This is a genomic window from Pseudomonas oryzihabitans (assembly GCF_014522265.1).
Lineage (GTDB): Bacteria > Pseudomonadota > Gammaproteobacteria > Pseudomonadales > Pseudomonadaceae > Chryseomonas > Chryseomonas aestiva.
Window position 1 is genome coordinate 2,752,542 of the sequence record NZ_CP017024.1, and the last position, 113,603, is coordinate 2,866,144.

Annotated in this window: 97 protein-coding genes, 1 tRNA gene and 7 pseudogenes (2 of these 105 cut by a window edge); 46 read left to right on the top strand and 59 right to left on the bottom strand. The window is 67.2% G+C overall.

All coding sequences use genetic code 11. The features are described from left to right. On the bottom strand, positions 1-411 hold the start of the coding sequence (gene plsB / locus BGI51_RS12745) for a glycerol-3-phosphate 1-O-acyltransferase PlsB (protein ID WP_187978561.1). It extends 2,100 nt beyond the left edge of the window; only the first 411 of its 2,511 coding nucleotides appear in the window; the start codon lies at positions 409-411; its stop codon lies off the left edge, out of view. Between the two features lie 371 nt (positions 412-782). On the opposite strand from plsB, the gene BGI51_RS12750 reads away from it, so the two are divergent. Beyond that, positions 783-995 carry a cold-shock protein gene (locus BGI51_RS12750; RefSeq protein WP_133862934.1) on the top strand — a complete coding sequence of 71 codons (213 nt, stop codon included), beginning with the start codon at positions 783-785 and terminating at the stop codon, positions 993-995. Between the two features lie 41 nt (positions 996-1,036). Here the strand turns inward: BGI51_RS12750 and BGI51_RS12755 are convergent, their stop codons facing one another. Genes BGI51_RS12755 through dapE form a run of 3 tightly spaced genes read right to left on the bottom strand, consistent with a single transcriptional unit; the run spans position 1,037 to position 3,377 of the window. Continuing rightward, positions 1,037-1,420: a hypothetical protein gene (locus BGI51_RS12755; RefSeq protein ID WP_133862935.1), complete on the bottom strand. Its 384-nt coding sequence runs from the start codon at positions 1,418-1,420 to the stop codon at positions 1,037-1,039. A gap of 5 nt (positions 1,421-1,425) precedes the next feature. Further along, on the bottom strand, positions 1,426-2,238 hold the full coding sequence (locus BGI51_RS12760; RefSeq protein WP_187978562.1) for a putative RNA methyltransferase: 813 nt from the start codon (positions 2,236-2,238) through the stop codon (positions 1,426-1,428). Beyond that, positions 2,235-3,377 (bottom strand): succinyl-diaminopimelate desuccinylase, encoded by a 1,143-nt coding sequence (gene dapE / locus BGI51_RS12765; RefSeq protein ID WP_187978563.1) that lies wholly within the window; start codon positions 3,375-3,377, stop codon positions 2,235-2,237. Before dapE ends, BGI51_RS12760 begins: the two co-directional genes overlap by 4 nt. 85 nt (positions 3,378-3,462) lie before the next feature. Here dapE and tcdA point away from each other — a divergent pair, with 85 nt between their 5' ends. Then, positions 3,463-4,248 (top strand): tRNA cyclic N6-threonylcarbamoyladenosine(37) synthase TcdA, encoded by a 786-nt coding sequence (tcdA, locus tag BGI51_RS12770; RefSeq protein WP_158893440.1) that lies wholly within the window; start codon positions 3,463-3,465, stop codon positions 4,246-4,248. A 73-nt stretch (positions 4,249-4,321) separates the two neighbouring features. On the opposite strand, the gene BGI51_RS23500 is transcribed toward tcdA, so the two are convergent. From BGI51_RS23500 to mltF, 4 genes and pseudogenes are all read right to left on the bottom strand, one after another. Then, positions 4,322-4,492 carry a hypothetical protein gene (locus BGI51_RS23500; RefSeq protein ID WP_252977326.1) on the bottom strand — a complete coding sequence of 57 codons (171 nt, stop codon included), beginning with the start codon at positions 4,490-4,492 and terminating at the stop codon, positions 4,322-4,324. 24 nt (positions 4,493-4,516) lie between these two features. Then, positions 4,517-4,855, bottom strand: a pseudogene (locus BGI51_RS23505) (transposase); the annotation flags it as partial. A 35-nt stretch (positions 4,856-4,890) separates the two neighbouring features. Then, a complete protein-coding gene (locus BGI51_RS23510; RefSeq protein WP_252977074.1) occupies positions 4,891-5,289 on the bottom strand; it encodes an IS110 family transposase in 399 nt (132 codons plus the stop codon). Between the two features lie 330 nt (positions 5,290-5,619). After that, positions 5,620-7,104 (bottom strand): membrane-bound lytic murein transglycosylase MltF, encoded by a 1,485-nt coding sequence (gene mltF / locus BGI51_RS12780; protein WP_187978564.1) that lies wholly within the window; start codon positions 7,102-7,104, stop codon positions 5,620-5,622. A 316-nt stretch (positions 7,105-7,420) separates the two neighbouring features. Between mltF and purL the strand changes: the two genes are divergently transcribed. Continuing rightward, positions 7,421-11,320 carry a phosphoribosylformylglycinamidine synthase gene (purL, locus tag BGI51_RS12785; RefSeq protein WP_187978565.1) on the top strand — a complete coding sequence of 1,300 codons (3,900 nt, stop codon included), beginning with the start codon at positions 7,421-7,423 and terminating at the stop codon, positions 11,318-11,320. 167 nt (positions 11,321-11,487) lie between these two features. Further along, positions 11,488-11,801: pseudogene (locus BGI51_RS12790) on the top strand (NGG1p interacting factor NIF3). Positions 11,802-11,804: 3 nt separating this feature from the next. Here the strand turns inward: BGI51_RS12790 and BGI51_RS12795 are convergent. The 5 genes and pseudogenes from BGI51_RS12795 to BGI51_RS12815 all read right to left on the bottom strand — a co-directional run bounded on the left by BGI51_RS12795 (position 11,805) and on the right by BGI51_RS12815 (position 17,437). After that, positions 11,805-12,101: a winged helix-turn-helix domain-containing protein gene (locus BGI51_RS12795; protein ID WP_187978566.1), complete on the bottom strand. Its 297-nt coding sequence runs from the start codon at positions 12,099-12,101 to the stop codon at positions 11,805-11,807. A gap of 52 nt (positions 12,102-12,153) precedes the next feature. Continuing rightward, positions 12,154-14,985, bottom strand: a complete 2,832-nt coding sequence (locus BGI51_RS12800) for a valine--tRNA ligase (protein ID WP_187978567.1) — start codon at positions 14,983-14,985, stop codon at positions 12,154-12,156. Between the two features lie 87 nt (positions 14,986-15,072). Beyond that, positions 15,073-15,435, bottom strand: a complete 363-nt coding sequence (locus BGI51_RS12805; protein WP_187978568.1) for a hypothetical protein — start codon at positions 15,433-15,435, stop codon at positions 15,073-15,075. Positions 15,436-15,439: 4 nt separating this feature from the next. Beyond that, a pseudogene (locus BGI51_RS12810) lies at positions 15,440-15,867 on the bottom strand (DNA polymerase III subunit chi). A 70-nt stretch (positions 15,868-15,937) separates the two neighbouring features. After that, complete coding sequence (locus tag BGI51_RS12815) at positions 15,938-17,437, bottom strand: leucyl aminopeptidase (RefSeq protein ID WP_187978569.1); 1,500 nt, start codon at positions 17,435-17,437, stop codon at positions 15,938-15,940. A gap of 171 nt (positions 17,438-17,608) precedes the next feature. Here BGI51_RS12815 and lptF point away from each other — a divergent pair, with 171 nt between their 5' ends. Together lptF and lptG are read left to right on the top strand one after the other, a co-directional pair. Further along, positions 17,609-18,721: an LPS export ABC transporter permease LptF gene (lptF, locus tag BGI51_RS12820; RefSeq protein ID WP_187978570.1), complete on the top strand. Its 1,113-nt coding sequence runs from the start codon at positions 17,609-17,611 to the stop codon at positions 18,719-18,721. Further along, positions 18,718-19,779 carry an LPS export ABC transporter permease LptG gene (gene lptG, locus BGI51_RS12825; protein WP_187978571.1) on the top strand — a complete coding sequence of 354 codons (1,062 nt, stop codon included), beginning with the start codon at positions 18,718-18,720 and terminating at the stop codon, positions 19,777-19,779. Before lptF ends, lptG begins: the two co-directional genes overlap by 4 nt. A 22-nt stretch (positions 19,780-19,801) precedes the next feature. Here the strand turns inward: lptG and BGI51_RS12830 are convergent, their stop codons facing one another. The 3 genes from BGI51_RS12830 to BGI51_RS12840 form a co-directional block, all read right to left on the bottom strand. After that, on the bottom strand, positions 19,802-19,978 hold the full coding sequence (locus BGI51_RS12830) for a hypothetical protein (protein ID WP_187978572.1): 177 nt from the start codon (positions 19,976-19,978) through the stop codon (positions 19,802-19,804). 243 nt (positions 19,979-20,221) lie between these two features. Beyond that, entirely contained in the window at positions 20,222-20,689 is a 468-nt protein-coding gene (locus tag BGI51_RS12835; protein WP_187978573.1) for a hypothetical protein, read from the bottom strand. A gap of 35 nt (positions 20,690-20,724) precedes the next feature. Beyond that, entirely contained in the window at positions 20,725-20,895 is a 171-nt protein-coding gene (locus tag BGI51_RS12840) for a hypothetical protein (RefSeq protein ID WP_187978574.1), read from the bottom strand. A gap of 196 nt (positions 20,896-21,091) precedes the next feature. Between BGI51_RS12840 and BGI51_RS12845 the strand changes: the two genes are divergently transcribed. Next, positions 21,092-21,421, top strand: a complete 330-nt coding sequence (locus BGI51_RS12845; RefSeq protein WP_187978575.1) for a DHCW motif cupin fold protein — start codon at positions 21,092-21,094, stop codon at positions 21,419-21,421. A 108-nt stretch (positions 21,422-21,529) separates the two neighbouring features. On the opposite strand, the gene BGI51_RS12850 is transcribed toward BGI51_RS12845, so the two are convergent. Then, positions 21,530-21,614 (bottom strand) — tRNA-Leu (locus BGI51_RS12850). Positions 21,615-21,720: 106 nt separating this feature from the next. On the opposite strand from BGI51_RS12850, the gene queA reads away from it, so the two are divergent. The 6 genes from queA (at position 21,721) to BGI51_RS12880 (ending at position 27,821) form a co-directional block, all read left to right on the top strand. Next, on the top strand, positions 21,721-22,764 hold the full coding sequence (gene queA, locus BGI51_RS12855; protein ID WP_187978576.1) for a tRNA preQ1(34) S-adenosylmethionine ribosyltransferase-isomerase QueA: 1,044 nt from the start codon (positions 21,721-21,723) through the stop codon (positions 22,762-22,764). Positions 22,765-22,774: 10 nt separating this feature from the next. Then, on the top strand, positions 22,775-23,893 hold the full coding sequence (gene tgt, locus BGI51_RS12860) for a tRNA guanosine(34) transglycosylase Tgt (protein WP_051226203.1): 1,119 nt from the start codon (positions 22,775-22,777) through the stop codon (positions 23,891-23,893). A 147-nt stretch (positions 23,894-24,040) separates the two neighbouring features. Continuing rightward, entirely contained in the window at positions 24,041-24,385 is a 345-nt protein-coding gene (gene yajC, locus BGI51_RS12865; RefSeq protein ID WP_007162951.1) for a preprotein translocase subunit YajC, read from the top strand. Between the two features lie 64 nt (positions 24,386-24,449). Then, a complete protein-coding gene (secD, locus tag BGI51_RS12870) occupies positions 24,450-26,318 on the top strand; it encodes a protein translocase subunit SecD (protein ID WP_187978577.1) in 1,869 nt (622 codons plus the stop codon). A 10-nt stretch (positions 26,319-26,328) separates the two neighbouring features. Continuing rightward, entirely contained in the window at positions 26,329-27,234 is a 906-nt protein-coding gene (gene secF, locus BGI51_RS12875; RefSeq protein WP_187978578.1) for a protein translocase subunit SecF, read from the top strand. Positions 27,235-27,293: 59 nt separating this feature from the next. Beyond that, a complete protein-coding gene (locus BGI51_RS12880) occupies positions 27,294-27,821 on the top strand; it encodes a glycine zipper 2TM domain-containing protein (RefSeq protein WP_133863139.1) in 528 nt (175 codons plus the stop codon). 152 nt (positions 27,822-27,973) lie between these two features. Here the strand turns inward: BGI51_RS12880 and BGI51_RS12885 are convergent, their stop codons facing one another. From BGI51_RS12885 to BGI51_RS12915, 7 genes are all read right to left on the bottom strand, one after another. Then, positions 27,974-29,014, bottom strand: coding sequence for an acyltransferase family protein (locus tag BGI51_RS12885; RefSeq protein WP_133863140.1), 1,041 nt, complete (start codon positions 29,012-29,014; stop codon positions 27,974-27,976). A gap of 286 nt (positions 29,015-29,300) precedes the next feature. After that, entirely contained in the window at positions 29,301-29,846 is a 546-nt protein-coding gene (locus BGI51_RS12890) for a hypothetical protein (RefSeq protein WP_187978579.1), read from the bottom strand. Positions 29,847-29,966: 120 nt separating this feature from the next. Beyond that, entirely contained in the window at positions 29,967-30,104 is a 138-nt protein-coding gene (locus tag BGI51_RS12895; protein ID WP_007159685.1) for a hypothetical protein, read from the bottom strand. A gap of 64 nt (positions 30,105-30,168) precedes the next feature. Next, positions 30,169-31,521, bottom strand: a complete 1,353-nt coding sequence (locus BGI51_RS12900; protein WP_187978580.1) for an MATE family efflux transporter — start codon at positions 31,519-31,521, stop codon at positions 30,169-30,171. A 79-nt stretch (positions 31,522-31,600) separates the two neighbouring features. Continuing rightward, a complete protein-coding gene (gene pcp / locus BGI51_RS12905; protein ID WP_187978581.1) occupies positions 31,601-32,239 on the bottom strand; it encodes a pyroglutamyl-peptidase I in 639 nt (212 codons plus the stop codon). A 6-nt stretch (positions 32,240-32,245) separates the two neighbouring features. Then, positions 32,246-33,196 (bottom strand): DUF979 domain-containing protein, encoded by a 951-nt coding sequence (locus BGI51_RS12910; RefSeq protein ID WP_007159682.1) that lies wholly within the window; start codon positions 33,194-33,196, stop codon positions 32,246-32,248. Then, complete coding sequence (locus tag BGI51_RS12915) at positions 33,193-33,900, bottom strand: DUF969 domain-containing protein (protein ID WP_187978582.1); 708 nt, start codon at positions 33,898-33,900, stop codon at positions 33,193-33,195. The genes BGI51_RS12910 and BGI51_RS12915 overlap by 4 nt, the downstream gene beginning before the upstream one ends. A gap of 272 nt (positions 33,901-34,172) precedes the next feature. Between BGI51_RS12915 and BGI51_RS12920 the strand changes: the two genes are divergently transcribed. The 6 genes from BGI51_RS12920 to bfr all read left to right on the top strand — a co-directional run bounded on the left by BGI51_RS12920 (position 34,173) and on the right by bfr (position 39,207). Beyond that, a complete protein-coding gene (locus BGI51_RS12920; RefSeq protein ID WP_017642534.1) occupies positions 34,173-35,093 on the top strand; it encodes a LysR family transcriptional regulator in 921 nt (306 codons plus the stop codon). Between the two features lie 105 nt (positions 35,094-35,198). Then, positions 35,199-35,945: a 5-oxoprolinase subunit PxpA gene (locus tag BGI51_RS12925; RefSeq protein WP_187978583.1), complete on the top strand. Its 747-nt coding sequence runs from the start codon at positions 35,199-35,201 to the stop codon at positions 35,943-35,945. Then, entirely contained in the window at positions 35,942-36,619 is a 678-nt protein-coding gene (pxpB, locus tag BGI51_RS12930; RefSeq protein ID WP_187978584.1) for a 5-oxoprolinase subunit PxpB, read from the top strand. Before BGI51_RS12925 ends, pxpB begins: the two co-directional genes overlap by 4 nt. Next, positions 36,616-37,548, top strand: a complete 933-nt coding sequence (locus BGI51_RS12935; RefSeq protein WP_187978585.1) for a biotin-dependent carboxyltransferase family protein — start codon at positions 36,616-36,618, stop codon at positions 37,546-37,548. Before pxpB ends, BGI51_RS12935 begins: the two co-directional genes overlap by 4 nt. A 150-nt stretch (positions 37,549-37,698) precedes the next feature. Further along, on the top strand, positions 37,699-38,589 hold the full coding sequence (locus BGI51_RS12940) for a PA4780 family RIO1-like protein kinase (protein ID WP_017642530.1): 891 nt from the start codon (positions 37,699-37,701) through the stop codon (positions 38,587-38,589). A gap of 120 nt (positions 38,590-38,709) precedes the next feature. Beyond that, positions 38,710-39,207, top strand: coding sequence for a bacterioferritin (gene bfr, locus BGI51_RS12945; protein WP_007159675.1), 498 nt, complete (start codon positions 38,710-38,712; stop codon positions 39,205-39,207). A 30-nt stretch (positions 39,208-39,237) separates the two neighbouring features. Here bfr and BGI51_RS12950 read toward each other — a convergent pair whose 3' ends face one another. The 6 genes and pseudogenes from BGI51_RS12950 to BGI51_RS12975 form a co-directional block, all read right to left on the bottom strand. Further along, complete coding sequence (locus BGI51_RS12950; RefSeq protein WP_187978586.1) at positions 39,238-41,805, bottom strand: ATP-binding protein; 2,568 nt, start codon at positions 41,803-41,805, stop codon at positions 39,238-39,240. A 101-nt stretch (positions 41,806-41,906) separates the two neighbouring features. Further along, positions 41,907-43,235 (bottom strand): bifunctional DedA family/phosphatase PAP2 family protein, encoded by a 1,329-nt coding sequence (locus tag BGI51_RS12955; protein WP_187978587.1) that lies wholly within the window; start codon positions 43,233-43,235, stop codon positions 41,907-41,909. Between the two features lie 61 nt (positions 43,236-43,296). Continuing rightward, positions 43,297-43,575: pseudogene (locus BGI51_RS12960) on the bottom strand (alginate O-acetyltransferase AlgX-related protein); the annotation flags it as partial. Continuing rightward, positions 43,557-44,723: pseudogene (locus BGI51_RS12965) on the bottom strand (glycosyltransferase); the annotation flags it as partial. The pseudogenes BGI51_RS12965 and BGI51_RS12960, both read right to left, overlap by 19 nt. Positions 44,724-44,725: 2 nt before the next feature. Continuing rightward, positions 44,726-45,811 (bottom strand): cellulose synthase operon protein YhjQ/BcsQ, encoded by a 1,086-nt coding sequence (locus BGI51_RS12970; RefSeq protein ID WP_187978588.1) that lies wholly within the window; start codon positions 45,809-45,811, stop codon positions 44,726-44,728. Positions 45,812-46,174: 363 nt separating this feature from the next. Then, positions 46,175-49,192: a cellulose biosynthesis protein BcsC gene (locus BGI51_RS12975; protein WP_187978589.1), complete on the bottom strand. Its 3,018-nt coding sequence runs from the start codon at positions 49,190-49,192 to the stop codon at positions 46,175-46,177. A gap of 251 nt (positions 49,193-49,443) precedes the next feature. Between BGI51_RS12975 and BGI51_RS12980 the strand changes: the two genes are divergently transcribed. The 12 genes from BGI51_RS12980 (at position 49,444) to lipA (ending at position 60,595) form a co-directional block, all read left to right on the top strand. Continuing rightward, positions 49,444-50,703 (top strand): glutamate-5-semialdehyde dehydrogenase, encoded by a 1,260-nt coding sequence (locus BGI51_RS12980; RefSeq protein ID WP_187978590.1) that lies wholly within the window; start codon positions 49,444-49,446, stop codon positions 50,701-50,703. After that, positions 50,703-51,365: a nicotinate-nucleotide adenylyltransferase gene (gene nadD, locus BGI51_RS12985; RefSeq protein WP_187978591.1), complete on the top strand. Its 663-nt coding sequence runs from the start codon at positions 50,703-50,705 to the stop codon at positions 51,363-51,365. Before BGI51_RS12980 ends, nadD begins: the two co-directional genes overlap by 1 nt. A gap of 10 nt (positions 51,366-51,375) precedes the next feature. After that, positions 51,376-51,726 (top strand): ribosome silencing factor, encoded by a 351-nt coding sequence (gene rsfS, locus BGI51_RS12990; RefSeq protein WP_007159669.1) that lies wholly within the window; start codon positions 51,376-51,378, stop codon positions 51,724-51,726. Between the two features lie 5 nt (positions 51,727-51,731). Next, a complete protein-coding gene (rlmH, locus tag BGI51_RS12995; RefSeq protein WP_007159668.1) occupies positions 51,732-52,199 on the top strand; it encodes a 23S rRNA (pseudouridine(1915)-N(3))-methyltransferase RlmH in 468 nt (155 codons plus the stop codon). A 12-nt stretch (positions 52,200-52,211) separates the two neighbouring features. Continuing rightward, positions 52,212-54,119 (top strand): penicillin-binding protein 2, encoded by a 1,908-nt coding sequence (gene mrdA / locus BGI51_RS13000; protein ID WP_187978592.1) that lies wholly within the window; start codon positions 52,212-52,214, stop codon positions 54,117-54,119. 44 nt (positions 54,120-54,163) lie between these two features. Beyond that, on the top strand, positions 54,164-55,267 hold the full coding sequence (gene rodA, locus BGI51_RS13005) for a rod shape-determining protein RodA (protein ID WP_133863160.1): 1,104 nt from the start codon (positions 54,164-54,166) through the stop codon (positions 55,265-55,267). Between the two features lie 39 nt (positions 55,268-55,306). Beyond that, positions 55,307-56,311 (top strand): lytic murein transglycosylase B, encoded by a 1,005-nt coding sequence (gene mltB, locus BGI51_RS13010; RefSeq protein WP_371099744.1) that lies wholly within the window; start codon positions 55,307-55,309, stop codon positions 56,309-56,311. Next, positions 56,311-57,300 (top strand): septal ring lytic transglycosylase RlpA family protein, encoded by a 990-nt coding sequence (locus BGI51_RS13015; RefSeq protein ID WP_133863161.1) that lies wholly within the window; start codon positions 56,311-56,313, stop codon positions 57,298-57,300. Before mltB ends, BGI51_RS13015 begins: the two co-directional genes overlap by 1 nt. A 126-nt stretch (positions 57,301-57,426) precedes the next feature. Then, positions 57,427-58,587: a D-alanyl-D-alanine carboxypeptidase family protein gene (locus BGI51_RS13020; RefSeq protein ID WP_133863156.1), complete on the top strand. Its 1,161-nt coding sequence runs from the start codon at positions 57,427-57,429 to the stop codon at positions 58,585-58,587. Positions 58,588-58,660: 73 nt separating this feature from the next. After that, positions 58,661-58,936, top strand: a complete 276-nt coding sequence (locus BGI51_RS13025) for a DUF493 domain-containing protein (protein WP_133863157.1) — start codon at positions 58,661-58,663, stop codon at positions 58,934-58,936. After that, entirely contained in the window at positions 58,936-59,592 is a 657-nt protein-coding gene (gene lipB, locus BGI51_RS13030) for a lipoyl(octanoyl) transferase LipB (protein WP_183631280.1), read from the top strand. Before BGI51_RS13025 ends, lipB begins: the two co-directional genes overlap by 1 nt. Position 59,593: 1 nt before the next feature. Next, positions 59,594-60,595, top strand: a complete 1,002-nt coding sequence (gene lipA / locus BGI51_RS13035) for a lipoyl synthase (RefSeq protein WP_187978593.1) — start codon at positions 59,594-59,596, stop codon at positions 60,593-60,595. 128 nt (positions 60,596-60,723) lie between these two features. Here the strand turns inward: lipA and pgm are convergent, their stop codons facing one another. Beyond that, positions 60,724-62,388, bottom strand: a complete 1,665-nt coding sequence (pgm, locus tag BGI51_RS13040) for a phosphoglucomutase (alpha-D-glucose-1,6-bisphosphate-dependent) (RefSeq protein ID WP_187978594.1) — start codon at positions 62,386-62,388, stop codon at positions 60,724-60,726. Between the two features lie 158 nt (positions 62,389-62,546). Next, a complete protein-coding gene (locus tag BGI51_RS13045) occupies positions 62,547-63,296 on the bottom strand; it encodes a sulfite exporter TauE/SafE family protein (RefSeq protein ID WP_187978595.1) in 750 nt (249 codons plus the stop codon). A 103-nt stretch (positions 63,297-63,399) separates the two neighbouring features. On the opposite strand from BGI51_RS13045, the gene BGI51_RS13050 reads away from it, so the two are divergent. Beyond that, on the top strand, positions 63,400-64,311 hold the full coding sequence (locus tag BGI51_RS13050) for a LysR family transcriptional regulator (protein WP_187978596.1): 912 nt from the start codon (positions 63,400-63,402) through the stop codon (positions 64,309-64,311). A 43-nt stretch (positions 64,312-64,354) separates the two neighbouring features. On the opposite strand, the gene BGI51_RS13055 is transcribed toward BGI51_RS13050, so the two are convergent. The 5 genes from BGI51_RS13055 to leuS form a co-directional block, all read right to left on the bottom strand. Then, positions 64,355-65,677 (bottom strand): lytic murein transglycosylase, encoded by a 1,323-nt coding sequence (locus tag BGI51_RS13055; protein ID WP_187978597.1) that lies wholly within the window; start codon positions 65,675-65,677, stop codon positions 64,355-64,357. Positions 65,678-65,761: 84 nt separating this feature from the next. Continuing rightward, entirely contained in the window at positions 65,762-65,911 is a 150-nt protein-coding gene (gene arfA, locus BGI51_RS13060; protein WP_187981323.1) for an alternative ribosome rescue factor ArfA, read from the bottom strand. Between the two features lie 98 nt (positions 65,912-66,009). Then, positions 66,010-67,047 (bottom strand): DNA polymerase III subunit delta, encoded by a 1,038-nt coding sequence (gene holA / locus BGI51_RS13065; RefSeq protein ID WP_187978598.1) that lies wholly within the window; start codon positions 67,045-67,047, stop codon positions 66,010-66,012. 48 nt (positions 67,048-67,095) lie between these two features. Beyond that, the gene (gene lptE, locus BGI51_RS13070) at positions 67,096-67,710 is read right to left on the bottom strand and encodes an LPS-assembly lipoprotein LptE (RefSeq protein WP_187978599.1); all 615 of its coding nucleotides are present in this window, start codon (positions 67,708-67,710) and stop codon (positions 67,096-67,098) included. A 25-nt stretch (positions 67,711-67,735) separates the two neighbouring features. Continuing rightward, a complete protein-coding gene (leuS, locus tag BGI51_RS13075; RefSeq protein ID WP_187978600.1) occupies positions 67,736-70,399 on the bottom strand; it encodes a leucine--tRNA ligase in 2,664 nt (887 codons plus the stop codon). A gap of 540 nt (positions 70,400-70,939) precedes the next feature. Between leuS and BGI51_RS13080 the strand changes: the two genes are divergently transcribed. After that, entirely contained in the window at positions 70,940-71,701 is a 762-nt protein-coding gene (locus tag BGI51_RS13080) for a YdcF family protein (protein WP_187978601.1), read from the top strand. Here the strand turns inward: BGI51_RS13080 and lnt are convergent. From lnt to BGI51_RS13110, 6 genes are all read right to left on the bottom strand, one after another. Further along, complete coding sequence (gene lnt / locus BGI51_RS13085; RefSeq protein WP_187978602.1) at positions 71,692-73,239, bottom strand: apolipoprotein N-acyltransferase; 1,548 nt, start codon at positions 73,237-73,239, stop codon at positions 71,692-71,694. The two genes, BGI51_RS13080 and lnt, sit on opposite strands and share 10 nt — an antisense overlap. A 294-nt stretch (positions 73,240-73,533) precedes the next feature. Further along, a complete protein-coding gene (locus BGI51_RS13090) occupies positions 73,534-74,370 on the bottom strand; it encodes an HlyC/CorC family transporter (RefSeq protein WP_133859960.1) in 837 nt (278 codons plus the stop codon). A gap of 7 nt (positions 74,371-74,377) precedes the next feature. Beyond that, positions 74,378-74,833 (bottom strand): rRNA maturation RNase YbeY, encoded by a 456-nt coding sequence (ybeY, locus tag BGI51_RS13095; RefSeq protein WP_158896205.1) that lies wholly within the window; start codon positions 74,831-74,833, stop codon positions 74,378-74,380. Next, entirely contained in the window at positions 74,823-75,839 is a 1,017-nt protein-coding gene (locus BGI51_RS13100) for a PhoH family protein (RefSeq protein ID WP_133859958.1), read from the bottom strand. Before BGI51_RS13100 ends, ybeY begins: the two co-directional genes overlap by 11 nt. Before the next feature lie 100 nt (positions 75,840-75,939). Further along, a complete protein-coding gene (gene miaB, locus BGI51_RS13105) occupies positions 75,940-77,313 on the bottom strand; it encodes a tRNA (N6-isopentenyl adenosine(37)-C2)-methylthiotransferase MiaB (RefSeq protein ID WP_093251001.1) in 1,374 nt (457 codons plus the stop codon). An 86-nt stretch (positions 77,314-77,399) separates the two neighbouring features. After that, positions 77,400-77,807 carry a Rid family hydrolase gene (locus BGI51_RS13110; RefSeq protein ID WP_187981324.1) on the bottom strand — a complete coding sequence of 136 codons (408 nt, stop codon included), beginning with the start codon at positions 77,805-77,807 and terminating at the stop codon, positions 77,400-77,402. 116 nt (positions 77,808-77,923) lie between these two features. On the opposite strand from BGI51_RS13110, the gene BGI51_RS13115 reads away from it, so the two are divergent. Together BGI51_RS13115 and BGI51_RS13120 are read left to right on the top strand one after the other, a co-directional pair. Next, on the top strand, positions 77,924-78,847 hold the full coding sequence (locus BGI51_RS13115; RefSeq protein ID WP_187978603.1) for a LysR family transcriptional regulator: 924 nt from the start codon (positions 77,924-77,926) through the stop codon (positions 78,845-78,847). A gap of 64 nt (positions 78,848-78,911) precedes the next feature. Continuing rightward, on the top strand, positions 78,912-79,247 hold the full coding sequence (locus BGI51_RS13120) for a DUF1820 family protein (RefSeq protein WP_007159644.1): 336 nt from the start codon (positions 78,912-78,914) through the stop codon (positions 79,245-79,247). 154 nt (positions 79,248-79,401) lie between these two features. Here the strand turns inward: BGI51_RS13120 and BGI51_RS13125 are convergent, their stop codons facing one another. The 4 genes from BGI51_RS13125 to BGI51_RS13140 form a co-directional block, all read right to left on the bottom strand. Continuing rightward, on the bottom strand, positions 79,402-79,947 hold the full coding sequence (locus tag BGI51_RS13125) for a tetratricopeptide repeat protein (protein ID WP_187978604.1): 546 nt from the start codon (positions 79,945-79,947) through the stop codon (positions 79,402-79,404). Positions 79,948-80,158: 211 nt separating this feature from the next. Then, the gene (gene hemL, locus BGI51_RS13130; protein ID WP_187978605.1) at positions 80,159-81,445 is read right to left on the bottom strand and encodes a glutamate-1-semialdehyde 2,1-aminomutase; all 1,287 of its coding nucleotides are present in this window, start codon (positions 81,443-81,445) and stop codon (positions 80,159-80,161) included. Positions 81,446-81,465: 20 nt separating this feature from the next. Continuing rightward, the gene (thiE, locus tag BGI51_RS13135; RefSeq protein WP_187978606.1) at positions 81,466-82,095 is read right to left on the bottom strand and encodes a thiamine phosphate synthase; all 630 of its coding nucleotides are present in this window, start codon (positions 82,093-82,095) and stop codon (positions 81,466-81,468) included. Then, positions 82,092-82,889 (bottom strand): hydroxymethylpyrimidine/phosphomethylpyrimidine kinase, encoded by a 798-nt coding sequence (locus BGI51_RS13140; RefSeq protein ID WP_187978607.1) that lies wholly within the window; start codon positions 82,887-82,889, stop codon positions 82,092-82,094. Before BGI51_RS13140 ends, thiE begins: the two co-directional genes overlap by 4 nt. A 179-nt stretch (positions 82,890-83,068) precedes the next feature. Here BGI51_RS13140 and BGI51_RS13145 point away from each other — a divergent pair, with 179 nt between their 5' ends. The 7 genes and pseudogenes from BGI51_RS13145 to BGI51_RS13175 all read left to right on the top strand — a co-directional run bounded on the left by BGI51_RS13145 (position 83,069) and on the right by BGI51_RS13175 (position 95,480). Then, a complete protein-coding gene (locus BGI51_RS13145) occupies positions 83,069-84,802 on the top strand; it encodes an ABC transporter ATP-binding protein (RefSeq protein WP_187978608.1) in 1,734 nt (577 codons plus the stop codon). After that, complete coding sequence (locus BGI51_RS13150; RefSeq protein ID WP_187978609.1) at positions 84,799-86,544, top strand: ABC transporter ATP-binding protein; 1,746 nt, start codon at positions 84,799-84,801, stop codon at positions 86,542-86,544. The genes BGI51_RS13145 and BGI51_RS13150 overlap by 4 nt, the downstream gene beginning before the upstream one ends. A gap of 72 nt (positions 86,545-86,616) precedes the next feature. Continuing rightward, positions 86,617-88,088, top strand: a pseudogene (gene amn, locus BGI51_RS13155) (AMP nucleosidase). 596 nt (positions 88,089-88,684) lie between these two features. Beyond that, positions 88,685-89,848, top strand: coding sequence for a type III PLP-dependent enzyme (locus BGI51_RS13160; RefSeq protein WP_158896225.1), 1,164 nt, complete (start codon positions 88,685-88,687; stop codon positions 89,846-89,848). Positions 89,849-90,029: 181 nt separating this feature from the next. Beyond that, the gene (locus tag BGI51_RS13165) at positions 90,030-92,246 is read left to right on the top strand and encodes a TonB-dependent receptor (RefSeq protein WP_187978610.1); all 2,217 of its coding nucleotides are present in this window, start codon (positions 90,030-90,032) and stop codon (positions 92,244-92,246) included. A 61-nt stretch (positions 92,247-92,307) separates the two neighbouring features. Continuing rightward, the gene (locus BGI51_RS13170) at positions 92,308-92,991 is read left to right on the top strand and encodes a Fe2+-dependent dioxygenase (RefSeq protein ID WP_187978611.1); all 684 of its coding nucleotides are present in this window, start codon (positions 92,308-92,310) and stop codon (positions 92,989-92,991) included. After that, positions 92,976-95,480: a sulfite reductase flavoprotein subunit alpha gene (locus tag BGI51_RS13175; RefSeq protein WP_187978612.1), complete on the top strand. Its 2,505-nt coding sequence runs from the start codon at positions 92,976-92,978 to the stop codon at positions 95,478-95,480. The genes BGI51_RS13170 and BGI51_RS13175 overlap by 16 nt, the downstream gene beginning before the upstream one ends. An 8-nt stretch (positions 95,481-95,488) precedes the next feature. On the opposite strand, the gene BGI51_RS13180 is transcribed toward BGI51_RS13175, so the two are convergent. The 3 genes from BGI51_RS13180 to zapE all read right to left on the bottom strand — a co-directional run bounded on the left by BGI51_RS13180 (position 95,489) and on the right by zapE (position 98,190). Continuing rightward, positions 95,489-95,938 carry a DMT family transporter gene (locus tag BGI51_RS13180; RefSeq protein WP_241495391.1) on the bottom strand — a complete coding sequence of 150 codons (450 nt, stop codon included), beginning with the start codon at positions 95,936-95,938 and terminating at the stop codon, positions 95,489-95,491. 196 nt (positions 95,939-96,134) lie between these two features. After that, on the bottom strand, positions 96,135-96,998 hold the full coding sequence (locus BGI51_RS13185; RefSeq protein ID WP_133859944.1) for an MBL fold metallo-hydrolase: 864 nt from the start codon (positions 96,996-96,998) through the stop codon (positions 96,135-96,137). A 91-nt stretch (positions 96,999-97,089) separates the two neighbouring features. Further along, a complete protein-coding gene (gene zapE, locus BGI51_RS13190; protein WP_187978613.1) occupies positions 97,090-98,190 on the bottom strand; it encodes a cell division protein ZapE in 1,101 nt (366 codons plus the stop codon). Positions 98,191-98,350: 160 nt separating this feature from the next. Between zapE and BGI51_RS13195 the strand changes: the two genes are divergently transcribed. Continuing rightward, positions 98,351-99,571 carry a pyridoxal phosphate-dependent aminotransferase gene (locus BGI51_RS13195; RefSeq protein WP_187978614.1) on the top strand — a complete coding sequence of 407 codons (1,221 nt, stop codon included), beginning with the start codon at positions 98,351-98,353 and terminating at the stop codon, positions 99,569-99,571. Here the strand turns inward: BGI51_RS13195 and BGI51_RS13200 are convergent, their stop codons facing one another. The 6 genes from BGI51_RS13200 to BGI51_RS13225 form a co-directional block, all read right to left on the bottom strand. Beyond that, complete coding sequence (locus tag BGI51_RS13200; protein WP_187978615.1) at positions 99,572-100,354, bottom strand: hypothetical protein; 783 nt, start codon at positions 100,352-100,354, stop codon at positions 99,572-99,574. Positions 100,355-100,507: 153 nt separating this feature from the next. Continuing rightward, the gene (locus BGI51_RS13205) at positions 100,508-101,845 is read right to left on the bottom strand and encodes a sigma-54-dependent transcriptional regulator (protein ID WP_187978616.1); all 1,338 of its coding nucleotides are present in this window, start codon (positions 101,843-101,845) and stop codon (positions 100,508-100,510) included. Then, positions 101,830-103,275, bottom strand: a complete 1,446-nt coding sequence (locus BGI51_RS13210) for a sensor histidine kinase (RefSeq protein ID WP_187978617.1) — start codon at positions 103,273-103,275, stop codon at positions 101,830-101,832. Before BGI51_RS13210 ends, BGI51_RS13205 begins: the two co-directional genes overlap by 16 nt. 72 nt (positions 103,276-103,347) lie before the next feature. Then, positions 103,348-104,499 carry an L-talarate/galactarate dehydratase gene (locus tag BGI51_RS13215; RefSeq protein WP_187978618.1) on the bottom strand — a complete coding sequence of 384 codons (1,152 nt, stop codon included), beginning with the start codon at positions 104,497-104,499 and terminating at the stop codon, positions 103,348-103,350. 22 nt (positions 104,500-104,521) lie between these two features. Beyond that, a complete protein-coding gene (locus tag BGI51_RS13220; protein ID WP_187978619.1) occupies positions 104,522-105,880 on the bottom strand; it encodes an MFS transporter in 1,359 nt (452 codons plus the stop codon). An 87-nt stretch (positions 105,881-105,967) separates the two neighbouring features. After that, positions 105,968-107,002 carry a LacI family DNA-binding transcriptional regulator gene (locus BGI51_RS13225; protein ID WP_187978620.1) on the bottom strand — a complete coding sequence of 345 codons (1,035 nt, stop codon included), beginning with the start codon at positions 107,000-107,002 and terminating at the stop codon, positions 105,968-105,970. A 144-nt stretch (positions 107,003-107,146) separates the two neighbouring features. Here BGI51_RS13225 and BGI51_RS13230 point away from each other — a divergent pair, with 144 nt between their 5' ends. The 3 genes from BGI51_RS13230 to BGI51_RS13240 all read left to right on the top strand — a co-directional run bounded on the left by BGI51_RS13230 (position 107,147) and on the right by BGI51_RS13240 (position 110,722). Then, complete coding sequence (locus BGI51_RS13230) at positions 107,147-107,752, top strand: LysE family translocator (RefSeq protein WP_187978621.1); 606 nt, start codon at positions 107,147-107,149, stop codon at positions 107,750-107,752. A gap of 17 nt (positions 107,753-107,769) precedes the next feature. Then, entirely contained in the window at positions 107,770-108,627 is an 858-nt protein-coding gene (locus tag BGI51_RS13235) for an AraC family transcriptional regulator (RefSeq protein WP_187978622.1), read from the top strand. Positions 108,628-108,748: 121 nt separating this feature from the next. Beyond that, the gene (locus BGI51_RS13240) at positions 108,749-110,722 is read left to right on the top strand and encodes a BCCT family transporter (RefSeq protein WP_187978623.1); all 1,974 of its coding nucleotides are present in this window, start codon (positions 108,749-108,751) and stop codon (positions 110,720-110,722) included. Between the two features lie 194 nt (positions 110,723-110,916). On the opposite strand, the gene BGI51_RS24065 is transcribed toward BGI51_RS13240, so the two are convergent. The 3 genes and pseudogenes from BGI51_RS24065 to BGI51_RS13250 form a co-directional block, all read right to left on the bottom strand. Beyond that, a complete protein-coding gene (locus tag BGI51_RS24065) occupies positions 110,917-111,624 on the bottom strand; it encodes a methyl-accepting chemotaxis protein (RefSeq protein WP_405046464.1) in 708 nt (235 codons plus the stop codon). 153 nt (positions 111,625-111,777) lie between these two features. Next, positions 111,778-112,917 (bottom strand): annotated as a pseudogene (locus BGI51_RS24070) (cache domain-containing protein); the annotation flags it as partial. A gap of 198 nt (positions 112,918-113,115) precedes the next feature. Next, a protein-coding gene (locus BGI51_RS13250) for a carbon-nitrogen hydrolase family protein (protein WP_187978625.1) crosses the window boundary here: on the bottom strand, positions 113,116-113,603 show its 3' portion. It continues 262 nt past the right edge of the window; the window shows 488 of its 750 coding nt (coding positions 263-750); the start codon falls outside the window, past its right edge — the gene reads right to left on this strand; its stop codon occupies positions 113,116-113,118.

Consider the following 113,603-nt stretch of genomic DNA (forward strand, 5'->3'; position numbering starts at 1 on the left):
CTCGCGATCCGGCGACTGGCCCCAGAAGACGCTGACCGGTACCAGCTGGACGTCTTCCAGCTGCTGCTCGGTCACCGCGGCCACCACCCGGCGCAGGGTAGGGGGTACCGAGCGCCGGGCGGGGCGCCCGCGCCAGTTCGCCTTGCCGGTGGCGTTGAAGTAGGCCAGTGGCTCTGTCTTGCTACCCAGCACCAGCGGGCGTAGCGGTCGCGGCAGGCCGGCCTTGCGGCATTCCCGGTCGAGCACCGCCAGATCGCTCAACGAGGCCTCGGGGAGGACATAGAGCACCGGCCTGGCGGGATCGATGCGGCTGAGCAGGCTGGCCGCCTGGGTGGTCTCGGAGCGGACCCAGAGATAGAGCAGGCGCTTGAGCAGCGAGAAGGCCAGCAGGCGCAGCGGCGAACGGGTCATGGAGGGCTACCGGAGTGACGGGGCGGCAGTGTGCCGGATGGCCTGGCGGGCGTAAAACCGCCCGTGTTGTTCTCTCTTCGACCCGGCAGTCGGCGGCTTGTCCCCGTTGTCGAAAAAATGCCGCTCAGATCGTCGAAAACCCGGCGTTGGCGCGGCTTTCAGCCATGCTGGCACTTTGCGTAAAGAACGTTGCTTTTGCCGGGAAAGCTATGCTTTATAAGGCATCGGCAGGTTCTTGCCGATGGTCGGAATCGGGCTGCCAGCCTGGCGACCGGTCCGGCGAGCGATCTGTACCGATACAACAAAGCAACCCGAGCGCCCAGCTTGTGGCGAGCGGGGATAGGAAATCCAGAAAGCTTCGGAGAGATGTGATGGGTGAGCAACGCGAAACCGGGACCGTCAAGTGGTTCAATGACGCCAAGGGATATGGATTCATTCAACGCGAAGGCGGTGCCGACGTGTTCGTTCACTACCGCGCCATCCGCGGTGAAGGTCATCGTTCCCTGAACGAAGGCCAGCAGGTGGAGTTTTCGGTGATCGAGGGCCAGAAGGGTCTCCAGGCCGAAGACGTCGCCCAGGTCTAGATCCGTTGCGCGAGGAGCGCAAGGCTCCTCGCGCCTTCAGTTCACTCGGTGCGCCAGACGATCTCTTCGACGCCCGCGTCCGTCACCTTCAGCCAGCGATCGGCGGCTTCTTCCTCTTCTTCCTCGCTCCAGCCGCTCGGGGCGCAGCGCACCTGTACCTGGAGGGCTGCATAGGCATCGCGGGCGCAGGCCAGGTCATCCACCCAGGGCGACACATCGCTTTCCAGCAGCAGGCTGTGCCACTTGCCGACTGCCTTCGGCAGCCAGGTCACCGGAATCGACTCGCCGCCATAGCGCAGGGTGCATTTGAAGGTCTGTCCGTGCGCCTGCCAGACGCAGGGCATGGCGAACACCTGTTCGAGCCAGGCCGAGATGGCGTCCTGATCGACGTCCTTGAGGTAGATTTCGATATCGGGCTGGCGCATGGGGCTTAGGCTCCGGATTTGATGATCCAATCGTAACGTACTGCCACCCGCACCTCGAAGGGCTCGGCCAGGACCCGCTCGCGGCGCTCGGCGTTGACGCGCCAGCCGTGGGGCGTCATGGCCAGCAGGTCTTCGCGGGTCTGGCGCTCGGCCAGTGGCAGCACGAATTCGAGCCCCTCGCTGTGAGCCAGTTCCAGGTCCGGCGGCAGATCCTGGAGGTGCTTGTCTTCGGCATAGTCGCGCACCTCGTCATAGAGCCGCTGGCGCAGCTCCAGCAGGTGGGCGCTGGCCGGCCCCAGGCGCAGGATGCCGCCGCCGGGTGTCAGCACGCGCCGGGCTTCGCTCCAGTCGATGGGGCTGAAGACGCTGGCCAGCAGCTGGCAACTGGCGTCCGGCAGCGGCAGGCGCGCCATGCTCGCCACCAGCCAGGTCAGCGCCGGGGTACGCCGGCAGGCGCGGCGCACCGCCTCGCGGGAGATGTCCAGGGCATAGCCGTCGGCGGCGGGCAGGGCCTGGGCCAGGCGCGCGGTATAGAAGCCTTCACCGCAGCCCACGTCGATCCAGCGCCGGGGCGCGCGTTCGGCGGCCAGGTGCGCCAGGCGCTCGGCCAGGGGCGCATAGTGGCCGGCATCGAGAAAGCGTCGGCGTGCCTCGACCATGGCGGCGTTGTCGCCCGGGTCCAGGCTCTTCTTGTGTTGCACCGGCAAGAGATTCAGATAGCCCTGGCGGGCGCGGTCGAAGCGATGGCCTGCGGCGCAACCGACGCCACCCTCGAGTTCGCCCAGCGGGGCCTGGCAGAGCGGACAGGTCAGCTTCATGCCAGCAACCGTACCAGGGTGCCGTAGTACACCTCGGTCAGCAGATCCAGGTCGCTGGCCAGGACGTGCTCGTCCACCTGGTGAATGGTGGCGTTGACCGGACCCAGTTCCACCACCTGGGCGCCCAGGGTGGCGATGAAGCGACCATCCGAGGTGCCGCCGCTGGTGGAGGCTTCGGGGCGATAGCCGGTGACCGCTTCCACGCTGGCCGAGACGGCGTCGAGCAGGTCGCCCGGCTCGGTGAGGAAGGGCAGGCCGGACAGTGACCAGTCGATGTGCCAGTCCAGGCCGTGGCGATCAAGGATGGCCTCTACGCGGGCCTGCAGGCCTTCCACCGTGGATTCGGTGGAGAAACGGAAGTTGAACAGCGCCTGCAGTTCGCCCGGCACCACGTTGCCGGCGCCAGTGCCGGAATTGAGGTTGGAAATCTGGAAGCTGGTGGGCGGGAAGAAGGTGTTGCCCGCATCCCACTGCTCGGCGGCCAGATCCGCCAGGGCCTGGGCCACCAGGTGGATGGGGTTGCGTGCGAGGTGCGGATAGGCCACATGACCCTGCTTGCCGCGCACGGTCAGGCGGCCGTTGAGCGAGCCACGGCGTCCGTTCTTGACCACGTCCCCCAGCAGGCGGGTGCTGGAGGGTTCGCCGACGATGCACCAGTCCAGGCGCTCGCCACGCGCGCGCAGGCGCTCCACCACGGCGCGGGTGCCGTGCAGGGCCGGGCCTTCCTCGTCGCTGGTGATGAGGAAGGCGATGGCGCCATGGTGATCGGGATGGTCGGCAACGAAGCGCTCCACGGCGATGATCATGCTCGCCAGGCTGCCCTTCATGTCGGCGGCGCCCCGACCGCGCAGCATGCCGTCGGCATCCACATGGGCATTGAAGGGGGCCTGCTGCCACGCCTCCAGCGGGCCGGTGGGCACCACGTCGGTGTGACCGGCGAAGCACAGCACCGGACCCTCGCCGCCACGGCGCGCCCAGAAGTTGTCCACCTCTTCGATGCGCAGGGGTTCGAGGGCGAAGCCCAGGCGCTCCAGGCGCTGCATCATCAGGGCCTGGCAGCCTTCGTCCAGCGGCGTGACCGAAGCCCGGCCGATCAGGTCGCAGGCGAGTTCCAGGGTGGGGGTGAGGGCGGTGGTCATGGCGGGTCCCGGGAGGCGGCTAGGGTTCAAGGGGGAGCGGTATGGTAAAGGAAAACCTATACTGTGGCTTTTGTGGAAAGCCTTCATGACGTTCGATGAACAACGCTTCGGCGGGATCGCCCGGCTCTATGGGCAGGAGGCCGTCGAGCGCCTGGCCGCCAGCCACGTCGCCGTGGTCGGCATCGGTGGGGTGGGTTCCTGGGCCGCCGAGGCCCTGGCGCGCAGCGGCGTCGGTCGTATCAGCCTGTTCGATCTGGACGACGTCTGCGTCAGCAACACCAATCGCCAGGTGCATGCGCTGGAAGGGCAGGTGGGGCGGCCCAAGGTCACGGTGATGGCCGAGCGCATCCAGGCCATCAACCCGGCCTGCGCGGTCAAGGCGGTGGCGGACTTCGTCACCCGCGAGACCATGGCCGACTACATCACCGAAGAACTCGACTTGGTGCTGGACTGCATCGACAGCGTGGCCTCCAAGGCGGCGCTGATCGCCTGGTGCAAGAGACGCAAGATCGCCATCGTCACCACCGGCGGCGCCGGCGGTCAGATCGATCCCACCCAGATCCAGGTGGTCGACCTCAATCGCACCTACAACGACCCCCTGGCCTCGCGGGTGCGCTCGCTGCTGCGCCGCGACTACGGCTTCTCGCGCAATCCCAGCCGCCACTACAGCGTGCCCTGCGTCTTTTCCACCGAGCAGCTGCGCTATCCCAAGCCGGACGGCAGCGTCTGCCAGCAGAAGAGTTTCGTCGGCGAAGGCGTCCGCCTGGACTGCGCCGGCGGCTTCGGCGCGGTGATGATGGTCACTGCCACCTTCGGCATGGTCGCCGCGGCTCGCGCCGTGGACAAGTTGATCCAGAAGCCCAGGGGGTAGGGCTTTTCGTCGGTTGGGTGGAACTCGGCGAAGCCCAACCTACGTTCAGCTGTGTAGATACCGTCTTCGCCCCTCAGTGTGCAATCGCTAAAGCAGGGTCGAAAGGCTTGCCCGATTTGAGCACGCCATAGGCGATGGTCAGCAGCTTGCGCATGGCGGCGCAGACGGTTTGTTTACCTTTCTTCCCTCTGGTTTTCAGACGCTCGGCTTGCGCCTTGATAGCCGGGTTGTAGGTCAGCGCCACGACGGCGGGTAGGTATAGCGCACTTCGTAAGCGGACCGATCCCATGCGCGAGATGCCGGTATGGCCGCGGTAAAGACCTGATTCCTATAGGCGTGGGTTCAAACCGGCAAAGGCGGTCACGGCGCGGGCATCAGCGAAGCGACCGATATCGCCGAGCTCCGCCAGGATCAGGGCGGCGGTCTTGTCGGCGATGCCGTCTATGCTCACCAGCAGATCACGTTTGCCGCTCAGGTCCGGGTCATCGTCGATATGCCGTTTGATCTGTTCGAGCGTCCAGGCGATCTGCTCATCGAGCCGCTGCACGACCGCTCGAATCGAGTCCTGGACCTTTTCCGGGCTGACCTCGAGCCGATTGAGCTCCATCTGCCGTAGCGATTGGAGATCCTCCAGGCGCCGGGTCAGCGCGCGAAGCGTGCGGATGGACACAGGCTCGGGTGCCAGGCCCGCAGGCTGTCTTCATGCCGCTGGCCATAGGTGGCGATCAGCTTGGCGTCGAGTTTGTCCGTCTTGCTGCGCTGCAACTGGCTTTGCGCATAGCGAGCGATCTGTGCCGGATTGAGCACGGCGATTCGGTAGCCCAGCGCATGGAAATGCTCGGCGAGCGCTTCGTGATAGGTGCCCGTGGCCTCCATCACGATCCAAGCGCCTGGCTCGGCATGCTGTTGCAGCCAGTCGGCAAAGACCGCGAAGCCTGACGGATCGTTGCTCAGCCTGCCCTTGGTCCGGTGCTTGCCATTGGATTGCAGGACCGCCAGATCGAAGCTGCGCTTGGCGATATCAACACCGATTACGGCCATGATGTCTCCTCCTTCAGATGCGACACGATCACGTCATCCCGTCCAACCTTGTGCAATACGAGCTCTGGAGGCTCTAGATACCGTTCGGACTCGGGGATGGGTGTGGAGGAGGCAGCCTATCTACGTTGCAAGCTCAAAGGCTTAAGGGTGGACACGGCCTGCCATCCTCCCCCGATGATCAGTCGGGGACTATGCCCCCTGAGGAGGCTGTCGTCGAGATACAAGGGTGGACAACGGCGCAGCCTTGTCCACGCGGGAGGGTGCCGGAGGTTGCCGGTGGAAAACGCTGGCGCGGTTTTCCACGCTACGAGGGTTCGAGCGCGGCGGCCCTCACATATCCTGGGGCGTTTCCCGGGCGGGGCGGTCGTCGGCGATGGCGGGGACGTGCAGGCCGGTCTTGGCCAGTTGCTGACCTTCCATCTGCGGCTGGGTGGTCCAGGTGAGGATGTCGTAATAACGGCGCACGTTCTGCACGAATTCCACCGTCTCGCCGCCGCGGGCATAGCCGTAGCGGGTCTTGCTGTACCACTGCTTCTGCGCCAGGCGCGGCAGCATCTTCTTCACGTCCAGCCAGCGATCCGGATCCAGGCCCTGGGATTCGGCCAGCCGGCGGGCGTCGAGGATATGGGCGATGCCGATGTTGTAGGTGGCCAGGGCGAACCAGGTGCGATCCGGTTCGTGGATGCTGTCGGGCAACTCGTCGCGGATCTGGTCGAAGTACTTGGCGCCGCCGGTGATGCTCTGCTCCGGATCCAGGCGGTTGGCGACGCCCATGGCCTGGGCCGTGTTGTTGGTCAGCATCATCAGGCCGCGCACCCCGGTCTTGGAGGTGGCGTCCGGGGTCCATAGCGACTCCTGGTAGCCCATGGCGGCGAGCAGGCGCCAGTCCAGCTGATGCTTCTGCGCCACCTTGCGGAAGTGCTTCTCGTACTTGGGCAGGCGTTCCTGCAGGTGCTGGGCGAAGGTGTAGGCGCCCACATAGCCAAGGACGTCAACGTGACCGTAGTAGCGCTCCTTGAGCTGCTGCAGGGTGCCGTCGCGGCGGACCTTGTCCAGGTAGGCGTTGACCGCATCGAGCAGGCTGTTGTCCTCCCCGGGTTGCAGGGCCCAGGCCTGGCCCTGGTTGTCGCCCAGGTCGAAGGCCACCCGCACGTTGGGAAAGTACACCTGGTTCATGGCCAGTTCGTTGGAATCCACCAGGGTCAGGTCGATCTGGCCTTCGTCGACCATGCGCAACAGGTCGCTGACCTCCACCTGATCGGATTCGTCGAAGGTGAGTCCCGCTACCTGAGCCTGCAACGCCCTGAGCTGCTGCGCCTGGCTGCTGCCCTTGAGCACCAGGATGCGCTTGCCGACCAGATCCTTGGGCGTGCTGGGGCGGACGGTGCCGTTGCGGTATATGACCTGGGGCACCACGTCCAGATAGCTGCGGGAAAATTTCAGATTCTGGCGATTGACCGAGGGCGTGAGGCCGGCCGCGGCGATCACCGGGCCGTCCGGCGCGGTCAGGCGATTGAAGAGGTCGTCGAGGTTGTCGGCGGTGCTGATTTCCAGGCGCACCTTGAGGGATTCGGCGAAGCCCTTGACCAGTTCGTATTCGAAACCGGTCTCGCCGTTGCGGTCCTGGAAGTAGGTCGCCGGACTGTTGCGCGTCACCACGCGCAGCACACCCGCCTGCTGCACCTGCTCCAGCGCGGTCGGCTTGGGCGGCGCAGGCACGTCGGCCTTCCCGCAGCTTATGAGCAAGGCGAGGAAGGGCAGGGTAAGCCAGGCGAATCGCTTGAAGGCTCTATTCAAATGGGCTAGCTCGGCCATACGGCATCAAAACGGCACTGGCGCCTTGCTGACGCGCCTCATCGGTCGGCCCCTCCGGGCACTCGTTATGGTCGGGACGCTCCGCGCCACCGGTCCGGCCAAAGGCTCTATCCTGAGCCCAATGGGGAGCCGCGTCCATGGGGCGCGGCAGGCCGTAACGGCGGGCAGTATACGCGAGAAGTGGCACAGCGCCCATTTTATACATACAAGAGTGGTGGTAAGGCTGCATGAACCCTCGTCGCCGGAAGGTGTCCCCGGCGCGCCTTTAGGCTAGAATGCACGGCCCCAAAGTGACTTGGCCCCGAGGCTGTCCCCGATGCTGATCCTGCGCGGCGCTCCCGCTCTTTCTTCGTTCCGTCACGGCAAACTTCTCGACCAGCTGACTCGCCTGGTTCCCGGTGTCTCCGGGCTCTATGCCGAGTTCGTTCATTTCGCCGAAGTCGCCGGCACCCTGAGCGCGGAGGAAGAGGGCATCCTCGGCCGACTGCTGCAATACGGCCCCAGCGTCCCCCAGCAGGAACCCAGCGGCGCGCTGTTCCTCATCGTGCCCCGCCTGGGCACCATCTCGCCCTGGTCGAGCAAGGCCACCGACATCGCCCACAACTGTGGCCTGGCGCAGATCGAGCGCCTGGAGCGCGGCGTGGCCTACTATGTCGCCGGCGAACTGGACGCCGCTGCCCACGCGCAGCTGGCCGCCGCCCTGCATGACCGCATGACCCAGCGCGTGCTGCCGACCCTGGACGCCGCCGCCGACATCTTCAGCCATGCCACGCCCAGGCCGCTCACCGCGGTGGACGTGCTCGGCGGTGGTCACGCTGCCCTGGAGCAGGCCAATCTCGAGCTGGGCCTGGCCCTGGCCGATGACGAGATCGACTACCTGGTCAAGAGCTTCACCGCCCTGGGGCGCAATCCCCATGACATCGAACTCATGATGTTCGCCCAGGCCAACTCCGAGCACTGCCGGCACAAGATCTTCAATGCCAGCTGGGACCTCGACGGCGAGAGCCAGGAGAAGTCGCTGTTCGGCATGATCAAGAACACCTTTGAGCTGAACCGCGCCGGCGTGCTGTCCGCCTACAAGGACAACGCCGCGGTCATGGAAGGCTTCACCGCCGGGCGCTTCTACCCCGACGCCGAGTCCCGCGAGTACGGCGCGCACAGCCAGCCCGTGCACATCCTGATGAAGGTGGAGACCCACAACCACCCGACCGCCATCGCCCCCTTCCCCGGCGCCTCCACCGGTTCCGGCGGCGAGATCCGCGACGAAGGTGCCACCGGTCGCGGCTCCAAGCCCAAGGCGGGCCTGACCGGCTTCACCGTCTCCAACCTGAACATCCCCGGTTTCGCGCAGCCCTGGGAACAGCCCTACGGCAAGCCCGAGCGCATCGTCACCCCGCTGGACATCATGATCGAAGGCCCGCTGGGTGGCGCCGCCTTCAACAACGAATTCGGTCGCCCGGCCCTGGCCGGCTACTTCCGCACCTTCGAGCAGCAGGTCGAGACCCCCCGCGGTCCCGAGGTGCGCGGCTATCACAAGCCGATCATGCTCGCCGGCGGCCTGGGCAACATCCGCGCCGACCACGTGCAGAAGGGCGACATCTCGGTGGGCGGCAAGCTCATCGTGCTGGGCGGTCCGGCCATGCTGATCGGCCTGGGCGGCGGCGCGGCCTCGTCCATGTCCACCGGCGCCAGCTCCGCCGACCTGGATTTCGCCTCGGTGCAGCGCGAGAACCCGGAAATGGAGCGCCGCTGCCAGGAGGTCATCGACCGCTGCTGGCAGCTGGGTGAAAACAACCCCATCACCTTCATCCATGACGTGGGTGCGGGCGGCCTGTCCAATGCCTTCCCCGAGCTGGTCAACGATGCCGGTCGCGGTGGTCGTTTCGAATTGCGCAACGTGCCCAATGACGAGCCGGGCATGAGTCCGCTGGAGATCTGGTGCAACGAGTCCCAGGAGCGCTACGTGCTCTCCGTGGACGCCGAGAACTTCGAGACCTTCAAGGCCATCTGCGAACGCGAGCGTTGCCCCTTCGCCGTGGTCGGCGAAGCCACCGAGGAGCGCCAACTGACCGTGGCCGACAGCCACTTCGGCAACAACGCCGTGGACATGCCGCTGGACGTCCTGCTCGGCAAGCCGCCGCGCATGCACCGCAGCGCCACCCGGGAAGCCGAACTGGGCGACGCCTTCGACGGCGCCGGCCTGGACCTGACCGAGTCGGTGGAGCGCGTCCTGCGCCACCCGGCCGTGGCCAGCAAGAGCTTCCTGATCACCATCGGCGACCGCACCATCACCGGCCTGGTCGCCCGCGACCAGATGGTCGGCCCCTGGCAGGTGCCGGTGGCCGACTGCGCCGTGACCGCCACCAGCTTCGACGTCCACACCGGCGAAGCCATGGCCATGGGCGAGCGCACCCCGCTGGCGCTGCTCGACGCGCCTGCTTCCGGCCGCATGGCCATCGGCGAGACCATCACCAACCTGGCCGCCGCGCGCATCGAGAAGCTCGGCGACATCAAGCTGTCCGCCAACTGGATGGCCGCTGCTGGCCACCCCGGCGAAGACGCGCGTCTCTATGAAACCGTCAGGGCGGTGGGCATGGAGCTGTGCCCGCAGCTGGGCATCACCATCCCGGTCGGCAAGGACTCCATGTCCATGAAGACCCGCTGGCAGGACGGTGGCGAAGACAAGAGCGTCACCGCGCCGCTGTCGCTGGTGATCACCGGCTTCGCCCCGGTGCAGGACATCCGTCGCACCCTGACCCCCCAGCTGCGCCTGGACAAGGGCCAGACCGACCTGATCCTCATCGATCTGGGTCGCGGCCAGAATCGCCTGGGCGGCTCCATCCTCGCCCAGACCCACGGCAAGCTCGGCCAGCAGGCCCCCGACGTCGACCAGGCCGAAGACCTCAAGGCCTTCTTCGCGGTGATCCAGGGTCTCAATCAGGACGGCCTGCTGCTGGCCTACCACGACCGTTCCGACGGTGGCCTCATCACCACGGTGGTGGAAATGGCCTTCGCCGGTCACTGCGGCCTGGCCCTGCGCCTGGACGCCTTGGCCGCTGACCGTGACGAGCTGACCCGCGCGCTGTTCGCCGAAGAACTGGGTGCCGTCATCCAGGTGCCCCAGGACTTCACCCACGAGGTGCTGGCCCAGTTCAGCGCGGCCGGTCTGGAAGACTGCGTGGCGGTGATCGGCAACCCGGTCAACGGCTACGAGATCAACATCCACTACCACGACGAGCACCTCTACCGGGCCGAGCGGCGCATGCTGCAGCGCGTCTGGAGCGAGACCAGCTTCCAGATCCAGCGCCTGCGCGACAACGCCGAGTGCGCCCAGCAGGAATTCGATGCCCTGCTGGAAGAGGATCATCCGGGTCTGTCGGCCAAGCTGGCCTACGACCCCAACGAAGACATCTGCGCCCCCTACATCAAGAAGGGCGTGCGGCCGCAGGTCGCCATCCTGCGCGAGCAGGGCGTCAACGGTCAGGTGGAGATGGGCGCGGCCTTCGATCGCGCCGGTTTCGCCGCCATCGACGTGCACATGAGCGACATCCTTTCCGGTCGCATCGACCTGGCGGACTTCAAGGGCGTGGTCGCCTGTGGCGGCTTCTCCTATGGCGACGTCCTCGGCGCCGGCGGTGGCTGGGCCAAGTCCATCCTGTTCAATGCCCGTGCCCGTGACGGCTTCCAGCAGTTCTTCGAGCGCACCGACACCTTCACCCTGGGCGTGTGCAATGGCTGCCAGATGGTCGCCAACTTGCGCGAGCTGGTGCCTGGCAGCGAATTCTGGCCGCGCTTCGTGCGCAACCGCTCCGAGCAGTTCGAGGCGCGGGTGGCCATGGTCCAGGTGCAGGATTCGCCCTCGCTGTTCCTCGCCGGCATGGCCGGGTCGCGGCTGCCCATCGCCATCGCCCACGGCGAAGGCTTCGCCGAGTATCCGGACCAGCAGGCGCTGGTCGCCGCTGACGTCTCCGGCACCGTGGCGCTGCGCTATGTCGATGGCCACAGCAAGGTCACCGAGACCTATCCGGCCAACCCCAACGGCTCGCCGCTGGGCATCACTGGGCTGTCCAGCCAGGACGGTCGCGTCCTGCTGATGATGCCGCACCCCGAGCGCTGCTTCCGGGCCGTGCAGAACTCCTGGATTCCCGCCGACTGGCAGGGCGAGGACGGCGGCTGGATGCGCCTGTTCCGCAATGCGCGGATCTGGGTGGACTGAGGGTTCGGCGTCTGGCCAGGCTTGCTCGACCTGCGGTCGGGTGAGCCTGGCTCATAGGCTCTCTTCCAAACCGACGGCGAGCCACCCGGCATCCGCCGCTGCGCTCTTACCCCCTCTCCCTCAGGGAGAGGGCTGGGGTGAGGGCCACCCAGCCGGAGAGCGCCACCATGCTCAAACTCTGCTTCTATGTCCCGACTCCCACCTGGAAGCCGTCAAGCAGGCGATCTTCGCCGTGGGCGCTGGCCGCATCGGCCTGTACGACAGCTGCTGCTGGCAGGTCCAGGGCCTCGGCCAGTTCCGTCCACTGCCAGGCAGCCAGCCGCACCTGGGCGAGCAGGGCAGTCTCGAACGGGTGGAGGAATGGCGTGTGGAGCTGGTGCTGGCCGACGAACAGATCGCCCGCCAGGCCGTGGCGGCGCTCAAGGCGGCGCATCCCTATGAGACGCCGGCCTATGACGTGGTGCAGGTGCTGGATTTCTAGCCGTCAGGGATAACCCAGAACCGTCCTGATCCGCGGCAATTCACGCTCGACCCAGCGCGGATCCACCGCGCCCCAGTCGCGGATCTCGTAGCCACCGGCGTTATTGCGCGCGCCTTCGCCCTGCACGAACTGACAGTCGATATCCAGATCGGCCAGCGCCAGCAGGGTGTCCTGGGCCGTGCGCCTTGGCATCCCGGTAGCGGCCATCAACGCCGGCACGCTGGTGGCGGTGCCGCTGGACACCAGCCAGGCCACATAGAGCCGGCGATAGAAGCTGGTCTTGGTCTTGCTCACGTCCATGAAAATCTTCCGGTCAAGAAAAAGCCCACCGCGAGGGTGGGCTTCAGGGGCATCAGAGGGTGGCGATGCGCTGCCGCTGTTCCACCAGCTTGGCCAGGGCCTGTTCGGCTTCGGCCAGTTTGGCGCGCTCCTTCTCCAGCACCTCGGCCGGGGCCTTGGCGACGAAGCCTTCATTGGCCAGCTTGCCGCCGACGCGCTTGACCTCGCCCTCCAGGCGGCCGATCTCCTTGTCCAGGCGCGTAAGTTCCGCGTCCTTGTCGATCAGGCCGGCCATGGGCACCAGCACTTCCATCTCGCCCACCAGGGTGGTGGCGGACATCGGCGCTTCCTCGCCGGCGGCCAGGACGCGGACCGATTCCAGCTTGGCCAGCTTGTTCAGCAGCGGCTCGAAGTCGGCCAGGCGGCGCTGGTCCTCGGCACTGGCATTGGCGACGATGATGTCGATGCGCTTGGCCATGGAGATCTTCATCTCGCCACGGATCTGCCGTACGCCCAGCATCAGCGCCTTGACCCACTCGATGTCGCCTTCGGCGGCGGCATCGATGCGCGCCTCGTTGGCCACCGGCCAGGGTTGCAGCATCAGGGTCTCGCCCTGGACACCGGCCGGCGCCTTGAGGCGCTGCCAGATTTCCTCAGTGATGAAGGGCATGAAGGGATGCGCCAGGCGCAGCACCACTTCCAGTACCCGCGCCAGGGTGCGACGGGTGCCGCGCTGACGCTCGATGGAGGCGTTCTCGTCCCACAGCACCGGCTTGACCAGTTCCAGGTACCAGGCGCAGTACTCGTCCCAGACGAATTCGTAGAGCGCCTGGGTGGCCAGGTCGAAACGGAAGGCGTCGAGCTGACGGGTCACCTCGGCCTCGGTGCGTTGCAGCTGGGAGATGATCCAGCGATCCACCGAGGACAGCTCGACCGGTTCGTCGTTGACGCCGGTATCCTGGCCCTCGACGTTCTCCATGACGAAGTTCGCCGCGTTCCACAGCTTGTTGCAGAAGTTGCGGTAGCCCTCGACGCGACCCATGTCGAACTTGACGTCGCGGCCGGTGGTGGCCAGGGAGCAGAAGGTGAATCTCAGGGCATCGGTGCCGTAGCTGGCGATGCCGTCCGGGAATTCGGCGCGGGTCTGCTTGGCGATCTTCTCGGCCAGCTTGGGCTGCATCAGGCCGCTGGTGCGCTTCTCCAGCAGGGTGTCCAGGTCGATGCCGTCGACGATGTCCAGCGGGTCGAGCACGTTGCCTTTGGACTTGGACATCTTCTGGCCCTGGCCATCGCGCACCAGGCCATGGACGTAGACGGTCTTGAACGGGATCTGCCCGGTCAGGTGGGTGGACAGCATGATCATCCGGGCGACCCAGAAGAAGATGATGTCGAAGCCGGTCACCAGCACGTCGGTGGGGTGGAAGGTCTTCAGCGCCTCGGTCTGCTCGGGCCAGCCCAGGGTGGAGAAGGTCCACAGGCCTGAGCTGAACCAGGTGTCCAGCACGTCGTCGTCCTGACGCAGGGCGATGTCACCCAGGTTGTGCTTGGCGCGTACCTCGGCCTCGTCGCGACCGACGTAGACGTTGCCGGCCTGGTCGTACCAGGCGGGAATGCGGTGGCCCCACCAGAGCTGGCGGCTGATGCACCAGTCCTGGATGTCGCGCATCCAGCTGAAGTACATGTTCTCGTACTGCTTGGGCACGAATTGCACCTCGCCGCTCTCGACGACGGCGATGGCCTTCTCGGCCAGGGGCTTGGTGGAAACGTACCACTGGTCGGTCAGCCAGGGCTCGATCACGGTGCCGGAACGGTCGCCCTTGGGCACCTTGAGGGCGTGGTCGTCGATCTTTTCCAGGCGGCCGGCGGCCTCCAGGTCGGCGACGATGCGCTTGCGCGCCTCGAAGCGGTCCAGCCCGGCGTAGGCGGCGGGGAGGGTGGCGTCGAACATGCCGTTGACGCTGCCGTCCAGGTTGAACACCTGGGCGCCGGGGAGGACGGCCGCGTCGGCATCGAAGATGTTGATCAGCGGCAGGTTGTGTCGCTTGCCGACTTCATAGTCGTTGAAGTCGTGGGCCGGGGTGATCTTGACGCAGCCGGTGCCGAATTCGGGGTCGCAGTAGTCGTCGCCGACAATGGGGATGCGCCGGCCCACCAGGGGCAGCTCGACGTACTGGCCGATCAGATCCTTGTAGCGCGGGTCTTCCGGGTGCACGGCCACGGCGGCGTCGCCCAGCAGGGTCTCGGGGCGGGTGGTGGCGACCACCAGATGGTCCATGCCCTCGGCGGTGCGGGCGCCATCGGCCAGCGGATAGCGCAGGTGCCAGAGGTGACCCTTCTCGTCATGGCTTTCCACTTCCAGGTCGGAAATGGCGGTGTGCAGCTTGGTGTCCCAGTTGACAAGGCGCTTGCCGCGATAGATCAGGCCGTCCTCGTGCAGGCGCACGAAGGCTTCCTTGACCGCCTCGGAGAGGCCCTCGTCCATGGTGAAGCGCTCGCGCGACCAGTCCACCGAGGAGCCCAGGCGGCGGATCTGCCGGCTGATATTGCCCCCGGATTCGTTCTTCCATTCCCAGACCTTCTCCAGGAATTTCTCCCGGCCCAGGTCATGGCGCGACAGGCCCTCGGCGCCGATGCGGCGTTCCACCAGCATCTGGGTGGCGATGCCGGCGTGGTCCGTGCCCGGCTGCCAGAGGGTGTTGCGACCCTGCATGCGGCGGAAGCGGATCAGGGCGTCCATGATGGCGTTGTTGAAGCCATGGCCCATGTGCAGGCTGCCGGTCACGTTCGGCGGCGGGATCATGATGGTGTAGGGCTCGCCCGACCCCTGGGGCGCGAAATGGCCCTGGCGTTCCCAGGTCTGGTACCAGGAGGTTTCGATGGCGTGCGGCTGGTAGGTCTTGTCCATGGAGGGGGCTTTTGTCGCTGGAAGAGGAAAGCCTCCGAGTATAGCGACTCCGGCCCGCCGACGGCAGGGCGCCTTGGCGCCCCGCGCTCAGGGACGCTGCAGCAGTTCTTCCAGCCGCTGCTGGAGACGGCGCTGCAATTCGGCCTCCAGGCGTGGCAACTGCTCGTCGAGCAGTTCCTGAAGAATGGCCGGTGCTTCCTGGCGCAGGCGCACCTGGGCCAGGTCTTCATGGGGCGCGCTGGGCGTCACCTCTTCGATCACGTCCGGCACGATCTGGTCGAGCAGCGGCGGAATGGCCTTGAGCCGCTCAGCGCTGGGCGCGATGACATCGGAGAGGATGGGAATGCCATCGGCGCTGCTCGGATGGACCGTGTTACGGCTCTTGTCGAGCACCTGGCGGATGGCTTCGAGGTCTTGCAGGACGTGCGCGGGAGGCTTGGTGCTGGTCATGAAATCAGACACGTGACAGCTGATGGTCCTGTAGAGCATAGCCAAGCTTGCGGTAGAAGCGAAAACCTTCGCGCATCGCCTGGCGGACTTCGGGGCTTCGACGACCACTTCGGCGATCCGAGCGAAACCCGCATGGCAGGGCGGCGGCGCCAGACTGAGGTTGATCAGCAGCTCACCCCTCTGCTCGGCGGGCGTGGTCAGGCCGAGCACCACCGGGCTGTCGCTGGATGTTTCCGCAAGATCATGGGGAATGAAGCTGTCCGGGCGGAAGGCCCACAGCTGGTCATCCAGGCGCTGGCGCTGCTCGGCGTCGGCGAAGTGCACATAGACCGGCATGCCCTGCTTCCAGGCCTTGTCCACCAGCCGACAGGCGAAGGCCAGCCGCGCCGCGGGATCGGTGGAAGGCAGAACATAGAAGTCGACACGGGTCATGGCGGATCACGAAGAAGGGGAGGGAAACGGCAAGGCCGCGACGTAGGGCGTCGCGGCCTTGGGCAGAGGCTTAGGCCTCGGCGGTGCGGTCGAGCAGGTACTGCACCAGCAGCGGGACCGGACGACCGGTGGCGGCCTTGTCCTTGCCGCCGCTGATCCAGGCGGTACCGGCCACGTCCAGGTGCACCCAGGGATAGGCCTTGGCGTAGCGCGCCAGGAAGCAGCCCGCGGTGATGGTGCCGGCCTTGGGGCCGCCGATGTTGGCCATGTCGGCGAAGGGACTGTCCAGCTGCTCCTGGTATTCGTCGTGCAGCGGCAGTTGCCAGACGCGGTCGTCGGCGCGATCGCCGGCCTGCTTGACCTGGTCGATCAGGGCGTCGTCGTTGCCCATCAGGCCCGAGACCAGCGAACCCAGCGCGGTGATGCAGGCGCCGGTGAGGGTGGCGATGTCGATCACCGCCTTGGGCTGGAAGCGCTCGGCGTAGGTGAGGGTATCGCACAGCACCAGGCGGCCTTCGGCGTCGGTGTTTAGGATCTCGATGGTCTGGCCGCTCATGCTGGTGACGATGTCACCCGGACGGGTAGCGGTGCCGCTGGGCATGTTCTCGGCCAGGGCCAGGAGGCCCACCACGTTGATCGCCGGCTTGAGCTCCATGAGGGCGCGGAAGGTGCCCAGGACGCTGGCGGCGCCGCACATGTCGTACTTCATCTCGTCCATGCCGGCGCTGGGCTTGATGCTGATGCCGCCGGTGTCGAAGGTGATGCCCTTGCCGACCAGGGTGTAGGGCTGGGCATTCTTGGACCCGCCCTTGTATTGCAGCACCACCAGGCGCGGCGGCTGGGCGCTGCCCTGGGCCACGGCGAGGAAGGAACCCATGCCCAATTCGCGCATCTTCTTCTCGTCGAGCACCTCGACGGAGAGGCCGGCGTCCTTGAACTGCTTGCCCAGGACCTTGGCCTGATCGGCGACATAGACCGGATTGCAGACGTTTGGCGGCAGGTTGCCGAAGTCCTTGGCGTAGGCGGTGCCGTGGGTGATCGCCAGGGCATGGGCCAGGGCACGCTCGGCCTCCGGCTGGGAGGCCTTGGTGGTGACCAGGGTCAGCTTCTTCAGCGGCCGCGGCTCGGCCTTCTTGCTCTTGAAGCGGTCGAAGACGTAATCGCCATCGGCCAGGGTCTCGGCCAGCAGGCGCAGGCGGGCGTAGCCGTCGCGATTCTTGACCGGCACATCGCCCAGGGCGATGGCGGCGTCGCTGCCGCCCAGGCTCTTGAGCACGCCCAGGGCGCCACTGGCCAGCTTGCGGTACTGACGGTCGGAAAGGCCTTCGGTAGCGCCGCTACCCACCAGCAGCACGCGCTCGGCCTTGATACCGGAAAGATTGGTAAGCAGCAGGGTCTGGCCGGCCTTGCCGGCGATGTCGCCGCGCTTGACGGCCGCGCTCAGGGCGCCGGAAGTGGCAGCGTCCACGGCGCTGGCCGCTGCGTCGAGCGCACCGCCTTCACCGACGGCCACGACCAGCGTGGCGGTTTTCAGGGTTTCCGGACGAGCGTTTTTGACGACGAATTCCATTAGGAGAAGCTCCCCAAGACAAACACATGAGTTCGCAGGATATAATGCGGGGCTTTCGCCAGGGCCTTTCCCGGCGATCGGCCTTCAACGGGTGGGCCTTGCAACGCAAGCCATGCAGCCGAGCTAGTGTGAGCGTTCGCGCCAGAGCCTGACAACCCTGGAGAATCCTGTTTGATCGTCTTCCGCTATCTGTCTCGAGAAGTTCTCACCACCCTCGGTGCGGTCAGTGCCGTGCTGCTGGTGATCATCATGAGCGGCCGCTTCATCAAGTACCTGGCCCAGGCGGCCCAGGGCCTGCTGGATCCGGGTGTGCTGCTGCTCATCATGGCCTACCGCATTCCGGGCTTCCTGCAGCTGATCCTGCCGCTGGGGCTCTTTCTCGGCTTCCTGCTGGCCTATGGCCGACTGTACCTGGATAGCGAGATGACCGTGCTCACCGCCACCGGCCTGAGTCCGCGCCGCCTGCTGGCCTACAGCATGGCGCCCGCCGCGCTGGTGGCCCTGGTGGTCGCCTGGCTGAGTCTGTCGCTGGCGCCCCTGGGCGTGCAGAAGGTCACCACCATCCTCAACCAGCAGGACGCCATGACCGAGTTCGACACCCTCGAACCCGGCCGCTTCCAGTCGCTGCGGGACAACTCGCGGGTCACCTACACCGAGCGCCTCTCGGCGGATCGCAGTCAGCTGGGCGGCGTCTTCATTTCCGAGCGCAATACCTCCACCGTGGGTGGCAAGGACCGTGGCGTAGGCGTGCTGGTGGCCGACACCGGCCGGCAGGAAATTCACCCGGACGGCAGTCGCTACCTGATCCTGCAGAACGGCTTCCGCTACGACGGCGTCCCCGGCCAGGCCGACTACCGCGCGGTGCAGTACGACACCTATGGCGTGCTCCTGCCCAAGCCCGCGGTCAGCGAGGACATTAGCGAGCGTGACGCCGTCACCACCGGCGAACTCATGCGCAGCAACGAGCTGCAGTATCGCGGCGAACTGCAATGGCGGCTGTCGCTGCCGATCCTGGTGTTCATCGTGACCCTCATCGCCGTGCCCCTGGCCAAGGTCAATCCGCGCCAGGGCCGCTTCCTCAAGCTGCTGCCGGCGATCCTGCTGTACATGGCCTACCTGTCGCTGCTGATCGCCGCCCGCGGTGCCCTGGACAAGGGCCGCCTGCCGCCGGCCATCGGTCTGTGGGGCGTGCACCTGCTGTTCCTGGTGCTGGGCCTGCTGCTGGCCTTCTGGGAACCGCTCACGGCGCGTCTGCGCGGTCGCAAGCCGGAGGTAGCGGCATGAACAAGCTCGACTGGTACATAGGGCGCACCGTCTTCGTCAGCATCCTCTCGGTGCTGGGCGTGATCGTCGGTCTGGCCCTGCTGTTCGCCTTCATCGACCAGCTGGGCGACTTCGACGACAACTACGGCGTCGCCGAGGCCCTCAAGTTCGTCCTGCTCACCACGCCGCGGCGGGCCTACGAGATGCTGCCCATGGCTGCGCTCATCGGCTGCCTGATCGGCCTGGGCACCCTGGCCAGCAGCAGCGAGCTGATCGTGATGCGCGCCGCCGGCGTTTCCCTGGGACGCATCGTCTGGGCGGTGATGAAGCCGATGTTCGTGCTGCTCATCGCCGGCATCCTGGTCGGCGAGTACGTGGCGCCCTGGTCGGAGAACCTGGCGCAGAGCGGTCGCGCCCTGGCGCAAAGCGCTGGCAAGGCGCAGAGCTCGCGGCACGGCCTCTGGCATCGCCAGGGCCACGAGTACACCCACGTCAACGCCGTGCAACCCAACGGCCTGCTGCTGGGCGTGACGCGCTACGAATTCGACGACAATCGCCACCTGCTGCAATCCAGCTTCGCCCAGCGCGGTATCTATCGTGGCGATCACTGGGAGCTGGAAAACGTCAGCATCACCGACTTCGGCAATCGCCAGACCAGCGTCCGCCAGGAGCCCAAGGTGATCTGGAACGTCGAGCTGACCCCGCAGGTGCTCGACACCGTGATCATGGAGCCGGATGCGCTGTCGATCTCCGGGCTGTGGTGGTACATCCACTACCTGGCCGACCAGGGTCTGAGCAACAAGAGCTACTGGCTGGCGTTCTGGTCGAAGATCTTCCAGCCGCTGGTGACCGCCGCCCTGGTGCTGATGGCGATCTCCTTCATCTTCGGCCCGCTGCGCTCGGTGACCCTGGGTCAGCGGATCTTCACCGGCGTGATCATCGGCTTCGCCCTGCGGATCTTCCAGGACCTGCTGGGACCGTCCAGCCTGGTATTCGGCTTTTCGCCGCTGCTGGCCGTGCTGGCGCCGGCGCTGCTCTGCGCCGTGGCTGGGGTGCTGTTGCTGCGACGGGCCGGCTAGCGCCGCCCGGCGGCGCCGCTCGCTAGGCGGCGCCCTTGCTCGCTGCCGGCTGCGGCTGCAACCAGCCGGCGTGCGCTTCGCAGAAGTTCAGGATCCGCTGCACCCGGCGGATCTGATCCCGGTGGCGGCATTCGCCCACCACGGTACGCACCAGCAGATCGACGTTCTGCATGTGGATCAGGCGCAGATCCGCGCTCATGTCGGGGCAGGCTTCCATCTCGTCAATGCGCGTCTCGCAACGCGAGAGCAGCCGCTCGATGAAGGCCGGAGAGAAGCGGGCGGGGGCTGGGCCGTTTCCAGGTCCTTGACCGCCACCTGGGAGAGGGGGGAGAGCGTTTCCATGCACAAGATCTCGCGTCCGTATCGATGTCTTACTATTGCATGCTTTGCCCCTGCGTTTCAGCTGCCGGTGGTCAGCTGGCTATCCGGTCATTTGCGGGGCTCAGCGCGGATGTCCGGGCACTTCTGTCGCCACGTCGAGCAGCGCTGAACGCGCCTTAAGATAAGACTGCTTCTGCTGCAAGTCGGCCGGATGATCGATGGTGAGCCCGGCCAGATAGCTCTGCCAGGCGGCCAGATAGGCCTTCTGCGCATTGCGCAGCAGTCGATCCTGGCCGGCGGGTAACTGGTCCGTAGCAGACTTCTCTTCGGCAGCGGCCCGGGTCTGGCAACTGCTCAGCCGCTGACGAAAGTCCGCCAGCCGCCCTTGCTCGCCCGCCAGGCGAGCGTTGTTGCCATGCAGCACCAGCAATTCGCAACCATAGAGCGCACTGTGCAACCGGGCCTGCAGCGTCCAGCTGGGCGAGCGATCCAGGTCGATAGCTGCACCGGCTGGCTGGGCCGGTTGCTGCACGGCGCAGCCACCCAGGATCAGCAGTAGGACGAGCAGCAGGGGAGGGCTCAGACGCATCTTCCGGTCTCGGTAAGCCTTTGGCAGGCGCCAGCCTAGTGGTAACGCTGCCATTCCCGATACTTGTCCATCAGATAGTTGCCGACAGGCTGCCGCTTCTGGCAGTCCTCGCCGCTCAGCGGACTCGGCTCGCAAAGCGGGCCGGCATCGCTGTAGTGACTGCAGCCGGACAGCAGTAGCGCAAGGCCAAGCAATATCCATTTCAAAAGGCATCCTTCCCTACGATGAAAGCGGGAGTGGGGTGATCAAGAGCGTGCCCGATCAGTGGGAGTCGGCGCATTGGAAGGTACAGGAACCGCACTTAATGCAATGCTGCGTACCTTCGGAATTCGTCCAATCTGTATCGCTTGGCCGTCTTGCCGCCCGGGTAACATACCCTTCCTGCCCCGGGTAATGGCCGTCATGCAACTGAGCGACATTCCATTCGGGACCACTGACTGGTCGAAAATCGAACCTGTAGTCCATGTGGGAACGACCGGCTTGGCGCTTTGGCGTACCTGCCAGTTTGGGGCAATACGAGTCCGCATGGTCGAGTACAGTGAGGGTTACCTTGCCGATCACTGGTGCAGCAAGGGACACATCCTGCTTTGCCTGGAGGGTCGGCTGGATACCGAGCTGGCCGATGGTCGCGTCTTCACCTTGACCGCCGGCATGAGTTACCAGGTGGCCGACAATGCAGAGGCTCACAGATCCTCGACCGCGATTGGGGCTAGGTTATTCGTCTTGGATTGAGGCTCGTATCGACGCCGCGACCAGGGCGCACCAGGCACAAAAAAACCGCCTCAAGGGGCGGTTTCTTCAGTTTCCATGCCTTTCAGAGGCGGCCTGGAAGGTACAACTTGGTGCCCCGGGGGAGACTCGAACTCCCACTCCTTTCGGAAACGGATTTTGAATCCGCCGCGTCTACCGGTTCCGCCACCGGGGCAATGGCGGCGGAGTATAGGGACGCGGGCAGGCCCGGTCAATCCAAAGTGCTTTGGTGAAAAAGGTCGCTTCCGGTAAGCTGTGCGGCCTTTCGAGATCTACCTGCCATGCACGTCGCCGACTTCCATTTCGACCTCCCCGAATCCCTCATCGCCCGTCATCCGCTGGCCGAGCGCCGCGGCAGTCGATTGCTGGTGCTCGACGGCCCCAGCGGTGAGCTGAGTCATCGCCACTTCGCCGATCTGCTGGGTTATCTGCGACCCGGCGACCTGATGGTGTTCAACGACACCCGGGTGATACCCGCGCGGCTGTTCGGCCAGAAGGCCAGTGGCGGCAAGCTGGAGATCCTGGTGGAGCGGGTGCTGGACGAAGAGCGGGTGTTGGCCCATGTGCGTTCCAGCAAGTCGCCCAAGCCGGGCAGCCGCCTCCTCATCGACGGCGGCGCCGAGGCCGAGATGGTGGCGCGCCACGAGGCGCTGTTCGAATTGAAGTTCGCCGAGCCGGTGCTGCCGCTGCTGGAGCGGGTCGGTCACATGCCGCTGCCGCCCTATATCGACCGGCCCGACGAAGCCGAGGATCGCGAGCGCTACCAGACCGTCTATGCGCGCAATGCCGGCGCCGTGGCCGCGCCCACCGCCGGGTTGCACTTCGACGAGCCGCTGTTGGAGGCCATCCGCGCCAAGGGCGTGGCGACCGCCTTCGTCACCCTGCACGTCGGTGCCGGTACCTTCCAGCCGGTGCGGGTGGAAAAGATCGAAGACCACCACATGCACCGCGAGTGGCTGCAGGTCGACCAGGCCGTGGTGGATGCCGTGGCCGCCTGTCGCGCCCGTGGCGGCCGGGTGGTCGCGGTCGGCACCACCAGCGTGCGTTCGCTGGAAAGCTCTGCCCGTGACGGCGAGCTCAAGGCCTTCGCTGGCGAGACGGACATCTTTCTCTATCCCGGCCGGCCCTTCCACGTGGTCGATGCGCTGGTGACCAACTTCCACCTGCCCGAGTCGACCCTGCTGATGCTGGTGTCGGCCTTCGCCGGTTACCGCGAGACCATGGCCGCCTATGCCACGGCCGTGGCCGAGGGCTATCGCTTCTTCAGTTATGGCGACGCCATGTTCATCACCCGCAATCCCGGGGCCCAGGGCCCGGAGAGCTGATATGAGTTTCATGAATTTCGAATTGCTGGCCACCGAGGGCAAGGCCCGTCGCGGTCGCCTGACCTTTCCCCGCGGCGTGGTCGAGACCCCGGCCTTCATGCCGGTCGGTACCTACGGCACGGTCAAGGGCATGCTGCCCGACAGCGTCGCCGATATCGGTGCCCAGATCATCCTCGGCAACACCTTCCATCTCTGGCTACGGCCTGGGACCGAGGTGATCCAGCGCCATGGCGACCTGCACGACTTCATGCAGTGGCAGGGGCCGATCCTCACCGATTCCGGCGGCTTCCAGGTGTTCAGCCTGGGCGCGCTGCGCAAGATCAAGGAGGAGGGCGTCTACTTCGCCTCGCCGGTGGACGGCGCCAAGGTCTTCATGGGCCCCGAGGAATCCATGGCGGTGCAACGCGCCCTGGGCTCGGACATCGTGATGATCTTCGACGAGTGCACGCCCTATCCGGCGGACTTCGACACCGCGCGTCGTTCCATGGAACTGTCGCTGCGCTGGGCCAAGCGCTCCCGCGAAGCCCATGGCGACAATCCCTCGGCGCTGTTCGGCATCGTCCAGGGCGGCATGCACGAAGAACTGCGCCTGAGATCCCTGGAGGGGCTGGAAGGCATCGGCTTCGACGGCTATGCCATCGGCGGCCTGTCGGTGGGCGAGCCCAAGGAAGAGATGATCCGGGTGCTGGACTTCCTGCCACCGCACCTGCCGGCGGACAAGCCGCGCTACCTGATGGGCGTGGGCAAGCCGGAAGACCTGGTGGAAGGCGTACGCCGCGGCGTCGACATGTTCGACTGCGTGATGCCCACCCGCAACGCCCGCAACGGCCATCTGTTCATCGATACCGGCGTGCTCAAGCTGCGCAACGCCGTGCACCGTCACGACGAGACGCCGCTGGATCCCACCTGCGACTGTTACACCTGCAAACATTTCTCCCGGGCCTATCTGCACCATCTGGATAAATGCGGGGAAATGCTGGGGAGTATGCTGAATACGATCCACAACCTGCGGTATTACCAGCGCGTGATGGCCGGTTTGCGCCAGGCTATCCAAGAGGGTAAATTGGCCGACTTTGTGGACGCCTTCTATGCACGGCGCGGCCTGCCTACGCCGCCGCTCGACCGCTGAAAGCCTCTGTCCGATCGTCCAGGCGAAACGGCGCTCGCGCGTCCTTCGCCGGGTGCGTGACCGGGGTCCCGAGGCGGTCGGAACGGCTGCGAGCGACCCCCGGCATCTCTTCTTTTTCCGTCATCCAACTCTGCAAGGAGTAGTGCAATGAGTTTTCTGATTTCCACGGCCCAGGCCCAGGAAGCTGCCGCGCCGGCCGCCAACGCTGCACCGGGAGGTGAATACATTCAGTTCATCTTCCTGATCGGCTTCGTGGTGATCTTCTATTTCCTGATCTGGCGTCCCCAGGCCAAGCGCACCAAGGATCACAAGAACCTGATCGGCGGCCTGCAGAAGGGTGACGAAGTGGTGACCACCGGTGGTATCGCCGGCCGCATCAACAAGGTCACCGACGAGTTCGTGGTGCTGGAAGTGTCCGACAACGTCGAACTGAAATTCCAGAAGGGCGCCATCGCCGCGACCCTGCCGAAAGGCACCCTGAAGGCGCTCTGAGCCTTCCTCAATCTAGCTAACACCGGGGCGCGCAAGGCGCCCCGCCTTTATCTCGGGCGGTGTCATGCTCAACAAATATCCCCTCTGGAAGTACCTGCTGATCCTGGCCGTACTGGTCGTGGGCGCCATCTATTCGGTTCCTAATCTGTACCCCGACGATCCGGCCCTGCAGATCAGCGCTTCCAGCACCGAACGCGCGGTGACCCCCGCCGAGGTCCAGCGTGTAGACGCGGCCCTGGCGCAGGCGAAGCTCGCCGTGAAGTCCAGTGATCTCAACGCCAATGGCAGCCGGGTGCTGATCCGCCTGACGCGCGCCGATGATCAGCTGCCGGCCCAGGAAGTGGTCCGTCGTACCCTCGGCGACGACTTCGTGGTCGCCCTGAACCTGGCTCCTACCACGCCGCAGTGGCTGCGCAAGCTGGGCGCCAGCCCCATGAAGCTCGGCCTGGACCTGTCCGGCGGTGTGCACTTCCTGCTGGCGGTTGACATGGACAAGGCCGTGGATGCGCGCCTGAAGGTCTATGACAACGAGGTCAAGACCCTGCTGCGTCGCGAGAAGGTGCGCTATCGCAGCATGCCCGACCAGAACGGTGCCCTGCAGCTGGGCTTTACCGACGCCGCCGACCTGCAGCAGGCGCAGAGCCTGATCCGCAAGAACTACGCTGATTTCGAGCTGACCACCGATACCCGGGGCGACCTGCAGGTGCTGCGTCTGCAGCTGACCGAGGCCAAGTTGCGCGAGATCCGCAACTATGCCGTCACCCAGAACCTGACCACGGTGCGCAACCGGGTCAACGAACTGGGCGTGGCCGAGCCGCTGGTGCAGCGTCAGGGCGCCGACCGCATCGTGGTCGAGCTGCCGGGCGTGCAGGACACCGCCGAAGCCAAGCGCATCCTCGGCAAGACCGCCAACCTGGAATTCCGCCTGGCCGCCACCGCGGACACCCCGCGGGCCTCCACCGAGAGCTTCGAATTCCGCGAGCCCGGTCGCCCGGCGGTGCCGCTGGAGCGTAACGTCATCATCACCGGTGACCAGGTCACCGACGCCTCGGCCAGCTTCGACGAAAACGGCCGGCCCCAGGTCAACATCCGTCTGGATGGCCATGGCGGCGATCTGATCAACCGCGCTACCCGCAGCAACGTCGGCCGCAGCATGGCGGTGGTGTTCATCGAGCAGCGTCCGGTCACCCGCTACACCACCCAGACCGTGGATGGCGTGCAGAAGGAAGTGGCGGTGCCCGGCTTCGAGGAAGAGCGGCGCATCATCAGCCTGGCGACCATCCAGTCGGCCCTGGGCAACAGCTTCCGCATCACTGGCCTGAACGGTTCGGGCGAAGCCTCGGAACTGGCGCTGCTGCTGCGTGCCGGTGGCCTGGCCGCACCCATGTACTTCGCCGAAGAACGCACCCTCGGCCCGAGCCTGGGCGCCGACAACATCGAGAAGGGCATCGACGCCTCGCTGTGGGGCATGGTCTTCGTCTCGCTGTTCCTGATTGCCATCTACCGCTTCTTCGGGCTGCTGGCGACCATCGCCCTGGGCTTCAACATGGTCTTGCTGATGGCCTTGATGTCCATCCTGCATGCCACCCTGACCCTGCCGGGTATCGCCGGTATCGTCCTGACCATGGGCCAGGCGGTGGACGCCAACGTGCTGATCTTCTCGCGGATCCGCGAAGAGATCGCCAACGGCATGCCGATCCAGCGCGCCATCCATGAGGGCTTCAGTCGCGCCTTCACGGCGATTCTGGACTCCAACCTGACGACCCTGCTGGTGGGCGCCATCCTGTTCGCCATGGGCACCGGGCCGGTCAAGGGCTTCGCCGTGACCATGTCGCTGGGTATCTTCACCTCCCTGTTCACCGCCATCTTCGTGACCCGTGCCATGGTCAACCTGATTTATGGCGGCCGGAACGTCAAGAAGCTGTGGATTTGAGGACGCGGCGATGAAAAAGACCATCAATTTCATGGGCGTACGCAATATCGCGTTCGCCATCACCGCCCTCCTGACCGTTCTGGCGTTGTTCAGCTGGTTCTATAAGGGACTGAACTTCGGCCTGGATTTCACCGGCGGTACCCTGATCGAGCTGCGCTACGAGCAGCCCGCCGACCTTGGCAAGATCCGTCAGGAATTGCAGGGCGCCGGCTTCGGAGAAGCCGTGGTGCAGAGTTTCGGCGCCACCACCGATGTGCTGGTACGGATGCCGGGTGACAACCCGCAGCTGGGTCAGCAGGTGACCGGCGCGCTGCAGAAGGCGAGCACCGAGCGCTTTTCCCTGACCCGCACCGAGTTCGTCGGTCCGCAGGTGGGCGCGGAGCTACGTGACCAGGGCGGCCTGGGCATGCTGCTGGCCCTGGGCGGGGTGCTGCTCTACGTGGCCTTCCGCTTCCAGTGGAAGTTCGCCGTGGGCGCCATCATTTCGCTGGTGCACGACGTGGTGGTGACCCTGGGTCTGTTGTCGTTCTTCCAGATCACCTTCGACCTGACGGTGCTGGCAGCGGTCCTGGCCATCATCGGCTACTCGCTCAATGACACCATCGTGGTGTTCGACCGGGTGCGGGAAAACTTCCGGGTGCTGCGCAAGGCCAGTCTGATCGAGAACATCAACGTCTCGACCACCCAGACCCTGCTGCGTACCCTGGCGACCTCGATCTCGACCCTGCTGGCCGTGGCGGCGCTGCTGTTCTTTGGCGGCGACAACCTGTTCGGCTTCTCGCTGGCGCTGTTCATCGGCGTGCTGGCCGGTACCTACTCGTCGATCTATATCGCCAACGTGGTGCTGATCTGGCTGGACCTGAAGAGCGAAGACCTGATCCCGCCGCAAGCCAAGGAACTCGACGAGCGTCCCTGATGTCCCAGGCATGGCAAAGGGCCAGGTGCCCGCTATGACAGAGTAGTCAGGAGGTTGTAGTGAACAAGTCGATGCTCGTAGGTACGGTTCTGGGAGCCATCGTCGCCACCGCAGGTGGCGCCGTGGCGTACAGTTTCGTCGACCGCGGGCCTCAGTACGCCGAGGTCGTCGCCGTCCAGCCGGTCAAGGAAACGGTCAAGACCCCGCGCGAGGTCTGCAAGGAGGTCGCGGTAACTCACCGTCGGCCGGTTCAGGACCAGCACCAGATCGCCGGGACCGCCGTAGGCGCGGTCGTCGGCGGTCTGCTGGGCAACCAGGTCGGCAACGGCAGCGGCAAGACCCTGGCGACCATCGCCGGTGCCGTTGGCGGTGGTTACGCCGGCAACAAGGGTCAGGAATACATGCAGAACCGCGACACCTACACCACCAGCCAGACCCGCTGCAGCACGGTCAATGATAGCAAGGACCAGGTGGTCGGCTATGACGTTAAGTACCTGCTGGATGGCAAGATCGGCCAGGTCCGCATGGACCACGAGCCGGGCAAGCAGCTGGAAGTGAAGAACGGCCAGGTGCTGGCCAGCCAGTGATCCGCGCCAGCGGCTGAAGTCCCCAGGGCTTCAGGTACAAAAAACCCGCTACCAGGCAACTGGTAGCGGGTTTTTTGTTGGCGCTCGCGCGGTGATTCGAGAGGGCTGTCGCTCCGGCCGAGCGCGCCGGGCGCCCTGGCCGGTGCCATCACTCAGACGGCGGGGCGGGGGGTTTCTGCTTTGGGCCGAAGCCACCGCCGGGCGGAGATCCACGCCGGCGCCTCGAACAGACCGTTGATGCCGCGCGCTTCCAGCAGCTTGGCGATGGCCACCGGCACCAGGATGCCGAAGGCGCAGCCGGCGACGATATGCAGCAGGCCGTCGTTGATATGCAGGCCCTTGCTCAGGATGATGCGGGCGCCGCTGCCGCTCAGTACGTGCATCACGTAGATCGGCATGGACAGCGCGCCCAGGGTGAGTACCCATTGCAGCGGCCGCTGCGCCAGCACCATGCAGGTGGCGCTGACGAAGACGATGCCGTTCAGCGCCAGCACCAGGGTGGCCAGGCCGCGATCGGTGTAGACCAGGCCCAGCAGGCCGTGGAACCAGTATTCGAGCACCACGAACAGCAGACCCGAACCCAGCATCACGCGGCCGGCCTGCTCCTCGATGGCCTGCTTGAAGTTGTTGAACCAGACACCGAAGGCGAAGAACACGAAGTTCTGCGCGGTGAAGGTGAAGAAGAAGTCTTCCGGGCCGGCGTTCTGGAACAGATAGACCAAGGCGCCAAAGGCGAACACGGCGAAGAAGGCCAGCGGCTTGGCCCAGCGATAGGCGAGCATGGCCAGGCAGAACACCAGGAACAGCGCATAGAGGAACCAGAACTGCTGGCGTGGCTCCCAGACCGTCAGGACTTCGCTGAAGCTCACGCCGCCGTTGGTGTAGCGCGACATCAGCGCCTCCACCGAACCCTGCAGCAGCGACCACACCAGGAAGGGATAGACGATGGTGTCGATCTTGTTCACCAGCAGGCCGCCGGTACCGCGCTTGACGAAGGAGTTGTAGAAGAACAGGCCGGACAGGAAGAAGAACAGCGGCATGTGGAAGCTGTAGATGACGCTGTCCACCAGGCCGTGGAATTCGGCGTCCTGCAGGATGCCGGCGTTGAGCAGGCCGCGGACGACATGGCCATAGACGACCAGCACGATGCCTATGGCTTTCGCATAGTCGACCCAGAGATTGCGAGTGTTCATTGAATGATCCTTTTCAAAAGAGAACCTGTGCAGCTGAGGCCAAAGCACTGGGGCGAACGAAAGCAGGGACGCTGCGGCGCCAGGGCGCGCGTGGCGACAGGTTCGGTCATGGTAGGACTCCCGAAGGAACGACGTCCGTAAGTAGCCGGTTACAGGAAGGGGCTCCTTGCCCGCGTTCTGACCGTGGCTATCTGCCATTGTTCATGGCCTGTTTCCGGCGATGCGTGACCGGGACGACACTTTGGCCGCCCGAGGGGCAATTGTCCGACGAGCTGTAACCGGATGTTTAAAGGGAATCTTTGACGTACTGCAGCTGCTTCTCCTTGAGCAGGGGCTCGTAGCGCGGCGAGGTATAGATCAGCAGGACCTGCTTCTTGCGCGCCGCCTGGGCGCTGAACTTGTAGACGACGGTGTCGTGATCGAAGGCCAGATAGGCCTGGGCGTCGTCGTCCTGGTTCAGACGCTCGAAGGCGGCGGCCGACGACTGGGAGGAGGGTTTGCCGTACTTCTGGGTGAGGCCTTCGGCAATTAGAAAGGACTGCGCCAGGGGCGTGACGATGGACAGGCGCAGGAAGCGGCCATCGATGAAGAAGGCGCCGGCCTCGACCTTTTCACCGGCGAAGCCGAGGTCAGTGCATTCGAAATACTCGACGCCGACCACATCGATCTTGCGCGGCTGGAAGGTGCAGAGCTTTTTCGCCAGAAAGGCCTTCTGGTCGGTGCCGAAGGCAATGCTGGCGTAGCCGTCCACGGCCCTGGCCGGCGCGGGGACGAGCACCAGCAGCGCCAACAGGGGCGCAAGGAGAGGCGACAGGTAGGACCTGACGGTCATGGTGATCTGGATTCCCTTCACGAAGGCCCGCAGGCCCACTCAACCCGACGGATGCTAAGAGCTCCGCCGGGGCTTTGCCACCGCTGTCGACGGCTTTTGTCGAGGGGTTCAGGGTTGGCGTCAGGCGATGCCGGGCGGAATCTGATCCTTGCCGTAATCCTTGAGCTTTTCCAGATTTTCCGGCTTCTGGTGCTCGGGGACGTCGTCGCCGTCGGCGGGGGTGTCCAGGGGTTCCTGATCGCGGGTGTCTTCGCTCATGGCAGCGCTCTCGGCAGGGGATGTCCGACTTTGAGGGGAGCGCCGCCCCGGCGGTTCCGCAGGATCAGCCGCCGCCGTCGTCGCTGAGCCAGCCTTCGCGGCGGGCCAGGCGCCAGGCGAGCAGCGCGGAGATCAGGCCACGCAGCGCCATGAAAGCGAGAAAGGCCAGCCACAGGCCGTGATTGCCGAGGCCGCGCAGCAGGCCGCCGAGCGGCAGCGCCAGTAGCAGGGCCAGCAGCATCGAGTTGCGCATCTCCCGGGCGCGGGTGGCGCCGATGAAGAGGCCGTCCAGCAGGTAGCTGACCATGGCGATCAGCGGCAGCACGGCCAGATAGGGCAGGTAGGCGTGGGCCGCCTGGCGCACCTCGGCGATGTCGCTCTGCAGGGCGACGAACAGATCGCCGCCGAGGGCGAAAGCCAGGGCGAAGCCGAGGCTGGCCAGCAGCGACCAGCCGCCGGCGATCACCAGCACCCGGCGCAGAGTGGCGCCTTCGCGGGCGCCGAGGGCATGACCGGCCAGGGCCTCCACCGCATGGGCGAGGCCGTCGAGGGCGAAGGCGGTGACCAGCAGGCCATTGAGCAGCAGGGCGTTGACCGCCACCGTGGTCTCGCCCAGCTGGGCGCCCTGGGCGGCGAACAGCAGGAATACCGCCTGCAGCGCCAGGGAGCGAATGAAGATGTCGCGATTGACCGCCAGCAGCGGCCGCCAGCTGGCGAGGCGACGCAGCGCCAGGCGGTCGATCCGGCCGGGCCACAGCCGCAGACGGCGCAGCACCAGCCAGAGGCCGAGCAGCATGCCGCTCCATTCCGCCAGGACCGAAGCCAGCGCGATGCCCTGTACCCCGGCGCCGAGGCCGAGCACGAAGCCGGTCACCAGCAGCAGATTCAGGGCATTGGTGGTGAGCAGCAGCACCAGCGGCGTGCGCGCATCCTGGGTGCCGAGCAGCCAGCCGATCACCGCGTAGCTGAGCAGCGCGGCAGGCAGGCCGAGCAGGCGCAGGTGCAGGAAGCGCGCGGCCAGGTCGGCGAAGGCGGGATCCAGGCCGAGCCAGCCGAACAGCGGTTCCAGCGCCAGGCTGGCGGCCAGCAGCAGGAGCAGCGACAGGCCCAGCCCGAGAAGGCCGGCCTGCAGGAGAATCTGGCGCAGGGCGGCGCCATCGCGCCGCCCGCTGGCCTGGGCGGCGAAACCGGTGGTGCCCATGCGCAGGAAGCCGAGGATGCCGAGCAGGGCGGTGTAGAAGGCGCCGCCCATGGCCACCGCGGCGAGCTGGCGGGCTTCGGGCAGATGGCCGGCGATGGCGCTGTCGACCAGGGTCACCAGCGGCACGCTGAGATTGGACAGGATCATCGGCGCGGCCAGGGCCCAGACGCGACGGTGCAGCAGGGGATGACGCCAGTCGGCAAGCAGGGTGGACATGGGCTAATCGCAGCGGCGGCGGAGGGCGCATTGTAGGCCAGCCGGACCGGGTGGTCCTCCGCCGCCGCGCCTGCGGGTGTCAGTCCAGTTGCCCGCCACCTTCGCGCAGGTCCGCCTGGGTGGTCGCCGCGCAGGTGAGCGCCAGGCGCAGGCCGGCGACCAGGGTCTCCAGGGCCATGGACGGCGCCCCGGGCTGGTGTGCGGCCTGGGCCGGCAGGTAGGGGATGTGGATGAAGCCACCGCGTACCCCGCTGCCCTGCAGGCGATGCTGCAGGCCGTAGAAGACGTGGTTGCAGACGAAGGTGCCGGCGGTCTGGGACACCGCTGCGGGGATGCCGGCGTCGCGCAGGACCCGGGTCATGGCCTTGATCGGCAGGGTGCTGAAGTAGGCCGCGGGGCCGCCGGCCACCACCGGCTCGTCGATCGGCTGGCGCCCGGCATTGTCGGGAATGCGGGCATCGTCGACATTGATGGCGATGCGTTCCAGCGACAGCTCGGCTCGCCCGCCGGCCTGGCCGACCGCCACCACCAGGGTCGGGCGATGGCGGTCGAGCAGCTCATCCAGGACCCGGAGCGCCGCGCCGAATGCGGTCGGCAGCTGCGCCGCGACCACCGGTAGATCGCCGAGACATTCGCCATCCAGGCGGCGCACGGCTTCCCAGGAGGGGTTGAGGGCCTCGCCGCCAAAGGGGGCGAAACCGGTGAGCAACAGGGTCATGGGACCTCACATCAGCAGATAGAGCAGCACCACGTTGCAGGCCAGCACCGCCAGGGCGGTGGGGACCTGGGCCTTGATCACGGCGTTTTTGTCGTCCAGTTCCAGCAGGGCCGCCGGGACGATGTTGAAGTTGGCCGCCATGGGCGTCATCAGGGTGCCGCAGTAGCCGGAGAACATGCCGATGGCGGCCATCACCGCCGGATCGGCATGGTAGACACCCACCAGCACCGGCACGCCGATGCCGCCGGTCATCACCGGGAAGGCGGCGAAGCCGTTGCCCATGATGACGGTGAAGGCGGCCATGCCCACCACATAGACCACCACCGCCACCAGGCGCAGATCGAGGGCCACGTAGGCGGTGGCCAGATGCGCCACCGCCTTGCCGACGCCGGCGTCGGTGAAGACCAGGCCGAGCATGGCCAGGGCCTGGGGCAGCACCAGCGACCAGCCCAGGGCATCGGTCAGGCGGCGCGACTCGCGCATCGCCTGGATCGGGGTGTCACGGGTCAGCCAGCAGGCCAGCGCCAGGGCCACCAGCGCGCCCAGGCCGAGGGAGACGAAGGTGACGTTCTTGGGATCGAGCAGTGGCAGGCCGGCGATCTGCACGTCCTTGAGCAGCACGCTGCCGATCACCGTCACCACGGGAATCGCCAGGGCCGGAATGAACAGGCGATTGCCCAGGCGGCCGGCGCTGGCACGGGTCTCGCGTTCCGGGCGCGTCACGTGGTGACCACTGCCCACCGCGCCGCAGCCGGCCAGCACCGCCATCAGCAGCACCCCGGCGCCCACCCAGGCCGGCGGCAGGCGATCGCCGATCAGGAAGACCAGGCTGAACAGGCCCCAGAACAGGCCGCTGGTCCAGCGCTTGGGATGCTGACGATCGGCCAGGGTCATGACCGCGGTCAGCGCCAGGATGGCGCCGGCCAGCCAGAACAGATACTGGATCGACAGGATCATGGCTGCACCTCCTTGCGCGCGGTCAGCTCGCGATAGAGCTGGCGATCGAAGCGGTGCAGGCGCAGGGCATGGATGAAGAAGGCGCAGAGCGCCGTGGGAATGCCCCAGAGGGCAATGTGCAGGGGTTCGACATCGAGTCCGGCGCCGAGCAGAAAGGTGTGCATCAGGGCGATGGCGCCAAAGGCGACAAAGATGTCCTCGCCAAAGAACAGCCCGACGTTGTCGGTGGCGGCGCAAAAGGCCAGCAGCCGCTGGCGCAGGGCCTCGGGCAGGCGGCCGTGGATCTTTTCGGCGGTGCCTTCGGCCATGGGCGCCAGCAGCGGCCGCACCATCTGCGGATGGCCGCCGAGGCTGGTCAGCCCCAGGGCGGCGGTGGTCTCGCGGACGAAGAGATAGAAGATCAGCAGACGACCGACGGTGGCGTTGCGAAAGCGCGCGATCCAGTTCTGCGCATGCAGGCGCAGGCCGTGGCGTTCGAGCAGGCCGATCACCGCCAGCGGCAGCAGGATGATCAGCGGCAGGGCGCGCGCCTTGATGAAGCCGGTGCCGATGGCGGCGAGCAGCGCCTCGGGGCTGAACTGGGCGGCGATCCCGGTGGCCACGGCGGCCAGGGCGACCACCAGCAGCGGATTGAATCTCAGCACGAAGCCGACCACGATGACCAGCACGCCCAGCAGCGGCCAGAGGTTGACGGTGGTTTGCATGGGTGGATGTCTCCAGCGGGTCCACCGCGCTCCGGGCAGACGGTGCGGCGGACGGTAGGAAGCCGCGGACGGCTTCGGCTGATCCAGGCAGTGCCCCAGGCACGGCTCGTTATTGTTGTCAGGCGTCATGTGGCATAACGCCGGCTGGCATCTTTCGCCGCCGGTGGAGGTGGCGTCCAGCAAATAAAACTGTTCGCCGCCGATAGGGAAAAGCGGGGCAGACAAGGCTGCTGGTGGGGGTAAAGTGGCGGGACAGCCTTGTCGAGGTCCCCATGAATCTGCGCTTTCTCGATACCTTCGTCTGGGTCGCCCGGCTGGGCAGTTTCCGTCTGACGGCGGAAAAGCTGTCCACCACCCAGGCTGCCATCTCCAGTCGCATCGCCGTGCTGGAGAGCGAACTGGGCGTGCAGCTGTTCCTGCGCGATTCCCGCGGTGTGAGTCTGACCGCCGAGGGTCATCGGGTACTGGGCTACGCCGAGCGGATGCTGGCCACCCAGCGCGAGCTGCACGAGGCCCTGGGCCATGGCCAGACCCTGGAGGGCCGCCTGCGCATCGGCGTGATGGATACGGTGATCCACAGCTGGCTGGATCAGCTGATCGCCGCCGTCACCCAGAGCTATCCGGCCATCGAGCTGGAGCTGACCGCGGACACGGCGCTGAATCTGGCCGAGCAACTGGCGCGGGGGCAGCTCGACCTGATCTTTCAGACCGATCTGCTGCGCGCCGAGGGCATCCGCAATCTGCACCTCGCCAGCTATCCGGTGCGCTGGCTGGTGGCCAGTGACAGTCATCTGGCGCGACCCTACGCCAATCTGGCCGAACTGGCTGGCGAGCGCCTGATCACCTTTTCCCGCCATTCGCGACCGCACCAGGACATCCTCGGCCTCTTGCAGCGCGAGGGCATCGCCGAACCACGGGTCTGCTGCATCAACTCGGTGGCGGCCATCATCAAGCTGATGGGCGAGGGCTTCGGCATCGGCGCCCTGCCGCCGGCCCTGGTGATCGAGGAATTGGCCCGTGGCAGCCTGATGCCCTTGCCACTGGCCGGGCCGCCGCCCTTCGATGTCCAGGCCAGCTGGCATGGCGGCGCTGGCCTGGCGCTGAGCGAGGCGGTGGTGGCCCTGAGCCAGACGGTGGTGGCCGACTGGTGTACGCGGCTGGGCCCGGAGCGCGCCTTGCCGGTGCTGGTCTAGCCCGGGTGTTTCAACGGCTTCTTATCGCCAGCGCCCGGAATCTTTTGTTGGACAGCGGCGCCCTGGCTTTCCGACACTCCAGCTACTTCCTCAGAGGATCCTGTCATGTCCGCTCGCCTGCTCCTCAATTGCGATTCCGGTGAAAGCTACGGTGCCTGGTCCATGGGCGACGACGCCCATGCCATTCCCCTGGTCGACCAGGCCAACCTGGCCTGCGGCTTCCACGCCGCCGATCCCCTGACCATGCAGCGCGCCGTGACCCTGGCGGTGGCCAATGACGTGCAGATCGGCGCCCATCCGGCCTATCCCGATCTGGTGGGTTTCGGTCGGCGGCCCATGGCCTGCACCCCGGCCGAGGTGGAAGCCATGATCCTCTACCAGATCGGCGCCCTGGACGCCTTCTGTCGCGCCGCAGGCGTGCGCGTCGAGTACGTGAAGCCCCATGGCGCCCTCTACAACGCCCTGGTCAAGGATGATGCCCTGCTCACCGCCGCGCTCGCTGCCTGCGCCCGCTATCGCCAGGGGCTACCGCTGATGGTGCTGGCCAAGGCCGACAATGACCGCGAGCGCCGACTGGCCGAAGCCGCCGGGGTGCCGTTGCTGCTGGAAGCCTTCGCCGATCGCGCCTATCTGGCCGACGGTTCCCTGGCGCCGCGTGGCCAGGCCGGCGCCGTTCACCATGACCCCGAGCGCATCCTGGCCCAGGCCGTCGCCATCGCCCGCGGTGAAGACTTTCCCGGCTTCGATGGCCAGCCCATGCGGCTGCAGGCCGACAGCCTCTGCGTGCATGGCGACAATGCCGAATCCCTGGCAGTGCTGCGTCGGCTGCGCGCCGCACTGGATGCCCTATGATCGTCGGCAAACCCTTTGGCGTCGCGGCGCTGCTGCTCGAGCTGGCCGAGCATCCCGACGCCGAGCTGCCCCCGCGTATCGCCCGCCTGGGCGAACGGATTCGCCAGCGCTTCGGCCTGGCGGTGACCGATCTGGTGGCGGGCTGGACCAGCCTGCTGGTGCACTACGATCCCCTGCAACTGACCCTGGTCGAGCTGCAGGCCGGCCTCGCCCCCCTGCTGGCCGACTGGCCGGGCGCCGCGCAGGCGGGCGAGGGCGGGCGCCTGCACGAGGTGCCGACGCTCTATGCCGGACCCGATCTGGCCGAGGTGGCCGAGCGCTGTGGCCTGAGCGCGGCCGAGGTCATTGGCCTCCACAGTGGGCGTGACTATCAGGTGGGCGCCATCGGCTTCATGCCGGGCTTCGCCTTTCTCGGCGAGCTGGACGAGCGCCTGGCGCTGCCCCGGCGCAGCACGCCGCGTACCAGCGTGCCCGCCGGCAGTCTGGCCATCGCCGAGCGCCAGACCGCGGTCTATCCGCAGGCCTCGCCGGGCGGCTGGAATCTCATCGGCCGCTGCCTGTGGACGGTCTTCGATGCCCAGGCAGAACCGCCGTGCCTGCTGGCGCCCGGGGATCGGGTGCGCTTCGTCCCGGTGGACGAAGCCGCCTTTCGCGCCCAGGGAGGTCAGTCATGAGCGGTCTCAAGGTCATCAAGTCCGGTCCCCTGACCCTGTTGCAGGACCTGGGGCGCCAGGGCTGGCAACACCTGGGCGTGGCGCCCTCGGGGCCCATGGACGGCCATGCCGCGCGCTGGGCCAATCGGCTGGTGGGCAATCCGGTAACGGCGCCGCTGCTGGAGATCGCCCTGGGCGGTGCCGAATTCGAAAGCGAGACCGACACCTGGCTGGCGCTGACCGGTGCGCCGCTGGACGCCCGGCTGGATGGCGAGCCGCTGCCGGCCTGGTCGTGCTTTCCGGTACAGGCCGGCGCGCGCTTGCGCCTGGGCTTCGCCCAGGCCGGACAGCGCGCCTACCTGGCCGCCGCCGGTGGCGGTTTCCAGGCGCCGGCGACCCTGGGCAGCGTGGCCAGCAATCGCCGCGAAGGCCTGGGCGGGCTGGAGGGCAGGGGCGCGCCGCTCGCGGCCGGTCAGCGGCTGACCTGTGCGGCGGTGAGCGAGCTGCATAGCCACGGCTGCGGTCCGGCTGCGCGCTTCGTGCCGGACTATCGCCAGGTGCCGACGTTGAGGGTGATCCTTGGCGGCGACGCCGAGGCCTTCGGACCGGCGCAGCAGCAGGCGCTGTTCACGCAACCCTGGCGGATCAGTCCGCAATCCGATCGCATGGGTATCCGCCTGGCTGGCGACGTACCCCTGGCGCCGCCCCGCCGCCAGTGGTCGTTGGGGGTGGTGACCGGTGCCATCCAGGTACCGCCCGACGGCCAGCCCATCGTGCTCATGGCCGATCGCCAGACCATGGGCGGCTATCCGCTGCTGGGCTTCATCCATCCACTGGACCTGGCGCGCCTGGCCCAGTGCCCGGCCCATCACGAGGTTCGCTTCGCCCCGGTGGAACTGGCCGTGGCCCAGGCCGAGTGGCGGCGTTTCCTGGCCTTCTTCGGGGGTTGAACACGCAGTCGGTCACGGCTGAGGAATCTTGTCCGCTTCGATGAGTCGCACGCTCAGGGGCGACGCCGACTTCCCTTTCTCGGCGTCTGGCTTGAAACTTGCCTCACACGTCCCCCTGTGACGACCGACAAGAAGGAGCTGGAACCGGCGATGAAAACTCCCAAACGCATCGAGCCGTTGATCGAGGACGGCTTGGTCGATGAGGTGATACGGCCCCTGATGAGTGGCAAGGAGGCGGCGGTCTACGTGGTGCGCTGCGGCAGCCAGGTGCGCTGCGCCAAGGTCTACAAGGAGGCCGACAAGCGCAGCTTCCGCCAGGCCGCCGAGTACCAGGAGGGGCGCAAGGTGCGTGGCAGTCGGGAAAACCGCGCCATGGCCAAGGGCTCCAAGTTCGGTCGGCGCGAGCGCGAGGACAACTGGCAGAACGCCGAGGTGACGGCGCTCTATCGCCTGGCCGACGCCGGGGTACGGGTACCCAAGCCCCACGACTTCCTCGACGGTGTGCTGCTGATGGACCTGGTCACCGACGGCAATGGCGAGGCCGCGCCGCGACTCAACGACGTGACCCTCACCGCCGAGGAAGCACTGCGCTATCACGAGCTGATGATCGGCCAGATCGTGCGCATGCTCTGCGCCGGACTGGTCCACGGTGACCTTTCCGAATTCAACGTGCTGCTGGCCGAGGACGGCCCGGTCATCATCGACCTGCCCCAGGCGGTGGACGCGGCCGGCAACAACCACGCCTTCCGCCTGCTGGCGCGGGATGTGGAGAACATGGCGCTCTACTTTGGCCGCTTCGCGCCTGAGTTGCGCACGACCCGCTATGCGCCGGAGATGTGGGCGCTGTTCGAGAAGGGCGAGTTGTTCGCCAATACCCGCCTGACCGGCGAGTTCGCCGAGCGCGAAGACCAGGCCGATGTCCATGCGGTGATGCGCGAGATCGAGGCGGCGCGGCGTGACGAGGAACGACGGCAGGCGGCGCGTCGCGAACAGGATGAGCCCAGCGTGCGCGAAGAGCCGCCGCCGCCCTGGCTAAGCTGATCGTGAAGCAGAACGATTAGCGCTGCGATGAGACGAACGGCCCCAGTGGTCGGGCGATGAACGGCGTCCTCTGGGCGCCGGCGCGCTAAACTGGGCACTGAACAGCACAGGACTCTTTTCATGCAAGGCCATCCGGACGTCATCAACTACCTCAACCAGCTGCTGCGCGGCGAGCTGGCGGCGCGCGACCAGTACTTCATCCATTCGCGGATGTACGAGGACTGGGGCCTGATGCGCCTGTACGAGCGGATCGGCCACGAGATGGAGGAGGAAACCCAGCACGCCGATGCGCTGCTGCGCCGCATCCTGTTCCTCGAAGGCACGCCGGACATGCGTCCCAATGCCATTACTGTCGGCCAGACCGTACCGGAAATGCTGCGCGCCGACCTGGCGCTGGAATACGAGGTACGGGAAGCCCTGGCCCAGGGCGTGGCCCTGTGCAACCAGCACAAGGACTTCGTCACCCGCGAGATCCTGGTGGTGCAGCTGGAAGACACCGAGGAAGATCATGCCTACTGGCTGGAGCAGCAGCTGGGCCTGATCGACAAGATCGGCCTGCAGAACTACCTGCAATCGCAGATGAAGGGCGGCACCACGCCCCATGGTGCCGGCCTCTAGCATCGGCTGAGCGGCGCCACCAGGCGTCGCTCAGGACGTGCGGGCGTCGCCCTCCGGCGCTCGCGGCAGATAGAGCGAGATGCAGGTCCCCACGCCAGGCGTGGTATCGACCTGGATCTGGCCACCCGACTGGTGCACGAAGCCATGCACCATGGACAGGCCCAATCCGGTGCCTTGACCCGGTGGCTTGGTGGTAAAGAAGGGATCGAAGATCCGTTCCAGGATCTCCGGCACGATGCCGCTACCGGTGTCGCTTACCTTGACCCGCACATAGTCTCCTGCAGGCAGATCGTCCGGTCGCTCGGGCGCGTCCTCGGGCAGATTGGCCGTGGACAACCGCAGCTGTCCTCCCTGGGGCATGGCATCCCGGGCATTGATCGCCAGGTTGAGCAGGGCGCTTTCCAGTTGCACCGCATCGATCACCGTGGACCACAGCGGTTCCGCTGGCTCGGCCTGGACGTCGATCGCCGGGCCGACGCTGCGGCGGATCAATTCCTCCATGGCCAGCATCAGCTCGTTGACGTCGGTGGGCTTGGGTTCCAGGGTCTGCCGCCGGGAAAAGGCCAGCAGCCGCTGGGTCAGGGAGGCGGCGCGTGCGGCATAGGCCTGGGCGCCACCGAGCAGCCGGTCGAGCTGGTCGGTACGCTGCTGCTGCAGACGGCGCTCGATCAGTTCCAGGCTGCCGATGATGCCGGCCAGCAGGTTGTTGAAGTCATGGGCGATGCCACCGGTCAACTGGCCGATGGCTTCCATCTTTTGCGCCTGATGCAGCGCCTGCTGCGCCTGGGTCAGCTCGGCGGTGCGCTCGATGACGCGCTGTTCGAGGGTCTCGTTGGCGGTACGCACCGCCTGGAACAACTGGGCCTGCTCGATGGCGATGGCCGCGCGAGCGGCCAGGGCCGCCATCAGTCGTTCGTGGCGAAGGCTGAAACGCCCTGGTTCGGCATGGCCGAAGAAGAGTCCACCCAGCACCGTCCCGTCACGGGCCACCACGGCGACGGCCAGATAGCTGCGCACCGGCGGACGTCCAGGCGGCAGGCCCTGGTGCAGTGCGGACTGGCCATAGCGCGGATCGGTAGCCACATCGTCGGCTCGCACCACGCCCGCGTTCTCCAGGGTGGGGGCGAACATGGCCGTGGCGCCGGGCTCGCCAAGGCACTCGAAATCGACGCGCTCGGCACCGGATAGGGTGAAGAGACGCAGGGAGCCGCCGTCCTCGGCGGCCTGATGACTGAAATAGGCGCCGAAGCGGGCGCCCGTCAATTCCACCCCGGCATCGGTCACGGTCTGCACCAGATGCGCCAGATCCAGCTCGCTGGCCAGTTCCGTGTCGATGCGCTTGAGGGCTTCCAGGGTGCGGGTTTCCTCGCGCAACTCGGCTTCGGCCTGCTTGCGGTCGCTGATGTCGACCAGGAATTCGAAGGCGCTGCCATCAGGCAGGCGCTTGGCGGCCACGAGAGCCCAGCCGGTCGAGTCGTCGCGGCGTCGATAGCAACGCTCCTCGGGCGGCGCCTGAGCATCGGCGCGTGGCAGTCTCGGTGCCGGCCAGGCGATGCGCCCGGCAGCCAGGTCCGCGCGGTCATGGCCGCTCATGCGCAGGAAGGCGTCATTGGCATCGATCAGCCGCCCTTCGGCATCGAAGCAGAGGGCGCCCACCGTCTCGATTTCCAGGGCGGTGCGAAAGCGTCGTTCGCTGGCTTCCAGGGCAGCCCGGGCCAGATGGGCCTCGGTGACGTCCTGCCCCTGGCAGAAGATGCCGATCACCTGACCGGTTTCGTCGGTCAGGGGTTCGTAGATGAAATCCAGATACAGGGTGCGGACCGGTTCGCCCACGGTCTCCAGGCGCAGGGGCTGGTGCTCGGCGACAAAGCGGCGACCGCTGCGATAGACCTGTTCGAGCCACTCGAGGTAGCCCTGACTCTGCAATTCGGGAAAGACTTCGCGCACCGTGAGGCCTTCACGGGGCCGGCCATCGAACAGGCGGCTGTAGGCGACATTGACGAAGTCGAAGACGTGGTCCGGCCCGCGCACGATGGCGACGAAGCCGGGCGCCTGCTCGAACATCCGCCGCTGGCGCGCGGCCTCGGCGGCGCGCCGCCGCTCGTCGAGGATGCGCTGGGTGGTCTCGTGGCCCTGGTTGAAGATCCCGGCGATCTCGCCGCCCTCACCGCGAATCGGCGTGAAGCTGTAGTTCCAGTAGGTCTCGCTGGCCACGCCCTGGCGCACCATCGGCAGCAACTGGTCGAAGACCGAAAAGCCCTGGCCGCTGCTCAGGACCTGCTCGAACTGCGGTCCGACCACCGGCCAGATGTCCTGCCAGACCTCCTGGGCGGGACGTCCGAAGGCCCAGGGGTGGCGTTCCGCGGGAATCGGTGCCCAGGCATCGTTGTAGAGCAGCAGCAGGTCGGGGCCCCAGTAGATGGCGGTGGGAAAGCTGGAGTTCAGGCAGATACTCAGTGCCGAGCGCAGCGATTGCGGCCACTGCGACGGCGGGCCCAGGGGCGAATCCGACCAGTCGTGGGTGCGCAAGCGGGCACCCATCTCGCCGCCGCCGGCGAGAAAGTCCAGTTCGTTCCAGTCGGCAATCTGCGCTGCCATCTATCGAGCCTCCCCCGGCCACTTCTGCAATTCCAGGCGTTCAGACCACAAGAGAGACGGAACTGCAGGAACCTGAGCGGATTTTTTGGCTAGCGGCGGCCTTACAGCCGGGGCGCATAGCGCTCGATGGCCGCTGGCAGGGCCCAGCCGGCGGCGAAGGCCAGTACCAGCACAACCAGTGGCAGCAGCACCCACCAGGTCCGCGTCGGAATCGGCTCCAGGCGATTGCCGCCGGTCTTCTGCAGCAGCGCCAGGCTCAGGCCGCAGAAGCCCCCGGCGAGCAGGGCACCGGCGAGGACGTCGGTGGGCCAGTGCACGCCTAGGTAGACGCGGCTGAGGGCGATGAGTACCGCTGGCATGGCAGCGATCACCAGCCAGGCGAGGCGCCCGCGCGGACCATAGCGGCGCCCGACGAGGATGCCCAGGGTCAGGAAGAAGGCGAAGGAGGCCGAGCTGTGGCCGCTGGGCAGGCTGTAGGTGGTCAGCGGCTCGGCGAGCACGTCGGGGCGGGCACGGGCCAGCAGGTTCTTCAACTGGCCGTTGGCCAGGGCGGTCCCCAGGGTGGTGCCCAGGGCGAACAGCAGCGGGCGCCACTGGCGGTAGGCGGCCAGCACCAGGATCAGCACGGCGGCCAGGATCAGCTGGGTGCGGAAATCGCCCATGCGGGTGATGACCACGGCGACCAGGTTGAGCCAGCCTTCGCGATGCTCCTGGACCAGCGCCATCAGGCCTTCGTCGAAGGCGCGCAGGTGGTGCCAGCCGAACAGCAGCGCCAGCAGCCCGGCCAGGCAGAGGGCGCCGCTGATCAGCGTGGTGCCGGCGCGCTCGCGCCAGGCGCCATGGGCCACCACCGTCAGCAGCACCGCGGCGCCACCGAAGACGATGCCGGCCTGTTGCCAGAAGCCCTCCGGCAGCGGCAGGCGGAAGGCCGCGCCGGTCACCCAGCCCGGGCCGAGATAGGCGATGGACCAGCCGGCGGCGGCCACCAGGCTGACGCTGACGAATTTGACCAGGGGCATGTCGAGCATGCCGGCGATCAGCGGCAGCAGCGGGCGCAGCGGACCGATGAAACGACCCACCAGCAGACTGGCTACGCCGTATCTGTGGATGAAGCCCTCGGCCGAGCCGATCCATTCCGGATGGGTGCGCAGTCCGGGCAGGCGGCGGATGCCTTCATGGAAGCGCCGACCGATGAAATAGGACACCGCGTCGCCGAGGATGCCGCCGAGAAAGCCCAGCAGCAGGGTATCGAAGAGGTTGAGCGCGCCATTGCCGGCGGCGATGGCCACGGCGAACAGGATCACCGTGCCGGGTACCACCAGCCCGGCCAGGGCCAGGCACTCGAGAAAGGAGATGATGAAGATGGCCACGCCCAGCCACTGGTGGTGCTGGTTGATCCACTGGGTCAGGCCGTCTAGCAGTTCCGTCATCGAAAGGCTTCCTGGGGCTGGGGGTTGCGTCCTCAGACCCATGGGGAAAGCCTTGGTTGCCTCAAGGACGCGGATCGAGACGCAACGCCTCGGGGCCGGGGGATTGTAAATCGCGCTCGGGAATTTCCCAGACCAATAACTGTGGCGGGGTTTGTCGGAAGGCGGGACTGGCGAAGTAGTCGCGCGCCGCGCCGGCGAAATGCCCGCCATCCTTGGCGAAGCGCCCGACGCTGGCGCCCAGGGCCTGCTCCAGGAACGGCAGGAAATTGGAATTGCGCGAGAAGGAAGTGCCGATCACCGCGACGTTGGGCAGGTCGCCATGTCCATGCGAAAGATCTGCGCCATGCCGCGGGCCCAGCGGATGCGCTGGGCGATGTGGCGCGACAGGCTTTCGGTGGCCAGACCGGCGGCCTGGGGAATGCCTAGGTAGGCGGTGTTGTAGCCGAGCCGGTTGAGCTTGAGCGCGGTGTGGGCGTCCTCGGTCACCGTCTCGGTGGCCACGCCGCCGACCTCTTCCAGCATGGTGCGGCGGATCACCGCGCAGGAGCCGCAGAAGAAGGTGGCGTTCCACAGGTCGTTGCCATCCTGCACCAGGCCGTAGAACAGCTCGCCCTCGTTGGGCACGGTGCGAAAGGTCTTGAGATTCTTCTCGAAGGGATCGGGGGAAAAGAAGAAGTGCGGGGTCTGCAGCATGGCCAGCTGCGGGTCCTTGAGGAACCAGCCCAGGCAGACCTGCAGGAAGGAACGCGTCGGCACGTGGTCGGCATCGAAGATGGCGATGTATTCGCCGTCGGTGACCTTCAGCGCCGCATTGAGATTGCCGGCCTTGGCATGCTCGTTGTTCTCGCGCACCAGGTAGGAGACGCCGGCGGTCGCGCAGAAGTGGCGGAAGTCCTCGCGACGGCCGTCGTCGAGCACGTGCACCCGCAGCTTGTCGCGTGGCCAGTCGATGGCCTGGGCCGCCAGGATCGACAGCTTCACGATGCTCAGGGCTTCGTTGTAGGTGGGGATGAAAACGTCCACGGTGGGCCAGGTGGCCGGATCAGCCGGCAGCGGGACCGGGGTGCGGCGCAGCGGCCAGATGGTCTGCAGATAGCCGAACACCAGCACCGCCAGGGCATAGAGTTCGGCGGCCACCAGCCCGTAGCCGAGCACCATCTCCAGCGGCGTCTCGAAGCCCAGGGTGCTGGTCAGGCGCCAGTAGAGGTAGCGCAGTGACGCCAGCAGCGACAAGAGGACCAGCGCGATCACCGGCAGCCGCCCGGGCAGCCGGCGCAGCAGCAGGGCCGCGCCGAAGCAGCCGATGGCGAACAGCGCCTGCTCTTCCAGTGCCAGGGGCACGCTCACCAGTAGAACGCCCAGCAACGCGGCGGCTGTCCAGGCCAGCAGTTGCAGCCACAAAGGCGCCGCTGGCGGGGTGGACGTTGCCTCGGCAGCACGCGCCGCGCGGCGCTGGCGAACCTGTTCCAGGCGGTCGAGAAAGCTCATGGCTAGGCGCGCGCGGCGTGCAGCGCGGGCGAGCGGCGATCGCCCAGCAATTCCTCGCCCAGCTCGGCCAGGCCGCGTGCCCAGGCATCCTGGACGCTGGCCAGGCCCTGGCCCAGCGCCAGGGCCTGTTCCAGGTCGGGGCTTTCCGGCAGAACACCCAGCAGGCGTTCGCCCCAGGAGTGCGCCACGATGGCGGCGATATCCTGGCTCAGGGGCCGGGCGGGATCGACCCGGTTGAGCAGGTGCAGCGGAGTGACCTGACCGCTGCAGCGCTGCCACTGGCGTTCGAGGCGCGGCAGACTGGCGTAGCCGGTCGCATCCGCGGTCGTTACCCCCAGGATCCGGGTGGCCAGGGCCATGGCCTGACGACTCAGAGGCGTCGAGCCGGTGGGGCAATCGAGGATCACCAGGGTATCGGCCGGGACGTCCAGCGCCTGCAGGCGTCGGGTCAGCCACTGGGTGTCGGTGGCCAGGGCCTGTTCCAGGGCCTGGAGATCCAGCTCGTCGGGAGCACCGAAGGGCACCAGGCGCAGGCAGTCGTCCACCGCCAGACAGACGGAGAGCGGCGCCCTGATCGAGCCGGTGGTGGACGAAGCTTCCTGCAGCAACAGCGAAGACAGCACGTTCTGGCTATCCAGCTCCACCAGCAGCACCGGTTGACCGCTGCGGCTCAGCGTCTGGGCCAGCCCCGCGGCGATGACCGTCTTGCCCGTGCCGCCGCGCGCCGACATCAACGCCAGGACCGGATTGGCCAGTGGCGGCAACGCGCGACTCAGCGCCTGATCCAGGGCGACGACCGCCTGGCTGGCCTGGCGGCTGCTATGCAGCTGCGCCAGCTCTCGCGACAGCGGAGGCAGGGCGCCCGGTTCCGCCTGGCTGGCCGCCTCGGCCATCGTGATGACCGGTTCGCCCTGGGCGCTCGGCACGATCTGTGGCTGCGGCTGCGGCTGTGGCTGTGGCTGTGGCTGCGACGCGGCCGGCGGGGTCGCTTCGTGCAGCGCCGGCTCGGCTGTTTCGAACTCATGGTAACGCTGGGGATCACCGCCGAAGGAGCGGAACAGATTGGCAATATCCAGCGAACGGACCATGGCGGATTCCGAAAAGGTGAAGGGTCTGGGCAGGTGCTTGACGTCAAAATTATGGCTAAAAGCCATCAGGTGTCATTTTTTGCGGATACTGTCACGCGGAGTTCGTGACGCACCAATTGAAAATGCGTATGCGGGCATTGAGGCGGAGCGAACGGATAGTCTCGCTTTTTAGCGCCGGTTCACTTCAATGTTTAGATCACCTCAAGCAGCCGTCAACGTCACGCCTGGCGCCGTGCGGACGAAAGGCGTGGCCCGGGGACGGGGCGGTCGCGGGGGCGACGAGCGTGGGGACGAGCGGTTGTTTCGGCGGCAACGGACCGCGTGCCGAGGCAAAAAAAGGCCCGCGGGTGCGGGCCTTTTTCCTTATTCCTCGTTGCGCGAGCGGTAGGGCTGCGGCCGCGAGAGTTGCGGTCGGCCTTCCTGCTCTTCGAAGAAGTAGCGCAGATAGAGGTTGCCGTTGACGTCGCGCTCGTCCTGGGAATTGTCCATGCCCAGGCGACCGCCCAGGGCGAACTGCCCGCTGAGGCGGTATTCGCCATTGGCGGAGAGGCTGTAGGCCACGCCGGTCTTGCTCTTGCTGCCGTATTGGCCTTCGCCGGCGGCTTCCGCGGCCGCCTGCAGGGCAGCGTCGTCCGGATAGCGATCCGCGGCGTCCTGGCGAATGGTCTGCACGCCCAGCATGCCCTGCACCTGATAGGCCCAGAGATCGCCCCGCTGTGCCCACACCAGGGGTACGCCGATGGCGAAGTAGCGCTGCGGGCTGAAGTAGCCGCCATGACCGTAGGTCAGGTGGTTCTGGTTGTTGTCATAGCCGATCGCGGTGGCCGAGAGGCCCACGGTGAACAGGCTGTCCGGGCCATTGCGCAGGTAGTAGTAGACGCCGGTGCCGATCTCGAAGCGGTCGTTGTCCTTGACGTCATGACCGGTCAGACGATGGGCCGCGCCGTAGATGTAGGAGCCGTAACGACCATCGTCGTATCTCAGCCGCGCCAGGCCGCCATTGGCGGTGACGCCGCCCCACTCCTGGCCGGTACGCGGATCGCGGATGCCGCCGTAGGACGCCAGGGAATCGGTCACCGAACGCCGCGACACGCTCAGGGCATAGAGCAGGTTCTCGCTGAGGCTGCTCAGCGGACGTTCCAGGGTCGCGCCGCCGACCACGGTGCTGTATCTCAGGCCCACCGGCGAGACGCCGATGTCGCCCTTGAGCCCGCGCCCGGCATCTTCCACGGCGATGGATGCCGCCACGCCGTTTTCCTTCTGGCTGCCGTCGCTGCTGCTGTCGTTGATGCGGGTCGGGGTGACGCGCACGGCCAGGCGCTGGTCGCCGGCGGGGAAGGAGATCTCCAGCGGTGCGCTGACGGTGGTCTGGCGCGAACTGCCGCTGGGATCGTAGCTGCGTACGCTCAGACCCTGGGTGATGCGGATGCTGCGCTCGCGCTGCAGCTGGCCGAGGATCTGCTCGGTGGCCAGGCTGCTCGACAGGCTGCTGGTAGGTACCACGGACAGGTCGTTGAAGGGGTTGTTGGCAGCCTTCTGCGCCTGCAGCGGATCGCTCCAGGCGTAGTCGCCGCCGGCGGCGTTGCCACCCGCGGCGGCCGGAACGGCGGCCAGGGCGTCATCGCTGCGGGTCTGCCCGGGCAGGGTGGCGAAGGGATTGTCACTGGCGCCGGCGGCGCGGGCCGCGGACTCGCGATCCTTGCGCTCCACCTGCACCACTTGCTCCAGCAGGCCGGTCGCGGTGCCGGCCATGCCGATGTCGCGGTAGAGCAGGGCGGCGCGGCGCAGCACCAGGGGATCGCTCTGGCCGAGTTTGACCGCCTGGTCCAGGTACTGGCGGGCGGTGACGCTGTCCTGGGACTTGGCGGCGATTTCGGCGGCGCCCAGATAGAGCTCGGCGTCCTTCGGCTGGTCGCTGAGCACGTCGCGATAGAGCTGGCGGGCCTTCTGGGTGTCGCCGCTGGCCAGGTACATGCGTGCCAGGGCGGCCTGGGCGGCCTTGTCGTCGGGACGGGCCTTGAGCGCCGGCGCCAGGGTGTCGTAGGCGGCAGCCAGCTTGCCCTGGTCGGTGAGGCGATCGGCCTGACGAATGCGGTAGCGGGCGAGGAGGTCGTCGTACTGCTGCTTCTCGCCGCTGTCGAGCACCACCCCCTGCAGGTCGCGCAGGACATTGCCCACGGTCTGGTCCTGGTTCAGCTGCAGCTGGATGCTGGCGTAGTGCAGCTGCATGGCGGGTGCCGGGCGGGTATCGCCGGTGATCATCGGCTTGAGCAGGGCCAGGCCGTGCTCGGGATCGCCGGCGGTGGCGAAGGCTTCGGCCAGGTCGCCGATCAGATCCGGATTGCGGCCGGCGCGGGCTTCCAGGCGCTGCATCAGGCTGCGCGCTTCCTCGCGGCGACCCTGCTTGGCCAGGGCCACGGTTTCGGCCAGTTGTTCGTTGAAGGTGATGCGCGCGGCCAGGGCGTTCATGTCCGGCGAACGCTGCGCCTGGGGAATGCGCATCAGGGTCTGCATGGCGCGCGGGTATTCACCCAGCTCGTTGGACAGCAGGGCGCTGGCATAGAGCACCTCGGGGCGCTGGGCGCCATCCTTGACCAGGCTGTCCACCAGATCGCGGGCGGCGCGCGGCCGGCCCTGACGAACCTCCAGGCGGGCCTGGGCCAGGCGCAGCCAGGGATCTTCCGGGGCTTCCTTGCGCGCCTGTTCGAGCAGCCGCGAGGCGCCCTGCAGATCGCCCCGCGCTTCGGCGGCTTCGGCTTCCTGCATGGCCTGGCCGGCGCGCAGGCGATCCAGGCCCTTGATCGGGCTCTTGGCGCTCGGCTGCAGATTCTTGGTGAGTTGCAGGGCTTCTTCGGTGCGGCCCAGCTCGTTGAGCGCGGCGATGCGCCCATAGTAGGCGTCGACGTTGGCCGGCTCGCGCATCAGCACCTGGCGGTAGGTGGCCTCGGCCAGTTCCCATTGGCGTTTCTGGCTCTGGATGCCGGCGAGGAACAGCTGCGCCTCGACCGCTTCGGGCTTTAGCCGGATGGCTTCCACGCTGAGATCCCGCGCCTGGTCCAGCTCGCGTTTGTTCTCGGCCGCGTGGGCGCGTTCCAGCAGGTGATGGTAGCGCGCCTCGTCCAGCGCCGGCTGCCAGGTCTTGCCCCCTTTCTGCACGGCCTGGGTCAGCAACTGCTCGGCATCGGTCCAGCGCTGCTGCGCCAGGCGGGCACTGCCCAGCTTGCCCAGGGCATCCGGATCCTGGGGCGTCTTCTTCAGCTGGGCTTCCAGCGCCTGGACGGCGGCCGCGGTCGGCGCGGCGTCGGCAGCGGCGGCCCAGGTCGCGTCGGCATGGATCAGCAGGGCGAGCAGACCAAGGGACAAGGTGAGGTGCTTGGGCATGGTTCTTTCCGTGAAGGCTGGTAGGCGTCGCTGCAGCACCTGGCGCAGAGCTGGAACGATTTCGGCTATTAGGGAATAGCTGAACGCAAGCTGAACGGCAAATACAGCCGGGGATGATTCCCGACAGGCCGTGGCGAGTCAACCAAATAGCGCAGACGAATGCCACCGCCAGGCCCCCCGGCGCTGGCCGCGCAGGGCCCGGCGACGCTATACTCTGCGGCTTTCCCACCGTCTTCCGCAGGCCGCCGACCATGACCGAGTCCGTCTCCGCCTACATGACCCGTCTTGGCCAGGCTGCCCGTACTGCGTCGCGGGTCCTCGCTCGTACGTCCACCGGCCAGAAGAACCTGGCGCTGAACGCCATTGCAGATGCCTTGGGTGCCGATCGCGAAGCGCTGGTCGCCGCCAATGCCGAGGATGTCGCGGCCGCTACGGCTGCTGGACTCGAGTCGGCACTGCTTGATCGCCTGACGCTGACGCCGGCGCGGATCGACGCGATGATCAACGGCCTCAAGCAGGTTGCCGCCCTGCCGGATCCGGTAGGCGCCGTTCGTGACCTGAGCGCTCGGCCGTCCGGGATCCAGATTGGCAAGATGCGCGTGCCGCTGGGGGTCATCGGCATCATCTATGAATCCCGGCCCAACGTGACGATCGACGCGGCCAGTCTCTGCCTGAAATCGGGCAACGCAACCATCCTACGCGGTGGTTCCGAAGCCATTCGCTCGAATCGCGCCATCGCCGCCTGCATTCAGAAAGGGCTGGCCGAGGTCGGCTTGCCCGCCGCTGCAGTCCAGGTAGTTGAGACCACCGACCGGGCTGCCGTCGGCGCCCTGATCACCATGCCCGAGTTCGTCGACGTCATCGTGCCGCGGGGTGGCAAGAATCTGATCGAGCGCATCAGCAACGATGCCCGCGTCCCGGTGATCAAGCACCTCGACGGAATCTGCCACGTCTATGTCGACGAGGCTGCTGACCTTGCCAAGGCCGAGTCCATTGCCTTCAACGCCAAGTGCTACCGCTATGGCATCTGCGGTGCCATGGAAACGCTGCTGGTCGATGCCAAGGTGGCCGAGGCCTTCCTGCCGGCCATGGCGCGCCGCTTCGAAGAGAGGGGCGTGGAGTTGCGGGGCTGCGAGCCTACGCGGGACCTGATCCAGGCCCTGCCCGCCACCGAGGCCGACTGGTCCACCGAATATCTGGCGCCCATCCTGTCCATCCGCATCGTCGATGGTCTGGACCGGGCGATCGAGCACATCAACCACTACGGCTCCCATCACACCGATGCGATCGTGACGGAAAGTCTCGGCCGTTCGCGGCGCTTCCTGGCCGAAGTCGATTCCAGTTCGGTCATGATCAATGCGCCGACCTGTTTCGCCGACGGCTTCGAATACGGCCTGGGCGCCGAGATCGGCATCTCCACCGACAAGCTGCACGCCCGCGGCCCGGTGGGCCTGGAAGGCCTGACCAGCGAGAAATACGTGGTCTTCGGCGACGGTCACGTCCGTAGCTGATGAGCAGCCTGCCCACCCGCATCGGCCTGTTCGGCGGTACCTTCGATCCGGTGCACATCGGTCATCTGCGCGCGGCGCTGGAGGTGGCCGAGGCGCTGACGCTGGACGAACTGCGGCTGATCCCCAGCGCCCGGCCGCCCCATCGCGAGGCGCCCAGCGTCTCCGCCGAGGATCGCCTGGCGATGGTGCGACTGGCGGTGGCCGACGTCGCGACCCTGGTGGTCGATGACCGGGAACTGCGCCGGACGCGCCACTCCTATACCATAGAGACCCTGGAAAGCCTGCGCGCCGAACTCGGCGATGAGGTGCAGCTGTTGCTCATGCTGGGTTGGGACGCCTTCTGCGGCCTGCCGGGCTGGCACCGCTGGCGCGAATTGCTGGAGCTGTGCCACATCCTGGTCCTGCAACGACCCGACGCCGACAGCGAGCCCTGCCAGGAATTGCGCGATTTCCTGGCGGCGCGCAGTCAGCCCGATCCCCAGGCCCTGAAGGGACCGGGCGGGCAGATCACCTTTATCTGGCAGAACCCGCTCGCGGTGTCCGCCACCCAGATCCGCGGCCTCCTGGCCACCGGGAAGTCCATCCGCTTCCTGGTGCCCGATGCCGTGCTTGATTACATCCGGACGCACGGCCTCTATCCGGCGTCCTCCGAACCGAGGTAAGAGTTACACCATGCAAAGCGAACAACTCGTCCAGGTGGCCATCGCCGCCCTGGAAGACATGAAGGCCCAGGACATCATCTCCCTGGACGTCCGTGAGAAGACCAGCGTGACCGATATCATGGTCATCGCCAGCGGCACCTCCAGCCGCCACGTCAAGTCGCTGGCCGACAACGTGCTGGAAAAGGTCAAGCAGCAGGGCGTACGCCCGCTGGGCAGCGAAGGCCTGGAAGGCGGTGAATGGGCGTTGCTCGACCTGGGTGACGTGGTCGTCCACGTGATGCTGCCGACCACCCGCGAGTTCTATGACCTCGAGCGCCTCTGGCGCGGTGCCGAGCAGAGCCGCGCCGCCCACGGCGAATAACGCCGGTGCGCCTGCGTCTCATCGCCGTCGGCTCGCGCATGCCGCGCTGGGTCGAAGAGGGTTGGCACGAGTACGTCAAGCGTCTGCCACCGGAACTGCCGCTGGAACTCGTCGAGATCCCGCTGCAGACCCGTGGCAAGAACGCCGACGTCGCCCGGCTGATCCGCCAGGAGGGTGAGGCCATGCTGGCCAAGGTGCAACCGGGCGAACGCGTGGTGACCCTGGAGGTCACCGGCAAGCCCTGGAGCACCGAGCAACTGGCTGAAACACTCCAGCAGTGGCGCCTGGAAGCCCGCACCGTCAACCTCATGGTCGGCGGTCCCGAGGGTCTCGCGCCCGAGGTGCAGGCGCGCAGTGAACAGCGCTGGTCGCTCTCGCCGCTGACCCTGCCGCATCCGCTGGTGCGCATCCTCGTCGGTGAGCAGCTCTATCGCGCCTGGACCGTACTGGCCGGCCATCCGTATCACAAGTAGTCCGTACCTGCGATGTCGCAACCCATACGCCTCAAGGACCACGAGAAAGACGCTCAGCTCGTCCGCGCCCGCGTGACGGTCGGGGCGGTGCTCTTTCTCGTGCTCGCCTGCGTACTGGTGGCGCGCATGTACTACCTGCAGGTCATCCAGCACGACTACCACTCGACCCTGTCGGAAAACAACCGGGTCCATGTCCAGCCGATCCCGCCCACCCGTGGCCTGATCTACGACCGCAACGGCATCATCGTCGCCGACAACCGCCCCAGCTTCAGCCTGACCATCACCCGCGAGCGGGCCGACAACTGGCGGCAGACCCTCGATACCCTGGTGCAGGTGCTCGGCCTGACCGAGGAAGATCGCGAGCTGTTCGAGAAGCGCATGAAGCAGGGCCGGCGTCCCTTTGAGCCGGTGCCGGTGCTGTTCGAGCTGACCGAGGAGCAGATCGCCAAGATCGCCGTCAACCAGTTCCGCCTGCCCGGGGTCGAGGTGACGGCGCAACTGGTGCGTCATTATCCCATGGGCGAGCACTTCGCCCATTCGGTGGGTTATGTCGGGCGGATCAACGAACAGGAGCTCAAGCGCCTGGATCCGGTCAACTACAGCGGCACCCACCACATCGGCAAGACCGGCGTGGAGCGCTTCTACGAGCCCGAGCTGCACGGCGAGGTGGGCTACGAAGAGGTGGAGACCAATGCCCGCGGCCGGGTGCTGCGGGTACTCAATCGCACCGACCCCAAGCCGGGCAAGGACATCGTCCTGACCATCGATTCGCGCCTGCAGGCCGCCGCCGAAGCCGCCCTGGGTGGGCGCCGTGGCGCCATCGTCGCCATCCAGCCCAAGACCGGCGAGGTGCTGGCCATGGTCAGCCAGCCGAGCTACGACCCCAATCCCTTCGTCACCGGGATCAGCTTCAAGGAATATTCCGAGCTGCGCGACTCCATCGATCGCCCGCTCTACAACCGGGTGCTGCGCGGCCTCTATCCACCCGGTTCGACCATCAAGCCGGCGGTGGCCATCGCCGGTCTCGACAGCGGCGCCACCACGCCCCAGGCGCGGGTCTTCGATCCGGGCTACTACGAGTTGCCCAACTACGATCACAAGTACCGCAACTGGAACCACGGCGGCGACGGCTACGTGGATCTGGACATGGCGCTGATGAGATCCAACGACACCTACTTCTACGATCTCGCCCACAAGATCGGCATCGATCGCCTCTCCGAGTACATGGGCAAGTTCGGTCTCGGCCAGAAGGTCTCCCTGGACATGTTCGAGGAGGCACCGGGCCTGATGCCCTCGCGCCAGTGGAAGCGTGCCACCCGCCGCCAGGCCTGGTTCCCCGGCGAGACGCTGATCCTCGGGATCGGCCAGGGCTACATGCAGACCACGCCACTGCAGCTGGCCCAGGTCACCACCCTGATCGCCAACCATGGCAAGTGGATCCGTCCGCACCTCGCCAGGACCCTCGATGGCCAGCCGCCGGTGGACAGCAATCCCATGCCCGACATCGAGCTCAGGGACCCGACCTACTGGGACAGGGCCGTCCACGGCATGGAAATGGTGGTGCAGAATCCGCGCGGCACCGCCCACAAGATCAATGTCGGCGCCCAGTACCGCATCGCCGGCAAGAGCGGTACCGCCCAGGTGGTCGCCATTCGCCAGAACGAGAAGTACAACTCGGCGGCGCTCAAGGAGCGGCACCGCGACCACGCCCTGTTCGTCGCCTTCGCCCCGGCCGACAATCCGCAGATCGCCGTGGCGGTGATGGTCGAGAACGGCGAGTCGGGCAGCGGCGTGGCCGCCCCGGTGGTGCGCCAGGTACTGGATGCCTGGCTGCTTGATGACCAGGGCCATCTCAAGGCCGAGTACGCCAAGCCCACTACCGCCGCGGCCACCGCCGCCGCGACCAAGGTGCAGCCATGAGTCTTGCTCCCAACTTCGATCGCACCATCCCCGAAGGGGACGTGATGAAGCGGCGCGCCACCCTGCTGCAGCGCCTGCACATCGACGGGCCGCTGCTGATCCTGCTGCTGATGCTGGGGGCGACTGGTCTGTTCGTCCTCTATTCCGCGGGCGGGCGCAATCTCGACCTGCTGTTCAAGCAGGCCAGCTCCTTCGGCCTCGGGCTGGTGGCCATGGCCGTCGTCGCCCAGCTCGAACCGCGTTTCATGGCACGCTGGGTGCCCCTCGGCTACGTGATCGGCGTGGCCCTGCTGGTGGTGGTGGACGTCATGGGCCACAACGCCATGGGTGCCACCCGCTGGATCAACATTCCCGGGGTCATCCGCTTCCAGCCGTCGGAATTCATGAAGCTGCTGATGCCCATGATGATGGCCTGGTACCTGTCCAAGCGCAGCCTGCCGCCCAACTTCAAGCACAGCCTGATCAGCCTGTCGCTGGTGGTGGTGCCCTTCGTGCTGATCCTCGACCAGCCCGATCTCGGCACCGCCATGCTGGTACTGGCCTCGGGCGGCTTCGTGCTGTTCGTCGGCGGCCTGCAGTGGCGCTGGCTGATCGGCGCGGTGAGCGCCGCGGTGCCCATGGCAGTGGCCATGTGGTTCTTTGTCCTGCACGATTACCAGAAGCGCCGGATCCTGACCTTCCTCGATCCGGAGATGGATCCGCTGGGCGCCGGCTGGAACATCATCCAGTCCAAGGCCGCCATCGGCTCGGGCGGGGTGTTCGGCAAGGGCTGGCTGCTGGGTACCCAGTCTCATCTGGATTTTTTGCCGGAAAGTCACACGGACTTTATCATTGCCGTCCTCGGCGAAGAGTTCGGCATGGTCGGCGTCTGCCTGCTGCTGGTGCTGTATCTGCTGCTGATCGGTCGCGGCCTGACCATCACGGTGCAGGCCCAGACGTTGTTCGGCAAGTTGCTCGCCGGCGGCGTGACCATGACCTTCTTCGTCTATGTCTTCGTCAACATCGGCATGGTCAGCGGGCTCTTGCCCGTGGTGGGCGTACCGCTGCCATTCATCAGCTATGGCGGCACCTCGGTGGTCACCTTGTTCACCGGGTTCGGAGTTTTGATGTCGATCCACACGCACCGCAAGTGGATCGCCCAGGTTTAACACGCAACAAAGAAGGGTTAGATGCCGACAATGGGATGGATGCGTCGCTGCCTGCTGAGCCTCGGGCTCGCGGGGGCGATGGGCGTGACGACCGGCGTCGTCGCGGGTGACTACGACGCGGCACCGCTGACGCGCGACTTCATCGCCGAGATGAGTCAGAGCTATGGCTTCGCCCCGGAACAGCTGCAGGCGCTGTTCGGCGAGGTCGAGCGCAAGCAGGCCATCCTCGACGCCATCTCGCGACCGGCCGAGCGGGTCAAGCCCTGGAGCGAATACCGGCCCATCTTCATCACCGATCGGCGCATCGCCCAGGGTGTCGACTTCTGGAAGGCCCACGAAGAAGCCCTGGCCCGCGCCGAGCGCGAATACGACGTGCCGGCCCAGTTCATCGTCGCCATCATCGGCGTGGAAACCTTCTACGGTCGCAACACCGGCAACTACCGGGTGCTGGACGCGCTCTCGACCCTGGCCTTCGACTATCCGCCCCGCGCGCCCTTCTTCCGCAGCCAACTGCGCGAATTCCTGCTATTGGCCCGCGAACAGCAGGTCGATCCGCTCAGCCTCACCGGTTCCTATGCCGGCGCCATGGGCCTGCCGCAATTCATGCCGGGCAGCTTCCGTGCCTATGCGGTGGACTTCGACGGCGACGGCCACATCAACATCTGGTCCGATCCCACCGACGCCATCGGCAGCGTGGCCAACTACTTCAAGCGCCACGGCTGGTCCGGTCGCGGACCGACCGCCATCCGCGCCCAGGTCAGTGGCGAGCGGGTGGAGGAGGGCGTGGTGGCCGGGATCGAGCCGGTCAAGAGCGTCGCCGAGCTGCGCGCCCTGGGCTGGAACGCCCAAGACCCTGCCCTGCGTGACGATTTGCGTGTAACCTCGTTCCGCCTCGACGGAGACAAGGGACCGGAGTACTGGATGGGCCTGCCCAATTTCTACGCCATTACCCGATACAACCGCAGCGTCATGTACGCCATGGCGGTGACCGATCTGGCGAACGCCATCGCCGAGCGCCATGCCGCGGAGGGTGCCAAGCCGTGATGCGCCTGACTGCCCTGGCGCGCCTGGCCGGTTGCCTGGGCGTCGGCCTGCTGCTGGTGAGCTGCTCCAGCCAGGCGCCCAAGCCGACCAGCAAGGGCGTGGCCGGGCCGGGCGGCTACCTGCGTCCGCACCGTGACGGCGCGCCCTGGTGGGACGTGGACGTCAGCCGGATCCCCGACGCCGTGCCCATGCCCTACAACGGGCCGCTGAAGAACAATCCCTACACCGTGCTGGGCAAGACCTATTTCCCGCTGACCGATTCGCGCAACTACCGGGTGACCGGCACCGCCTCCTGGTACGGCACCAAGTTCCACGGTCAGGCCACCGCCAACGGCGAGACCTACGACCTCTACGGCATGACCGCGGCGCACAAGACCCTGCCGCTGCCCAGCTATGTGCGGGTCACCAACCTGGACAACGGCCGCAGCGTCATCCTGCGCGTCAACGACCGCGGTCCCTTCTATTCCGACCGGGTCATCGACCTGTCCTTCGCCGCCGCCAAGAAGCTCGGCTACGCCGAGATCGGCACCGCCCGGGTCAGCGTCGAAGGCATAGATCCGCAGCAGTACTGGGCCCAGCGTGGCCAGGCGGTGCCCATGGTGCTGGCCCAGCCGCGCCAGGCACCGGTGGCCCAGAAGACCACCGAGACCCAGACCTTCGGCGCCATCGAGACTTACACGCCACCGGTCAACCAGCATGCCGAGCCGGTGACGCCCGCGGCCGTCGACGCAAAAAAAAACGTTTCTGCCCCAGCCGCTGGGCTCTATCTGCAGGTGGCGGCCTTCGCCAATCCGGACGCTGCGGAATTGCTCAAGGACAAGCTCAGCGACCTGACCGGTGCCCCGGTGTTCATCAGTTCGACGGTGCGCAACCAGCAGACCTTGCATCGGGTCCGCCTCGGACCGGTCCAGCCGGCTGAGGTCTCCCAGCTCCAGAACAGCGTACGCGTGGCCCGCCTGGGTCAGGCGTCTCTCGTGCAACCGGATTGAAGCAGGGATGCTTCATGACGCCCAGTCGCCGGCCCCAGCCGTCGTGATCCGCCTCGCGCGGATCGACGTGGACCGAGCGGTCTGGGTCCGCTGCTCCTGCCATACCCCAACCTTTCAGAGATTCGGATGACAATCGCAAAACTCGCTCGACGCCTGCTCCTCCTAGTAACGATCGCCTGTGTCCCGGCCGTCTGGGCGGCCGAGACAATGGTTCCGGCAGCGCCCCAGCTGGCCGCCAAGGCCTGGATTCTCATGGATGCCAACAGCGGCGCCGTGCTCACCGAATCCAACTCCGACCAGCGCCTGCCGCCGGCCAGCCTGACCAAGCTGATGACCGCCTACATCGCCACCCTGGAAATCAACCGGGGGCGCATCAAGGAATCGGACATGGTCACCGTCAGCGAGCACGCCTGGCGTACCGGCGGTTCGCGGATGTTCATCAAGGTCGGCACCCAGGTGTCGGTCGGTGACCTGCTGCACGGCATCATCATCCAGTCCGGCAACGACGCCAGCGTCGCCCTGGCCGAGCACATCGCCGGCAGCGAAGACGCCTTCGCCGACATGATGAACACCACCGCGCAGAAGCTGGGCATGCAGAACACCCACTTCATGGACGCCACCGGCCTGCCGGATCCGAATCACTATTCCTCGGCCCATGACATGGCCATCCTGGCGCGCGCCATCATCAATGCCGATGCCCAGCACTACGCCATCTATTCCCAGAAGGAATTCTTCTGGAACAACATCAAGCAGCCCAACCGCAACCTGCTGCTGTGGCGCGACAAGACCGTCGACGGCCTGAAGACCGGCCACACCGACGAAGCCGGCTACTGCCTGGTGGCCTCGGCCGTGCGCGATGGCATGCGCCTGGTCGCCGTGGTGTTCGGCACCAACAGCGAACAGGCCCGCGCCGCCGAGACCCAGAAGCTGCTGACCTACGGTTTCCGCTTCTTCGAAACCCAGTCCTTCTACAAGAAGGGCACCGAGCTGGCCAAGGCGCCGGTATGGAAGGGGGACACCCGCGAAGTCCAGGCCGGTCTGGCCAACGACCTGACCATGACCCTGCCGCGCGGCCAGGCCAAGAAGCTGCACGCCGAGATGGTGCTCAATCCGCAGCTGATCGCACCCATCGCCCAGGGCCAGGTGATCGGCAAGGTCGAGGTGAAGCTGGATGACAAGGTGGTGCACACCGCCGACCTGGTTGCCCTGCAGCCGGTCGAGGAGGGTGGCCTCTTCCGTCGCCTGTGGGATAGCATTCGCCTGTTCTTCTACGGCTTGTTCAACTGATCCGTCACCCTGCAAAGGCCCGCATCCGCGGGCCTTTCACCCCCTGCCGACAGCGATCGGCCTGGAAGTCCGCATGACCGAAGACGTTCAACCCCCAAAGATCGAATTTCCCTGCCCGCGCTATCCCATCAAGGTGATCGGCGATGCCGGTGCCGACTTCGCCGAGCTGGTGCTCGACATCGTCCAGCGCCATGCACCGGATCTGGAGCGCGACACCCTGGTGACCCGCGACAGTCGTAACGGCCGTTTCCTCTCCGTACAGGTGCTCATCACCGCCACCGGCGTGGATCAGCTGCAGGCCATCCACCAGGATCTGCGCGCCACCGGCCGCGTGCACATGGTGATCTGATGAGCACTCCCGCCCCGGCCAGCCTGGGCGTGCGCCGCTGGGGCCTGCGGCCCTACGAGGCGACCCTGGAGGCCATGCGCCGCTTCACCGACGAGCGCGGCCCCGCGACCCCCGACGAACTCTGGCTGCTGCAGCACCCCGCGGTGTTCACCCAGGGGCAGGCCGGCAAGCCCGAGCACCTGCTCGCCGTGGGTGACATTCCGGTGGTGCAGGTCGATCGCGGCGGCCAGGTCACGTACCATGGTCCCGGTCAGCTCATCGCCTATGTGCTGCTGGATGTTCGCCGCAAGGGCCTGGGCGTGCGAGAATTGGTCAGTGCCATGGAAGACAGCCTGATCGCGCTGCTCGCCGACTGGGGCGTGCAGGCCGCGGCCCGGGCCGATGCGCCGGGTGTCTATGTGGATGGCGCCAAGATCGCCTCCCTGGGCCTGCGCATCCGCAATGGCCGGTCCTTCCACGGCCTGGCGCTCAACGTTGACATGGATCTGGCACCCTTCCGCCGGATCAACCCCTGCGGTTATGCCGGCCTGGCCATGACCCAGCTCCGCGATCTGGTGACCGGGCCACTAGCTTTCGACGAGGTCCGCGAGTCTCTGGTCCGTCACCTGAGTCTGCGCCTGGGCTACCCCGAACCGATCACCCTGGAATCGGATTGACATGACCACTACAGTACAAGACAGCGTCCAGACCCTTACCCCGCCCGCCCGCCCCAGCAAGGTGGAAGCCGGCGTCAAGCTGCGCGGCGCCGAAAAGGTCGCACGCATCCCGGTAAAGATCATTCCCACCGAGGAGCTGCCGCGCAAGCCGGACTGGATCCGCGTGCGCATCCCGGTCACCCCCGAGGTCGAGCGCATCAAGCAGCTGCTGCGCAAGCACAAGCTGCACAGTGTCTGCGAAGAGGCCTCCTGCCCGAACCTGGGCGAGTGCTTCTCCGGTGGCACCGCCACCTTCATGATCATGGGTGACATCTGCACCCGTCGCTGCCCCTTCTGCGACGTCGGCCACGGCCGACCGAAGCCGCTGGACGTGGACGAGCCGAAGAACCTGGCGGTGGCCATCGCCGACCTGGGTCTGAAGTACGTGGTCATCACCTCGGTGGACCGCGACGACCTGCGCGACGGCGGTGCCCAGCACTTCGTCGACTGCCTGCGCGAGATCCGCAAACTGACCCCCGGCATCCAGCTGGAGACCCTGGTGCCGGACTATCGCGGTCGCATGGACGTCGCCCTGGCCATCACCGAGCAGGAGCCGCCGGATGTCTTCAACCACAACCTGGAGACCGTGCCGCGCCTGTACAAGGCGGCGCGCCCGGGTTCGGACTTCGAGTGGTCGCTGGACCTGCTGCAGAACTTCAAGAAGCGCGTGCCCCACGTGCCGACCAAGTCCGGCCTGATGCTGGGCCTGGGCGAGACCGACGAGGAAGTCATCGAGGTCATGCAGCGCATGCGCGAGCACGAGATCGACATGCTGACCCTCGGCCAGTACCTGCAGCCTTCGCGCAACCACCTGCCGGTGCAGCGTTTCGTCCATCCGGATACTTTCGCCTGGTTTGCCGAGGAAGGCGCCAGGATGGGCTTCAAGAACGTGGCCTCGGGTCCGCTGGTGCGTTCCTCGTACCATGCCGACCAGCAGGCGCACGGCGCCAAGAAGATCAGCTGATCCTTGCGTCGCAATGGAAAAAGGGCAGCCACTGGCTGCCCTTTTTTGTGGATAGACACCTTCACCCCCGCCAATCCGTTCTCAGCGCCCTCTCCCTGGGGAGAGGGTTGGGGTGAGGGCGCGCGCCGTCAGCCGCGCAGCACGCCATCCACCAGCGCCTTGGCTTCTTCCTGGATGCGGCCCAGGTGGGCTTCGCCCTCGAAGCTTTCCGCGTAGATCTTGTAGACGTCCTCGGTGCCCGAGGGACGGGCAGCGAACCAGCCGTTCTCGGTGACCACCTTGAGGCCACCGATGGCGGCGCCATTGCCGGGGGCTTCGGTAAGGATGGCGGTGATCGGCTGGCCGGCCAGCTCCTTGGCGGTGACCTGGGCGGCGGACAGCTTGCCGAGACGGGCCTTCTGCTCGCGGTCGGCGGCGGCGTCGATGCGTTGGTAGACCGGTGCGCCGAAGCGCTCGGTAAGGGCCTGGTAGCGCTCGCCCGGGTCCTTGCCGGTCACGGCGGTGATCTCCGCGGCCAACAGGCCGAGGATGAGGCCGTCCTTGTCGGTGGACCAGGCGCCGCCGGCCTTGCGCAGGAAGGACGCGCCGGCGGACTCCTCGCCACCGAAGCCCAGGCTGCCGTCCAGCAGGCCGTCGACGAACCACTTGAAGCCTACCGGCACTTCCACCACCTGGCGGCCGATGCCCTGGGCGACGCGGTCGATCATCGAGGAGGACACCAGGGTCTTGCCGATGCCGGCCTGCGGGCTCCACTGCGGACGGTGGGTGAAGAGGTATTCGATGGCCACCGCCAGGTAGTGGTTGGGATTGAGCAGGCCCACCGAGCGGGCGACGATGCCGTGGCGGTCATGGTCGGTGTCGCAGGCGAAGGAGACGTCGAATCTGTCCTTGTTCTCGATCAGGCCGGCCATGGCGTGGGGCGAGCTGCAGTCCATGCGGATCTTGCCGTCCCAATCCAGGCGCATGAAGCGGAAGGTCTGGTCGATGCGGGTGGACAGCACCTCCAGCGGCAGGCCATAGCGCTCGGCGATGCGCGGCCAGTAGTGCACCCCGGCGCCGCCGAGGGGATCGACGCCAAAGGTCAGGCCGGAGCCGCGGATGGCATCCAGGTCGATGACCTGGCCCAGGCCGCCGACATAGCTGTCGAGGAAGTCGAACTTATGGGTGGTGGACGCCTTGAGCGCCTGGCGGTAATCCATCCGCCTGACGCCGTCGAGACCGGCCACCAGCAGGGCATTGGCGCGGTCCTGAATACTCTTGGTGACGTTGGTGTCGGCCGGGCCGCCATTGGTGGGGTTGTACTTGAAGCCGCCATCGGCCGGCGGATTGTGCGACGGGGTGATGACGATGCCATCGGCCAGGCCCGAGCTGCGGCCGGCGTTGTATTCGAGGATGGCGTTGGACAGCGCCGGGGTGGGCGTATAGCCCGGCTCGCCGTTGGTCTCGGCGCAGCCGGCGTCGATGCGCACTTCCACGCCGTTGGCGGCGAGCACTTCCAGGGCGGAGATGAAGGCCGGCTCGGACAGCGCATGGGTGTCCATGCCCATGAACAGCGGGCCGTCGACGCCCTGGGCCTTACGGTATTCGCAGATGGCCTGGGTGATGGCGAGGATGTGCCATTCGTTGAAGCTGCCCTTGAGCGAGGAACCGCGGTGCCCGGAGGTGCCAAAGGCGACCTGCTGACCCGGATCGCTGGGATCGGGGCGATCGCTGTAGTAGCGTGCCACCAGGCGCGGCAGGTGGGTCAGGGTATTCTCGTCGGGGAGGCGTCCTGCGTTGGGAGCGAGCGTCATGAAAGCGTCCTGTATACGTCGGAAAGAGGCAGCGGTCAGGCACAAGGCCGGGTCGAAGGGGCGCCGTGGCACGGCGACCCTTCAATTACGCCCATAGACCCTGCTGCCCGTCGAAGGTGCAGCCTACACCGGCTGTACCTGACAGCACTGTGACGGATTCAGCCAAGATAGCCCAGGCGCAGCAGATAATGCAGGACGGCGTAGGCTCCCAATAGCAGCAATCCAGCAAAGAACAGCCGGCGGAACAGGCGCTCATCGAGACGCTGACGCACGCGCTGGCCCAGTCCCATGCCCAGGAGGGCCGGGAGCAGCAACAGGCTGGAAGTACCCAGGCGCTCGACCGCCAGTCCGTTCTGCCACCAGAGGCCCACCAGCAGGGCCAGGGTGGCGACGGTAAAGCTCAGCCCCAGGGCCTCGATCAGCTGTTCCTTGTCCAGCGCCAGACTCTGCAGATAGGGCACCGCCGGCAGCACGAAGACGCCGGTCATGCCGGTGATCAGACCCGTGACGAAACCCGCCAGCGGAGCGACCTTCCCTTCATGACGACCGGGCGCGGGCAGGCGCCAGCCCGTCCAGCCGATCAGGCCGTAGGCGACCAGCACCGCACCGAGCGCGGCGGCGAGTCCGGCGCCATCGCTCCCGGTCAGCAGCGGGATGCTGAGCAGGGTGCCCGGCACCAGGGCCAGTTGCAGCGGCAACAGGCGTTTGACGCTCTGCCAGGGCGCGGGGCCGGCGCAGAATTGCCATATATTGGTGAGCAGGGACGGGATCAACAGCAGGGCAGCGGCTTCGGCCGGGGTCATCAGCAGCGCCAGCAGACTCATGGCGACGGTGGGCAGGCCCAGGCCGAGCACACCCTTGGTCAGTCCCGCCAGCACGAAGATCAGGGTACAGAACAGCATGGTCATGGTCGTCTCCTCGGGTGGAGGCGTTACCATGGGCTCCAGGACCCTGGGTGAGAAGCCGGGATTGGCGAAGGCTGCCTAAGGTCCATACAGAGGCTTTGAGGCGATGCGCTACGACCTGCTCGACCTGCGGCTGTTCCTCCATGTCGTGGAAGCGCGCAGCATCACCCTGGGCGCCGAACGGAGCCACCTGGCGCTGCCTTCCGCCAGTGGCCGCATCAAGGCCCTGGAAGACAGCCTGGGAACGCTGCTGCTGATCCGCCACGCGCGTGGCGTACGCCCCACGCCGGCCGGCCTGACCCTGGAGCGCCATGCCCGGGCGATCCTGCTGCGGTTGGACGAGATGGCCCAGGATCTTGCCGGCGCGGTGGCGGACAGCCGCACGCGGGTGCGGCTGTTGGGCAACGGCGCCGCGGTGATGGAGCATCTGGATGACCCCCTGGCCGCTTTCCTCCAGGCGCAGCCCAGGGTGGACGTGGAAGTCGAGGAGCTGCCCAGCTCACGCATAGTGCTGGCGCTCCGCGAAGGTCGCGCCGACCTGGGAATCTTCGTGGCGGCGCCGGGTTTGGAGGATCTGCAGATCCAACCCTTTCGCGATGATCCCCTGGTGCTGGTCGCTGCGCCGGGTAGCCTGCCTTTGCCGGATGGCGAGGCGGTCGATTTCGCACGACTGCTCGAGCAGCCCTTCGTCGGCCTGTCTCGCGGCAATGCCCTGCAGCTCCATGTGGAAGCCCAGGCGGCGCAGTGGGGCCGGGAGCTGGCGATCCGCATTCGGGTACCGAGTCCGATCCAGGCCTGCGCTCTGGTCGCCCGCGGCTTGGGCCTGGCGATCCTGCCGGCCGCCAGTCTGCTCCGGGCAGGACCGGGCGTGGCGCTGGTCAGCCACCCGCTGCGCGATGCCTGGGCGCGTCGCGAACTGGTGGTGGGCTGCCGGGACGGCAACGAGCTGTCGCCGGCGGCGGCAGCCTTGCTGGAGGTGCTGGTGGAGACCGGAAGGGAGGGTGTCGACGCAGGCTGATCGGCGACCCGGTCTCGGTTGAGACACGGATCGCCGGCAGGCGTCAGCCGCGCAGTTTGTCCAGCAGCTGATGGTTGGGATAGCCGTCGGCCGGCCAGCCCTGGGACTGCTGGTAGGCGCGGATGGCCTTGCGGGTATTGGCGCCGATGATGCCGTCGGCGCTGCCCGGATCCAGGCCCAGCGCGGCCAGGCGCTGCTGCAGTTCGACGCGCTCGCTGCGGCTCAGCGGCAGATCGTCGGTGGGCCAGTTGCCGGCGATCTGGCCGGCGTCGCGATAGCGCTCCGAGAGCAGCGCCACGCCCAGGGCATAGGAGCTAGTGTTGTTGTACTTGAGGATGGTGCGGAAATTGTTGAACACCAGGAAGGCCGGGCCGCGATGGCCGGCGGGCAGCAGCAGCGAAGCGCTGTCGCTCGGCTGGGCGGCCGGTTGCGGCAGGCCGAGGCCCTGGATGCCCAGGGCGTTCCACTCGGCCAGGCTCTTGCGCACGCCCATGTCGGCCAGGCTGTAGTCGAAGTTGGCCGGCACCCGGACCTCGTAGCCCCAGGGCTTGCCGTCCTGCCAGCCGGAGGCCTTGAGGTAGTTGGCGGTGGAGGCCAGGGCATCGGCGGTGGAGCCCCAGATGTCGCGGCGACCGTCGCCGTCGAAGTCCACCGCGTACTGGTCGTAGGTGGTGGGGATGAACTGGGTCTGGCCCATGGCGCCGGCCCAGGAGCCGATCATGCGGTCGGCGGTGACGTCACCGTGCTGCAGGATGCCGAGGGCGGCGATGAGCTGGTCCTGGGCGAAGTCCGGGCGGCGACCTTCGTAGGCGAGGGTGGCCAGGGAGCGGATGACGCCCTTGTTGCCCATGTTGTTGCCGTAGTTGCTCTCCATGCCCCAGAAGGCGACCAGGCGCGCCGGCTCGATGCCGTAGCGGGCTTCCAGGGAGGCCAGCAGCCCGGCCTGCTGGATCAGCAGACTCTTGCCATTGCGCACCCGCAGGGGCGAGACGGCGGATTCCAGGTATTCCCAGACCGGCTTGGTGAATTCCGGCTGGCTGCGATCGGCGGCGATCACCGCCGGGTCGGGTTGCACGCCAATGAAGGCCTGGTCGAAGGTGGCGGCGGATATGCCCCGGCCCAGGGCCAGGGCGCGGAAACGGCTACGCCACTGCTCGAAGCTTTCCTCCGGTTGCGGCATGGCCTCGGCCGCCGAAGCGGGGGCGTTCGCCGCGGGTGCGGGTTTGGACGAGGAGGGCGAAGAGGGCGCCGCGGTGGGCGTCGTCGGAGTCTGGGCGCAGGCGGCCAGGGCGGCGGTCAGCAGGGTGACCAGGGTTCCGGCGAGGAGGCCGCCGGTCTTGAATCCGCGGGTTTTCCCGAATTGCATCTGTCTCCACCGGACGTCTAGGCAGGAAGGCTCACCTTAGCACGGCCCGGGTCCCGACGTCTGTCAGGCGTCTGCACGCGGCTTTCAGGCGGCCAGAAAGACCGAAGCCTTCTCGTCTTGCAACGAGAAGGCTTCGCGGCGGTAGCTGCCTTTGCCCTTGGCGGGCTTTTCCCGGCGGGCGCGATAACGGGGATCGCTGACGAGGACCTTGGCCTTGTTGGGCCGCGGCTGTATTTCTTGGCCATGGTGCGGGCTCCGAGTGATGGGGGTTCCCCCTTGATGGGGACGCGCCAGTCTATTGCAAGGGCCGTGGATTGCAAGGCCCGCCAGCGCTAGGACCTGGGCAGGGTCAGTCGCTTGCCGGCGAGCGTCAGCGCCAGGCTGGCCAGGGTCAGCCAGACCTCGCCGGGCGCCTGGCCCTTGATCTGTTCGTCGGCGACCTGGGCCTCGCGCAGCAGGGCTTCCAGTCGGCGGGCACCCTGGCGCTGCAGGGCGCGGCTGACCAGCGGACGACGCTTGTCCCATACCGGTGGCTTGACCTGGGTGAAGGCGCGTTCCAGCGGCGTGCCGCTTTCCTGCAGATGGGCCAGGTTGGCCAGCAGGCGCAGTTCCCGGGCCAGGGCCCAGAGCACCACGGCTGCTTCCACGCCTTCGCCGCGCAGGCCTTCGAGAATGCGCAGGGCGTGCTCCGCATCGCCGGCCAGGGCGGCGTCCAGCAGGCCGAAGACGTCGTAGCGGGCACTGTCGGCCACCGAGGCGCGTACGGTCTCGGCATCCACCTGGGAGCCTTCGATGAGCAGGCGGAGCTTTTCGATCTCCTGCGCCGCGGCCAGCAGGTTGCCTTCCACCCGCTCGGCGATCAGCTCGACGGCTTCGGGGGTGGCGGCCAGCCCCAGGCGCGACAGGCGCTGGTTGATCCACTGCGGTAACTGCGCCAGTTCCACCGGCCAGATCTGCACGAATTGCGCCTGCGGGTGCTCCAGCAGGGCCTTGGCCCACTTGGTCTTCTGCGCGGCGGCGTCCAGGCGCGGCAGGCTGATCAGCAGCAGAGTGTCCTCGGCCGGGCGGGCGAGGTAGTCGAGCAGGGCGGCGGAGCCCTTGTCGCCGGGCTTGCCGGTGGGCAGGCGCAATTCGAGGATGCGTTTCTGGGCAAACAGGGAAAGGCTGGCGCCGGCCTCGTAGAGGCGGCCCCAGTCGAAGCCGGCATCGACGTCGAAGACCTCGCGCTCGTCGAAAGCCTGGGCGCGAGCCGCGCCGCGAATGGCGTCGCTGGCTTCCTGGCAGAGCAGGGGCTCATCGCCACTGACCGCATAGACGGCGGCCAGCGAGCCCTGGAGCTGCTTACCGAGCTGGTTGGCGTTGAGTTTCATGCTGAACCGGAATGGCAAACCGGAGCCTTGCGGCTCCGGGTGCGGCGCTTAGCGCGCGGGGGTGGGGATGTCGATCGGCGACTGCTGCGGCGGGGCGGACTCGCGGGCACGGCGGTCGGCGTCGGCCTTGGCGGCGGCACGGGCATCGGCGTCGCGCTGCAGCTTCTCCAGGCGCTCCGGTGTCAGGGCCTGCAGGCGGGCGGCCAGCTGCTGCACCAGTTCGCGGCGCATCTCGCGACGCAGCTGGTCCTTCTGCTGCTCGGAACCGACGATGTTGTTCTGGTCGGTCACGTAGTAGCGCTGGGTTTCCAGGTAGTCGCTGACCAGCACCGCCTGGTTCTTGCCGACGATGGTATAGGGCTGACGGGTGGTCAGCTCGACCTCGGCACTGCGGGCGCCGCTGGTGTAGCTGGCGGTGCGCTCGCTCTGGGCTTCGCCGCCCAGATCCAGGGTGTAGGGCGCGCCCGAGCCGATCCGCACATGGGCGTCCTCGAGCATGTCGCGCACGTCCTTGACGGTCTGGCCATAGGCGTCGCGCGCCGTCAGGTTCAGCTCGTTCACGGTCAGGCGGGTTTCGCCGGTGCCACGCAGCTGGAAGCCGCAGGCGGTCAGCAGGGTCGCCAGGCCGACTACCGCAAGGCCGGGGAGAATCCGTTTCTTCATCTGTTGTCTGCTCCGTTCGCGTGTCTTAGTTGGCGACGATGTTGACCAGTTTACCCGGGACCACGACCACCTTGCGGATGGTCAGGCCCTCGGTGAAGCGTGCCACGTTCTCGTTGGCGCGGGCGGCGGCCTCGATGGCCTCGCGGCTGGCATCGGCCGGTACTTCGATCTGGCCGCGCAGCTTGCCGTTCACCTGGATGACGATCTGCAGACTGTCCTGCACCAGGGCGCTTTCGTCCACCTGCGGCCAGCGGGCGTCGATGACCGCATCGCTGTGGCCCAGCTGCTGCCAGAGACCGTGGGCGATGTGCGGGGTGATGGGGGCCAGCAGCAGGGTGACGGCCTCCAGGCCCTCCTGCAGCAGACGGCGATCGGTGTCGCTGTCCTGGGCGGCCTTTTCCAGCACGTTCATCAGGGTCATGACCGCGGCGATGGCGGTGTTGAACTTGTGGTGCTGACCGATATCCTGGCTGGCCTGGCGGATGGCCAGGTGGATGGCGCGACGCACCTCCTTCTGGGCCGGCGATAGCTCGCCGAGGGCGCCGGCGCTCGGCAGGCCCTGGGTGACGTGGGCCTGGGCCAGACGCCAGACGCGGCGTAGGAAGCGGCTCGCGCCCTCGACGCCGGAATCGGACCATTCCAGACTCATGTCCGGCGGCGAGGCGAACATCATGAACAGCCGGCAGGTGTCGGCGCCGTACTGGTCGATCATCGCCTGGGGATCGACGCCGTTGTTCTTCGACTTGGACATCTTCTCGACGCCGCCGATTTCCACCGGCTGGCCGTCGCTCTTCAGGCGCGCGCCGATCACCTTGGCCTTGGCATCGCGCTCCACCTCGACATCGGCCGGGTTGAACCAGTCCTTGCTGCCGTTGGGCAGGGTGCGGTAGTAGGTCTCGGCCACCACCATGCCCTGGGTCAGCAGATTCTCGAAGGGTTCGTCGGAATCGATCAGGCCCTGGTCGCGCATCAGCTTGTGGAAGAAGCGCGAATAGAGCAGGTGCAGGATGGCGTGCTCGATGCCGCCGATGTACTGGTCGACGGGCAGCCAGTAGTTGGCCTCTTCCTTGTCCAGCATGCCGCCGGTGAAGTTCGGCGAGGCATAGCGGGCGAAGTACCAGGAGCTTTCGACGAAGGTGTCCATGGTGTCGGTCTCGCGACGGGCCGGCTGGCCGTTGCGCGGATCGACGGTCTCGTAGAATTCCGGCATGCGCGCCAGGGGCGAGCCGGCGCCGTCCGGCACCACGTCCTCGGGCAGCACCACCGGCAGCAGGTCGGCCGGGACCGGGATGTCGATGCCGTCGTCACCATGGATGATCGGGATCGGGCAGCCCCAGTAGCGCTGGCGGCTGATGCCCCAGTCGCGCAGGCGGAACTGGGTGCGCGGCTGACCCAGGCCCTTGGCCTGCAGATCGGCGCCGATGGCGTCGAAGGCGGCGTCGTAGGCGAGGTTGTCATAGGCGCCGGAATTGATCAGGAAGCCTTCCTTGCTGCCGTACCAGTCCTTCCACTGCACCGGGTCGAACTGGTAGCGCTCGTATTCCGCGGGGCTGAAGTCGTCCGGATTGGCCAGCACGCGAGTGGCCTCTGCGGTATCCACCACCTGGACGATGGGCAACTGGTACTTGTTGGCGAATTCGAAGTCACGCTCGTCGTGACCGGGCACGGCCATGACCGCGCCATCGCCGTAGTGCATCAGCACATAGTTGGCGACCCACACCGGCAGGCGCGCGTCGGTCAGCGGATGGCGGACGAACAGGCCGGTGTCCAGGCCCTTCTTCTCCTGGGTGGCGATGTCGGCTTCGGCGACGCCGCCGCGCTTGCACTCGTCGATGAAGGCCTGCAGCTCGGCGTTGCCCTGGGCGGCCTGGGTGGCCAGCGGGTGTTCGGCGGCCACGGCGACATAGGTGGCGCCGAGCAGGGTGTCGGGGCGGGTGGTGAAGACCTTCAGGGTGCCTTCGGCGCCGATGCTGTCCTGGTCATAGGGGAATTGCACCTCCATGCCGCGGGACTTGCCGATCCAGTTGCGCTGCATGGTCTTGACCTGCTCGGGCCAGCCGGGCAGGCCGTCGAGGGAGGTCAGCAACTCTTCCGCATAGTCGGTGATGCGGAAGTAGTACATGGGGATCTCGCGCTTCTCGATCAGCGCACCGCTGCGCCAGCCGCGGCCGTCGATGACCTGCTCGTTGGCCAGTACGGTCTGGTCCACCGGGTCCCAGTTCACCGTACCGTTCTTGCGGTAGATGATGCCCTTCTCGAACAGCTGGGTGAACAGCCACTGCTCCCAGCGATAGTAGTCGGGCTTGCAGGTGGTGACCTCGCGGGACCAGTCGATCGCCAGGCCCAGGCTCTGCAGCTGGGACTTCATGTAGGCGATGTTCTCGTAGGTCCACTTGGCCGGGGCCACGCCGTTCTTCATGGCGGCGTTTTCCGCGGGCATGCCGAAGGCGTCCCAGCCCATGGGCTGCAGGACGTTCTTGCCCAGCATCCGCTGGTAGCGGGCAATGACGTCACCGATGGTGTAGTTGCGCACGTGCCCCATGTGCAGCTTGCCGCTGGGGTAGGGGAACATCGACAGGCAGTAGAACTTCTCCTGGCCCGGGCGCATGGTGGCCTTGAAGGACAGATTCTGGTCCCAGAAGGACTGGGCGGCGGCTTCTATTTCGCGGGGCTGATAGTGTTCGTGCATGGGCGTGTCGAGGGCTGCAGAGGCGTTTGATCGAGCCGCCAAGCATACATGACCCCCGAGCGCGGGGAAATGTCCCGGTCCGCCGCTTGTTTCGCACTCTGGGGGAGGCAGGGTTGGAAGGGCCGTACTAGGCTGTTCAAACGTCCGTTCAATTACCCGGGAGGATGATCGCCATCATGGGAAAGTTTCGACGCGAGTCCGAAAAGCTGCCCGTCGACGTGCGCCTGCAACGGCGCCTGGCGCTGGCGCTGGATGAGGCGGTGACCCAGGAACGCCTCTATGACAGTGCCAACGGGGAAGTCGAGGTGCAGGGCCTGAGTCCGGCCGAATATGCCCTGGTCAAGCGCTGGCTGGCGCGCCATCAGGCAGCCGATGCCGCCCTGGCCTGTTGCCTGGGCTGTGGCCGGGTCCAGCCGGCGGGGCCTTCTGTACTCAGTGTCAGGGTCGACAACTGCTGGTCGAGGGTTCTTCTGCCCCGGTTGGCGCTCCCCTACACTAGGCGCCGCCGCGACCCGGAGGTCGCCCCCGACCGGAGGGACCATGGGTCTGCGCTATTTCTTCAAGCAACTGCTGCTGCCACCGGGCGGCCTGCTGCTGCTCCTGCTACTGGGCTGGTGGTTGCGCCGGCGTTATCCGCGCCTGGGCCTGGCCTGTTTCCTGGGTGGTCTGCTGGGCCTCTGGGCCAGCACCCTGCCGGTCGTGGTGGAGACGGGTGGGCGCTTGCTGGAGCGCGATGCCGCGCTGCCTGAGGCGCGCTGGGCGACGCTTGCCCAGCAGGCCGACGCCATCGTGGTGCTGGGTGCCGGTCGCGAAGTGGACGATCCGGGCTGGGCGGGCGATGCCGCCAGCCATCTGGCCGTGGAGCGGCTGCGCTATGCGGCGCGGCTGGCCAAGGCCAGCGGCCTGCCGGTGCTGATCACCGGGGGCTCGCCCCATGACCGCCCACTAAGCGAGGCGGCGCTGATGACCGAGGTGATGGAGCGCGACCTGGGGGTGCCGGTGCGCTGGCAGGAAGGCGCCAGTCGCACCACCTGGGAAAACGCCACCCTGAGTGCGCCGCTGCTGCGCGAGGCCGGGGTGAAACGGGTGGTGCTGGTGACCCAGGCCTATCACATGGCCCGTTCGCGCTGGTGTTTCGAACGGCAGGGCCTGCAGGTGGTGGCCGCGCCCATGGGCTTCATCGGTATCGCCAATGCCCGGCCCTTCGGTGGCTGGCTGCCGGAGGCCAAGGCGGTCGAGCAGACCGCCCAGTTGCTCAACGAGGCCGCCGGGCTGCTGCTCTATCCGCTCGCCTATCGCTGAGTCACCACCAGCGGCGCCTCTTCCGGACGATCCTGCCGACGCAGCAGCAGGCCCCACAGCAGCACCAGGGCGGAAAAGATCGCCAGTGGCCAGAGGCGGTAGTGCAGATAGGGCGTCAGGCCATCCATGGGTACCACGCTGCCTTGTAGCACGCCGACCTGGAAGGCCGGGATCTGCCGGCTGATGCGACCGAAGGGGTCGACCAGGGCGGTGATGCCATCGTTGGTGACCCGCACCAGCCAGCGACCGCTTTCCAGGGCCCGCATCTGCGCCATCTGCAGGTGCTGCTGCGGACCGATGGACTTGCCGAACCAGGTGTCGTTGCTGATGGTGAGCAGCAGCTGACTCTGGGCCGCCATGCTGGCGACGAATTCCGGATAGACCACCTCGTAGCAGATATAGGGCGCCACGCGATAGCCCTTCACCAGCAGCGGCTCCTGCTGCTCGGGACCGCGGACGAAGTCGGACATGGGCAGATCGAAGAAGCCGATCAGGCCACGCAGGTATTCCTGCAGCGGCACGTATTCGCCGAAGGGCACCAGCTTCTGCTTGTAGTAGGTGCCAGAGCCATTGCCGACCGCGGTGATGCTGTTGAAGTAACGCGAATCGCCGTCGGCGTCGCGTTCGCGGGCGGGCAGGCCGGTCACCAAGGCGCCGCCATGGGCGGCCACCTGGGCACCTTCGGCGGCAAGGAAGTCACTGACGTATTCGCGCAGCACGGGAATGGCGTTTTCCGGCCAGACCACCAGGTCGGCGTCGGTCTGCTCGGCGGTGCGGTCGCGATAGAGCGCCAGGGTGGCGCGGGCGTGGTCGGGATTCCACTTGAGTTCCTGGGCGATGTTGCCCTGGACCCCGGCGACCTTGAGCGGCGCGCCCGCAGGTTGGGTCCAGACCTGGCCCTTGAAGACATCGCCGGCGACCCAGGGCAGGGCCACCAGCACCAGGCTCGCGACCAGGGCGAGTGGCCGCATGATCAGGCGTGGGGCGTTGACCAGCAGCGCCGCGGTAAAGGCCAGCGCGGCCGAGATCAGCCAGACGCCGCCCAGCGGTGCCAGGCCCTGCAGGGGGCCGCTGAGCTGGCTGTAACCCAGCAGCAGCCAGGGAAAGCCGGTGAGCGCCCAGCTGCGGAACAGCTCCAGGGCGAACCACAGGCCGGCAAAGGTCAGGGCGTCGCCCAGGGGCGCCTGGTTGCGTCTCAGGCACAGTGCCCAGAGCCCGGCGGGCAGGGCGAAGAACAGGGCGATGCCGGCGCAGAAGCCTACGGTGAGAAACAGCGCCAGGGGCACCGGCGCGGCACCGTAGGTGTGGATGCTGACGTAGATCCAGCTGGTGCCGGCGAGAAAGGCGCCGAAGCCGTAGCACCAGCCGCGCAGCAGGGCGCGCCAGGCACCGAGACCCTTGAGGCCCAGGTAGAAGAGAGCGACGGACAGCAGTGCCAGTGGCCAGATGGTGAAAGGGGCCAGCGCCAGGGGCGTGAGGGCACCAGCGAAGAGCGCGAGAAGGTTGCCCTTCCAGCCGGGTTGAGAGATCCAGCGCATCGAAAATCCTTGGTCCGATCGAGGCTGCGCAAGCTTACTCGTCGCCGCGAGGGAGTGCCAAAGGCGTGTGCGGGGGAGCGAGCTGGATCGCAGTTGGAGAGGGGGATGGAGCTTGTCGCGGCGCGAGCGTCCCGTAGGTTGGGTTGAGACGGCTCCCTCGTCGAAGCCCAACGGTATCGACCTCGAAGCAAGGCCTGTTGGGCTTCGCTGCGCTCAACCCAACCTACGGAGGGCCGTAGGTTGAGACCGACCCTCGCCCCAGCTCTCTCCCGGAGGGAGAGGGGGCAAGAGCGGCTAGCGGTTGACCGGGGTGACGCGCAGCAGGTGGATGCGGCGGCCGTCGGCGTTGAGCACGCGGAAGCGGAAGTCGTCGATCACCGTTTCCTCGTTGCGCTTGGGCAGGTGACCCAGGCGATTCATCACCAGGCCACCGGCGGTGTCGGCCTCGGCATCGGCGAAACGGGTCTCCAGGGTCTCGTTGAGCGTCTCTATGGGGGTGAGCGCCTTGACCACGAAGTCGCCGTTGGGCAACGACTTGATGAAGCTCTCTTCCTCCACGTCGTGCTCGTCCTCGATCTCGCCGACGATCTGTTCCAGCACGTCCTCGATGGTCACCAGGCCGGCGACGCCGCCGTATTCGTCCACCACGATGGCCATGTGGCTGTGGGTCGAGCGAAATTCCCGCAGCAGCACGTTGAGGCGCTTGGATTCGGGCACGAAGGTGGCCGGGCGCAAGGCCGTCTTGAAGTCGAAGACCCGCGCCTGGTCCAGCAGCAGCGGCAGCAGGTCCTTGGCCAGCAGCAGGCCGAGCACGTCGTCGGGGCCGTCGCCGATCACCGGATAGCGGGAATGCGCCGCCTCGATCACCGCCGGCAGGAATTCCGCCGGGGTCTGCTGGGCGCGGATGCTGATGATCTGCGAGCGCGGCACCATGATGTCGCGCACCTGCAGGTCGGCCACCGAGATGGCGCCCTCGACGATGGACAGCACTTCGCTGTCGAGCACCTTGTTCTCATGCGCCTCGCGCAGCAGTTCCAGCAGTTCCTGGCGACTCTTGGGTTCATGGGCAAAGGCCTGGACGATGCGTTCCAGCCAGGAACGATGCCCAGTGCCTGATCGATCTTCGTTCATGTGTCTGTCATTCACCGTAGGGATCGGGGTAGCCCAGTTCAGCGAGCAATTGGCGTTCCAGTTCTTCCATCTCCTCGGCTTCGTCATCGTCCAGATGATCGTAGCCGAGCAGGTGCAGGCAGCCGTGGATGACCAGGTGCGCCCAGTGCGCCGCGGCGGGCTTGCCTTGCTCGGCGGCCTCGCGGGCCACCACGGGGGCGCAGATCACCAGATCGCCGAGCAGGGGGATGTCGAGGAATTCGTCCGGCACGTCGGCCGGAAAGGACAGCACGTTGGTGGCGTAGTCCTTGTGCCGCCAGGTGCGATTCAGCTCGCGGCCTTCGTCTTCGTCCACCAGGCGGATGGTGAGTTCCGAGTCGCCCTGGCGGGCGCGCAGGGCCAGTTCACACCAGCGGCGTAAGTCCGGCTCCTCGGGGAGGTCGGCCGCCTCGCTGGCGACCTGGACGTCCAGCTCAATCGCCATGGCGATCCTCTCCCTGAGCACGCGGCTTGTCCTGCAGCGCCTCGAAGCGGTCGTAGGCCTCGACGATGCGCTGCACCAGCGGGTGGCGCACCACGTCCTTGGATTCGAAGTGGGTGAAGCCGATGCCGGGCACGTCGCGGAGGACCTCGATGACGTGCTTGAGGCCCGACTTGGTGCCGCGCGGCAGGTCGACCTGGGTGACGTCACCGGTGATCACCGCGGTGGAGCCGAAGCCGATCCGGGTCAGGAACATCTTCATCTGCTCGAGGGTGGTGTTCTGACTTTCGTCGAGAATGATGAAGCTATTGTTGAGGGTGCGGCCGCGCATGTAGGCCAGCGGCGCGACCTCGATGACCTGGCGCTCGATGAGCTTGGCCACCTGCTCGAAGCCGAGCATCTCGTAGAGGGCGTCGTACAGCGGGCGCAGGTAGGGGTCGATCTTCTGCGCCAGGTCGCCGGGCAGGAAGCCGAGCTTCTCGCCGGCTTCCACCGCCGGGCGCACCAGCAGGATGCGACGGATCTGCTCGCGCTCCAGGGCGTCCACGGCGCAGGCCACGGCCAGATAGGTCTTGCCGGTACCGGCCGGGCCTATGCCGAAATTGATGTCGTGATCGAGGATCGACTTGACGTAGCGCTGCTGGTTGGCGCCACGCGGGCGGATCATGCCCTTCTTGGTGCGCAGGGCCACGCTGGTGTCGCCACCGCTGCGGTGCTCTTCCTGGAGGGCTTCCAGGCCGGATTCCTGCAGATAGAGGTGGACCAGTTCCGGGGCCACCGCGGTGCCGCTGGCGGTCTCGCGATAGAGGCGCTGCAGGAGGTTCTGGGCCGCGCGGGTGCGCTCGGGATCGCCGACCAGTTCGAACTGGTTGCCGCGATTGCGGATCTCGATGCCGAGGCGGCGTTCGAGCTGGCGCAGATTTTCATCGAGCTGGCCGCACAGGTTGGCGAAACGGTCGGCATCGAAGGGTTCGAGGGTGAAATGCTGGAGCGTCTGGGGGGTATTCAAGGTGTGCTGGGAAACCCTTTGGATTGGCTTTACGAAAACTTGACGTAGCTTGAGAGTAACCTGCGTCGCGCCCTTGGCAAAGGGCGCGTGCGACCATCCATCAGGCCAGCGCGACGGCGACGGGCGGGCGCGCACCGCTGGCGACGGGGGCCAGCAGGGTGCCGCGCAGGGAGTGCGGCAGGGCCTCGTCGATGTGCACCTGGACGAACTGGCCGATCAGGCTGGCATCGCTGCAGCGGAAGTTGACGATGCGGTTGTTCTCGGTGCGACCCTGCAGCATGCCGGGATCGCGCTTGGAGAAATCGCTGACCAGGATGGTCTGGACGCTGCCGGCCATGCGCCGGCTGATCTCGAAGCCCTGCTGGTGGATGCGCGTCTGCAGGATCTGCAAGCGCTGCTTCTTGAGCTCGTCGGGGGTGTCGTCGACCAGATCGGCCGCCGGGGTGCCGGGGCGGGCGCTGTAGATGAAGGAGAAGGAGAAGTCGAAACCGACGTCCTCGATCAGCTTCATGGTCTGTTCGAAGTCTTTCTCGGTCTCGCCGGGGAAGCCGACGATGAAGTCCGAGCTGATGCAGATGTCGGGTACCGCCGCCTTGAGCCGGCGGATGCGCGACTTGTATTCCAGCGCCGTGTGGTTGCGCTTCATGGCCGCCAAGATGCGATCCGAACCGGCCTGCACCGGCAGGTGGACGAATTTCACCAGCTCCGGGATCTCGGCGTGGGCCTGGATCAGGGCGTCGGAGAATTCCAGCGGGTGCGAGGTGGTGTAGCGGATGCGGTCGATGCCGTCCACCGCCGCCACCACATAGAGCAGTTCGGCGAAGTCGGCGATGCGCCCGTCGCCGGTGGCGCCACGATAGCCGTTGACGTTCTGGCCCAGCAGGGTCACCTCGCGCACGCCGTGCTCGGCGAGGTGGATGATCTCGGCGAGGACGTCGTCCAGCGGCCGACTGACCTCTTCGCCGCGGGTATAGGGCACCACGCAGAAGGTGCAGTACTTGCTGCAGCCTTCCATGATGGAGACGAAGGCGCTGGGTCCGTCGATGCGCGGCTCGGGCAGGCGGTCGAACTTCTCGATCTCGGGGAAGGAGATGTCCACCTGGGGCGCCCGGGTGGTGCGCGCGGCGTCGATCATCTCCGGCAGGCGATGCAGGGTCTGGGGCCCGAAGACCACGTCGACATAGGGGGCGCGGTCACGGATGGCAGCGCCTTCCTGGCTGGCCACGCAGCCGCCGACGCCGATCACCAGGTCGGGATTCTCCAGCTTGAGTTCGCGCCAGCGACCGAGCTGGGAAAACACCTTTTCCTGCGCCTTCTCGCGGATCGAGCAGGTGTTGAGCAGGATGACGTCGGCCTCGGCCGGATTCTGGGTGACTTCCAGCGGCTCCCGTTCGCCGAGCAGGTCGACCATGCGCGACGAATCGTATTCGTTCATCTGGCAGCCATGGGTTTCGATATAGAGCTTCTTGGACATGCGCGGCAGGGAGTCGGTGGCGAGTGGACCGCGCATTATAATGATGGCCTTCCGCACGGGGAAGAGCCGCCCGGAAGGCGGTCGGCCTAGGCCTGGGCAGCGCCCTCCGGCAGCCGGGCGATGACCTTGATCTCGAAGCGAAAGCCGGCCAGCCAGGTGGCGCCGACCGCGGTCACCGTCGGGTAGGGTGCCGTGCCCCAGTGCTCCAGCAGCACCGGCCAGATCCGTTCGAAGCTGGCTTCGGCATCGACCATGAACAGGGTGACGTCCACCACGTCGGCAAAGGCGGCGCCGGCCGCGGCAAGGACGGCGTCGAGGTTGGCGAAGGCCAGGCGGACCTGGTCTTCCAGCTCCGGCTCGGGCGAACCGTCGGCGCGGCTGCCGACCTGCCCCGAGACGAAGAGAAAGCCGTTGGAACGGATGGCCGGCGAATAGCGGTGCTGTTCGTAGAGGGCGTGGCGCTGGGCGGGAAAGACGACGTCGCGGGTCATGATGGGGCTCCGGTAAGGATCGCTGGAGCCACCTTAGGCGCCGTCCGCCAGGGGATAAACCCGGCCAGGCGGTCAGCATTGTTTGTACAATCCAAACAATCCCCTGTTCAGGAATCGGCATGGATCTGTTCGCCGCGATGCAGACCTTCGTGCGGGTGGTGGAAGCCGGCAGCTTCACCCGCGCGGCCGAGACCCTCGGCCATAGCCGCACCCGCGTCACCCAGCAGGTGCAGCAGCTGGAAGCGCACCTGCAGGTGCGCCTGCTCAATCGCACCACCCGGCAGGTGCAGGTCACCGCCGACGGCGCGGCCTATTACGACCGCTGCCTGGGCGTGCTGGCGGCGGTGGACGATGCCGAGACGGGGCTTTCGGTGGCCACCCGCACGCCCCGTGGCCGCCTGCGGGTGGACGTGCCCAGTCCGCTGGCGCGGCTGATCCTGATCCCGGCCCTGCCGGACTTCTTCCAGCGCTATCCGGACATCCAGCTGGAGCTGGGTGTCAGCGATCGCCAGGTGGATCTGATCGGCGACAACGTCGATTGCGTGATCTGTGGCGGGCGCATCCGCGAGCAGTATCTGGTGGCCCGGCCGCTCGGCGCGCTGCGGCTGGGTTGCTATGCCGCGCCGGCCTACCTTGCCACCCAGGGCACGCCGGTTCATCCCGCCGAGCTGGCCGAGACGCCACACCGGGTGGTGCGGTTTCTTTGGGGGGCGGGCAAGGGCTTTCCCTACGCCCTGCAACGAGGTGTCGAGCGTCTGGAGCTGCAGAGCCGGCACAGCCTGGAGGTGGACGACGGCAACGCCTGCCTGGCGGCGGGACAGGCCGGCCTCGGGGTGGTCTGCCTGCCGCATTACCTGGCGGCAGCGGCCATCGCCCGTGGCGAACTGGTCAGGCTGTTCGCGGACTGGCAGGTGGCGCCCATGCCGCTGTATCTGGCCTTCGCGCCCAATCGTCACGTCAGCGCCAAGTTGCGGGTCTTCATCGACTGGGTGAGCGCGCTGGTCGCCGAGCGGGCCTGGCTGGAAACCCCAGGCGACGGCTGACGGGAGTCGAGGCCGGCGTGCTATGCTCGCCGCCCTCTTTTCACCGTCGAAACCCGCCTCCGCCATGAGCTCATCCCCCAGCAAGCCGGCCATCTATAAGGTCATCTTCGTCAACCAGGGCCAGGTCTTCGAGATCTACGCCAAGCAGATCTTCCAGAGCGATCTCTGGGGCTTCCTGGAGATCGAGGAGCTGGTGTTCGGCGAGCGCACCCAGGTGGTGGTGGATCCGAGCGAGGAAAAGCTCAAGGCGCAATTCGAAGGCGTGGTGCGCAGCTTCGTGCCCATGCACTCGATCATCCGCATCGACGAGGTGGAGCGCCTGGGCCAGCCCAAGATCAGCGAAGCCAAGGGCGGCACCAACGTCATGCCGTTTCCCATGCCCATGCCCGACAAGCCCTGAGAACCTGCCCAAAGTCCGCTGCGCGTCGGCCAAATGGCGTTGAAAATGGCTTCGGAATGCTCATTTACTACTTGTAAACTCCGCTTCCTCAGCCATTTCCGCCTTGTTTGTCTCTAGCTCGCAAGACTTTGAACAGGCTCTGCCGGGCTCGCCGTCAGTTCTGCGGCGGCTGGAAGGGATTAAGGTTGCCCGCGGTCTGCATGTCCTGCAGATAGTCGCGGAAGATCTGGCCCAGCACCTGGGTGGCCATCTCCAGCTCGTCACGGCGCATCTGGGCGCTGACCAGGTCGGCGGTATCCATGGCTTCGTCGTTGCCGTTGATGGCGGCCATCTTCAGCACGATGTAGGCCTGGATGTTGTTGGGCGGTACGCCCTCGCCGCGAAAGAACATGGTGCCAAGGCGATTCTGCGCATCGGCATTGCCCTTGAGCGAGGCCTGCTCGAACCACTGACGCGCCTGGTTGAGATCCTTCGGTGTCTGCTTGCCTTCGTAGTAGAAGTCGCCGAGTTCGTACTGCGCCTGGGAATCGCCGTCGTGGGCGATCTGCTGGCAGCGGGCGATCGCCTGCGCCAGGGCTTCGTTGGCGAGATTCAGGTTGCAACGGCTGGTGCTGGGGACGAGCAGCGAATTGCCGCCGGCCAGGGCGGCCAGGGGCATCAGAATCAGGGCTGCGCACAGGGTACGACCAGCGCGGTGCATGAAGCGCCTCCACAAGCGAGGCAGGTTCGGAGAACCCGGTCGGCGAAACGCGCCGACATCTCATTATGGGTCAAGCCGACGCACGCTTTCAAAACCTTTACGCGCAACGGCGGAACTTTTTTACCCGTGACGCCGGCCACTCAACTAGGTGTGAGGCCGGCAGGGCAGAGAGGTTCCACCAGCGAGACGAACGACACCTGTCAGACGAGTCCTAGTCCTTGAAGGTGGCTAAGGCGCGCTCGGCGGCGTCCAGGGTGATGCGCAATTCCTCGTCGCCGTGGGCGATGGAAGTGAAGCCGGCTTCGAAGGCACTGGGCGCCAGGTAGACGCCACCGTCCAGCATCAGGTGGAAGAAGCGCTTGAATCTCTCGCTATCGCTGGCCATGACATCGCTGAAGGTGACGATGTCTTCGGCGCCGCTGAAGTAGAGACCGAACATCCCGCCCGCCTGGGTGGTGACGAAGGGCACACCGGCGGCATCGGCGCGGTCCTGCAGGCCTTGCAGCATCCGCGTGGTGTAGTCGGTCAGCTCGGCGTGGAAGCCGGGACGGCGGATCAGTTGCAGGGTGGTGAGGCCGGCGGCCATGGCCAGTGGATTGCCCGACAGGGTGCCGGCCTGGTAGACCGGGCCGAGCGGGGCGATCTTTTCCATGATCTCGCGCTTGCCGCCAAAGCAGCCCACCGGCATGCCGCCGCCGACGATCTTGCCGAAGGTGGTCAGGTCCGGACGTATGCCGTAGTGCGCCTGGGCGCCGCCCAGCGCGACGCGGAAGCCGGTCATGACCTCGTCGAAGATCAGCACCACGCCGTAGCGGTCGCAGAGGTGGCGCAGCCCTTCCAGGAAGCCTGGCGCGGGCGGTACGCAGTTCATGTTGCCGGCCACCGGCTCGACGATGATGCAGGCGATCTGGTCGCCGACGTTCGCCAGGGTTTCTTCCACTTCGCCCAGGTCGTTGTAGGCCAGGGTCAGGGTGTGCTGCGCGAAGGCCGCCGGGACGCCGGGGGAGCTGGGCACGCCCAGGGTCAGGGCGCCGGAGCCGGCCTTGACCAGCAGGCTGTCGGAGTGGCCGTGGTAGCAGCCCTCGAACTTGATGATGGTGTCGCGCCCGGTGTAGCCGCGCGCCAGGCGGATGGCGCTCATGGTGGCCTCGGTGCCGGAGCTGACCATGCGCACCATTTCCATGGACGGCACGATCTCGCAGATGAGGTCGGCCATGGTGGTTTCCAGGGCGGTCGGCGCGCCATAGGAGAGGCCGTGTTCCAGCTGGCGGCGCACGGCCTCCAGCACGTCCGGATGGCTGTGGCCGAGGATCATCGGACCCCAGGAACCGACGTAGTCGACATAGCGCTTGTCATCCTCGTCGACGATGTAGGCGCCCTGGGCGTGCTTGAAGAACAGCGGCGTGCCGCCGACGCTCTTGAAGGCGCGGACCGGCGAGTTGACGCCACCGGGGATGTGGCGCTGGGCTTGGTCGAAGAGTTGCGCGGAGCGGGACATAGAGGTCTCCTTGAACGGGATCAGGCCGCGAACAGCCGGGCGAAGGCGCGCGCGCGGCGCTCCACCTCGCCCGCGTTGGCGGCGGCAAACAGACTGTGGACGACGGCGAGCAGATCGACGCCGTGGGCGAGCAGGTGCGGGGCGTTGTCCAGGGTGACACCGCCGATGGCGCAGACGGGCAGGGCGAAGTGGCGGCGGGCCTGGTCGAGCAATTCCAGGGGCGCCGGCGGGGCATCCGGCTTGGTGCTGGAGGCGAAGAATCGGCCGAAGGCCAGGTAGCTGACACCGGCCTGGACTGCAGCCTCGGCCAGTTGCAGGCTGGCGTGACAGGTGCCGCCGAGAATCGCCTCCGCGCCCAGTGCGGCGCGGGCCGCGACCAGGGAGCCGTCTTGCTGGCCCAGGTGCAGGCCGACGCCCAGCTGGCGGGCCAGAGCGAGGTCGTCATTGATGATCAGGTTGGCGCCATGCTGCCGGCAGAGCTCGGCCAGGGCGGCGGCTTCGTCCTGGCGGCGGCTGGCGTCGCCTGACTTGTCGCGGTACTGCACCAGCCGGGCTCCGCCCTGCAGCGCTGCTTCGACATAGGGCAGCAGGCGACCCTCGGCGAGCAGGGCGCTATCGGTGATGGCATAGAGGCCGCGCAACGGGCTCATGAGCAGAAGTCCAGCGGCAGGCGGCGTGGCACGTACTGGCCGCGCCCGGGGCGCTCGGCGTCTCTCAGGGTGCGCCAGGTGTAGTCCAGGGCGCTGCGCACCGCGCTGGGCAGGGCTTCGCCCAGCGCCAGGCGCCCGGCCAGGGTGCTGGCCAGGGTGCAGCCGGAGCCGTGGTAGCTGCCGGGCAGGCGCTGGCAGACGTGGGTCTCGCAGCCACCGGCACGGTCATAGAGGCGGTTGTGCACCTCGTGTTCCTCGCCATGACCGCCGGTGATCAGCAGGTGGGCGCAGAAGGGCAGCAGGCGCTCGGCGCACTGCTCCGGCGTGCCTTCGGGCAACTCGGCGAGGATGCGCGCCTCGGGCAGGTTGGGGGTGGCGATGGTGGCGCGCGGCAGCAGCCGCTCGCGGATGGCGTAGCCGACCTCGTCCTTGCCCAGGGCGCCGCCGCCACCGGCGCGCAGCACCGGATCGCAGACCAGGGGAACGCCGGGCAGGGACTCCATGATCTCCAGCACCGTCTCGACCATCTCCACCGAACCGAGCATGCCCAGCTTGACCGCCGCCACCGGCAGGTCGGCGATGATCGCCCGGGCCTGGGCCAGCACCCACTCGCGATCCAGCACCCGGAAGTCATGCACGTCAACGGTGTCCTGCACGGTCAGGGCAGTGACCGCCGGGGCGGCATGGCAGCCCTGGGCGAGCAGGGCTTCGATGTCGGCCTGCAGCCCGGCGCCACCACTCGGATCGTGGCCGGACAGGCAGAGGACGACGGGACGTTGGGGTTCGAGGGTCATGGACGTCAGCCTAGCAAAGGGAAAAGGGGCGCAGCGGCCGGGTGCCGCAGGGAGTGGCACCCTACAACGACCTCGCGCCCCGCGCCACCCGTTGACATGGGACCCGGATCGGGACGAAGGAACTCCGCGGCCGGTTGGGTAGCCGATATACTGCACCTTTGCTCGGGTAAGGCGGTTCTATGGCGTTGTGGCGGTTGTTGCGTGATTTCTTCCTGCGCCAACGGCGTGCCTACGGGACTGCCATCCTCTGCCTGCTGGGCGTCGGCCTGCTCAACCTGACGCTGCCCTGGTGGATCGGCAAGGCCATCGACGCCCTGCGCGCCGGCGAGCTGGATCAGACCGGCCTGCTCTGGCGCGTCGCCCTGATCGTGGCGGTCGGCTGTGGCCTCTATGTGCTCCGCTATCAGTGGCGGGTGCGCCTGTTCGGCACCTCCTACCAGGTCGGCGTGGAGCTGCGCGACGCCTTCTTCGCCAAGCTGGCGCGGCTGGACCCCGGCTTCTTCCAGTCCAGTCGCACCGGTGACCTGCTGGCCCGCGCCACCCAGGACATCGACGCCGTGGAGACCGCGGCCGGCGAAGGGGTGCTGGCCAGTTTCGATGGCATGCTGACCCTGCTGCTGGTACTGCTGGCCATGTTCATCGGCATCGATGCGCCCCTGGCCGCCCTGGCGCTCCTGCCCTTTCCCTTCATGGCCTGGGGCTTCTATCGCGTGGCGCAGCGGGTGCAGCAGCGCTTCGGCCTGGCGCTGGCGGGCTTTTCCGCCCTCAACGACCGTACCCAGGAGGCCCTGAGCGGCCTGCGCATGCTGCGCCAGCATGCCCTGATCGAAGCCGAGCTGGACGATTTCGACGCCCGCGCCCGCAGCGTGGCCAAGGCCGACTACCAGGTACAGCGCACCGAGGCGCGCTACGAGCCGATCATCTTCGTCGCCCTGAGCCTCGCCACCCTGCTGACCCTGGTCATGGGCAGCTGGCGCTATCTCGACGGCCATATCACCCTGGGCCAGCTGACCAGTTTCAGCCTCTATCTGGTGCAGTTGATCTGGCCGATGTTCGCCATCGGCTGGTGCCTCAATCTGTTGCAGCGCGGCGAAGCCGGGGCGCGGCGCCTGGAGGAGGTGTTCGCGGTCACCGAGCGCATCCGCGACGAGGGCACCCAGACGCCGCCGGACCAGGCGGATCTGTCGGTCTACATTCCGGCCTTCACCTATCCCCAGGCGCGCCAGCCGGCGCTACGGGACGTGGTCATCGACCTGCCCGCGGGCGATACCCTGGGTATCGTCGGCGCCACCGGCAGCGGCAAGAGCACCTTGCTCCGCCTGCTGCTGCGCCAGTTTCCGCTGGAGCAGGGCTGTATCCGCCTGGGCGGGGTGCCGCTGGAAGACTATCGGCTGGCCGACCTGCGTGCCCAGTTCGCCTATGTACCCCAGGATCCCTTCCTGTTCGCCCGCACCCTGGGTGAGAACGTCGCCCTCAGCCGCCCGGATGCCACGGCTGGGGAAATCCGCGAAGCCCTGGATGCCGCCGCCTTCGGCACCGACCTGGCGGCGCTGCCGCAAGGGTTGGATACCCCGGTGGGTGAGCGGGGCTTGACCCTCTCGGGTGGCCAGCGCCAGCGCGTGGCCCTGGCCCGGGCGCTGCTCTCGCCAGCGCCCGTGCTGCTGCTGGACGACACCCTCTCGGCAGTGGATACCGCCACCGAGGCCCGGCTGCTGCGTACCCTGGCGGGGCTGCAAGGCCGGACCACCCTGATCGTCAGCCACCGCCTCTCGGCCGTGCAGCACGCCGACGAGATCATCGTCCTCGACCAGGGCAGCCTGGTGGAGCGGGGCCGCCATGGCGAGCTGCTCGCCGCCGGCGGTCTCTATGCCCGACTCTGGAATCTGCAGCAGGCGGAGGAGGCCAGCCAATGACCAGGACCCGCGTGCTTTCCCTGCTGCTCAAGCCGGTACTCGCCAATCCGCGCAAACTGGCCGGCACCCTGGCGATCCTGGTCGTGGCGACGCTGTTCGACGTGCTGGGTCCCTGGCTGACCAAGCACTACCTCGACAACTACCTGGTGCCCCATGACCTGCGCCTCTGGCCGCTGGTGGGCCTGGTCGCCGCCTATGTGGTTTCCCAGGGGCTGGCCGCCTATGGCCGTTACCTGCAATCGCTACGCTTCGCCGAGATCGCCATGGACGTGGTGCTCCTGCAGCGGCGGCGACTGTTCCGCCATGTGCTGAGCCTGCCGCAGAGCTTTCATGATCGCACCGCCACCGGCGAGCTGGTGGCGCGAGTCACCAATGACACCGATGCCCTGCGCGAACTCTATGTGGCCTTTCTCGGCAACATGGTCGGCAACATCGTGCTGCTGATCGGCATCCTGGTGGCCATGGCGCTCTTGGACGTTCGCCTGATGGCCATCGCCGTGCTGCTGATTCCGGCCGCGGTGCTGATCGTCTGGGCCTACCAGCGATACAGCGGCGCGGCGGCCATGGAGGTGCGGATGCTACGCGCCGAGCAGAGCGCCCGGCTGGGCGAGGCCATCGGCGGCATGGGTCTCTTGCAGGCCTTCAACCAGACCGAACGCTTCCGCCAGGATTTCCAGCGCCTCAATCAGGCGCAGTACGGCGCCCGCATGCGCACCATCCGCGTTTCCGGCCTGCTGCTGCGCTCGGCGCTGGACCTGGTCAGCGTGGCGGTCCTGGCGGTACTGCTGCTGGTCTACGGCCTGGGTCATCTGCAGGGAGGTGCCGAAATCGGCGTGCTCTATGCCTTCGTCACCTACCTGGGCCGGGTGACCGAGCCGCTGATGGACATCACCCAGAGATTCAACCTGTTCCAGCAGGCCTCGGTGGCTGGCACGCGCCTGCTGCACCTGCTGGAGGAAAAACCAGCGTTGAGCGGCGAGGACGACCGGCCCATCGAGACCGCGCACTTCCATCTCGACGCCGTGCGTTTTCGCCATGCCGGCGCGGGGCACGACACCCTGCACGGCATCGACCTGGACATCCCCCCGGGGACCTTTCTCGGTATCGTCGGCCCCACTGGCAGCGGCAAGTCGACCCTGCTCGACCTCTTCGCCGGACTGCAGCCGGTCACCGGCGGCAGCCTCTGCCTGGACGGGCGCGAGCTGGGCAGCCTTACCCCGGAAGTGCTGGGCGCCGCCCTGGCCAGCGTGCCCCAGGAGCCCTTCATCCGTTCCACCAGTCTCAGGGACAACCTGCTGCTGGGCAGCCAGGTATCGGATGAGCGCCTGCGCGAGGCCCTGGCCGCGGCCCATATGGACGACCTGGTGGCGCGCCTGCCGGAAGGCCTGGATACCCTGCTGGGCGAGCGTGGCTTCACCCTGTCCACCGGCGAGCGGCAACTGCTGGCGCTGGCCCGGGCGCTGCTGCGCGAACCCAAGGTGCTCTTGCTCGACGAGGCCACCGCCAGCATCGACAGCGCCACCGAGGCGCGGCTGCAGGGGGCGCTGGACGAGTTGCGTGGCCAGGTCACCCTGATCGTGGTGGCGCACCGGTTGTCCACCATCCGCCATGCCGATCGCATCCTGGTGCTGCGTGATGGCCGCAAGGTGGAGGAGGGCAGTCACGAGGCCTTGCTGCAGCGGCCCGACGGCCATTATCGCCGGCTGTGGGAACAGCATGCCCAGGGTGACAAACCCCTATGAGCCGTCACAGCCGTTGTCAACCAGGGGTGTTAGGGTGTCAGCTATAGCCAGCGCCCCAACAAGGAAACCTGCATGACCTCCGTATCCGAGGATTTCACCGCCGTTGCCACCGCCAGCGAGGCGGTCGACCGTCTTGCGGCTCTGCACGACGAGGCCACCCAGGCCCTGGGTGCCGCCCTCAAGCGCTATCTCAAGGATCGCGTCGAACCCAGCGCCGCCGAGCGCGAGCTGTTCCGCTACCCCGAGATCCGCATTCGCTATCGTGCTCCCGGCGTGCCGCCGGCCACCACCCGCGCCTACGCCAAGATCCAGCTGCCCGGCACCTATGTCGCCACCGTGACCCATCCGGCGGCCTTTCGCGGCTATCTGCTGGAGCAGCTCGAGCCGCTGATGCGCGACTACGACCTCCAGGTCGAGATCGGTCGCAGTCGCCAGGACATTCCCTACCCCTATGTGGTGGAGCAGGGCGACGAACTGGCCGGTAGCGGCGTGACCGCCGCCGAGCTGGCGCGGGTCTTTCCCAGCACCGATCTCTCCGCCGCCCACGACGACATCGCCGACGGCCACTACGACTGGGAGCGCATCGATCCGCTGCCGCTGGCCTTGTTCGATGCCGCCCGCACCGACTTCTCGCTGAGACGCATCGTCCACTACACCGGCAGCGACTGGCGCCACGTGCAGCCCTGGATCCTGCTGACCAACTACCATCGCTACGTCGACCAGTTCATCCAGCACGGCCTGGAACAGCTGCGCAGCGATCCGCGCTTCGAGCGCCTGGTGCTGCCGGGCAACGTCATCATCGAACGCGACATGGACCCCACCGAGGCCCAGGCGGTCATCGCCGCCATCGCCTGGCACCGCTTCCAGATGCCGGCCTACCACCTGATCGCCGGTGATGGGCATGGCGTCACCCTGGTCAACATCGGCGTCGGCCCGTCCAACGCCAAAAACATCACCGATCACCTGGCGGTGCTGCGTCCGCACTGCTGGCTGATGATCGGCCACTGTGGCGGCCTGCGGCAGTCGCAGACCATCGGCGACTACGTGCTGGCCCACGCCTACATGAGACGCGACGGCATCCTCGACCGTGTGGTGCCACCGCACATCCCCATCCCGGCGCTGGCCGAGGTGCAGGTGGCGCTGCAGGAAGCCGCCGCCAGCGTCACCGGCGAACGCGGGAGGCGCTCAAGCGTCGCCTGCGCACCGGTACGGTACTGACCTACGACGACCGCAACTGGGAGCTGCGCTGGGCCCAGGAACGCCCGCTGATCAACCTGGCGCGCGCGGTGGCGGTGGACATGGAAAGCGGCACCATCGCCGCCCAGGGCTATCGCCTGCGGGTACCCTACGGCACCCTGCTGTGCGTGTCCGACAAGCCCCTGCACAGCGAGATCAAGCTGCCGGGCTCGGCCAACGCCTTCTATGCCCGCGCGGTGAGCCAGCACCTGGCCATCGGCATCGCCGCCCTGGACCAGCTGCGCACCCAGCTCGACTCCCTGCACTCGCGCAAGCTGCGCAGCTTCGACGAGCCGCCGTTCCGCTAAGGCGCTGGGGTTGGGGTTGGGCGTGTTGGGCTTCGTTGCGCTCAACCCAACCTACGGCGAGGCGCCTGAATCGAAGGTGGCCTGGCATCGCTCGGATGACCCCCTCTCCCCCTGGGAGAGGGTTGGGGTGAGGGCGTACTCAGGCACCGAACGCCCCAGTGGAAAAGGCTGCGCCGTTTTCCACGCTAGGGTGCCATGCCCGCGATGACGCAACTCCATCGCCAACGCCCGACGATGACGTCGTCCGGCCTCCTGATTTCCCCCTGTCATCGCCCTCCAGGAACATCTCGGCGCCCGCTCCGGTCGGTTGCAGGAGAGGGGTGAGTCCGCACGCGTCACCGTTCGGTAAAGATCATGGATTTAACATTGATCTTCAGGGCGTCTGGCCCTAAAGTTCGCGCCCGAACGTCCATGCTGGAAACGATCCATCCGGCTCAAGTACCGACGACGAGACAGCGAGGTCAACGCCAGTACGCGTTGACCTTTTTGCTTTCGGCGATGTGCCTTGGGAAGTAGGCGAACCAAAGTGGGGAAACGGATTAGGCGTTCAGAACACCCCCTCCTTCAATTTGTTCTGCCCATCGGGAGTCCGACGCATGTCCATCAAGGTCGAAGATTACTATTCTCGCGAAACCTTCCAGAAGATGAAGGCCTTCGCCGACCAGCAGGAAACCCCCTTCGTCGTCATCGACACCGCCACCATCGGCCGGGCCTATGACGATCTCGTTGGCAACTTCCCGTTCGCCAAGATCTATTACGCGGTCAAGGCCAACCCGGCCATCGAGATCACCGAGTTGCTGCGCGACAAGGGCTCGAACTTCGACATCGCCTCCATCTACGAGCTGGACAAGGTGCTGTCCACCGGTGTCGAGCCGGAGCGCATCAGCTACGGCAACACCATCAAGAAATCCAAGGACATCCGCTACTTCTACGAGAAGGGCGTGCGCATGTTCGCCACCGACTCCGAGGCTGACCTGCGCAACATCGCCAAGGCCGCCCCGGGCTCGCGCATCTATGTGCGGATCCTCACCGAAGGCTCCAACTCCGCCGACTGGCCGCTGTCGCGCAAGTTCGGCTGCCAGCCCGACATGGCCCTGGACCTGCTGATCCTGGCCCGTCAGCTGGGCCTGGAGCCCTATGGCATCTCCTTCCACGTCGGCAGCCAGCAGCGCGACATCGACGTCTGGGACGCCGCCATCGCCAAGGTCAAGGTGATCTTCGAGCGCCTCAAGGAAGAAGACGGCATCACCCTGAAGATGATCAACATGGGCGGTGGCTTCCCGGCCAACTACATCCATCGCACCAACAGCCTGGAGACTTATGCCGAGGAGATCATCCGCTTCCTCAAGGAAGACTTCGGCGACGAGCTGCCGGAAATCATCCTGGAGCCGGGCCGTTCGCTGATCTCCAACGCCGGCATCCTGGTCAGCGAAGTGGTGCTGGTGGCGCGCAAGTCGCGTACCGCCGTGGAGCGCTGGGTCTACACCGACGTGGGCAAGTTCTCCGGCCTGATCGAAACCATGGACGAATCTATCAAGTTCCCGATCTGGACCGAGAAGAAGGGCGAGATGGAAGAAGTCGTTATCGCCGGTCCTACCTGTGACAGCGCCGACATCATGTACGAGCACTACAAGTACGGCCTGCCGCTGAACCTGGCCAGCGGTGACCGCCTGTACTGGCTGTCCACCGGTGCCTACACCACCAGCTACAGCGCGGTGGAATTCAACGGCTTCCCGCCGCTGAAGGCCTTTTACCTCTAAGGGCTTTCCGCGTCGATCGAGCCCGCGTCCCGTCAGGGACGCGGGCTTTTTCATGGCTGGTGAAAAGCGCTGTGTCAGACGCTTTTCCGGATTGTTAAGAATAATTTACATTCGCTATGGATTTGATAATCGTTTGCAAATAGAATCGCGCCGCATTCACATAAGGAGGCGGCTCGCCATCATGTCCAAGGAAATGTCCTCGCTGTCCCAGCGTCGTTTGCTGGTTTCTACCTTCAGTGTCGCCGTCGCTTCGCTGTCCCTCGGGGCGCAGGCCCAGGACGCCAAGGAGCCGGTGACCCGACTGGAAAGTCTGACCATCGAAGGTCAGGCGCAGCAGGAAGGCTTCAAGGCCGAGCAGTCCGCCTCGCGCAAGTACACCGCGCCCCTGCTGGACACCCCGCAGACCGTGACGGTGGTGCCGGCGCAGGTCATCCAGGATCAGCAGGCTCTGAGTCTGAGATCGGTGCTGTCCAACGTGTCCGGCATCACCTTCAACGCCGGCGAGGGTGGTGGCGGCTCCGGCGACAGCATCAATATCCGCGGCTTCAGCGCCAACTCGAACATCCAGATCGATGGCCTGCGCGACAGCACCCAGACCAACCGCACCGACACCTTCAACCTGGAATCGGTCGAGGTCATCAAGGGCCCCAATTCGGTGTTCGGCGGCGCCGGCACCACCGGTGGCTCCATCAACCTGATCAGCAAGAAGCCCCAGGAGCGCCAGTTCACCCGCATCGGCGCGGGCCTCGGCACCGACAGCTATCGCCGCCTGACCCTGGACACTAACCAGCCGCTGCAGGGCGTGGGCACCGACAGCGCCTTCCGGCTGAACCTGATGGCCCACGAGAACGATGTGCCCGGCCGCGACCAGATCGATCGCGAGCGCTGGGGCATCGCGCCGTCGCTGGCCCTGGGCCTGTCGGACGATACCCGCCTGACCCTGAGCTACTTCCACCAGACCGACAACAACCAGCCCGACTACGGGGTGCCGGCGCTCAACGGCAAGCGCCTGGGCGGGGTGGATCGCGATGCCTATTTCGGCTTCCAGAACATCGACAAGGAAGACATCAACAACAATGTCTTCACCGTGGAGCTGGAGCATCGCTTCAACGACAACCTGAGTCTGCAGAACCTGACCCGCTACAGCCGCATCGAGCGCGACGTGGTGATCTCGGCGTCCCACGTCAACCTGGGTGGCGTCGCCGCGGGCCGCTATCGCCCGGCCGGTCCCCAGGGCTATGGCCGCGATGTGACCTCGGAGATGTGGATCAACCAGACCAACCTGACCGGCAACGTCGACACCTTCGGCCTGGGGCATTCCTTCGTGCTGGGCGCCGAGTTCTCCCGCGAGGACTACGACCGCGACACCTACAGCTATGGCCTGACCTTCCCCGCCGCCGGCTACTCCCTGGCCGCCCCGCCGGAGCGCTATGACGGCGCCACCGACAAGCAGACCTCGGCCATCGCCAACAACGTGCTGACCGACAAGGCGCTCTATGCCTTCGACACCATCGCCCTCAACGACTACTGGGACGTGAACCTGGGTCTGCGCTACGACTGGTTCGACGGCGACAGCGATACCACCCCGGTCGCCAACGGCGTGCGCGGCAGCAAGACCCGCCTGAGTGCCGATGACGCCAAGCTGAGCGGGCGCGCCGGCCTGGTGTTCAAGCCGGCGCCGAACGGCCGGGTCTATGTGGCCTATGGCACCTCCTTCAATCCCTCGGCGGAAAGCCTGACCTCCACCGGCGCCGGCCTGAGCGCGGCCAACCAGGATCTGGGTCCGGAAAAGAACAAGACCTGGGAACTGGGCACCAAGTGGGAATTCCTCGACAAGCGCCTGGAGCTGGACGGCGCCCTGTTCCGCGTCGAGAAGAGCAATGCCCGGGAGACCCTGGCCGATGGCAGCACCGCCCTGGCCGGCAAGCAGCGCGTGCAGGGCATCGAACTGGGCGCCACCGGGCGGATCACCCCGCAGTGGAATGTCTACGCCAACTTCACCTTCCTCGACAGCGAGACGCTCAAGGCCGCCGACACCCTGGACGGGCGCAATCGCGAAGGCCAGGCCCTGGCCAACACCCCGCCGCGCTCGCTCAATCTCTGGACCACCTATGAGCTGCCGGCGGGTTGGCGGGTGGGCTATGGCGCCCGCTATGTCAGCGAGCGCAACGTCACCTCCAGCAACGACGGCGCCAAGCTCGACGACTACTGGCTGCACAACGCCATGGTCGGCTATCGCGTCAATCGCAACGTCGACCTGCAACTCAACGTCAACAACGTCTTCGACAAGGACTATGTGGAGCGGGTGCGCTCGCAACTGGGCGTGAGCACGAGGTCGTCGGCCATCGAATACGGCGATGCCCGTTCCGCCATCCTGACCGCGACCTACAGCTTCTGAGGTCGCCTGCAGCAACCAAAGCCCTGCCTGCGCAGGGCTTTCGGCGTTAGAGGGAATCACCATGATGATCAGCGTTCCGGGCGTGCTGACGCCCGAGCAGGTAGGGGAGTGCCGCCAGCGGCTGGAGGCGGCGGCCTGGGCCAATGGCCGGCACACGGCCGGTTTCCAGTCGGCCATGGCCAAGGACAATCTGCAGCTGCCGGCGGACGAGCCGGCGGCGCGCGCGGTGGGCGAGCTGATCCAGCAGGCGCTGGCGCGGCATCCGCTGTTCGTCGCCGCGGCGCTGCCGGCACGGGTGTTTCCGCCGCTGTTCAATCGCTACCAGGGCGGCCAGTCCTTTGGCCTGCACGTGGACAATGCCCTGCGGCCGCTGCCGGATGGCAGCGGCTACCTGCGCACCGATCTGTCGGCCACGCTGTTCTTCTGCGAGCCGGACGAATACGACGGGGGCGAACTGGTGGTGGAAGACACCTATGGCGCCCACAGCGTCAAGCTGGCGGCGGGCGATCTGATCCTCTATCCGGCCAGCAGCCTGCACCGGGTGCTGCCGGTCACCCGAGGCGCGCGGCTGTGTTCCTTCTTCTGGATCCAGAGCCTGGTGCGCGATGCCGGTCAGCGCGGCCAGCTGTTCGAACTCGACCAGGGCATCCAGCGAGCGGCCGCCGAGCTGGGGCAGGGCCATGAGGCCTGCCTGCAGCTGACCGGCGTCTATCACAACCTCCTGCGCCAATGGGCTCAGCCCTGATCCGCAGAGGCCTCTTCCAGCTGCACAGCCTGCTGGGCCTGGCCGCAGGTCTGGTGCTGGTGGTGCTGGGCGTGACGGGGGCGCTCTACAGCTTTCAGCTGGAGTTGCTGGAGCTGCTCAATCCGCCGCCGACCGCCGCGACGCCGGATCGGCGTCCGCTGACGCTGCCGGAGGTGCGGCAGCGCCTGCTCGCTCCGGGCCAGGAATTGAGCTTCGTCTCCAGCATGGCCGGGGAGGGCTACGGCCTGCTCGGCCTGGCACCGGTGAAGGGTCAGGGCCGGGGCGAGGTGCAGCTGTTCGATCGCTACACGGGCGAAGTACTGACGGCGCCTCGCGGCCAGGGGTTCTTTCGCCTGATCCTGGACCTGCACCGCTCCCTGGCCCTGGGGCCGGTCGGCAAGGCCCTGACCGGCGCCGCCACCCTGATCCTGCTGGTGCTCTGTCTGTCCGGCCTCTACCTGCGCTGGCCGCGCCAGGTTCGGCGCTGGCGCACCTGGCTGACCCTGGACTGGCGGCGCCAGGGGCGCAGTTTCCATTGGGACCTGCACGCCGTGGCCGGCACCTGGTGCCTGCTGCTCTATCTGCTGGCGGCTCTGACCGGCCTCTACTGGTCGTACGGCTGGTACCGTGATGCCGGCGAGCGCCTGCTGGGCGCCGCCCCGGAGCCCCGGATCTCGGGGGTGGTGGCGCGCCAGGACGTGGACCTGGACGCGCTCTGGCGAAGCTTTCGGCAGGAGACCGGCGGACGGGTGGAAGGCTACGGCCTGCTGCTGCCCAATCCGGCGCGCAAGGTCAGCCATCCCACCCTCTGGTACCTGCCCGACGATGCCGAGCATGTCCGTGCCCTCAATCGCATCGTCTTCGACAGCGCGGGGCGGGTGCTCGATCATCGCCGCTACCGCGAGCAGCCGCTGGGCGCTCGGTTGCTGCTCAGCGTCTATGCCCTGCATTCGGGCGAATACTTCGGCCTGGCGGGGCGGGTGGCCCTGCTGCTCGCCAGCCTGGCCATGCCGCTGTTCATGGTGACCGGGCTCTGGCTCTATCTGGATCGCCGGCGCAAACGCCGCCAGGCGCGCCAGGCGCAAAGCGGGCTGACACCGGCCGCGGCGGGCGCCGCCGACTGGCTGATCGGCTACGCCAGCCAGAGTGGCCAGGGCGAGGCGCTGGCCTGGCAGGCCGCCAGCCAGTTGCAGGCGGCGGGACTGAGCGCCGAGGTGGTCGCGCTGGGGCGGCTCTCGGTCGAGCGGCTGCAGCGGGCCACCCGGGCGCTGTTCGTCGTCGCCACCCACGGCGACGGCGAGGCCCCGGATGCCGCGCGCGGCTTCGAGCGACGTCTGCTGACCCAGGCAGCCGCGCTGCCGGGCCTGAACTATGGGCTGCTGGCCCTGGGCGACCGGCGCTATCCGGCCTACTGCGCCTTCGCCCAACGGCTGGATACCTGGCTGGGTGGGCAGGGCGCCCGGCCGCTGTTCGCCCCGGTGGAGGTGGACAATGGCGACGCCCAGGCGCTTGCGCTCTGGCAGGCTCAGCTCCAGGCCCTGGGCGCCGCGCGTGCCGAGGCACCGCCCGAGCGTCCGCTGCAGTCCTGGCAACTGGCGTCGGTGCAGCGGCTCAATGCCGGCAGCCCCGGTGGAGCGGTCTTCGAGCTGCAGCTGTTGCCACCGCCCGGGAGCAGCTGGGCACCCGGCGATATTCTCGAGATCGCGCCACGCCAGCGTGCCGAACGGGTGGCGGCCTGGCTGTCGTCCCTGGGTCTGGCTGCGGACAGTGTGGTGACGCGCGAGGGCTTCACCCAGACCCTCGCCGTGGCCCTGGAAACCCTGCTGCTGCCGGAAGACCAGACCGCGCTGCGGGGGCTGGACGCCCAGGCCCTGCTCGACACCCTGAAGCCCCTCGCCGTGCGCCAGTACTCGATCGCCTCGCTGCCCGGCGAAGGGCCGTTGCGGCTGCTGGTGCGCCAGGCGCGCCAGGCGGATGGCCGCCTGGGCATCGCCTCCGGTTGGCTGACCACGGCGCTGCAGCCGGGTGACGTCGTGGAGGCGCGGCTCCGCGTCCATCCCGGCTTCCGACCACCGCTGGACGAGCGCCCGCTGATCCTGATCGCCGCCGGGACCGGCCTCGCGGGTGTACGCCCGCTGCTGGCGGCCCGTATCGCTGCCGGGCACAGGCGCAACTGGCTGCTCTTTGGCGAACGCACGGCAGCGCACGATGATTTCTACGGCACTGAATTGCAGGCCTGGCAGGCACGGGGCGAACTGGCCGGGCTGGACCGGGTGTTCTCGCGGGACGGCGACGGCTATGTGCAGGACCGCCTGCGGGCGCAGCGCGAAAGGCTGCCGGACTGGTTGGCGGCCGATGCCGTGATCATGGTCTGCGGCAGCCTGCCGGGCCTGGGGCGCGGCGTCCAGACCACGCTGCAGGCGCTGCTTGGCGAGGCCGAGGTCCAGCGCCTGATCGATCAAGACCGCTACCGCCGCGATCTCTATTAGGCCTGGACCTAGGCGCGGGCGATGCACCAGACGCCGGCACCGATCAGCACCACGCCGGCCAGCTTGCCGAGGGTCACCGGATCCTGGCGAAAGCCGGCCCAGCCGAAGTGATCCAGGCTCAGCGACATGGCCAGCTGCCCGGCGATCACCAGCGCCATGAACAGGGTGGCGCCGATGCGCGGACCGGCGAAGGCGGCCATGGCGATAAAGAACATCCCCAGCAGGCCGCCGCACCAGTGCCACCAGTGCAATTCGCGCAGGGCACCCAGGGTGGGGACGCCACGCTGCCAGAGGGTCAGGCCCAGCAGGGCGAGCAGGCCGACCATGAAGGAAATGGACGCCGCGGCGAAGACGCTGCCGAGGTGCCGGGCCAGTTGGCCGTTGATGCCGGCTTGCAGCGGCAGGCAGGCACCGGCGATGAAGGGCAGGACGAGCAGCCACCAGACGGGCATCGACAGGACTCCAGGTGAAAGGGGGCGCGCAGTATGCCCCAGGGTTGGGCGAAACAGTCGTGGCGACGATTTCCGGTAGCTGTCCCTGCCGCCTGTATTCAGCCGAAGGCCCCCGCAGGGGGCCGTGTCAGCGCGGATTCAGGGATGATCGCTGGGGACTGGACGACGAGGGCTGGGCGAGGGTGGCCCTGCCGCTCACTGCCTAGAAACCGTCGATGGGAATCTTCAGGTAACGGCGGCCATTGGCCTCGGCCGGCGGCAGGGTGCCGGCGCGGATGTTCACCTGGATGGCCGGCAGGATCAGCGTCGGCATGGACAGGGTGGCGTCGCGGCGGGTACGCAGGGCGACGAAAGCGTCTTCGTCCACGCCATCGCGGACGTGGACGTTGAGGGCGCGCTCTTCACCCACGGTGGTCTCGTGGCGCGCTTCGCGGCCGGCGGGCGGATAGTCGTGGCACAGATAGAGGCGGGTGGCCTCGGGCAGGGTCAGCAGCCGGCGGATCGAACGATAGAGGTCGCGGGCGCTGCCACCCGGGAAGTCGCACCGCGCCGAGCCGACATCGGGCATGAACAGGGTGTCGCCGACGAAGACATGGTCTTCCTCCACCTGGTAGGCCATGTCGGCCGGGGTGTGGCCGGGCACGTGCAGGGCGCGGGCGCTCAGGGCACCGATATGGAAGACCTCGTCGGGCTGGAACAGGTGATCGAACTGGGAGCCGTCGAGGCGGAATTCCGCTTCCAGGTTGAAGACGTCCTTGAAGGCGCCCTGGACGCGGCGGATGCCTTCGCCGATGGCGATGCGGCCGCCCAGCTGCCGCCTTAGATAGGGCGCGGCGGAGAGGTGGTCGGCGTGGGCATGGGTCTCCAGCAGCCACTCCACGGTCAGCCCCTGGTCGCGCACGAAGCGGGCGACGCGATCCGCCGACAGGGTGGCGGTGCGGCCCGAATGCGGATCGTAGTCCAGCACCGAGTCGACGATGGCGCAGCGGCTGCCGGGTGCCTCGTAGATCACATAGGTGAAGGTGGACGTGGTGGCGTCGAAGAAGGGTTCGATGCGCGGAGTCATGACCGGGCCTCGTGAAGAGATGGGATGTCCCACCTTAACACGGGGCTCCGCCGCTCCGCGGCGTGCCTCGTCGCCGCAGGTCCGACCCGGCCTAGTAGCGCGCCTGCTGCATCTCCCTCAGGCGACTCAGGGTGCGGCGGAAGGGGAATTCCAGAAAGCCGCGGGTGTACAGCTGCTCCAGGGGCACGGCGGCGTCCAGGTAGAGCGGGCGGCGGCGGTCGTAGGCTTCGTCGACCAGGGCGATGAAGCGGCGCACGGCGTCGTCCTGGGGCGCCAGGCGGGGCAGTTCGCGGTCGCCGGCGAGGACCCTCGTCGCGCCGTCTTCGGTGCCGCGGGCGATACGGCCTGCGCGGGGATCGCCGGACAGGCAGGGGACGTTGCCCAGCAACAGGGCGGGGAAGCGGGTACAGAGATCGATGTAGTCGGTGGTGGCCCAGGCGCCCTGGCAGAGCACGGCGAAGTCCAGCCAGATCGCGCTGGAGGCCCGCTGCACCACGGGCAGGGGGCGCTCGCCGAGGATCAGGGGCGCGGTCGTCACGGCTTCCCCCGGGGTGAGGCGGGCAAAGGTCGTGGCGAGGGCGGTGGGATCGTCCACCCAGAAGCGCTGTTCGGCTTGGCCTTCGTGCAGGCGGTGGTCCTGGCCGCCGTCCACCTCCAGCACGTCCAGTCGCGCCTGCAGCGCGGCGATGGCGGGCAGCAGGCGCTCGCGATTGAAGCCGCCGGCATAGAGCTGCTCGGGCGGCTGGTTGGAGGTGACCACCAGCACCAGGCCCTGGTCCAGCAGTGCGCGCAACAGGCCGCCCACCAGGATGGCGTCGCCGATGTCGCTGACGAAGAGTTCGTCGAAGCACAGCACCCGCACCTCGGCAGCCAGTTCCCGGGCCAGCACCTGCAGGGGATCGCGGGTGCCGCTGAGCTGGAACTGCCGCTGGTGCACCCAGCGCATGAAGTGATGGAAGTGCTGGCGGCGGGCGGGCACCGGCAGGCTGGTGTGGAACAGGTCCAGCAGCCAGGTCTTGCCACGCCCCACCGGTCCCCAGAGATAGAGACCGCGTGCCGGACGCCCGGCCAGCAGGTCGGCGTGACAGGCGTCCAGCTGGCGCGCAGCGGCTTCCTGAGCGACATCGGGCAGGCGGTCGCCCTGGGCCAGGGCCCGGCGGTAGGCGGCGAGGGGGGAAAGGGCATTGGACATGGCCGCCACTCTAGCGCCCGTGCTGGCAGCAGACCATGCCCCGGCGGAATGACGTGAGTCCTTTATAGCGTTTGAAGGCCGGCCGCGGCGGTTCGATAGTGCGAGACGACCCTGCCGGACGCCGCCGGCACCCGCTTTCATCTCTGCCTGGAGCCCTGTCATGGCCGCCGATTCGACCCTGCACCTCGCCCACTGCCTCGCTTCCGTGGGCGTCTCCGAGATCCTCAAGATCACCGAGCGGGCCAACGCCCTGCGCCGCCAGGGCGCCGATCTGCTGGTGCTGGGTGCGGGCGAGCCGGACTTCGATACCCCGGAGCATATCAAGGAAGCGGCGATCCAGGCCATCCGCGCCGGCCAGACCAAGTACACGGTGCTGGACGGCAGTCCGGCGCTCAAGGAGGCCATCCGCCGCAAGTTCGCGCGGGAGAACGACCTGGTGTTCGCCCAAGACGAGGTGACCGCCTCGGCCGGTGCCAAGCAGGTGATCTTCAACGCCATGATGGCGACCCTGGACGCGGGTGACGAGGTGATCATCCCCGCGCCCTTCTGGGTGACCTATGCCGACATCGTCACCATCCTCGGCGGCACGCCGGTGGTGCTGCCGTGCCGTGAGGAGGATGGCTTCCGCCTGACCGCCGCGGCCCTGGAGGCGGCGATCACCCCGCGCACCCGCTGGGTGATGCTCAACTCGCCGTCCAACCCCTCGGGGGCGGCCTATGGCGAGGAACACTATCGCCCGCTGCTGGAGGTGCTGCTGCGCCATCCGCAGGTCTGGCTGATGGTCGACGACATGTACGAGCACATCCTCTACGACGGCTTTCGCTTCGTCACCCCGGCGGCGCTGGAGCCACGGCTGCGCGAGCGGACCCTGACCATCAACGGCGTCTCCAAGGCCTATGCCATGACCGGTTGGCGCCTGGGCTATGCCGGTGGACCCAAGGCGCTGATCCAGGCCATGGCCAGTGTGCAGAGCCAGGTGACCTCCTGCCCCTGCTCGGTCAGCCAGGCCGCGGCCATCGCCGCCCTGGATGGGCCGCAGGGCATCGTGCGCGAGCGCTGCGAACTGTTCCGCGAGCGACGGGATCTGGTGGTGGATGCCTTGAACGCGGTGCCGGGTCTGTCGGCGCGGCGGCCCGAGGGGGCCTTCTATGTCTACGCCAGTTGCGCGGGGATATTGGGTCGGCGGACGCCGGGCGGGGAGGTGATCGACAGCGACACGGCCTTTGCCCGCTACCTCATGGATGAGGGCGGGGTGGCGGTGGTGCCAGGCTCGGCCTTTGGCCTGGCGCCTTACTTCCGGGTTTCCTACGCCACCTCGCACGAGGTGCTGGAGGAAGCCTGCCGCCGGATCGCCGAAGCGACCCGGCGGCTGCTGGCCTGATCAGCCGGCCGGCGGAGCGGGGGGCGCCGGCGGTTGGGCACCCGGGGCGACCGGCTGGCCGCCGGGGGGCGGGGGCGGCGGCAGACGACCGGGGCCGCGGGGTGCCGGCGGGGTGTCCAGGGTCTGCAGCGAGTTGGCGTCGGCGCCCACGGCGCTGACCCGGAAGGCACGTCCCTGGGCATTGGCCACCAGCTCGCCGCGCACTGCCACGTTCTGACCCGGCTTGAGCAGGGCTTGCAGGCGCAGGGCTTCATGGGGCGGCAGGCGCAGGGCGGTACCGTCCTGCAGCAGGGCGCCGTTCACGTCGCCACGGGGACCGTGCAGCAGCTGGACGATCTGGCCCTGGAGGCTGTCGCCATCGCGCTCGGCGCCAGGTGCCGGGGGCGCCGGCGGACGGCGACCGCCCACGCGATCCGGGCCTTCATCGGTGACCGTCTTGCCGGTCTGGACATTGGTCAGGGACACCGCCTGGACCAGTGGCAGGCTGGCGGCGCGCAGGCCGGCGACGTTGATGCTGTCACCCGGCTTGAAGGTGGCGGCCAGTTGCTCGGACAGGTGCGGCGGGGTGTTGACCTCGGTGCCGTCGGCCAGGATCAGGCCATCGATATCGCCCCGGGGATTGAGCAGGAACTGCTTGAGCTGGCCCTGCTGGGTGGGAATCTGGGCGCTGGCCGCGGTGGTGGTGGCGGTGCTGCCGGCGGGTGCGGTCTGTGCCAGGACGAGGCCGCTGACGGACAGCAGGGCGAAGGTCCCGATCACGAGGGTTTGGGTCTTGGTAGGCATGGATGACTCCTGCGGTGGTTGACAATTAGGCTATTGCAGGGCCTGTGCCAACTTTTATTTTATATATAAATCAATAGGTTGAGATTTTCAGCGATCATCCGGGCCAGGCATTGCGTCCGTCTGGCGGACAGGTCTGTCGGCAAAGCGGACAGCCTAGGCGGGGCTGTCGTCTGCACCGACACCCAGGCCCAGCCGACTGAGCTTGGTATAGAGCAACTGGCGATGGATACCCAGGCGGCGGGCCGCTTCGGCGCGATTGCCATTGCTGCGCTGCAGGGCGCGCTCGATCAGCAGGCGTTCCAGGCGCGCGGTGGCCTCGGCCAGGGTCTCCTCCGGCCAGCTGGCGTCGATGGCTAACTCATCCGGCGTCTCGCCCTGCAGGAAGGCCAGGTCGGCGGCGACGATGCGTTCGCCCTGGGCCAGGGTCGCGGCGCGCTGGATGGCGTTGCGCAATTCCCGCACGTTGCCGGGCCAGGAGTGGCGCAGCAGCAGGGCGGCGGCATCGTCCGCCAGCACGCGACCGCTGGCGGCGAGGAAGTGCTCGGCCAGCGGCAGGATGTCGGCCCGCCGCTCGCGCAGGGCCGGCAGGTGGATGGGCACTACGTGCAGGCGATAGAAGAGGTCCTCGCGGAAGTCGCCACTGGCGACGCGCTGGGCCAGGTCGCGGTGGGTGGCCGCTACCAGCCGTACGTCCAGCCGTACCGGTGCGCCACCCACCGGCGTCACCTCGCGTTCCTGCAGGGCGCGGAGGATCTTGGCCTGCATCGGCAGCGGCATGTCGCCGATCTCGTCGAGAAAGAGGGTGCCGCCCTGGGCTTCGCGAAAGGCACCGAGGCGATTGGCGGTGGCGCCGCTGAAGGCGCCGCGCACATGGCCGAAGAGTTCGCTTTCCAGCAGGTCCGGCGGGATGGCGGCGCAGTTGACCGCCACGAAGGGCGCCCCGCGTCGCTTGCCGTGCTCGTGGATGGCGCGGGCCACCAGTTCCTTGCCGGTGCCGGTCTCGCCGGTGACCAGCACCGTGGCCTCGCTGTCCACCAGGCGGCCGATGGTCTTCTGCACCTGGCGCAGGGCGTCGCTGCCGCCCACCAGCGTATGGCCTTCGACCGCAGCCGGCGGCACGCTGGCCGGGCCGCGCTGGGCGGTCATCCCGGCCAGCACCCGGATCAGTTCTTCGCGGCCGATGGGCTTGGTGAGGTGGTCGAAGGCGCCCAGGCGCATGGCCTCGATGGTGTTGCCGGCGCTGGCGAAGGCGGTCAGCACCGTGACCGCCGGCGGCTCGGGGCGGACGCGAATGCGCGCCAGTACCTCCAGGCCATCCAGCCCGGGCATGCGCAGGTCGAGCAGCACGGCGTCCACCGGTTCCTGCGCCAGGCGCTGCAGGCCCGCTTCGCCCCCGTCGGCCTGCAGCACCCGGTAGCCCTGGTCCGCGGCGGTTTCCGCCAGGGCGTCGCGCAGACCGGCGTCGTCATCGATGATCAGCAGGGTTGGCATGGCAGGAGGATCTCGAAGCGAGTGGGGACGGAGGGTTCGATCAGGCGCGCCTCGCCGCCGTGGGCGCGGGCGGTCTCGCGGACCAGGGCCAGGCCCAGGCCGGTGCCTTCGGGGCGACCGGTGACGAAGGGCTCGAAGAGCTGGCCGCGCAACTCGGCAGGTGGTCCCTGGCCTGCGTCTTCCACCGCCAGCACCAGCCAGTCGCCACGGCGGCTGGCGTCGAGACGGATCTCGCTGGCGGCCGGGGCGGCCTGCAGGGCGTTGAGCAGCAGGTTGTCCAGGGCGCGGGCCAGGGCGTCGCGATCGAAATAGCCCTGCTCGACGGCCACCCTGGCGGTCAGGCGGATGCCGCGCTGGGCGGCCTGGTCTTCGTGACCGGCCAGCACCTCGCGGCAGAAGACCGGCAATTCGATGGCGGTCGGTTGCAGGTGCAGCGGCTGGGTGAGGTCGAGCAGGCGGCGCAGCAGGCGGTCGAGGCGGGTGACCTGCAGCAGGATGGCGTCCAGCGCGCGCTGCTGACGGCCGCTGTCGCCGGCCAGGGCGTTCTCGGCCTTGAGGCGCATGGCGGCCAGCGGATTGCGGATCTCGTGGGCGACCCCGGCGGCCACCCGACCAAGGGCGGCCAGCCGTTCACTGGCGTGGACCTGGGTGGTCAGCCGCTGGGCCTCGTCCCGTGCCTGGGTCAGGCGCTGCCCGGCCTGGTTGAGCGCCGCCAGCACCCGATCCAGCTCGCGTTCGCCGGTGAGGGCGAGGGTGGGCAGGTCGTGGCTGGCGCTGGCGCCCAGATCTCGCTCGACTCGCGCGACATGCCGCGACCACTGCCAGGTGAGCCGCCCGAGCAGCAGGGTCGCGGCGAGCATGGCCAGCAGCAGCAGGCCCAGGCCCAGTTTCAGCTGGCGCTGACCGCTGCCCTCGGCGAAGGTCAGGCGGGTCAGGGTCCAGGCGGCGAGATCGGGGATGGGGCCGGACAGCGGGCAGGCGGCGACCAGCACCGTGGCGCCGTCCGCGCTGAAGCTGTCGCTCAGGCTGCGTGCCTCGGCCAGGGTCGCGGCGGAGAGATCGGCCAGGTGCTGGCGTTCGGCGGCGGTCATGGAGAAGGGACTGGCATCGGCCAGGAGCCCCGCCTGCTGCTGCCAGAGACCGCCGGCCATGCCGCGATAACGCAGCAGGGCGACACTGGCCACGCCGGCGAGACTGCGCTGCAGGGCCGGATCGGCGAGGCCAGCGGTAGGGCCGGACCAGCCATTGCTGTAGAAACGATAGCTGCTGGCGATGGCCTGGCAGGCCTGCTCGGCTTCCACCGTGGCCTGGCCGAGCTGGGCGCTTTCCGATTGGCGCAGCAGCAGGATCATCAGCCAGCCGACCCCGACGGCCATGCCGCCGAGCATCAGCAGCAGGGCAATCAGACGACTGCGCAGCGATCCGAACATGGGCTTTCTCTTCCAGGCCTTGGCCTGGATAGAGTGCCACACCCTGGCGGAGTTCGAGTGCCAGCGCGGGGGTCAGGCGCGCCGGCCGAATTCCGCTTCCTGCGCCGTCCAGCCGGGTACCCGCTCGCTCAGGGACAGCCCGAGACCCGGACGGGTCGGTACCTCCATCCGCCCGTCACGGGTTTCCAGGCGTTCGTTGAACAGCGGCTCCAGCCATTCGAAGTGTTCCACCCAGGGCTCGGTGGGATAGGTGGCGGCCAGGTGCACGTGCAATTCCATGGCGAAGTGCGGTGCCAGCATCACGCCGGCCTGCTCGGCCAGGGCGGCCACCTTGAGGAAGGGCGTGATGCCACCGACCCGTGGCGCGTCGGGCATCAGGAAGTCGGCACCGCGCAGGCGGATGAATTCCTGGTGCTCGGCGATGCTGGTCAGCATCTCGCCAGTGGCGATGGGGGTGTCGAAGGCCGCGGCCAGGGCGGCGTGGCCCTCGGCGTCGTAGCAGTCCAGTGGCTCCTCGATCCAGATCAGGTTGAATTCCTCGAAGCGCCGGCACATACGCTGGGCGGTGGGTCGGTCCCATTGCTGGTTGGCGTCGACCATCAGCGGGAAGCTGTCGCCCAGGTGGCGGCGCACGCGGGCGACGCGCTCAAGGTCCAGGGCGCAGTCGGGCTGGCCGACCTTGAGCTTGATGCCGCCGATGCCTTTTTCCCGGGAGAGGTCGGTGTTCACCAACAACTGCTCCAGCGGCGTATGCAGGAAGCCGCCGGAGGTGTTGTAGCAGCGCACCGAGTCGCGCTGAGCACCCAGCAGGCGTGCCAGGGAGAGGTTGGCGCGACGGGCCTTGAGGTCCCAGAGGGCCACGTCGAAGGCGCCGATGGTCTGGGTAGCGAGACCGCTGCGACCTACCGAGGCGCCGGCCCAGCAGAGCTTGGTCCAGAGCTTCTGGATGTCGCTGGGATTCTCGTCGAGCAGCACCGGGGCAATTTCATGGGCGTGGGCGAACTGGCCGGGGCCACCGGCGCGCTTGGAATAGCTGAAGCCCAGGCCGCGCTGGCCGTCGCGGGTTTCGATCTCGACGAAGAGGATGGCGATCTCGGTCATCGGCTTCTGCCGGCCGGTGAGCACCTTGGCGTCGCTGATGGGGGTGGCCAGCGGCAGGAACACGGAAGCCAGGCGGACCCAGACGATGCGGTCCTGGTCGGCGCTGTAGGCGTTATCGGACATGGGGATGCTCCAGGGTGAGGAATCAGGGACGGGTGGCAGGCAGGGCGGCGTCGGCGGTGGCGGCTGGCTCGTCATTGAGTTCACCGAGGTCCAGGCGCTTGAGCGGGCCGACGATGACCAGGTAGGAGAAGGCGCCGAGCAGGCCCATGGCGGCGACGTAGGTGAGGGCCACGTCGAAGGAGCCGAGCTGGTTGATCATCAGGCCGATGGCCAGCGGGGTGACGATGCTGGCGATGTTGCCGCAGAAGTTGAAGAGGGCGCCGCTCACGCCCATGGCGCGCTTGGGCGAGACATCGCCGACGATGCACCAGCCGAGGTTGCCCACGCCCTTGGCGAAGAAGGCGATGGACATCACCAGGGTGACCAGGGCGATGGACTGGGTGTAGTTGGCCACCACGATGCTGCTGGAAAGCAGCAGGCCGACGATGATCGGCGTCTTGCGCGCGGCGGTGAGGCTGTAGCCGCGGCGCAGCATGCCGTCCGACCAGAGTCCGCCGAGAACGCCGCCCAGGCAGCCGGCCACCGGCGGGATGGCGGCGATCAGGCCGACCTTGAGCATCGTCAGCCCCTTGGCCTCGACCAGGTAGGTGGGAAACCAGGTGAGAAAGAACCAGGTGATGGTGGTCAGGCAGAATTGCCCCAGGTAGATGCCCAGCATCATGCGATTGCCGCTGATGGCCTTGAAGGTGCGCCAGCTGAAGGGCGCCCGGGTGTCGCCCAGATCGGGCAGGCCGCCACCGGCTTCGATATGGTCCAGTTCGCTCTGGCTGACACGCCTGTCGTGCCGGGGCTCCTGCACGGTGGCGAACCACAGCAGGCCGATGAGGATGCCGGCGCCGCCGGTCCAGAAGAACACGTGCTCCCAGCCGAACTGGTTGAGCAGGATCACCATCAGTGGCGTGAACACCGCCAGGGCGAAGTACTGCGCCGACTGGAAGATGGCGGTGGCCAGGCCACGCTCCTGGCGCGGGAACCACATCACCGTGAGACGGTTGTTGGCCGGAAAGGCCGGCGACTCGGCCACGCCCATGAGAAAGCGCAGCACGAACAGCGCCAGCAGCGCCGAGGAGAAGAATTCGACGTAGCCCTGCAGGAAGGTCAGTACCGACCAGAGAATCAGGCTGGCGCCCAGCACCAGCCGCGAGCCGAAGCGATCGAGCACGATGCCGCCGGGAATCTGCATGGCGGTGTAGGCCCAGCCGAAGGCCGAGAAGGCGAGACCCATGGCCACGGCGTCGAAACCGAGGTCGTGACGCAGGGCCGGCGCGGCGATGGAGAGGGTGGCGCGGTCGACGTAGTTGAATACCGTCACCAGAAAGATCATCGCCAGGACGAGATAGCGAACGCGAGTGCGCCGCGACGGCTTAGGGGAAGTGCGCATTGTTATTGTCCTTTTCAGCGGGCAAAGCCGGCGGCGAGGCCGGCACCTGCGGGAGGACGCTAAGCTGATTACGCAATCATTCAAGCGTCAGCGCGTACTCTCGCGCATGATCAGTTCGAAGCCGGTATCCCGTTGCCGCGGCGCCTCGGCGCCCGCCAGACGGGCGAGCAGGGCCGTGGCGGCATGGGTGCCCATCGCGGCGCCGCGCACGTCCACGGTGCTCAGCGCCGGGATCAGATGGGCGGCGCTGGCCAGGTTGCCGAAGCCCATCACGGCCAGCTCTTCCGGTATTTGCAAGTCGCGGGCATGGGCTTCGGCCAGCACCCCGTGGGCGAGGGTGTCGGAGCTGCAGACCACCACCTCGGGGCGGGCGCCAGCGGCGAGCAGGCGGGCCAGGCCCTGGCGACCCAGTGCCGGGGTGGCCGGCGGCGGCAGGCTGACATCGGCTGGCGCGGTCAGTCCGTGGATGGCCAGTTCGTCACGGAAAGCATCGCGGCGCAGCCGTCCGCGGGGATCGTCCAGGGTCAGGCTGGCGAAGTGGCGATAGCCGCGCGCCAGCAGCTCCCGGGCGACGGCCTGGCCCACCGCGACATGGGAAAAGCCCACCAGCATGTCCAGCGGTCGCTCACCCTGGTCCCAGCACTCCACCAGCGGAATGCCGGCCTGTGACAGGCGCAGTCGGCTGGCGGCCGTATGCAGGGTACCGGTCAGCACCATGGCGTCGGGGCGGCGGCGCAGCAAGGCGTCCAGCAGCCGCTCCTCGCGTTCGGCGGAATAGTCGGTCAGGCCCAGCAGGGTCTGGTGGCCGGCCTCGGTCAGGGTCTGCATGAGCGCCTGCACGGTGTCGGCGAAGATGGAATTGACGATGGTGGGCACCAGGATGGCGATCAGCCGACCCTCCAGGGGCGCGCTGCCGGTGGTAAGCATGGCCGGCTGGTAGCCGCTCTCGCGCACCGCGCGAAAGACCTTTTCGCGCAGCGCCGGCCGGACGATCTCCGGCTGGTTGAGGGTGCGCGAAACGGTGATCGGCGAGACCCCGGCCAGGCGGGCCACGTCCTTTAGGGTCGGTGGCTTGCCAGTGGAACGACCAGGCCAGGACGGGGCGTTGCGATCACCGGACAAGAGCGACTCCGCGACAGGAGAGGGAATGCCCGATTCTGCCGAGTCATACGATGACTCTCAAGGTGAACGAGCCACAGACGTACAAGCCAGCGCCGGGCGTGCTGGCTAGCCTGGGTCTCCTTCTCGAAGCCTGACAGGTGTCCCTTGGAAATCGTCCTCTATGCCCTGAGCGTCATGTACAGCCCCGGTCCGGTCAACGCCCTGGGGCTGAACGCCGGTCTGCGCGGCCAGGCCCGGCGGGCGCTGGGTTTCTATGCCGGGGTGGGCTGCGCCATGCTGCTCCTGTTTCTGGTCCTGGGCTATGCCGGTGCGGTCCTGGTCTCGGGGGCGCTGCTGCCGTGGCTGGCGCTCCTGGGCGGTGGCTATTGCCTGTACCTCGGCTATCGCATTGCCCGGGCCGCGCCGCCGACGGCGGCGGGAGAGGAGGAGGGCGCCGCAACGCGGCTGACCTTCGCCCGCGGCTTCCTGATCCAGGGGCTCAATCCCAAGGGCTGGCTGGCGGTGCTGCCCATCGCCACGGTGATGTTCCCGGCGGCTCAGGTGACCGGTGGCAAGATCGCCCTCTGGTCGCTGCCCCTGGCCCTGTCGGCGGGCGGCGCCCCGGCCAGCTACGCCTTGCTTGGCGCGCTGCTCGGACGTTACCTGGTGCAAGGACGTGGCTTGCGCGGGGTGAATCTGCTGCTGGGGCTGAGTCTGGTCGGCTGCGCCCTGCTGCTGTTCCACGATGCCTGGCGCGGTCTGCTAGGCTGAGCGCCGGAGGAGTCGCCATGAGTACCCAGATCGAATTGCCCGGTGCCACGGACTGGGTACGCCACGCTCCGGCCTTCGATGAGCTGGAGTCCATCGAGGCCTTTTTCAGCGGCCACGCCTTCAATCCCCATCGTCATGCGACCTATGCCATCGGTCGTACCCTGGCCGGGGTGCAGAGCTTTTCCTATCGCGGCGCCAAGGCCAGCAGCCTGCCGGGCGAGACCATGGTCTTCCACCCGGACGAGGTCCACGACGGTCGCGCCGGCGCCGCCTGCGGCTTTCGCTATCGGATGCTCTATGTACCGCCGGCCCTGGTGCAGGACATCCTTGGCGGGCGGCCCTTGCCCTTCCATCGTGAGGGTGTCTCCCTGGATCCGCGCCTGGCACGGGCCACCGATGCGGTGTTCGCCACCCTTGACGAGCACCCCGATGCCCTGGGGCGCGACGATGCCCTCTATGGCCTGGTCGCTACCCTGGCCGAGGTTTGCCAGACCTGGCCCAGTCGCGGTCGGGTCGATTTCGCCGCGGCGCTGCGCGCTCGCGAATACCTGGAGGACAACCTCGATCAGGCCGTCACCCTGGACGACCTGGCCCGTTGCGCTGGCCGTGACCGCTGGAGTCTGACCCGGGATTTTCGCGCCTACTTCGGTACCAGTCCGCATCGCTACCTGACCCTGCGCCGCCTGGACCGGGTACGGCTGCACGTGCGCCTGGGGCTGGGGCTGGCCGACGCGGCCGTGGCGGCGGGCTTCTACGACCAGAGTCACATGACGAAACATTTCCGCCAGGCCTTCGGCATGGCGCCAGCCCGCTGGTTTCGTGGGCTGGCCAGACCGCCCGCCGTGTCTGCCACGGCTAGCGCACCCGGCCCTTAGCGCCCTAGCGATTGGAGCGCTAGCGCTCAGCGGCATGCGTCGTTCCAGAAGCGTCGCCAGCGAAACGATTCAGGCCGAGGGCAGTCAACCTGTGCGCACTTCATGAACAGGAGCTCAGTCTATGAACGGCCAAGGAGAATCCGCCGCTCGCAACACCTTCAGTCCCCCCGTGTTCTGGACCTCGACCGGCATCCTGCTGGCCCTGGTGCTCTACGCCAGCGTTTTCCAGGCCAATGCCCAGGAGGTGTTCGGGACGGTCCAGACCTGGATCATCGGCAATCTCAGCTGGTTCTACATTCTCGCGGTGGCCATCATCCTCGGCACTGTGGTCTTCCTGGGCGTCAGCCGTTACGGCGACATCAAGCTCGGACCAGACCACAGCGAGCCCGATTACAGCAGCACCACCTGGTTCGCCATGCTGTTCTCGGCGGGCATGGGCATCGGCCTGATGTTCTTTGGCGTCGCCGAGCCGGTGATGCACTTTCTCTCGCCGCCGGTAGGCGCTGGCGGTGGTGTCGATGCCGCCCGCGAGGCGATGAAGATCACCTTCTTCCACTGGGGCCTGCACGCCTGGGCGATTTACGCCATCGTCGCCCTGATCCTCGCCTATTTCAGCTATCGCCATGGCCTGCCCCTGACCCTGAGATCGGCGCTCTATCCGCTGATCGGCGAACGCATCTATGGTCCCATCGGCCATGCGGTGGACATCTTCGCCATCATCGGTACCGTACTGGGCGTCGCCACTTCCCTTGGCTTTGGCGTGGCCCAGATCAACACCGGGCTCAACGCGCTGTTTGGCATTCCGATTTCAGTACCGGTGCAGATCGTGCTGATCATCGTTACCACCGCCCTGGCCACCCTGTCCGTGGCGACCGGTCTGGACAAGGGCGTCCGTCGGTTGTCCGAGCTGAACCTGGGGCTCGCGCTGCTGCTGATGGTCTCGGTGATCGTGCTCGGCCCCACCGTGCTGATCCTGCAGACCTTCGTGCAGAACACCGGCGGCTATCTCAGCGAGATCGTCAGCCGCACCCTGAACCTCAATGCCTACCAACCCACCGACTGGATCGGCGGCTGGACGCTGTTCTATTGGGGCTGGTGGCTGGCCTGGTCGCCCTTCGTTGGGCTGTTCATCGCGCGCATCTCGCGCGGCCGGACCATCCGCGAATTCGTCTCCGGTGTGCTGCTGGTACCAGCCGGGTTCACCCTGCTGTGGATGACCGTGTTCGGCAACACCGCCATTCACATGATCCTCACCGACGGCTTCACCGATCTCGCCGCCGCGGTAAACAAGGACAGCTCCCTGGCGCTATTTGCCTTCCTGGAGCACTTCCCGCTGCACAGCGTGATTTCCATGGTGGCCATCGTCATGGTGGTGGTGTTCTTCGTCACCTCGGCCGACTCGGGCGCCATGGTGGTGGACATGCTGGCCTCCGGTGGCCAGGACAAGACACCGGTCTGGCAGCGGGTGTTCTGGGCCTCCAGCATGGGGCTGGTGGCCATCGCTTTGCTCCTGGCCGGTGGCCTCAAGGCGCTGCAGACCGCCACCATCGCCAGTGCGCTGCCGTTCACCATCGCGTTGCTGTTCAGCATGCGCGGACTGCTCAAGGCACTCAAGCTGGACGCCACCAAGCGCGGTCTGCGGCATCAGGCGCTGAGCATCTCGCCACCCACCATGAGATCGCCCGGAGGCTGGCAGCGCCGGCTGCGCGGTCTGGCGATGTTCCCGCGACGCAGTCATGTGGTGCGCTTCATCGGCGAGGTGGCCAAGCCGGCCTGCCTGGCGGTGGCCGAGGAATGGCGCAAGCAGGGTTATATCTGCAGCGTCGAAGACCGTGACGATGGCGGCGTACGCCTGAGGGTCGGCCCGGCCGATCAGCCGGAGTTCGTCTACCAGGTAAGACCCCACGCCTACGCCATGCCCAGTTTCGTCATGGGCAGCGAGCCGAACGAGGAGCGCAAGTACTTCCGTGCCCAGGTCTATCTGCGCGAGGGGGGCCAGGACCATGACGTCATGGGCTGGTCGCGCGAGGACGTCATCGGCGACATCCTCGACCAGTACGAACGCCACATGCATTTCCTGCATCTGGTGGGCTGAGAACCTGTCCACGATCTGCTGCGCGTCGGCCAAACTGCGTTGAAAATGCCTTCGGAATGCTCATTTACCACTCGTAAACTCCGCTTCCTCAGGCATTTTCGCCTTGTTTGTCTCTAGCTCGCGAGATCGTGAACAGGTTCTGAAACGAAAAAGCCGGGCGCAGTGCCCGGCTTTTTCATGGTGCGGCGTCCGGGTCACTTCACCCGGAAGCGCCGGACCACCGCGATCAGCTGCTCGTTGGACGACTGCACCGCCGCGGTGCTCTCGGCGGTGCGCTGCCCGCTGGTGACCAGATCGTCGACGATATGGCGTACGGCGACCATGTTCTGGTTGATCTCACCGGCCACCGCGCTCTGCTCCTCGGCGGCCGCGGCGATCTGGGTCGACAGGTCGCTGATGCGCACCACCGAACCGCTCATCTCGTCCAGGCCGTCGGTGACCTCACGGGTCTTCTCGGCGGTGCTCTGGCAACTGGTCTTGGTCACTTCCATGGCCGCGACCGCGGAACTCACGCCCTGCTGCAAGCGGCTGAGCATCTCGTTGATCTCGGCGGTGCTCTGCTGGGTGCGTCCGGCCAGGGCGCGCACCTCGTCAGCCACTACCGCGAAGCCACGCCCCTGCTCGCCGGCCCGGGCCGCCTCGATGGCGGCGTTGAGCGCCAGCAGGTTGGTCTGGCCGGCGATCTCGCCGATCACCCCAAGGACATCGTTGATGCGCTGGGCATCGCTCTGCATGGCCTGCACCTTGAGGGTGGCGTCTTCCACCTGGTCGACCAGGGCGAACACGCTGGCGGAGGCCTGTTGAACCACGGCGCGCGATCGCTCGGCCTGGCCGTTGGCGGCCTGGGTGAGGGAGGCGGTATCGCTGGCACTGCGGGCCACGGAGTCGGAGGTGGCGCTCATCTCGGTGATGGCCGTCACCGCCTGGTCGGTTTCGCTGGCATGGCGGGCCAGGATGGCACCGTTCTGCTGGGCCTGGCCGTGCAGTTGCTTGAGGCCGGTGTCGATGCGGTCGGTGGCGTCGCCCACCTCGCCGATCAGTCGCTGCAGATAGCCGATGAAGCCGTTGACCGCGCCGGCCACCGCATCCACCTCGTCCTTGCCGTGCACCGGGATGCGTCGGGTCAGGTCGGCATCGCCTGCCGAGAGCGATTCGATATTGCGTTGCAGCAGACCCAGGCGACCCATCAGCTTGCCGAGCGCCAGCACCATGATGCCCACCAGCAGCAGGACCAGCGGCAGCTGGATCGCCGCCAGGGTCTTGAGGATGCCGGTGTTGGTCGCCGCGATGAGCGAGGTGGGCAGCGCCGTGGCCAGCAGCCAGGGCGTGCCGGCCAGCGGGCGCAGGAAGAAGGTGTGGGGCGTGCCGTGCTCGTCGACATAGGTGTCGCGCACCACCGCCTCACCCTTGAGCTTGCCGAGGTTCTGCTGGATGGCGGCCACGAAGGGCGAACGGGCGGCATAGGCCGAGACGTTGTTCAGGATCTGCGAATCGCCGAGTTCGCTGAGGTTGCTGAGGATCTTGCCGTCGGCCTCGACGATCATCATGTCGGTGTCGTCGAGTTCCTTGCGCAGGCTGTCCACCAGGGGATTGAAGAAGCCCAGGGTGAGGTCGATGGTCGAGACGCCAAAGGCCTTGCCGTCGCGCTGGATGGCCATGGCGCAGTTGGTGCGCGGCTCGGCGCTGGCGGCGTCCTTGTAGGCGGCGGCCCAGACGCACTGGCCGGCGGGCCCCTTGAGGCCGGCCTGGAACCAGGGCTGCTCCCAGTAGTTGAGCGACTCGGGGGAGTTCCAGTGGGTGTTGACGATCAGCTTGCCGCCGGCATCGCGGTGATAGAAGGTGCTGAACTTGTCGCGCCCCTGCTCGCGCTGGTTGGGCAGCGGCCAGATGCCGCCGCCGAACACCTTGGCATCGCCGTACTGGTCCACCAGGCCGGGCAGTACCCGGTCGATGGCGGCGCTGTCCAGCAGCGGCACGGTCTGGGTGATGGAGCGCTGCTGCGCCTGGATCTGGTTGAGTTCGCGATAGATGCGGGTGCCCACCTCGTTGACGCGGGTCAGCACGGCGGATTCACCGGCGGCGACCAGGTCCGGGGTCACCCACAGGCGGATGCCGATGACGGTGGCCGCGAGGGTCGCGCCGATGAAGCCCAGGAAGATCAGGGTGTAGCGGGTCCGAATGGTGTTCAAGGCCATGGTGTCGCTCCTGCGGTTACAGCGTCTTTCACGCTGCGAAAGGCATCCTTGGCGGTGTTCTGAACAGGGATGTCAGAGCCTTATCGGCGTGCGATGTGTGACCTTTAGTCGCAGAGGGGTCGAGATATCAAATCGCCATTCCGGTCGTGGCGTGACCTGCTAGCCGCTTTTTAGTCAGAGGATTGCGCCGTGCAGCGATCAGGATCGCAAGGCGCGTAGCTCGCCCTGCCAGACGCCTGCGTGCCGGCGGACGATCACCAGGCAGGGGCCGTCTCCTGGCGCCGCGACCAGGCACTGGCCATCGGTCTGCCAGAATGCACTGCGACCCACGCAGGCATAGCCGCCGGTGGGCGCGCCGTGGTTGGCCATGAGCACGGCCATGTTCAGCCGCCGGGCATGGCCGGCCAGCAATGCGCTGTCGGCGGGATAGCCGGTCGGACCTATCACCGCCGAGACCAGGTAGAGATCGGCGCCCTGGACGCGAGCGGCATCGGCATGGGCCGGGTGATTGCTGTCGGCGCAGATGGCCAGGGCGGCCTTTACGTCCCGTACCTCCAGCAAATCCCCACCATTACCGGGGACGAAGGGCGGTGTCTCGCCCGGATGCAGGTATTGCTTGGTGTGGACGCGACAGCGGCCATCGGCGCCGAGGATCAGCGCACCGATCTGCAGCCCCGTCGGACCCT

Excerpts from the sequence above, each read along its gene's own strand:
- BGI51_RS12750 (WP_133862934.1), top strand. The coding sequence starts at position 783 with ATGGGTGAGCAACGCGAAACCGGGACCGTCAAGTGGTTCAATGACGCC.
- BGI51_RS12755 (WP_133862935.1), bottom strand. The coding sequence starts at position 1,420 with ATGCGCCAGCCCGATATCGAAATCTACCTCAAGGACGTCGATCAGGAC.
- BGI51_RS12760 (WP_187978562.1), bottom strand. The coding sequence starts at position 2,238 with ATGAAGCTGACCTGTCCGCTCTGCCAGGCCCCGCTGGGCGAACTCGAG.
- dapE (WP_187978563.1), bottom strand. The coding sequence starts at position 3,377 with ATGACCACCGCCCTCACCCCCACCCTGGAACTCGCCTGCGACCTGATC.
- tcdA (WP_158893440.1), top strand. The coding sequence starts at position 3,463 with ATGACGTTCGATGAACAACGCTTCGGCGGGATCGCCCGGCTCTATGGG.
- BGI51_RS23510 (WP_252977074.1), bottom strand. The coding sequence starts at position 5,289 with ATGGCCGTAATCGGTGTTGATATCGCCAAGCGCAGCTTCGATCTGGCG.
- mltF (WP_187978564.1), bottom strand. The coding sequence starts at position 7,104 with ATGGCCGAGCTAGCCCATTTGAATAGAGCCTTCAAGCGATTCGCCTGG.
- purL (WP_187978565.1), top strand. The coding sequence starts at position 7,421 with ATGCTGATCCTGCGCGGCGCTCCCGCTCTTTCTTCGTTCCGTCACGGC.
- BGI51_RS12795 (WP_187978566.1), bottom strand. The coding sequence starts at position 12,101 with ATGGACGTGAGCAAGACCAAGACCAGCTTCTATCGCCGGCTCTATGTG.
- BGI51_RS12800 (WP_187978567.1), bottom strand. The coding sequence starts at position 14,985 with ATGGACAAGACCTACCAGCCGCACGCCATCGAAACCTCCTGGTACCAG.
- BGI51_RS12805 (WP_187978568.1), bottom strand. The coding sequence starts at position 15,435 with ATGACCAGCACCAAGCCTCCCGCGCACGTCCTGCAAGACCTCGAAGCC.
- BGI51_RS12815 (WP_187978569.1), bottom strand. The coding sequence starts at position 17,437 with ATGGAATTCGTCGTCAAAAACGCTCGTCCGGAAACCCTGAAAACCGCC.
- lptG (WP_187978571.1), top strand. The coding sequence starts at position 18,718 with ATGAACAAGCTCGACTGGTACATAGGGCGCACCGTCTTCGTCAGCATC.
- BGI51_RS12830 (WP_187978572.1), bottom strand. The coding sequence starts at position 19,978 with ATGAGCGCGGATCTGCGCCTGATCCACATGCAGAACGTCGATCTGCTG.
- BGI51_RS12835 (WP_187978573.1), bottom strand. The coding sequence starts at position 20,689 with ATGCGTCTGAGCCCTCCCCTGCTGCTCGTCCTACTGCTGATCCTGGGT.
- BGI51_RS12845 (WP_187978575.1), top strand. The coding sequence starts at position 21,092 with ATGCAACTGAGCGACATTCCATTCGGGACCACTGACTGGTCGAAAATC.
- queA (WP_187978576.1), top strand. The coding sequence starts at position 21,721 with ATGCACGTCGCCGACTTCCATTTCGACCTCCCCGAATCCCTCATCGCC.
- tgt (WP_051226203.1), top strand. The coding sequence starts at position 22,775 with ATGAATTTCGAATTGCTGGCCACCGAGGGCAAGGCCCGTCGCGGTCGC.
- yajC (WP_007162951.1), top strand. The coding sequence starts at position 24,041 with ATGAGTTTTCTGATTTCCACGGCCCAGGCCCAGGAAGCTGCCGCGCCG.
- secD (WP_187978577.1), top strand. The coding sequence starts at position 24,450 with ATGCTCAACAAATATCCCCTCTGGAAGTACCTGCTGATCCTGGCCGTA.
- secF (WP_187978578.1), top strand. The coding sequence starts at position 26,329 with ATGAAAAAGACCATCAATTTCATGGGCGTACGCAATATCGCGTTCGCC.
- BGI51_RS12885 (WP_133863140.1), bottom strand. The coding sequence starts at position 29,014 with ATGAACACTCGCAATCTCTGGGTCGACTATGCGAAAGCCATAGGCATC.
- BGI51_RS12890 (WP_187978579.1), bottom strand. The coding sequence starts at position 29,846 with ATGACCGTCAGGTCCTACCTGTCGCCTCTCCTTGCGCCCCTGTTGGCG.
- BGI51_RS12895 (WP_007159685.1), bottom strand. The coding sequence starts at position 30,104 with ATGAGCGAAGACACCCGCGATCAGGAACCCCTGGACACCCCCGCCGAC.
- BGI51_RS12900 (WP_187978580.1), bottom strand. The coding sequence starts at position 31,521 with ATGTCCACCCTGCTTGCCGACTGGCGTCATCCCCTGCTGCACCGTCGC.
- pcp (WP_187978581.1), bottom strand. The coding sequence starts at position 32,239 with ATGACCCTGTTGCTCACCGGTTTCGCCCCCTTTGGCGGCGAGGCCCTC.
- BGI51_RS12910 (WP_007159682.1), bottom strand. The coding sequence starts at position 33,196 with ATGATCCTGTCGATCCAGTATCTGTTCTGGCTGGCCGGCGCCATCCTG.
- BGI51_RS12915 (WP_187978582.1), bottom strand. The coding sequence starts at position 33,900 with ATGCAAACCACCGTCAACCTCTGGCCGCTGCTGGGCGTGCTGGTCATC.
- BGI51_RS12920 (WP_017642534.1), top strand. The coding sequence starts at position 34,173 with ATGAATCTGCGCTTTCTCGATACCTTCGTCTGGGTCGCCCGGCTGGGC.
- BGI51_RS12925 (WP_187978583.1), top strand. The coding sequence starts at position 35,199 with ATGTCCGCTCGCCTGCTCCTCAATTGCGATTCCGGTGAAAGCTACGGT.
- pxpB (WP_187978584.1), top strand. The coding sequence starts at position 35,942 with ATGATCGTCGGCAAACCCTTTGGCGTCGCGGCGCTGCTGCTCGAGCTG.
- BGI51_RS12935 (WP_187978585.1), top strand. The coding sequence starts at position 36,616 with ATGAGCGGTCTCAAGGTCATCAAGTCCGGTCCCCTGACCCTGTTGCAG.
- BGI51_RS12940 (WP_017642530.1), top strand. The coding sequence starts at position 37,699 with ATGAAAACTCCCAAACGCATCGAGCCGTTGATCGAGGACGGCTTGGTC.
- bfr (WP_007159675.1), top strand. The coding sequence starts at position 38,710 with ATGCAAGGCCATCCGGACGTCATCAACTACCTCAACCAGCTGCTGCGC.
- BGI51_RS12950 (WP_187978586.1), bottom strand. The coding sequence starts at position 41,805 with ATGGCAGCGCAGATTGCCGACTGGAACGAACTGGACTTTCTCGCCGGC.
- BGI51_RS12955 (WP_187978587.1), bottom strand. The coding sequence starts at position 43,235 with ATGACGGAACTGCTAGACGGCCTGACCCAGTGGATCAACCAGCACCAC.
- BGI51_RS12970 (WP_187978588.1), bottom strand. The coding sequence starts at position 45,811 with ATGGTCCGTTCGCTGGATATTGCCAATCTGTTCCGCTCCTTCGGCGGT.
- BGI51_RS12975 (WP_187978589.1), bottom strand. The coding sequence starts at position 49,192 with ATGCCCAAGCACCTCACCTTGTCCCTTGGTCTGCTCGCCCTGCTGATC.
- BGI51_RS12980 (WP_187978590.1), top strand. The coding sequence starts at position 49,444 with ATGACCGAGTCCGTCTCCGCCTACATGACCCGTCTTGGCCAGGCTGCC.
- nadD (WP_187978591.1), top strand. The coding sequence starts at position 50,703 with ATGAGCAGCCTGCCCACCCGCATCGGCCTGTTCGGCGGTACCTTCGAT.
- rsfS (WP_007159669.1), top strand. The coding sequence starts at position 51,376 with ATGCAAAGCGAACAACTCGTCCAGGTGGCCATCGCCGCCCTGGAAGAC.
- mrdA (WP_187978592.1), top strand. The coding sequence starts at position 52,212 with ATGTCGCAACCCATACGCCTCAAGGACCACGAGAAAGACGCTCAGCTC.
- rodA (WP_133863160.1), top strand. The coding sequence starts at position 54,164 with ATGAAGCGGCGCGCCACCCTGCTGCAGCGCCTGCACATCGACGGGCCG.
- mltB (WP_371099744.1), top strand. The coding sequence starts at position 55,307 with ATGCGTCGCTGCCTGCTGAGCCTCGGGCTCGCGGGGGCGATGGGCGTG.
- BGI51_RS13015 (WP_133863161.1), top strand. The coding sequence starts at position 56,311 with ATGCGCCTGACTGCCCTGGCGCGCCTGGCCGGTTGCCTGGGCGTCGGC.
- BGI51_RS13020 (WP_133863156.1), top strand. The coding sequence starts at position 57,427 with ATGACAATCGCAAAACTCGCTCGACGCCTGCTCCTCCTAGTAACGATC.
- BGI51_RS13025 (WP_133863157.1), top strand. The coding sequence starts at position 58,661 with ATGACCGAAGACGTTCAACCCCCAAAGATCGAATTTCCCTGCCCGCGC.
- lipB (WP_183631280.1), top strand. The coding sequence starts at position 58,936 with ATGAGCACTCCCGCCCCGGCCAGCCTGGGCGTGCGCCGCTGGGGCCTG.
- lipA (WP_187978593.1), top strand. The coding sequence starts at position 59,594 with ATGACCACTACAGTACAAGACAGCGTCCAGACCCTTACCCCGCCCGCC.
- pgm (WP_187978594.1), bottom strand. The coding sequence starts at position 62,388 with ATGACGCTCGCTCCCAACGCAGGACGCCTCCCCGACGAGAATACCCTG.
- BGI51_RS13045 (WP_187978595.1), bottom strand. The coding sequence starts at position 63,296 with ATGACCATGCTGTTCTGTACCCTGATCTTCGTGCTGGCGGGACTGACC.
- BGI51_RS13050 (WP_187978596.1), top strand. The coding sequence starts at position 63,400 with ATGCGCTACGACCTGCTCGACCTGCGGCTGTTCCTCCATGTCGTGGAA.
- BGI51_RS13055 (WP_187978597.1), bottom strand. The coding sequence starts at position 65,677 with ATGCAATTCGGGAAAACCCGCGGATTCAAGACCGGCGGCCTCCTCGCC.
- holA (WP_187978598.1), bottom strand. The coding sequence starts at position 67,047 with ATGAAACTCAACGCCAACCAGCTCGGTAAGCAGCTCCAGGGCTCGCTG.
- lptE (WP_187978599.1), bottom strand. The coding sequence starts at position 67,710 with ATGAAGAAACGGATTCTCCCCGGCCTTGCGGTAGTCGGCCTGGCGACC.
- leuS (WP_187978600.1), bottom strand. The coding sequence starts at position 70,399 with ATGCACGAACACTATCAGCCCCGCGAAATAGAAGCCGCCGCCCAGTCC.
- BGI51_RS13080 (WP_187978601.1), top strand. The coding sequence starts at position 70,940 with ATGGGTCTGCGCTATTTCTTCAAGCAACTGCTGCTGCCACCGGGCGGC.
- lnt (WP_187978602.1), bottom strand. The coding sequence starts at position 73,239 with ATGCGCTGGATCTCTCAACCCGGCTGGAAGGGCAACCTTCTCGCGCTC.
- BGI51_RS13090 (WP_133859960.1), bottom strand. The coding sequence starts at position 74,370 with ATGAACGAAGATCGATCAGGCACTGGGCATCGTTCCTGGCTGGAACGC.
- ybeY (WP_158896205.1), bottom strand. The coding sequence starts at position 74,833 with ATGGCGATTGAGCTGGACGTCCAGGTCGCCAGCGAGGCGGCCGACCTC.
- miaB (WP_093251001.1), bottom strand. The coding sequence starts at position 77,313 with ATGTCCAAGAAGCTCTATATCGAAACCCATGGCTGCCAGATGAACGAA.
- BGI51_RS13115 (WP_187978603.1), top strand. The coding sequence starts at position 77,924 with ATGGATCTGTTCGCCGCGATGCAGACCTTCGTGCGGGTGGTGGAAGCC.
- BGI51_RS13120 (WP_007159644.1), top strand. The coding sequence starts at position 78,912 with ATGAGCTCATCCCCCAGCAAGCCGGCCATCTATAAGGTCATCTTCGTC.
- BGI51_RS13125 (WP_187978604.1), bottom strand. The coding sequence starts at position 79,947 with ATGCACCGCGCTGGTCGTACCCTGTGCGCAGCCCTGATTCTGATGCCC.
- hemL (WP_187978605.1), bottom strand. The coding sequence starts at position 81,445 with ATGTCCCGCTCCGCGCAACTCTTCGACCAAGCCCAGCGCCACATCCCC.
- thiE (WP_187978606.1), bottom strand. The coding sequence starts at position 82,095 with ATGAGCCCGTTGCGCGGCCTCTATGCCATCACCGATAGCGCCCTGCTC.
- BGI51_RS13140 (WP_187978607.1), bottom strand. The coding sequence starts at position 82,889 with ATGACCCTCGAACCCCAACGTCCCGTCGTCCTCTGCCTGTCCGGCCAC.
- BGI51_RS13145 (WP_187978608.1), top strand. The coding sequence starts at position 83,069 with ATGGCGTTGTGGCGGTTGTTGCGTGATTTCTTCCTGCGCCAACGGCGT.
- BGI51_RS13150 (WP_187978609.1), top strand. The coding sequence starts at position 84,799 with ATGACCAGGACCCGCGTGCTTTCCCTGCTGCTCAAGCCGGTACTCGCC.
- BGI51_RS13160 (WP_158896225.1), top strand. The coding sequence starts at position 88,685 with ATGTCCATCAAGGTCGAAGATTACTATTCTCGCGAAACCTTCCAGAAG.
- BGI51_RS13165 (WP_187978610.1), top strand. The coding sequence starts at position 90,030 with ATGTCCAAGGAAATGTCCTCGCTGTCCCAGCGTCGTTTGCTGGTTTCT.
- BGI51_RS13170 (WP_187978611.1), top strand. The coding sequence starts at position 92,308 with ATGATGATCAGCGTTCCGGGCGTGCTGACGCCCGAGCAGGTAGGGGAG.
- BGI51_RS13175 (WP_187978612.1), top strand. The coding sequence starts at position 92,976 with ATGGGCTCAGCCCTGATCCGCAGAGGCCTCTTCCAGCTGCACAGCCTG.
- BGI51_RS13185 (WP_133859944.1), bottom strand. The coding sequence starts at position 96,998 with ATGACTCCGCGCATCGAACCCTTCTTCGACGCCACCACGTCCACCTTC.
- zapE (WP_187978613.1), bottom strand. The coding sequence starts at position 98,190 with ATGTCCAATGCCCTTTCCCCCCTCGCCGCCTACCGCCGGGCCCTGGCC.
- BGI51_RS13195 (WP_187978614.1), top strand. The coding sequence starts at position 98,351 with ATGGCCGCCGATTCGACCCTGCACCTCGCCCACTGCCTCGCTTCCGTG.
- BGI51_RS13200 (WP_187978615.1), bottom strand. The coding sequence starts at position 100,354 with ATGCCTACCAAGACCCAAACCCTCGTGATCGGGACCTTCGCCCTGCTG.
- BGI51_RS13205 (WP_187978616.1), bottom strand. The coding sequence starts at position 101,845 with ATGCCAACCCTGCTGATCATCGATGACGACGCCGGTCTGCGCGACGCC.
- BGI51_RS13210 (WP_187978617.1), bottom strand. The coding sequence starts at position 103,275 with ATGTTCGGATCGCTGCGCAGTCGTCTGATTGCCCTGCTGCTGATGCTC.
- BGI51_RS13215 (WP_187978618.1), bottom strand. The coding sequence starts at position 104,499 with ATGTCCGATAACGCCTACAGCGCCGACCAGGACCGCATCGTCTGGGTC.
- BGI51_RS13220 (WP_187978619.1), bottom strand. The coding sequence starts at position 105,880 with ATGCGCACTTCCCCTAAGCCGTCGCGGCGCACTCGCGTTCGCTATCTC.
- BGI51_RS13235 (WP_187978622.1), top strand. The coding sequence starts at position 107,770 with ATGAGTACCCAGATCGAATTGCCCGGTGCCACGGACTGGGTACGCCAC.
- BGI51_RS13240 (WP_187978623.1), top strand. The coding sequence starts at position 108,749 with ATGAACGGCCAAGGAGAATCCGCCGCTCGCAACACCTTCAGTCCCCCC.
- BGI51_RS24065 (WP_405046464.1), bottom strand. The coding sequence starts at position 111,624 with ATGAGCGCCACCTCCGACTCCGTGGCCCGCAGTGCCAGCGATACCGCC.